Annotated in this window: 80 protein-coding genes, 7 tRNA genes and 3 rRNA genes (1 of these 90 only partly in view); 48 read left to right on the plus strand and 42 right to left on the minus strand. The window is 64.5% G+C overall.

Features of this window, described 5'->3' with window-relative positions; all coding sequences use genetic code 11:
* The 3 genes in view from BMW90_RS16110 to BMW90_RS16120 are tightly spaced (each overlapping or abutting the next) and all read left to right on the plus strand, a layout consistent with a single transcriptional unit that may run on beyond the window.
* Positions 1-510 carry the 3' portion of a manganese/iron ABC transporter ATP-binding protein gene (locus BMW90_RS16110; RefSeq protein WP_275937327.1) on the plus strand. It extends 381 nt beyond the left edge of the window, so 510 of the gene's 891 nt are visible here — the last part of the coding sequence; its start codon lies off the left edge, out of view; the stop codon is at positions 508-510.
* On the plus strand, positions 507-1,361 hold the full coding sequence (locus BMW90_RS16115) for a metal ABC transporter permease (protein ID WP_048529078.1): 855 nt from the start codon (positions 507-509) through the stop codon (positions 1,359-1,361). Before BMW90_RS16110 ends, BMW90_RS16115 begins: the two co-directional genes overlap by 4 nt.
* Entirely contained in the window at positions 1,358-2,191 is an 834-nt protein-coding gene (locus BMW90_RS16120; RefSeq protein ID WP_048529080.1) for a metal ABC transporter permease, read from the plus strand. Before BMW90_RS16115 ends, BMW90_RS16120 begins: the two co-directional genes overlap by 4 nt.
* Before the next feature lie 50 nt (positions 2,192-2,241).
* Here BMW90_RS16120 and BMW90_RS16125 read toward each other — a convergent pair whose 3' ends face one another.
* From BMW90_RS16125 to hisA, 4 genes are all read right to left on the minus strand, one after another.
* Positions 2,242-3,570, minus strand: a complete 1,329-nt coding sequence (locus BMW90_RS16125; RefSeq protein WP_074837473.1) for a CoA transferase — start codon at positions 3,568-3,570, stop codon at positions 2,242-2,244.
* Between the two features lie 62 nt (positions 3,571-3,632).
* Positions 3,633-3,944 carry a phosphoribosyl-ATP diphosphatase gene (locus BMW90_RS16130; RefSeq protein WP_074837474.1) on the minus strand — a complete coding sequence of 104 codons (312 nt, stop codon included), beginning with the start codon at positions 3,942-3,944 and terminating at the stop codon, positions 3,633-3,635.
* Positions 3,941-4,702, minus strand: coding sequence for an imidazole glycerol phosphate synthase subunit HisF (gene hisF / locus BMW90_RS16135; RefSeq protein WP_074837475.1), 762 nt, complete (start codon positions 4,700-4,702; stop codon positions 3,941-3,943). Before hisF ends, BMW90_RS16130 begins: the two co-directional genes overlap by 4 nt.
* 168 nt (positions 4,703-4,870) lie before the next feature.
* Entirely contained in the window at positions 4,871-5,593 is a 723-nt protein-coding gene (gene hisA / locus BMW90_RS16140) for a 1-(5-phosphoribosyl)-5-[(5-phosphoribosylamino)methylideneamino]imidazole-4-carboxamide isomerase (protein ID WP_074837476.1), read from the minus strand.
* Positions 5,594-5,728: 135 nt separating this feature from the next.
* On the opposite strand from hisA, the gene BMW90_RS16145 reads away from it, so the two are divergent.
* On the plus strand, positions 5,729-6,115 hold the full coding sequence (locus BMW90_RS16145) for a DUF2147 domain-containing protein (RefSeq protein WP_048529092.1): 387 nt from the start codon (positions 5,729-5,731) through the stop codon (positions 6,113-6,115).
* Positions 6,116-6,175: 60 nt separating this feature from the next.
* Positions 6,176-6,577 (plus strand): DUF2147 domain-containing protein, encoded by a 402-nt coding sequence (locus tag BMW90_RS16150; RefSeq protein ID WP_083416082.1) that lies wholly within the window; start codon positions 6,176-6,178, stop codon positions 6,575-6,577.
* Between the two features lie 3 nt (positions 6,578-6,580).
* Here BMW90_RS16150 and hisH read toward each other — a convergent pair whose 3' ends face one another.
* Positions 6,581-7,219 carry an imidazole glycerol phosphate synthase subunit HisH gene (gene hisH, locus BMW90_RS16155; protein WP_074837477.1) on the minus strand — a complete coding sequence of 213 codons (639 nt, stop codon included), beginning with the start codon at positions 7,217-7,219 and terminating at the stop codon, positions 6,581-6,583.
* 66 nt (positions 7,220-7,285) lie between these two features.
* Positions 7,286-7,885, minus strand: coding sequence for a TetR/AcrR family transcriptional regulator (locus tag BMW90_RS16160; protein WP_048529095.1), 600 nt, complete (start codon positions 7,883-7,885; stop codon positions 7,286-7,288).
* 108 nt (positions 7,886-7,993) lie between these two features.
* Here BMW90_RS16160 and BMW90_RS16165 point away from each other — a divergent pair, with 108 nt between their 5' ends.
* Positions 7,994-8,611, plus strand: coding sequence for a DUF2306 domain-containing protein (locus BMW90_RS16165; protein WP_074837478.1), 618 nt, complete (start codon positions 7,994-7,996; stop codon positions 8,609-8,611).
* A 9-nt stretch (positions 8,612-8,620) separates the two neighbouring features.
* On the opposite strand, the gene BMW90_RS16170 is transcribed toward BMW90_RS16165, so the two are convergent.
* Positions 8,621-9,103 carry a GFA family protein gene (locus tag BMW90_RS16170; protein ID WP_048529097.1) on the minus strand — a complete coding sequence of 161 codons (483 nt, stop codon included), beginning with the start codon at positions 9,101-9,103 and terminating at the stop codon, positions 8,621-8,623.
* A gap of 141 nt (positions 9,104-9,244) precedes the next feature.
* A complete protein-coding gene (gene hisB / locus BMW90_RS16175) occupies positions 9,245-9,832 on the minus strand; it encodes an imidazoleglycerol-phosphate dehydratase HisB (protein ID WP_074837479.1) in 588 nt (195 codons plus the stop codon).
* Between the two features lie 148 nt (positions 9,833-9,980).
* On the opposite strand from hisB, the gene BMW90_RS16180 reads away from it, so the two are divergent.
* Positions 9,981-10,220: an Lrp/AsnC ligand binding domain-containing protein gene (locus BMW90_RS16180; protein ID WP_048529100.1), complete on the plus strand. Its 240-nt coding sequence runs from the start codon at positions 9,981-9,983 to the stop codon at positions 10,218-10,220.
* Positions 10,221-10,302: 82 nt separating this feature from the next.
* Here BMW90_RS16180 and BMW90_RS16185 read toward each other — a convergent pair.
* Positions 10,303-10,377: transfer RNA gene (locus BMW90_RS16185), tRNA-Gly, on the minus strand.
* Between the two features lie 34 nt (positions 10,378-10,411).
* Positions 10,412-10,486, minus strand: a tRNA-Gly gene (locus tag BMW90_RS16190).
* A 221-nt stretch (positions 10,487-10,707) separates the two neighbouring features.
* Between BMW90_RS16190 and BMW90_RS16195 the strand changes: the two genes are divergently transcribed.
* The gene (locus BMW90_RS16195; RefSeq protein WP_074837480.1) at positions 10,708-11,595 is read left to right on the plus strand and encodes a cation diffusion facilitator family transporter; all 888 of its coding nucleotides are present in this window, start codon (positions 10,708-10,710) and stop codon (positions 11,593-11,595) included.
* 73 nt (positions 11,596-11,668) lie between these two features.
* Here the strand turns inward: BMW90_RS16195 and BMW90_RS16200 are convergent, their stop codons facing one another.
* Both BMW90_RS16200 and BMW90_RS16205 read right to left on the minus strand, forming a co-directional pair.
* Entirely contained in the window at positions 11,669-15,115 is a 3,447-nt protein-coding gene (locus BMW90_RS16200) for a pyruvate carboxylase (protein ID WP_048529104.1), read from the minus strand.
* 104 nt (positions 15,116-15,219) lie between these two features.
* Positions 15,220-16,101: a hypothetical protein gene (locus BMW90_RS16205; RefSeq protein ID WP_074837481.1), complete on the minus strand. Its 882-nt coding sequence runs from the start codon at positions 16,099-16,101 to the stop codon at positions 15,220-15,222.
* Positions 16,102-16,237: 136 nt separating this feature from the next.
* Between BMW90_RS16205 and BMW90_RS16210 the strand changes: the two genes are divergently transcribed.
* Positions 16,238-16,313: transfer RNA gene (locus tag BMW90_RS16210), tRNA-Thr, on the plus strand.
* A gap of 130 nt (positions 16,314-16,443) precedes the next feature.
* On the opposite strand, the gene BMW90_RS26720 is transcribed toward BMW90_RS16210, so the two are convergent.
* The 8 genes from BMW90_RS26720 to glpD all read right to left on the minus strand — a co-directional run bounded on the left by BMW90_RS26720 (position 16,444) and on the right by glpD (position 24,673).
* Positions 16,444-16,617, minus strand: coding sequence for a hypothetical protein (locus BMW90_RS26720; RefSeq protein ID WP_170850565.1), 174 nt, complete (start codon positions 16,615-16,617; stop codon positions 16,444-16,446).
* Between the two features lie 63 nt (positions 16,618-16,680).
* Positions 16,681-18,402, minus strand: a complete 1,722-nt coding sequence (locus tag BMW90_RS16215) for an ABC transporter substrate-binding protein (RefSeq protein ID WP_074837482.1) — start codon at positions 18,400-18,402, stop codon at positions 16,681-16,683.
* 91 nt (positions 18,403-18,493) lie between these two features.
* Entirely contained in the window at positions 18,494-18,766 is a 273-nt protein-coding gene (locus tag BMW90_RS16220; RefSeq protein ID WP_048529114.1) for a DUF2160 domain-containing protein, read from the minus strand.
* A 139-nt stretch (positions 18,767-18,905) separates the two neighbouring features.
* On the minus strand, positions 18,906-19,793 hold the full coding sequence (locus BMW90_RS16225) for a carbohydrate ABC transporter permease (protein ID WP_074837483.1): 888 nt from the start codon (positions 19,791-19,793) through the stop codon (positions 18,906-18,908).
* Between the two features lie 115 nt (positions 19,794-19,908).
* The gene (locus BMW90_RS16230) at positions 19,909-20,778 is read right to left on the minus strand and encodes a carbohydrate ABC transporter permease (RefSeq protein ID WP_048529116.1); all 870 of its coding nucleotides are present in this window, start codon (positions 20,776-20,778) and stop codon (positions 19,909-19,911) included.
* Complete coding sequence (locus BMW90_RS16235; protein ID WP_048529117.1) at positions 20,778-21,854, minus strand: ABC transporter ATP-binding protein; 1,077 nt, start codon at positions 21,852-21,854, stop codon at positions 20,778-20,780. Before BMW90_RS16235 ends, BMW90_RS16230 begins: the two co-directional genes overlap by 1 nt.
* A 12-nt stretch (positions 21,855-21,866) precedes the next feature.
* On the minus strand, positions 21,867-22,955 hold the full coding sequence (locus tag BMW90_RS16240) for an ABC transporter ATP-binding protein (protein ID WP_074837484.1): 1,089 nt from the start codon (positions 22,953-22,955) through the stop codon (positions 21,867-21,869).
* A 122-nt stretch (positions 22,956-23,077) separates the two neighbouring features.
* On the minus strand, positions 23,078-24,673 hold the full coding sequence (glpD, locus tag BMW90_RS16245) for a glycerol-3-phosphate dehydrogenase (RefSeq protein WP_074837485.1): 1,596 nt from the start codon (positions 24,671-24,673) through the stop codon (positions 23,078-23,080).
* A gap of 260 nt (positions 24,674-24,933) precedes the next feature.
* Here glpD and BMW90_RS16250 point away from each other — a divergent pair, with 260 nt between their 5' ends.
* Entirely contained in the window at positions 24,934-25,698 is a 765-nt protein-coding gene (locus BMW90_RS16250; protein WP_048529123.1) for a DeoR/GlpR family DNA-binding transcription regulator, read from the plus strand.
* Positions 25,699-25,720: 22 nt separating this feature from the next.
* On the opposite strand, the gene BMW90_RS16255 is transcribed toward BMW90_RS16250, so the two are convergent.
* Both BMW90_RS16255 and BMW90_RS16260 read right to left on the minus strand, forming a co-directional pair.
* Positions 25,721-27,235, minus strand: a complete 1,515-nt coding sequence (locus BMW90_RS16255) for a malonate--CoA ligase (protein ID WP_074837486.1) — start codon at positions 27,233-27,235, stop codon at positions 25,721-25,723.
* 3 nt (positions 27,236-27,238) lie between these two features.
* Positions 27,239-28,498, minus strand: a complete 1,260-nt coding sequence (locus BMW90_RS16260) for a malonyl-CoA decarboxylase (RefSeq protein WP_074837487.1) — start codon at positions 28,496-28,498, stop codon at positions 27,239-27,241.
* A gap of 172 nt (positions 28,499-28,670) precedes the next feature.
* On the opposite strand from BMW90_RS16260, the gene BMW90_RS16265 reads away from it, so the two are divergent.
* Together BMW90_RS16265 and BMW90_RS16270 are read left to right on the plus strand one after the other, a co-directional pair.
* The gene (locus tag BMW90_RS16265; RefSeq protein ID WP_074837488.1) at positions 28,671-29,330 is read left to right on the plus strand and encodes a GntR family transcriptional regulator; all 660 of its coding nucleotides are present in this window, start codon (positions 28,671-28,673) and stop codon (positions 29,328-29,330) included.
* A 165-nt stretch (positions 29,331-29,495) separates the two neighbouring features.
* On the plus strand, positions 29,496-30,878 hold the full coding sequence (locus tag BMW90_RS16270; protein ID WP_074837489.1) for a Na+/H+ antiporter NhaA: 1,383 nt from the start codon (positions 29,496-29,498) through the stop codon (positions 30,876-30,878).
* 52 nt (positions 30,879-30,930) lie between these two features.
* On the opposite strand, the gene BMW90_RS16275 is transcribed toward BMW90_RS16270, so the two are convergent.
* The gene (locus tag BMW90_RS16275) at positions 30,931-32,574 is read right to left on the minus strand and encodes a hypothetical protein (protein ID WP_074837490.1); all 1,644 of its coding nucleotides are present in this window, start codon (positions 32,572-32,574) and stop codon (positions 30,931-30,933) included.
* Positions 32,575-32,768: 194 nt separating this feature from the next.
* Here BMW90_RS16275 and BMW90_RS16280 point away from each other — a divergent pair, with 194 nt between their 5' ends.
* Together BMW90_RS16280 and BMW90_RS16285 are read left to right on the plus strand one after the other, a co-directional pair.
* Positions 32,769-33,428 carry an ABC transporter ATP-binding protein gene (locus BMW90_RS16280; protein ID WP_048529134.1) on the plus strand — a complete coding sequence of 220 codons (660 nt, stop codon included), beginning with the start codon at positions 32,769-32,771 and terminating at the stop codon, positions 33,426-33,428.
* Positions 33,406-35,187, plus strand: coding sequence for a KpsE/RkpR family capsule polysaccharide export protein (locus BMW90_RS16285; protein WP_074837491.1), 1,782 nt, complete (start codon positions 33,406-33,408; stop codon positions 35,185-35,187). The genes BMW90_RS16280 and BMW90_RS16285 overlap by 23 nt, the downstream gene beginning before the upstream one ends.
* Before the next feature lie 70 nt (positions 35,188-35,257).
* On the opposite strand, the gene BMW90_RS16290 is transcribed toward BMW90_RS16285, so the two are convergent.
* The 6 genes from BMW90_RS16290 to BMW90_RS16315 form a co-directional block, all read right to left on the minus strand.
* Positions 35,258-36,187 (minus strand): 2-hydroxyacid dehydrogenase, encoded by a 930-nt coding sequence (locus tag BMW90_RS16290; RefSeq protein ID WP_074837492.1) that lies wholly within the window; start codon positions 36,185-36,187, stop codon positions 35,258-35,260.
* Positions 36,184-37,332 (minus strand): rod shape-determining protein RodA, encoded by a 1,149-nt coding sequence (gene rodA, locus BMW90_RS16295; RefSeq protein WP_048529139.1) that lies wholly within the window; start codon positions 37,330-37,332, stop codon positions 36,184-36,186. The genes BMW90_RS16290 and rodA overlap by 4 nt, the downstream gene beginning before the upstream one ends.
* Positions 37,332-39,272: a penicillin-binding protein 2 gene (mrdA, locus tag BMW90_RS16300; protein ID WP_074837493.1), complete on the minus strand. Its 1,941-nt coding sequence runs from the start codon at positions 39,270-39,272 to the stop codon at positions 37,332-37,334. The genes rodA and mrdA overlap by 1 nt, the downstream gene beginning before the upstream one ends.
* A complete protein-coding gene (locus tag BMW90_RS16305; RefSeq protein ID WP_048529142.1) occupies positions 39,269-39,805 on the minus strand; it encodes a hypothetical protein in 537 nt (178 codons plus the stop codon). The genes mrdA and BMW90_RS16305 overlap by 4 nt, the downstream gene beginning before the upstream one ends.
* The gene (mreC, locus tag BMW90_RS16310; RefSeq protein WP_074837494.1) at positions 39,798-40,718 is read right to left on the minus strand and encodes a rod shape-determining protein MreC; all 921 of its coding nucleotides are present in this window, start codon (positions 40,716-40,718) and stop codon (positions 39,798-39,800) included. Before mreC ends, BMW90_RS16305 begins: the two co-directional genes overlap by 8 nt.
* Positions 40,719-40,829: 111 nt before the next feature.
* Positions 40,830-41,876 carry a rod shape-determining protein gene (locus BMW90_RS16315; protein WP_048529144.1) on the minus strand — a complete coding sequence of 349 codons (1,047 nt, stop codon included), beginning with the start codon at positions 41,874-41,876 and terminating at the stop codon, positions 40,830-40,832.
* A gap of 502 nt (positions 41,877-42,378) precedes the next feature.
* Here BMW90_RS16315 and BMW90_RS16320 point away from each other — a divergent pair.
* Entirely contained in the window at positions 42,379-44,883 is a 2,505-nt protein-coding gene (locus BMW90_RS16320) for a GcvT family protein (protein WP_074837495.1), read from the plus strand.
* A 170-nt stretch (positions 44,884-45,053) separates the two neighbouring features.
* Here the strand turns inward: BMW90_RS16320 and BMW90_RS16325 are convergent, their stop codons facing one another.
* The 3 genes from BMW90_RS16325 to ubiA are packed head-to-tail and all read right to left on the minus strand — an operon-like array spanning position 45,054 to position 48,318.
* The gene (locus BMW90_RS16325) at positions 45,054-45,386 is read right to left on the minus strand and encodes a hypothetical protein (protein WP_048529148.1); all 333 of its coding nucleotides are present in this window, start codon (positions 45,384-45,386) and stop codon (positions 45,054-45,056) included.
* Positions 45,379-47,283, minus strand: a complete 1,905-nt coding sequence (locus BMW90_RS16330; RefSeq protein ID WP_074837496.1) for an OmpA family protein — start codon at positions 47,281-47,283, stop codon at positions 45,379-45,381. Before BMW90_RS16330 ends, BMW90_RS16325 begins: the two co-directional genes overlap by 8 nt.
* Before the next feature lie 60 nt (positions 47,284-47,343).
* Positions 47,344-48,318 (minus strand): 4-hydroxybenzoate octaprenyltransferase, encoded by a 975-nt coding sequence (ubiA, locus tag BMW90_RS16335; protein WP_074837497.1) that lies wholly within the window; start codon positions 48,316-48,318, stop codon positions 47,344-47,346.
* A 12-nt stretch (positions 48,319-48,330) separates the two neighbouring features.
* Between ubiA and BMW90_RS16340 the strand changes: the two genes are divergently transcribed.
* From BMW90_RS16340 to BMW90_RS16355, 4 genes are all read left to right on the plus strand, one after another.
* Entirely contained in the window at positions 48,331-49,071 is a 741-nt protein-coding gene (locus BMW90_RS16340) for a 16S rRNA (uracil(1498)-N(3))-methyltransferase (RefSeq protein ID WP_074837498.1), read from the plus strand.
* On the plus strand, positions 49,068-49,922 hold the full coding sequence (locus tag BMW90_RS16345) for a GNAT family N-acetyltransferase (protein ID WP_074837499.1): 855 nt from the start codon (positions 49,068-49,070) through the stop codon (positions 49,920-49,922). Before BMW90_RS16340 ends, BMW90_RS16345 begins: the two co-directional genes overlap by 4 nt.
* Positions 49,919-50,440, plus strand: a complete 522-nt coding sequence (locus tag BMW90_RS16350; RefSeq protein ID WP_074837500.1) for a hypothetical protein — start codon at positions 49,919-49,921, stop codon at positions 50,438-50,440. Before BMW90_RS16345 ends, BMW90_RS16350 begins: the two co-directional genes overlap by 4 nt.
* A 62-nt stretch (positions 50,441-50,502) precedes the next feature.
* Complete coding sequence (locus tag BMW90_RS16355) at positions 50,503-51,873, plus strand: glutamate--cysteine ligase (RefSeq protein WP_074837501.1); 1,371 nt, start codon at positions 50,503-50,505, stop codon at positions 51,871-51,873.
* Positions 51,874-51,912: 39 nt separating this feature from the next.
* On the opposite strand, the gene BMW90_RS16360 is transcribed toward BMW90_RS16355, so the two are convergent.
* The 5 genes from BMW90_RS16360 to BMW90_RS16380 form a co-directional block, all read right to left on the minus strand.
* Positions 51,913-52,953: a threonine aldolase family protein gene (locus BMW90_RS16360; protein WP_074837502.1), complete on the minus strand. Its 1,041-nt coding sequence runs from the start codon at positions 52,951-52,953 to the stop codon at positions 51,913-51,915.
* A 1-nt stretch (position 52,954) separates the two neighbouring features.
* A complete protein-coding gene (locus BMW90_RS16365) occupies positions 52,955-53,425 on the minus strand; it encodes a YcgN family cysteine cluster protein (RefSeq protein ID WP_074837503.1) in 471 nt (156 codons plus the stop codon).
* Complete coding sequence (locus BMW90_RS16370; protein WP_074837504.1) at positions 53,422-54,348, minus strand: bifunctional riboflavin kinase/FAD synthetase; 927 nt, start codon at positions 54,346-54,348, stop codon at positions 53,422-53,424. Before BMW90_RS16370 ends, BMW90_RS16365 begins: the two co-directional genes overlap by 4 nt.
* A 94-nt stretch (positions 54,349-54,442) precedes the next feature.
* Positions 54,443-54,625 carry a hypothetical protein gene (locus BMW90_RS16375; protein ID WP_048529165.1) on the minus strand — a complete coding sequence of 61 codons (183 nt, stop codon included), beginning with the start codon at positions 54,623-54,625 and terminating at the stop codon, positions 54,443-54,445.
* A 73-nt stretch (positions 54,626-54,698) separates the two neighbouring features.
* Positions 54,699-55,319: a TIGR02466 family protein gene (locus BMW90_RS16380; RefSeq protein ID WP_074837505.1), complete on the minus strand. Its 621-nt coding sequence runs from the start codon at positions 55,317-55,319 to the stop codon at positions 54,699-54,701.
* Positions 55,320-55,566: 247 nt separating this feature from the next.
* Here BMW90_RS16380 and kduI point away from each other — a divergent pair, with 247 nt between their 5' ends.
* Both kduI and kduD read left to right on the plus strand, forming a co-directional pair.
* Entirely contained in the window at positions 55,567-56,388 is an 822-nt protein-coding gene (kduI, locus tag BMW90_RS16385) for a 5-dehydro-4-deoxy-D-glucuronate isomerase (RefSeq protein WP_074837506.1), read from the plus strand.
* A complete protein-coding gene (kduD, locus tag BMW90_RS16390) occupies positions 56,385-57,131 on the plus strand; it encodes a 2-dehydro-3-deoxy-D-gluconate 5-dehydrogenase KduD (RefSeq protein ID WP_074837507.1) in 747 nt (248 codons plus the stop codon). Before kduI ends, kduD begins: the two co-directional genes overlap by 4 nt.
* Before the next feature lie 3 nt (positions 57,132-57,134).
* On the opposite strand, the gene BMW90_RS16395 is transcribed toward kduD, so the two are convergent.
* Positions 57,135-58,451: an MFS transporter gene (locus tag BMW90_RS16395; protein WP_074837508.1), complete on the minus strand. Its 1,317-nt coding sequence runs from the start codon at positions 58,449-58,451 to the stop codon at positions 57,135-57,137.
* A 480-nt stretch (positions 58,452-58,931) separates the two neighbouring features.
* Between BMW90_RS16395 and BMW90_RS16400 the strand changes: the two genes are divergently transcribed.
* From BMW90_RS16400 to BMW90_RS16440, 9 genes are all read left to right on the plus strand, one after another.
* Positions 58,932-59,303 carry a hypothetical protein gene (locus BMW90_RS16400; protein ID WP_139211416.1) on the plus strand — a complete coding sequence of 124 codons (372 nt, stop codon included), beginning with the start codon at positions 58,932-58,934 and terminating at the stop codon, positions 59,301-59,303.
* Positions 59,300-59,848: a head-tail connector protein gene (locus BMW90_RS16405; RefSeq protein WP_074837510.1), complete on the plus strand. Its 549-nt coding sequence runs from the start codon at positions 59,300-59,302 to the stop codon at positions 59,846-59,848. Before BMW90_RS16400 ends, BMW90_RS16405 begins: the two co-directional genes overlap by 4 nt.
* A complete protein-coding gene (locus BMW90_RS16410) occupies positions 59,845-60,072 on the plus strand; it encodes a hypothetical protein (RefSeq protein ID WP_074837511.1) in 228 nt (75 codons plus the stop codon). Before BMW90_RS16405 ends, BMW90_RS16410 begins: the two co-directional genes overlap by 4 nt.
* A 375-nt stretch (positions 60,073-60,447) precedes the next feature.
* Positions 60,448-62,160 carry a terminase TerL endonuclease subunit gene (locus BMW90_RS16415; protein WP_083416083.1) on the plus strand — a complete coding sequence of 571 codons (1,713 nt, stop codon included), beginning with the start codon at positions 60,448-60,450 and terminating at the stop codon, positions 62,158-62,160.
* A complete protein-coding gene (locus BMW90_RS16420; protein WP_074837512.1) occupies positions 62,151-62,495 on the plus strand; it encodes a head-tail adaptor protein in 345 nt (114 codons plus the stop codon). The genes BMW90_RS16415 and BMW90_RS16420 overlap by 10 nt, the downstream gene beginning before the upstream one ends.
* A complete protein-coding gene (locus tag BMW90_RS16425) occupies positions 62,492-62,833 on the plus strand; it encodes an HNH endonuclease (RefSeq protein ID WP_074837513.1) in 342 nt (113 codons plus the stop codon). Before BMW90_RS16420 ends, BMW90_RS16425 begins: the two co-directional genes overlap by 4 nt.
* 2 nt (positions 62,834-62,835) lie before the next feature.
* Positions 62,836-64,113 carry a phage major capsid protein gene (locus BMW90_RS16430; protein ID WP_074837514.1) on the plus strand — a complete coding sequence of 426 codons (1,278 nt, stop codon included), beginning with the start codon at positions 62,836-62,838 and terminating at the stop codon, positions 64,111-64,113.
* A gap of 95 nt (positions 64,114-64,208) precedes the next feature.
* Complete coding sequence (locus BMW90_RS16435) at positions 64,209-64,691, plus strand: HK97 family phage prohead protease (RefSeq protein WP_407657395.1); 483 nt, start codon at positions 64,209-64,211, stop codon at positions 64,689-64,691.
* Between the two features lie 2 nt (positions 64,692-64,693).
* A complete protein-coding gene (locus BMW90_RS16440) occupies positions 64,694-65,758 on the plus strand; it encodes a phage portal protein (RefSeq protein ID WP_083416084.1) in 1,065 nt (354 codons plus the stop codon).
* 137 nt (positions 65,759-65,895) lie between these two features.
* Here the strand turns inward: BMW90_RS16440 and BMW90_RS26725 are convergent, their stop codons facing one another.
* Complete coding sequence (locus BMW90_RS26725) at positions 65,896-66,063, minus strand: hypothetical protein (RefSeq protein WP_170850566.1); 168 nt, start codon at positions 66,061-66,063, stop codon at positions 65,896-65,898.
* Between the two features lie 312 nt (positions 66,064-66,375).
* Between BMW90_RS26725 and BMW90_RS16450 the strand changes: the two genes are divergently transcribed.
* The 3 genes from BMW90_RS16450 to BMW90_RS16460 all read left to right on the plus strand — a co-directional run bounded on the left by BMW90_RS16450 (position 66,376) and on the right by BMW90_RS16460 (position 68,644).
* Positions 66,376-66,816 carry a hypothetical protein gene (locus BMW90_RS16450; RefSeq protein WP_139211418.1) on the plus strand — a complete coding sequence of 147 codons (441 nt, stop codon included), beginning with the start codon at positions 66,376-66,378 and terminating at the stop codon, positions 66,814-66,816.
* Between the two features lie 69 nt (positions 66,817-66,885).
* Entirely contained in the window at positions 66,886-67,428 is a 543-nt protein-coding gene (locus tag BMW90_RS16455; protein WP_139211420.1) for a MerR family transcriptional regulator, read from the plus strand.
* A 154-nt stretch (positions 67,429-67,582) separates the two neighbouring features.
* On the plus strand, positions 67,583-68,644 hold the full coding sequence (locus BMW90_RS16460) for a tyrosine-type recombinase/integrase (protein ID WP_170850567.1): 1,062 nt from the start codon (positions 67,583-67,585) through the stop codon (positions 68,642-68,644).
* Between the two features lie 50 nt (positions 68,645-68,694).
* Here the strand turns inward: BMW90_RS16460 and BMW90_RS16465 are convergent.
* A tRNA-Thr gene (locus tag BMW90_RS16465) sits at positions 68,695-68,769 on the minus strand.
* A gap of 108 nt (positions 68,770-68,877) precedes the next feature.
* Here BMW90_RS16465 and BMW90_RS26730 point away from each other — a divergent pair.
* From BMW90_RS26730 to BMW90_RS16485, 5 genes are all read left to right on the plus strand, one after another.
* Positions 68,878-69,051, plus strand: coding sequence for a hypothetical protein (locus BMW90_RS26730; protein ID WP_170850568.1), 174 nt, complete (start codon positions 68,878-68,880; stop codon positions 69,049-69,051).
* 4 nt (positions 69,052-69,055) lie between these two features.
* Entirely contained in the window at positions 69,056-70,324 is a 1,269-nt protein-coding gene (gene murA, locus BMW90_RS16470) for a UDP-N-acetylglucosamine 1-carboxyvinyltransferase (RefSeq protein WP_074837519.1), read from the plus strand.
* The gene (locus tag BMW90_RS16475) at positions 70,321-70,800 is read left to right on the plus strand and encodes a DUF2948 family protein (RefSeq protein ID WP_048529173.1); all 480 of its coding nucleotides are present in this window, start codon (positions 70,321-70,323) and stop codon (positions 70,798-70,800) included. Before murA ends, BMW90_RS16475 begins: the two co-directional genes overlap by 4 nt.
* A gap of 102 nt (positions 70,801-70,902) precedes the next feature.
* Positions 70,903-72,006, plus strand: a complete 1,104-nt coding sequence (locus BMW90_RS16480) for a THUMP domain-containing class I SAM-dependent RNA methyltransferase (RefSeq protein WP_074837520.1) — start codon at positions 70,903-70,905, stop codon at positions 72,004-72,006.
* A gap of 22 nt (positions 72,007-72,028) precedes the next feature.
* Positions 72,029-72,967 (plus strand): 2-hydroxyacid dehydrogenase, encoded by a 939-nt coding sequence (locus BMW90_RS16485; RefSeq protein ID WP_048529177.1) that lies wholly within the window; start codon positions 72,029-72,031, stop codon positions 72,965-72,967.
* A 33-nt stretch (positions 72,968-73,000) separates the two neighbouring features.
* Here the strand turns inward: BMW90_RS16485 and BMW90_RS16490 are convergent, their stop codons facing one another.
* Together BMW90_RS16490 and BMW90_RS16495 are read right to left on the minus strand one after the other, a co-directional pair.
* On the minus strand, positions 73,001-73,918 hold the full coding sequence (locus BMW90_RS16490; protein WP_074837521.1) for a sugar kinase: 918 nt from the start codon (positions 73,916-73,918) through the stop codon (positions 73,001-73,003).
* Positions 73,919-74,112: 194 nt separating this feature from the next.
* Complete coding sequence (locus BMW90_RS16495) at positions 74,113-75,492, minus strand: FAD-binding oxidoreductase (protein WP_074837522.1); 1,380 nt, start codon at positions 75,490-75,492, stop codon at positions 74,113-74,115.
* Between the two features lie 155 nt (positions 75,493-75,647).
* Between BMW90_RS16495 and BMW90_RS16500 the strand changes: the two genes are divergently transcribed.
* From BMW90_RS16500 to BMW90_RS16545, 10 genes are all read left to right on the plus strand, one after another.
* Positions 75,648-77,429: an IlvD/Edd family dehydratase gene (locus BMW90_RS16500; RefSeq protein WP_074837523.1), complete on the plus strand. Its 1,782-nt coding sequence runs from the start codon at positions 75,648-75,650 to the stop codon at positions 77,427-77,429.
* 65 nt (positions 77,430-77,494) lie between these two features.
* Positions 77,495-78,229 carry an SDR family oxidoreductase gene (locus BMW90_RS16505; RefSeq protein ID WP_074837524.1) on the plus strand — a complete coding sequence of 245 codons (735 nt, stop codon included), beginning with the start codon at positions 77,495-77,497 and terminating at the stop codon, positions 78,227-78,229.
* A 126-nt stretch (positions 78,230-78,355) separates the two neighbouring features.
* A complete protein-coding gene (locus BMW90_RS16510; protein ID WP_074837525.1) occupies positions 78,356-79,195 on the plus strand; it encodes a fumarylacetoacetate hydrolase family protein in 840 nt (279 codons plus the stop codon).
* Positions 79,196-79,381: 186 nt separating this feature from the next.
* Positions 79,382-80,233, plus strand: a complete 852-nt coding sequence (locus BMW90_RS16515; RefSeq protein WP_074837526.1) for an SMP-30/gluconolactonase/LRE family protein — start codon at positions 79,382-79,384, stop codon at positions 80,231-80,233.
* Positions 80,234-80,888: 655 nt separating this feature from the next.
* A 16S ribosomal RNA gene (locus tag BMW90_RS16520) occupies positions 80,889-82,352 on the plus strand.
* A gap of 206 nt (positions 82,353-82,558) precedes the next feature.
* Positions 82,559-82,635 (plus strand) — tRNA-Ile (locus BMW90_RS16525).
* Positions 82,636-82,811: 176 nt separating this feature from the next.
* A tRNA-Ala gene (locus BMW90_RS16530) sits at positions 82,812-82,887 on the plus strand.
* Positions 82,888-83,364: 477 nt separating this feature from the next.
* Positions 83,365-86,792: ribosomal RNA gene (locus BMW90_RS16535) — 23S ribosomal RNA — on the plus strand.
* A 164-nt stretch (positions 86,793-86,956) separates the two neighbouring features.
* Positions 86,957-87,071, plus strand: a 5S ribosomal RNA gene (gene rrf, locus BMW90_RS16540).
* Together the 16S, 23S and 5S rRNA genes with 3 tRNA genes alongside form the textbook arrangement of a ribosomal RNA operon.
* 121 nt (positions 87,072-87,192) lie before the next feature.
* A tRNA-Met gene (locus tag BMW90_RS16545) sits at positions 87,193-87,269 on the plus strand.
* The last annotated feature ends 40 nt before the right edge of the window (positions 87,270-87,309 follow it).

Here is an 87,309-nt window from a genome sequence, read left to right on the forward strand (position 1 = left end):
GCGGCGGTGCAGGCGGCGCTGGAGCGCGTCGGCATGCAATCCTATCGCAAGCGCCAGATCGGCGAGTTGTCCGGTGGCCAGCGCAAGCGGGTCTTCCTCGCCCGGGCGCTGGCACAGGAGGGCCAGGTGATCCTGCTCGACGAGCCATTCACCGGCGTCGACGTACAGACCGAAGAGGCGATCATCGCCCTGCTGCATGAGCTGCGCGAGGAGGGCAAGGTGATGCTGGTCTCGACCCACAATCTCGGTTCGGTGCCCGAGTTCTGCGATCAGGTGGTGCTGGTCAAGGGCACTGTGCTGAACTACGGCCCGACCAAAGAGGTCTTTACTCAGAGGAATCTCGAAGCGGCCTTTGGCGGCGTGCTGCGGCACTTCGTGCTGGGCGGCGCCGATCTGCATGACGACGAGGACGAGCGGGCGGTGACAATCCTGTCCGACGACGAGCGGCCCTTTGTCATGTACGACGATCAGGCCCGCACCGTCGGGCCGCGCAGCGAGGAGGAAGAATGAGCCTGCTGCTCGAACCCTTTTCCTATGGCTACATGACCAACGCCATGTGGGTCAGCGCCCTTGTCGGCGCGGTCTGTGCCTTTCTCTCGGCCTATCTGATGCTCAAGGGATGGTCGCTGATCGGCGATGCGCTGAGCCATTCCATCGTGCCGGGGGTCGCCGGCGCCTATATGCTGGGGCTGCCTTTCGCGCTGGGCGCCTTCCTGTCGGGCGGGCTGGCGGCCGGGGCGATGTTGTTTCTCAATCAGCGCACCGGCCTCAAGGAAGACGCGATCATCGGCATCATCTTCACCAGCTTCTTCGGGCTGGGGCTGTTCATGGTTTCGGTCTCGCCGGTCTCGGTCGATGTGCAGACCATCATCCTTGGCAATGTGCTGGCGATCACGCCGGAGGACACCTTGCAGCTTGCGGTGATCGGCTTTGTCTCGCTGGCGGTGCTGCTGGTGAAGTGGAAGGACTTGATGGTCGCCTTCTTCGACGAAAACCACGCCCGCTCGATCGGGTTGAAGCCCGAGCAGCTGCGCTTTGTCTTCTTTGTGCTGCTCTCGGCTTCCTGCGTGGCGGCCTTGCAGACCGTCGGGGCGTTTCTGGTGATTGCCATGGTGGTGACGCCCGGGGCGACCGCCTATCTGCTGGCCGACCGCTTTCCCGTGTTGCTGGTGATCAGCGTCACCATCGGCGCGGTGACCTCCTTTGTCGGCGCCTATGTCTCCTATTTCCTCGATGGCGCCACCGGCGGCATCATCATCACCTTGCAGACAACGGTCTTCCTGCTGGCCTTCTTCTTTGCGCCCAAACACGGGCTGCGCGCGGCACGGGCCCGGGCGGCCGAAGCGCTGAGGGAGGCATGATGGACACGCTGCTTGCGCCCTTCCTCTTTCCTTTCATGCAGAACGCCTTTCTGGCGGCGCTGCTGCTGGCCGCGCCGACCGCGATCCTGAGCTGTTTTCTGGTGCTCAAGGGCTGGTCGCTGATGGGCGACGCGGTGAGCCATGCGGTGCTGCCGGGCGTGGTGCTGGCTTATATCCTGAACATTCCGCTGATCATCGGGGCCTTTGCGGCGGGGATGACCTGTGCGCTGGCCACCGGGTATCTGAATGCCAATTCCCGGATCAAGCAGGACACCGTGATGGGGGTGGTGTTTTCGGGCATGTTCGGCCTTGGTATGGTGCTCTATGTCAAGGTGCAGACCAATGTGCACCTCGATCACATCCTGTTCGGCAACATGCTGGGTGTCGGCGCGGCGGATCTCTGGACCGCGGGGATTGTCGGCGCCTTTGTCACCGCGGTGCTGGTGCTGAAATGGAAGGACCTGCTGCTGCATGCCTTCGATCCGGCGCAGGCGCAGGCCATCGGGCTGCCGGTGGGCTGGCTGCATTACGGCATGTTGGCGATCCTGTCGCTGACCATCGTCGCAGTGCTGAGCGCGGTGGGGCTGATCCTCGCCATCGGGCTGTTGATCGCGCCGGGGGCGATCGCTTTCCTGCTGACGCGGGAGTTCCGGCACATGCTAATGGTGGCGGTGGCGGTGAACCTGAGCGCGATGCTGGGCGGGGTCTACGCCAGCTTCTGGCTCGACAGCGCGCCGGCACCGACAGTGATCCTGATGCTGACCGGCTGGTTCGTCCTGGCGTTCCTCTGGCGGCAATGGCGGAATGCGCGGCGCGAAAGCGCGGTTTGAGGTTTGGGGAGAGGCCGCGGGTCAAGCCCGGGACGGCGTTTGGCGTGGGGTCAGGCGGTCCAAGTCGCCGGATGGCGGCGCACGGGGCCTGAAGGCAGATGCCATATCGGGGGCTGGCCGTTCACCGTGAGCGGCGGCGACATGCGCTGCGCCGGGCCCCAGCCGGTCTCTTCGATGCTGTCGGTGTAGTCCGCGTCAGTGGCGGTGATCGGCGTCTGCGGCGTCAGGCTTCCCGTGGCGGACATCAGGCACTCGGCGGTGCGCGCCAGCGACAGCTCGGCGCGGGTGGTCTGGCCGCCGGCGCGCCGGGCGAGGCCGCGCAGCGCGGTGGCAGCCATCAGATAGCCGGTGCCGTGATCGAGCGCCTGCACCGGCAAGGGCAGCGGCCGGTCGAGACCGGCCTGCCGCATGCCTTCGGCGGCAATGCCGCAGGACATCTGCACCAGCGAATCAAAGCCGCGCCTGTCGCCCCAGGGCCCGCTGCGCCCATAGGCCGAGAGACTGACATCGATCAGCCCGGGATTGAGCGCGCGCCGTGCCTCCGGCCCATAGCCCAGCCCCTCGAGCGCGCCGGGGCGATAGCCGTGCAGCAGGATATCGGCCGAAGCGAGAAGCCGCTCAAAGGTCTTGCGATCCTCGGCCCGGTGCAGGTCGAGCCCGGCGCAGCGCTTGCCGAGATTGACTTCGGCCTCGGCGGCGGGTTCCGACCAATGCGGCGGGTCGATGCGCAAGACCTGGGCGCCGAAGCCGGCCAGAAACCGCGTCGCGACCGGCCCGGCCAGCACCCGCGTCAGATCGAGCACCCGGCAGCCGGCGAGCGAGGCCTTGCCCGGCGCGCAATCCTCGGCGTCCTGCCAGCGCACCAGAGGTTCGGCCCCGACGGCGCGGCCCTGCGGATGGCGCTGCCACGCCTCGGCGCTGCGCATGGCGGCGGCGCAGCCTCCGGCGGCAACGATCGCGCTTTCCAGCGCCTCGGCCTGCCAGGTGGCGACCGCCGCCTGCACCTCGGCCGGCACGGCGGCACAACCCAGCACCGAGAGCGCGGCGTCGCGGTGATGCGGGGCATTGGTATGCAGGCGGATGAAGCCGTCGCCGGCGGCGTAATTTCCGGCAATCGGATCCCAGACCGAGGGCATCTCCCAGCCTTGCGGGCGCAGGGTGAAATCGAACCAGAGCGAGGCAAGGCGCCGGTCGATGCTCACCGCCTCGGCACTCTTTCCATCAAGCGCGGCCAGCGCGGTTCCGGCGGCGGCGATGGTGGCCGAGGCGAAATCGCTGACCGCATGGATCGAGGGCAGGGCGCCGCGCCCGACCTCGCGAAACGGCGTGGCATCGAGGTCCAACGCCTGCGTGATCTGCGGCCAGTAGGAATGGGTCATCTCGCTCTCCGGTTGGGGCTGGCGCAGCCTAGGCGTCGGCGCGCCCGAAGGGCAAGGCGTGCCTAGCTGCGGGTGGCTTTCTCGGCGATGCCCGAGGTGCCCTGGCGGCGGGCCAGTTCGGTGAGCACGGCGTCAAGCGGGATGTCCCGCGCGGCCAGCATGACCAGCAGGTGATAGAGCACGTCGGCGGCCTCGTAGGTGAGGTTCTCGGCGTCGCCCTTGGCTGCGGCAATGATCGCCTCGATCGCCTCTTCCCCGAATTTCTCGGCGCATTTCTCCGGCCCCTTGGCCAGCAGCTTGGCGGTCCAGGAGCTGTCGGGATCAGCGCCCTTGCGCGCCGCGATCACCGCTTCGAGATCGTGCAACACGCTCATGTCAGCCTCATCGCGATGCCGGCGGCGGCCATATGGGCCTTGGCCTCGGCGATGGTGTGATCGCCAAAATGAAAGATCGAGGCGGCCAGCACCGCCGAGGCGCCGCCCTCGGTCACGCCCTCGACCAGATGGTCGAGCGTGCCGACGCCGCCCGAGGCGATCACCGGCACGGAAACCGCATCCGAGATCGCCCGAGTCAGCGGAAGGTTGAAGCCGGCGCGGGTGCCGTCCCGGTCCATCGAGGTCAGCAGGATCTCTCCGGCGCCCTTCTCGGTGACCAGTTGCGCGAATTCCACCGCGTCGATGCCGGTGGGCTTGCGGCCGCCATGGGTGAAAATCTCCCATTTGCCGGGCGACACGGTCTTGGCGTCGATGGCGCAGACGATGCACTGGCTGCCGAACTGGTCGGCGGCCTCGGCGATCACATCGGGGTTGGCCACGGCGGCGGAATTGAAGCTCACCTTGTCGGCCCCGGCGAGCAGCAGCTTGCGCACGTCCGCCGCGGTGCGGACGCCGCCGCCGACGGTGAGCGGGATGAAGCATTGTTCGGCGGTGCGCTGCACCACATCCATCATCACGCCGCGATTTTCATGCGTCGCGTGGATGTCGAGAAAGCAGAGCTCGTCGGCACCGGCGAGGTCATAGGCGCGGGCCGATTCCACCGGGTCGCCGGCATCGCGGAGATCGACGAAGTTCACGCCCTTGACGACGCGGCCATCGGCGACGTCCAGGCAGGGGATGATGCGGGTCTTGAGCATGGGGGTCTCTTACGGCGTGGCGCCGGGCGGGGCAAGCTGGCTGTTGCCGCAGCGGGTCGGGCGCGCGGGCGCGGCGCCAGCGACGAGCGTGCTGTTGACCGCCAGCCCGTCGCCACCCGCCGGGACCGGACGCGTCAGGGAAAGCGTGGTCGCGGGAAGGGGCGGGCCTCAGCCCGCCATCACCGAGAGCGCCTCGCGCAGGTCGAAGGCCCCGTCATAGAGTGCCCGGCCCGAGATCGCGCCGTTGAGCGGCGCGCCGCAGTTGCGCAACGCCTTGAGGTCGTCGAGCGAGGAGACGCCGCCGGAGGCGATCACCGGAATCGAGACGGCGTTGGCCAGCGCCGCGGTGGCCTCGACGTTCGGGCCCTGCATCGCGCCGTCGCGATTGATGTCGGTATAGATGATTGCGGCGACGCCGGCATCCTCGAAGCTCTGCGCCAGCTCGGTGACCTCGACATCGGTCTCTTCGGCCCAGCCCTTGGTGGCGACCATGCCGTTGCGGGCATCGATGCCGACGGCGACCTGACCGGGAAAGGCGCCGGCCGCTTCGCGCACCAGCTTGGGGTCTTCGACCGCGGCGGTGCCGAGGATGACCCGCGCCAACCCCTTGTTGAGCCAGCTCTCGATCGTTTTCATGTCGCGGATGCCACCGCCCAGCTGGGTCGGCACGGCGGTTGCGGCGAGGATCGCCTCGACCGCGCCGGCATTGACCGGGCCGCCGACAAAGGCACCGTTGAGATCGACCAGATGCAGCCATTCACAGCCCGCCTCGACAAAGGACCGCGCCTGATCGGCGGGGTCGTCGTTGAAGACGGTGGCCTTGTCCATGTCGCCGCGCAGCAGACGCACGGCCTTGCCGTCCTTGAGGTCGATGGCAGGGTAGAGGATCATTGTCGCAAATACCTTCGGTCGCAGTTCGGCGGCGTGTGGCACGTCACGTCGCGGAATGCAATGGACCCGACGTCACAGTTGCGCGGGAGGGCGCAAGGGTCGCAGGCTCAAGGCGCACTCAGGGAGGAGACCGAGATGAAAAGACTTGCACTGACCGTTGCCGCGCTGACGCTGGCGGCGGGGGCGGCCCTGGCCGATCCGGCCGAGGGCGTCTGGCAGACCCAGCCGGATGACGGGGCCTATGCCCATGTGACAATTGCCCCTTGCGGCCAGAGGCTTTGCGGCACGATCAGTCGCACCTTCAAGGGCAGTTCCGAATACAATTCGCCGAACAAGGGCAAACAGCTGGTGATGGGGATGACGCCGCAGGGCAACGGCAAATACACCGGCAAGGTTTGGCGGCCGTCGAACGGCAAGATATACAACGGCAAGATGCAGGTGAGCGGAAAGACGCTCAAAATGTCCGGCTGCATCGCCGGCGGCCTGCTGTGCAGCTCTCAGGTCTGGACTCGACTCAAGTGACCGGCATCATGAAGCAGGGGCGCGATCGGCGCGCCCCACGCTTCTGACAGGAGACCGGCCATGGGCCGAGGTCTGAAACGCGCCGTTTGTCTTGGCGCTGTCATATGCACCCTGGCGGTTGCCGTTGGCGCCGATCCTCTGGTCGGGCTCTGGGCCTCGCCACCGGACGGCAAGGGCCAGACCGGCATCGTCCAGATCAAACCCTGCGGCGACGCCTATTGCGGCACGCTGATCAAGGCCTTCGATCCGAACGGCAAGCAGATCGTCACCAAGAACGTCGGCAAACGCCTGCTCTGGGGGATGAAACCCATGGGCGGCGGCCTCTATGGCGAGGGACGGGTCTTCGTGCCGATCTTTGGTCGGGATTATCCGGCCGAGGTCACGCTTTCGGGAACGCGGATGACCGTGAAAGGCTGTGCCGCGCTGGTCTGCAAGGCGCAGAAATGGCGGCGCGCGCAATAGGCGTCAGGGGGCCCAGCGCAGGAAGTTGGCAATCATGCGCAGCCCGTTGTCCTGGCTTTTCTCGGGGTGGAACTGCATGCCGACCATGGTGTCGCGCCCGATGACGGCGGTGACATCGCTGCCGTAATCCACATGCGCGATCCGTTCGCCCGGCTCGGTGACGCGGACGTGGTAGGAATGGACGAAATAGGCATGAGCGCCGGTCTCGATCCCGTCGAGCACCGGATGCGGGCTGTCGACCACCAGGTCGTTCCAGCCCATATGCGGCACCTTGAGCGCGGGATCGGTGGGGGCGATCCTGACCACCTCGCCGCCGATCCAGCCAAGGCCCGGCGTGTCCTCGTATTCGCGGCCCATCGTGGCCATCAGCTGCATGCCGACACAGATGCCCAGAAACGGGCGGCCCTGCACCTCGACCGCCTCGACCATGGCGTCATACAGCCCGGAATGGCCTTTCAGTTCGCGCATGCAGGCGGGAAAGGCGCCATCGCCGGGCAGGACGATGCGGTCGGCCCGGGCGACGACATCGGCATCGCCGGTCACTACCACCTCGCCACCGCCGACCTCGCCCGCCATGCGCTGAAAGGCCTTCTCGGCAGAGTGAAGGTTGCCGGATTCGTAGTCGATGATTGCCGTGAGCATGGGCCAGGTCCTTCGGATGGAACGGCGTGAGGGGTCGCGCAAATCGCCTGCGGGGTCAAGGGGCGGTCACCTGTCCGGTTCTGGCGGCGTGCCGATCCGGTCGAGCAGGGCCAGCACCGCGTCCTCGGGCGCGGGGCCGGGGCCGAAGCGCCCGGTCAGGATCAGCAGCGCAAACCCGTGAACCAGCGACCAGACCTGGGTCTCGATGATCAGGGGGTCGGTGCCCGGCGGCACGAATGGCGCGCAGGCGTCGCGCAGGACCTGATAGGAGGGTGTGGAGCTCTCCCGCATGTCGGTGATCTTTTTGGAATGGGCGCGGAAGCTGAAGATCAGGTCATAAAGCGCCGGCTCTTCGCGGGCAAAGGCGAGATAGCCCTTGCAGATGCCGTGCAGCCGTCCGCGCGGCGTCTGCGGCCCGGCATCGGCGAAATCGAGCATGCGATGACGGAACCGGACAAAGCCCTCCTGCGCGATGGCCACCCGCAACCCGTCGATCCCGTCGAAGTGATGCGCCGGCGCGGCATGGGACACGCCAGCCCGCGCCGCGCATTTGCGCAGGGTCAGCGCGTCGAGCCCGCCCTCCGTCAACAATTCTATGCCGGCTTCGATCAGCGCCTGGCGCAGGTTGCCGTGATGGTGGCTGGCCTTGTCTTTGGTGTCGCTCATGCAGGCCGGATAAGCGGCTGGGTTGACAGCGTCAAGCGACTCGCATAATTGACAGTGTAAAGTTTACACCGTCAAGCTACACGACGATCTGCATGAGGAGGCCCTGCAATGCCCACCACCTGGACGACAAGAGCCCGCATTTTTCTGTTCTGGTTTCTGCCGCTCGCGGTGGCGCTGGTGTCCTGGCGGTTCATCCCGCTGGGGGTGGAGGCCACGATGAACTTCATGGCACATCACCTGGAGGGCCGGGCGCTGGCGCTCTATGCGCATATCGGGATCGCGCCGCTGGTGCTGGCACTGGTGCCCTTTCAGGTCAGCCCTCGTCTGCGGGCCTGGTGGCCCGCGTTGCATCGCTGGACCGGCCGGGCCTATGCGCTGGGCGTGCTGGTGTCTGGGGTGGCCGCGCTGTCGCTGGCGGCGCATTCGTCGGCCGGGCGCGTTGCCGGACTGGGCTTTGGCCTGCTGGGCCTGCTCTGGATCGCGATCACCGCCCAGGCGGTGCGGCTGGCGATGTTGCGCCGGATCGCCGCGCACCGGGTCTGGATGATCCGGTCGGCGGCGCTGACTCTGGCCGCCGTCACGCTACGGCTGGAGTTGCCGATCCTGGTGGGAGTGCTAGGCTTCGAACAGGGATATCCGATTGTCGCATGGTCCTGCTGGGTGCCGAACCTGATCGTCGCGGAATGGATCATCCGACGGCAGCAGAAGGGAGCGCTGCGCGCCTGATCGCGGCGCTTAGCGCAGGTGGAGGATGTGGTCGAAGATCTCGGGTTCGAGCGGCGTGCCGTCAACGGTGGCGGCATGCTGGCGGAAGGCCTTGAAGCCGGCCGGCACAAAGGCGGCAAAGGTGGCGCTGTCGAGAAAGATGTATTTGCTGTTCTCGGGGGTGAACTCGAACCAGCCGGGATCATCGAAGGTCCCGGCATAGACGCCCAGCCTGTCCGGCCAGCGCGAAAAGGTCAGGTGGGTCTTGGTGCCGCAGGTGTCGCAGAAATGCACCTGAACATCCTGGCCACTGCCCTCGGAGACATGGGTATAGACCTTGGGGCTGCCCCGGGTGATCGCAAAGACGGGCAAATCAAAGATCGGCTCCACCATGCCGGATGTCCCGGTGGCGCGCTGGCAGAAATGGCAGAAACAGGCCGTGACCCAGAGCGGGGGCGCGGTGACGTGATAGCGCAGCGCGCCACAAAGGCAGCCGCCCGGTTGATCGGTCATGGTGTCTCGCCTTTTCGATGACGGTCCCGCCGCCAGACTGGCATGCGCCATGCGGCTGTGACAACCGGTATCACCCGGCCCGTGCCGCACGGGATCGCCCGCCCCGGCGGCCTCGCGGCGGACCGCGACCGTTTGCCCTGGCTAAAGCGCGCCTTTGGTCGAGGGGATCGCATCGGCCTTGCGCGGGTCGAGTTCGACCGCCTCGCGCAGGGCGCGGGCGACGGATTTGAAGGCGGCTTCGGTGATGTGGTGGCTGTTGAGCCCGTGCAGCGCATCGATGTGCAGCGTGATGCCGCCATGGGTCGACAGCGCCTGAAAGAATTCACGCACCAGTTCGGTGTCGAAAGTGCCGATCTTGGGGCTGGGCAGGTCGACATTCCAGATCAGGAAGGGCCGTGCCGACAGGTCCAGCGCCGCACGCACCAGCGCATCGTCCATCGGCAGAAGGCAGGCGCCATAGCGGCGAATGCCGGTCTTGTTGCCCAGCGCCTGAACCAGCGCCTGACCGATGGCGATGCCGGTGTCCTCGACGGTGTGGTGATCGTCGATATGCAGGTCGCCTTCGGCGCGGATCGTCATGTCGATCAGCGAGTGCCGCGACAATTGGTCGAGCATGTGGTCGAAGAACCCCACGCCGGTCTGGTTGTCATAGGCCCCGGTGCCGTCGAGATCGAGGGTGACGGAAATGCTGGTTTCGGCGGTCTGGCGGGTGATCGTGGCTGTGCGCATCTGGCTCGTCCTTCAAAGTCAGCGCCTTATAGGCCGGGGCGGGCAGGGCTCCAAGAGGGCCGTCACCGGTTTTCGCCGCTTGTGCGCGCCGGGCCACTGTGCCAGCCTCTGGCCTGCCGAGCACGGCGCGAACCAGTGAGGAATGCCGATGACCACCTGCGTCTTTGTCCAGTTGCGTTGCAAGCCGGGGACCACCTACAAGGTGGCCGAGGAGATCGTGCTGCGGGAAATCCACTCGGAACTCTATTCCACCAGCGGCGATTTCGACCTGATGCTCAAGCTCTACATCCCCGAAAGCGAGGATGTCGGCAAATACATCAACGATCACCTGCTCGACATTGCCGGCATCGAACGCTCGCGCACCACGCTGACCTTCAAGGCGTTCTGAGGCGGCGCGGCCGCGACTGGAGCGGAAAACAGCGGTTACCTGGCCCCGTAGGGCAATTCTTTTTGATCTGATCGAGTGAGTTTGGAGCGGGCGAGGCGATTCGAACGCCCGACCCTAACCTTGGCAAGGTTATGCTCTACCCCTGAGCTACGCCCGCATCCGTTTGGCCATCTCTGGCCTGGGGTTCCCTATGGAGCGGGCGAGGCGATTCGAACGCCCGACCCTAACCTTGGCAAGGTTATGCTCTACCCCTGAGCTACGCCCGCATATCCATGGGTGTGGCGGATTTATAAACTGTTGGCGCGGCCTGCAAGCGGAAAATGCCGGCGCGGGGCAAAAAAGCGCCGAAACCGGGACCGGGGCGAATATATGGCGCCGCGCGCCGTGCCGGATGCGGCTTTCTTATCCGGGGTCGATCGGGTAGCTGCGGGCGAAAATGCGACGGCGGCAGCGGCGCCGGGAATTGGCAAGGCAAAAGAGGGGCATCATGGTGGAGCAGACCGCGCGACGGCGCCTCAACAAGGCTGCGGGGCTGGCCTCGGTTGGTGTGGCCGGGGTTCTCGTGCTGGCCAAGCTATGGGCCTTTGCCGCCACCGGATCATTGGCGATCGCCGCCTCGGCTGCGGACAGCGCGCTGGATCTGCTGGTGTCCGCCACTGCCTTCATGGCGATTCTCTATGCGGCGCGGCCGCCCGATGCCGATCATGCCTTTGGCCACAGCTCGGCCGAAGACCTCGCGGCGCTGGCCCAGTCGGTCGCGATCTCGGTGGCCGGCGTGGCCATCGGGCTTTCGGCCTTTGCCCGGTTTTCGGCAGACGCGCCGCCGGTGCTGCGGGCCGAGGGGCTGGGGCTGGCCATCATGGGCGGGTCGTTCGCTCTGACCCTGGCGCTGGTGTTGTTTCAGCGCTGGGTGGCGCGGCGTACCGGCAATCGCATCGTCGCGGCCGACAGCCTGCATTATCTCGGCGACCTGATTCCCAATCTCGGCGCCATCCTCTCATTGCTCGCGGCGCGCTATCTCGGCGTGGTCATCGTCGACACGCTTGTCGCGCTTCTGGCGGCGGCGCTGATGATCATCGGCGCCGCGCGGATCGCGAAGCAGGCCGTCGATTCGCTGATGGACCGCAAGGCGCCCGATGCCATCGAGGGGATCATCGCGGCGCTGGCACGCGATCACCCCGGCGTGCGCGATTTTCACGACCTCAAGACGCGGATGGCCGGCTCTCAGATCTTTGTCGTGCTGCATATCGAGTTGGACGGCGATCAATCGCTGCGCGAAGCGCATGACATTGGCGCCGATCTCCGCCAGAAAATCCTCGCCGCCTGCCCGAATGCCGATGTCACAATCCACAAGGACGTCTGGCAGGGCGGGTGAGTTGACGCCGAAACCATGAAAAACGCCCCCGCAGAGTGCTGCGGGGGCGTCGTTTTCGGGATATAGGGGGCCGTCAGTCCAGCTCGACCAGCAGGTCCTTGGCGTCGATCTGGCCGCCGGGCTGAACGTGGACCGCCGTGACAATGGCGGCCCGCTCGGCGTGGATGCCGGTTTCCATCTTCATCGCCTCGATGGTCAGCAGCAGATCGCCTTCCTTGACCTTGTCGCCCGGCTTGACGGCCACCGTCGCCACGACGCCCGGCATCGGCGCGCCGATGTGCTTGTCGTTGCCCAGCTCGGCCTTGGGCCGTGCGGCGGAAGAGGCGGCGGCCTTGCGGTCGGGCACGCGGATCACGCGCGGCTGGCCGTTGAGTTCGAAGAACACCTTCACCTCGCCGTCCTCGCCGGTCTCGCCAACCGCCTGAAGCCGGATTTCCAGCGTCTTGCCGGGGTCGATTTCCGCCGTGATCTCTTCGCCGGGCTGCATGCCGTAGAAGAAGGTATGCGTTGGCAGCGCGCGCACCGGGCCATAGCTGCGATGACGGCCCATGTAGTCGAGGAAGACCTTGGGATACATCAGGTAGCCATTCAGATCCTCGTCATCCACCTCATAGCCATTGAGTTCTTCCGACACCTGCTTGCGGGTCGCCTCGATATCGACCGGCTTGAGATGCTTGCCGGGGCGCTCGAGGTTGGGTTTCTCGCCCTTGAGCACCTTCTTCAGGATGCTCGCGGGGAAGCCGCCCGGCGGCTGGCCGAGGTTGCCCTTCATCATGTCGATTACCGAATCCGGGAAGGCCACGTCGGTGTCGGGGTCTTCCACCTGCGCCCGGCTCAGACCCTGCGACACCATCATCAGCGCCATGTCGCCCACCACTTTCGATGACGGCGTGACCTTGACGATATCGCCGAACATCATGTTGACGTCGGCATAGGCCTGCGCCACCTCGTGCCAGCGCTCCTCAAGCCCGAGCGAACGGGCCTGGGTCTTGAGGTTGGTGAACTGGCCGCCGGGCATCTCGTGCAGATAGACCTCCGAAGCCGGAGCCTGCATGCTCGATTCAAAGGCGGCGTACTGGCCGCGCACCGCTTCCCAGTAGTTCGAAATCTCGCGGATCGCGGCAATGTCGAGCCCGGTGTCACGCTCGGTAAAGCGCAGCGCCTCGACGATCGACCCCAACGTCGGCTGCGAGGTGTTGCCCGAGAGCGCATCCATCGCGCCATCGACGGCATCGACCCCGGCTTCGGCCGCAGCCATGATCGTGCCGATGCCGGCGCCAGAGGTGTCGTGGGTGTGGAAATGGATCGGCAGGCCGACCTCTTCCTTCAGCGTCTTGATCAGCGCGCCGGCGGCCGAAGGTTTCAGCAGCCCGGCCATGTCCTTGAGGCCCAGCACATGCGCGCCACCGTCGCGGAGTTGCTGGCCCATCTCGACATAATACTTCAGGTCGTACTTCGACCGGTCCGGATCGCGGAAATCGCCGGTGTAGCAGATCGTGCCCTCGCAGACCTTGCCCGCCTCCTGTACCGCGTCCATCGCCACGCGCATGTTCTCGACCCAGTTCAGGCTGTCGAAGACGCGGAAGACGTCGACGCCGGATTCCGCCGCCTGTTTGACAAAGAACTGCACCACGTTGTCGGGGTAGTTGGTATAGCCCACCCCGTTCGAGGCGCGCAGCAGCATCTGCGTCATCACGTTGGGCATCGCCGCGCGGATGTCGCGCAGCCGCTGCCAGGGGCATTCCTGAAGGAAGCGGTAGGCGACGTCGAAGGTCGCGCCGCCCCAGCATTCCACCGAAAACAGCTGCGGCAGCTTGGCGGCATAGGCAGGCGCCACCTTGATCATGTCGATCGAGCGCATCCGGGTCGCCAGAAGCGACTGGTGCCCGTCGCGCATCGCGGTGTCAGTGATCAGAACCTGCTTCTGCGCGGCCATCCAGTCGGCTACCGCCTGCGGGCCCTTTTCCTCGAGCAGGTTGCGGGTGCCGTAGGCCGGTTTTTCGCCAAAGGGTACCTGCGGCGGCTTGGCCGGTTTCAGCTCGGGGTGCGGCTTGGGACGGCCCTGCACCTCGGGATGACCGTTCACCGTGATGTCGGCGATATAGGTCAGAACCTTGGTGCCCCGGTCGCGGCGCTTCTTGAAATCGAAAAGCTCGGGCGTCTCGTCGATGAACTTGGTGTGGTACTGGTTGTTGAGAAAGGTCGGGTGCTTGAGCAGGTTCTCGACAAAGGCGATGTTGGTGCTGACGCCGCGCACGCGGAATTCGCGCAGCGCACGGTCCATGCGCGAAATCGCCTTTTCCGGTGTCTGCGCCCAGGCGGTGACCTTGGTCAGAAGGCTGTCATAGTAGCGGGTGATGACGCCGCCGGCATAGGCTGTGCCGCCATCGAGCCGGATGCCCATGCCGGTGGCCGAGCGATAGGCGGTGATCCGGCCATAATCGGGGATGAAGTTGTTCTGCGGATCCTCGGTGGTGACCCGGGTTTGCAGCGCGTGACCGTTGAGGCGGATGTCGTACTGGCTGGCCTTGCCGGTGGCCTCGGCCAGCGACTTGCCCTCGGCAATCAGGATCTGCGCCTGCACGATGTCGATGCCGGTCACTTCCTCGGTGACGGTGTGCTCCACCTGCACCCGCGGGTTGACCTCGATGAAATAGAACTTGCCGGTCTCCATATCCATCAGGAATTCGACGGTGCCGGCGCATTCATAGTTCACATGGGCGCAGATCTTGCGGCCGAGCTCACAGATTTCCTCGCGCTGTGCTTCGCTCAGATAGGGCGCGGGCGCGCGTTCCACGACCTTCTGGTTGCGCCTCTGGACCGAGCAGTCGCGTTCGTAGAGGTGGTAGATGTTGCCCTGCTTGTCGCCGAGGATCTGCACCTCGACGTGGCGGGCGCGGGTGATCATCTTTTCCAGATAGCCCTCGCCGTTGCCAAAGGCGGCCTCGGCCTCGCGCCGGCCTTCGAGCACCTTCTCCTCGAGCTCGTCCTCGGAAGAGATCGGCCGCATGCCACGACCGCCGCCGCCCCAGGAGGCCTTGAGCATCAGTGGATAGCCCACTTCGGCGGCCTGTTTCTTGATCTTGGCCATGTCATCGCCCAGCACCTCGGTCGCCGGGATCACCGGCACCTCGGCCTCGATCGCCACGCGCCGCGCGCTGGCCTTGTCGCCAAGGGCGCGCATGGTCTCGGCCTTGGGGCCGATAAAGGTGATGCCGGCGGCGTCGCAGGCATCCACGAAATCGGGGTTCTCCGACAACAGGCCATAGCCCGGGTGGATCGCATCGGCGCCCGACATCTTGGCAACGCGGATGATCTCCTCGATGCTCAGATACGCCGCAACCGGCCCCAGACCCTCGCCAATGCGATACGCTTCGTCCGCCTTGAACCGGTGCAGGCCGAGTTTGTCTTCCTCGGCGTAGACCGCGACGGTCCGTTTGCCCATCTCGTTGGCGGCGCGCATGATGCGAATGGCGATCTCGCCACGGTTGGCGATGAGGATCTTCTGAAAGTCAGGCATGGCAGGCTTTCCATTTGTTGCATTGCAGCATGCTTAAACGGTCGGCTCCGGTAGGTAAACATGTCTGACAGGTTCAAAAGTGGCCTCAAACCGCTTTCAAGGCGTCATGCTGCGATCAGGGTCACGTTCCTCATGTTGGCGATGATCTCGATATCGCGTTCGTAAAGGTCGGTCAGCGCGTCGACATATTCGTTTGTCCAGCCGGGAATATCGAGCTCTTCTTCGACCGCCTCGTCAAGCGCATATTTGTCGAGGAAGGCGATCATGACCTTGCGCTTGTGCGGCTCGGAGATGCCGGGATGTTCGTGCAGGAAGGCGCGAAACCGGCGCATCCCCTCCTCCGACATGATCCTGGACAAGAGGTCGAAGGCGCCGGCGATCTTGGCGCCCGAGGGCAGCCCGGCCATGGCGCGCAGGATCTCGCCCCATATCAGCGGGCTGTCCTCGTTGCACCAGACGGTGATCGGCAGGTCGGGCAGGGCGATCTGGATGCGCTCGATCACCTCGGACCAGCGCAGGTAGGCGGGTTCGGTGCCATTGAGAAAGCTGTCAAAGCTCTGGTGCGGCGTCTCGGCATAGACCGCCGGCAGCCAGGTGGCCGGATTGCGGATACCGATGAAAAGCTCGATCTGGTCGGTCTCGAAGAGCCGCGCGGCATTGCGCATCCGCTCGTCCGCGCGTGGATACATCCGGCCGCTGCCAAGCGCGATCTTGGGCACGCAGAACAGGTGGTCGTGGCTCAGGACGATGCGGCCGAAGCTGTCGGGGTCTTCGCTGAGGATGTTCTCGAGCAGGATGTCGCGCGCGTCGGGCGCGGGATCGGCCTTGTCGAGTGCATTGAGGCTGCCGCTGAGCAATTGCCGGTAGCGGCTTGGCCCCGGCACGGTCACTGCGCGGGCCCGCAGGTCATCGGCGTTGCGCAGCAGGCATCGCAGAAGCTTGCCGCCGTCGGTGGCATGTGCGCCGGCATGGAGAATGACTTTCATGGGGGGCCTTTGTGCTGCGCTCGCGCGCACTATACAAAAGCCTGCCGCGGGGGAAAGCCCGCAGCGCCGCCGCCCCGCCGGCGCGCCAGATTTCCTCTTGCCCCGCCGGCGGTGACGATTTAGACGATTGCGACGTGCCCCTATAGCTCAGCTGGTAGAGCAACTGATTTGTAATCAGTAGGTCCGCGGTTCGAGTCCGTGTGGGGGCACCACTTTTCAACGACTTACGACGGGACTGTGTCGGCGTTTATCCGTTTCTGTGCGCGAATTGTGCGCCGGATATTCGGTCGAGCTCTTTTCCATGGGCCCGTGTGTTGAGGTGTGCGTAGCCTTCGACCTTCGTCAGAGACGAGTGAACGCGTGCCCGTAAAACACCCGCTCGCCTTTGCCGGTCACGATTTTGGATAGTTCTGTTTCACCGCCACATGCCGCTTCGGTGCGGATGGTGAATACATGCGGGTATCGCCGGAATACACGCGAGGCGCCGCTGGCCAGATCGGCGGGGGCCATGTCCATTCGGGCCGGTCTGGCCGCAGGCAAATGGCCGAGGCCCCGAAGGGCCCCGGCCGGAGAGACAGGTTACTGCCAAGACTTGATCAGCTCGTCATAAGCGATCGTCTCGGGCTCTTCGTCCTCGTTCTGAAGATTGGCATAGGGCGCGCCATCCTGGCTCAGCCAGTGCGACGGGTCCATTTCCTCGTTCATGACCGGGCCGATGTCGCCCTGGATGCCGGCACGTTCCAGACGCTCGAGCACGCGCTCCTGGTCGGCGCAGAGGCTGTCGAGCGCTTCCTGCGGGGTTTTCGCACCGGACATGGCGTCACCGATGTTCTGCCACCAGAGCTGTGCCAGCTTCGGGTAATCCGGCACGTTGGTGCCGGTGGGCGACCATGCGACACGTGCCGGCGACCGGTAGAATTCCACCAGACCGCCCAGCTTGTCGGCACGTTCAGAGAAGCTGTCGTGCTGGATCGTCGACTCGCGGATGAAGGTCAGACCGACATGCGCCTTCTTGACGTCCACGGTTTTCGAGGTGACGAACTGGGCATAGAGCCAGGCCGCCTTGGCACGGTCGACCGGGGTCGATTTCATCAGCGTCCAGGAGCCCACGTCCTGATAGCCGACCTTCTGGCCGTCTTTCCAGTAGACGCCATGCGGCGAGGGGGCCATACGCCATTTCGGCGTGCCGTCCTCGTTCATCACCGGCAGGTCGGGCTCGACCGTGGCGGCGGTGAAGGCGGTGTACCAGAACATCTGCTGCGCGACATTGCCCTGCGCCGGGATCGGGCCGGCCTCGGAGAAGGTCATGCCGGCGGCGGCCGGGGGCGAGTATTTCTCGAGCCATTCGATCGCCTTGGTCACCGCGTAGACGGCGGCAGGCGCGTTGGTGGCGCCGCCGCGTGCGACGCAGGAACCGGTGGGCTGCGAGTTCTCGTTCACCCGGATGCCCCATTCGTCGACCGGCAGGCCGTTGGGCTCACCGACGTCGCCCATGCCGGCCATCGACATCCAGGCATCGGTGTAGCGCCAGCCGAGGCTCGGGTCTTTCTTGCCGTAGTCCATGTTGCCAAAGACTTCGCCATCGACACCCATGTGGCTCAGGTCACGGCCGGTAAAGAATTCGGCGATGTCCTCATAGGCCGACCAGTTGACCGGAACGCCAAGCTCGTAGCCGAACTGTTCCTGGAAATCGGCCTTGTTCTTCTTGTCGTTGAACCAGTCGTAGCGGAACCAGTAGAGGTTGGCGAACTGCTGGTCGGGCAGCTGATAGAGCTTGCCATCGGGCGCGGTGGTGAACTGCGTGCCGATGAAATCGTCGAGATCGAGACCGGGGTTGGTCACATCCGCGCCTTCGCCGGCCATCCAGTCGGTCAGATTGCGCGCCTGCTGATAACGCCAGTGGGTGCCGATCAGGTCGCTATCGTTGATGTAGCCGTCGTAGATGTTCTCGCCCGATTGCATCTGGGTTTGCAGCTTCTCCACGACGTCGCCTTCGCCGATCAGGTCATGGGTGACCTTGATGCCGGTGATCGCGGTAAAGGCCGGGGCCAGCACCTGGCTTTCGTATTCATGGGTGGTGATGGTTTCCGACACCACCTTGATCTCCATGCCGGCCATCGGTGCGGCGGCATCGATGAACCACTGCATCTCGGCTTCCTGATCGGCGCGGCTCAGCGACGACAGATCACCGATTTCGCTGTCAAGGAAGGCTGTTGCCTCTTCCATGCCGGCGAAGGCGGCGCTCCCGAGCAATGACAGGGCCATTGCCAGGGATGTGGTTGATTTCAACTTCAAGTTCATAATTTTCCTCCCAATTGTAGGAACTTGGTTGCTTCGAAGACGGCGCCCTGTGGGGTTTCTCAGGTCCCCTCGGGGCGTCGCCGGTTGCCTGTTACACCCAGCGGAACACCGCTGCGGCATAGATCAGGCAGACGATCAGCGCATAAGGTTGGTTTGCGCCGACCAATCCAAGCCAGGCCAGATTGATGAAGGCCGAGCCGAGAAGGGTGATGAAGAGGCGGTCGCCCCGTGTGGTTTCGATCCTGAGGATGCCGGTGCGCGGCGTCTCGGGAAACTTGATCGCGAGGATCGTGAAGGTGATGAGCAGCGAGGCGATGACCATAAAGAAGATCGCCGTCGGCCAGGTCCATGCCATCCAGTCCATTAGTTGTCCTCCCCTGCGATAGATTTGAGAATTGCGCCGTCGTTCCCGGGTATGATCTGGGGGCCTTTGGCCGCCCGCGCGGGTGTCATCCACCCGCTGGACCTGGGGATGACATGCGAAGGGTTAAGGAAACCTTGCATCACACCCTCCCCAGGGCAAAGCCCTTGGCGATGTAGTTGCGCACGAAGTAGATCACCAAGGCGCCGGGCACGATGGTCAGCACCCCGGCGGCGGCCAGCACGCCCCAGTCGATCCCGGCGGCGCCCTGCGTCCGGGTCATGATGGCGGCGATCGGCTTGGCGTCGACGGTGGTTAGCGTCCGCGACAGAAGCAGCTCGACCCAGGAGAACATGAAGCAGAAGAAGGCCGCCACACCGATGCCCGAGGCGATCAGCGGCATGAAGATCTTCACGAAGAACTTCGGAAAGCTGTAGCCGTCGATATAGGCGGTTTCGTCGATCTCCTTGGGTACGCCGCGCATGAAGCCTTCGAGGATCCAGACCGCCAGCGGCACATTGAACAGCGTATGCGCCAGCGCCACGGCGATATGGGTGTCGAAGAGCCCGACCGAGCTGTAGAGCTGGAAGAAGGGCAGGGCGAAGACCGCCGGCGGCGCCATACGGTTGGTCAGCAGCCAGAAGAACAGGTGCTTGTCGCCCATGAAGTGATAGCGGCTGAAGGCATAGGCTGCGGGCAGGGCCACAACGAGGCTGATCACCGTGTTGATCGTCACGTAGATGATCGAGTTGACGTAGCCCAGATACCAGGCCGGATCGGTCAGGATGGTCTGGTAGTTGGCCAGCGTCAGGTTGCGCGGCCAGAGGGTGAAGGTGTTCAGGATCTCCGAGTTGGTCTTCAGGCTCATGTTCAGCAGCCAATAGATCGGCAGCAGCATGAACAGCAGATAGAGCGTCATGACGATCAGCGAGCCGTTGGGCCGGAACTTGCGGCGGGTCTTGGTGGCGGTGCTGTCGGTGACGTTGCCGGGGATCGAGGCCGCGCCGGGGGCAGAGGTGGTATCGGTCATTGCAGCGGTCCCTTGTTGCTTGCGGCGTTCTCGGGCTTGACCCGGGGAACTCTTGGCTGGGAGGCCCTCGGGTCAGGCCCGAGGATGACGGTGACTCTGTCGGGAAAACCCATCCTTAGCCCTCCTGTTTGTCGAGGTTGGTCATCACGGTGTAGAACACCCAGCTGACCAGAAGGATCACGAGGAAATACATGATCGAGAAGGCCGCCGCCGGACCGAGGTCGAACTGTCCCAGCGCCATTTTCACCAAGTCGATCGACAAGAGCGTGGTGGCATTGCCGGGGCCGCCGCCGGTGACGACGAAAGGCTCGGTATAGATCATGAAACTGTCCATGAACCGGAGCAGGATGGCGATCATCAGCACGCCCATCATCTTGGGCAGCTCGATGAAGCGGAAAACTTTCCAGCGGCTGGCCTGATCGATCTTGGCCGCCTGATAATAGGCGTCGGGGATCGATTTCAGCCCGGCAAAGGCCAGCAGGGCCACCAGCGAGGTCCAGTGCCAGACATCCATCACGATGATGGTGATCCAGGCGTCCAACGTGTCCTGCGTGTAGTTGTAGGAGATGCCGAGCGCATCCAGCGTATAGCCCAGCAGGCCGATATCGACGCGGCCGAAGATCTGCCAGATGGTGCCGACCACGTTCCACGGGATGAGCAGCGGCAGCGACATCAGCACCAGGCAGAAGGACGACCAGAAGCCGCTTTTCGGCATATGCAGCGCCACGTAGATGCCCAGCGGGATCTCGATCGCCAGGATGATGGCCGAGAACATCAGCTGCCGGCCCAACGCGTTCCACATCCGCTCGGATTCAAGCATTTCGGCGAACCATTCGAGCCCGGCCCAGAAGAACTGGTTGTTGCCGAACGTGTCCTGCACCGAATAATTGACGACGGTCATCAACGGGATCACCGCCGAGAACGCCACGAGGATCAGCACTGGCAGGACGAGAAACCAGGCTTTTTGGTTGACTGTCTTTTCCATTATGCGGCCTCCCCCGGCACCCGCCAGTCATTGGCGTAGACGTTCACGAAATCGGTATCAAAGACCACGTGGGTCATGTCGGCGCTGACGTCGTCATCCTCGTCGGCGATGATGTTGATGTCATGGCCAAAGACCTCGGCCCGCACCAGCTTGTGGCGGCCGACATCCTCGACCCGGCGCACCGTGACCGGCAGGCCCTCGGTGCGGCTGAGGCGGGCGAATTCCGGGCGCACGCCCAGCTCGACCTTGCCGCTGAGATCGCCGTAACCGCGCTTGAGCCGCAGCTCGGTGCCCTCGATACGGGCGGTGGCGCCGTTGACCTCGGCCGGGATCACGTTCATCCCCGGCGAGCCGATGAAATAGCCCACAAAAGTGTGCTCCGGCGTCTGGAACAGCTCTTCCGGGGTGCCGATCTGCACCACGCGTCCGTCATACATCACCACCACCTTGTCGGCGAAGGTCAGCGCCTCGGTCTGGTCGTGGGTCACATAGATCATCGTGTGGCCGAAATCGTGGTGCAGCTTTTTCAGCTGGGTCCGCAGCTCCCATTTCATATGCGGGTCGATCACCGTCAGCGGCTCGTCAAAGAGCAGCGCGTTGACGTCCTTGCGCACCATGCCGCGGCCGAGCGAGATCTTCTGCTTGGCATCGGCGGTCAGGCCTCGGGCGCGGCGGTCGAGCATGTGCTCCATGCCGATCATCGCACCGATTTCCTGCACGCGTTCGGCCACATAGGCCTCGTCCCGTCCGCGGTTGCGCAGCGGAAAGGCCAGGTTGTCGCGCACCGTCATGGTGTCGTAGACCACCGGAAACTGGAACACCTGCGCGATATTCCGCTCTGCCGTCGGCGCGTCGGTGACGTCGCGGTCGTTGAACAGGATGCGGCCCTGGCTGGGGCGCAGCAGGCCGGAAATGATGTTGAGCAGGGTGGACTTGCCGCAGCCGGACGAGCCGAGCAGCGCATAGGCGGCGCCGTCCTGCCAATCATGGTTGAGCTCCTTCAACGCGTAATCGTCTTCGGATTGCGGTTTCGGCAGATAGGAATGCGCGAGGTTGTCGAGCGTGATCTTGGCCATGGGTCGATCTCCTCAGGCTGCCAGGGCATAGGCGGCAGCCGCGATCAGCTTGCCGTCTTCGCCAAAGATGTAGACGTGACGCGGATCGAGCCACACATCGAGCCTTTCGCCGCGTTGCAGGTCGTGCACGCCGTGGATCAGCCCGACCCAGCGCTCGTCGAAGTGATCGAGGTGCACAAAGGTTTCCGAACCGGTCAACTCGGTCACCGACAGCCGCGCCGCGAATTGCATCGCATTGTCGGAATGTTTTTTGATTTCGAGGTGGTTGGGGCGGAAGCCGGCGGTATAGCGGCCATCGGGCAATTGCGTCAGCTGGCCACTGGCCTGCGCGCTCTGGCCTTCACCGAATTGCAGCTCGTTGCCGGATTTGGTGACATCGAGGAAGTTCATCGGCGGGTCCGAGAACACCCGCGCGGTGGTGGCATCGACCGGTTGGCGATAGACCTCGGGCGTCAGGCCGAACTGTGTCACCCTACCTTCCCACAGCGTCGCGGTGTTGCCGCCGAGCAGCAACGCCTCTTCCGGCTCGGTCGTGGCATAGACAAAGATCGAGCCAGAGGCTTCGAAGATCTTCGGAATCTCGACCCGCAGCTCTTCGCGCAGCTTGTAATCGAGGTTGGCCAGCGGCTCATCGAGCAGCACCAGGCCGGCGTTCTTGACCAGCGCGCGGGCCAGGGCGCAGCGTTGCTGCTGGCCGCCGGACAGCTCCAGCGGCTTGCGGTCGAGCATCGGGGTAAGCTGCATCAGCTCGGCGCTTTCGCGCACCCGGCGGTCGATCTCCTTGGCATCGGCGCCCATCAGCTTCATCGGCGAAGCGATATTGTCGTAGACGGTCATCGACGGGTAGTTGATGAACTGCTGATAGACCATCGCGACCTTGCGGTCCTGCACCCGCATGCCGGTGACGTCCTTGCCCTCCCAGAAAATCTGACCGGTGTTGGGCACGTCAAGTCCGGCCATGAGCCGCATCAACGAGGTCTTGCCCGATGATGTCGGCCCGAGCAGCACGTTCATCGTGCCGTTTTTCAGCGTGAGATCGGTGGGGTGGATATGGACCTGACCCTCAACCGATTTAGACACGCCTTTCAATTCCAGCGTCATAGCGCTTGTCTCCTCCCTGGTTCGCCGTGGTGGCGGCGGACTGGCGGTATGCGCTCAGTCCGGTAATCTGTCGTGCCGCTTGCGGCCGGTTGGGCGGGGTCCGCCGTCCGGCTCTTTGAATGTTAAGCGGCAGCCGTGCTGGATCGACGGTTTTCCGCCATCCAGTCTTGTAGGTTTTCAATCTCGGCTTCGCTCATGCGCAGGCCAAGTTTGTTGCGCCGCCACACCACGTCTTCCGCGGTGCGTGCGTATTCACGGGTCATCAGCCAGACCACCTCGGTTTCGGTCAGCGTGGCACCGAAGTCGCGGCCGAGATCCTGGGCCGTCTGCGCCGCGCCCAGCATGACGGTCGCGTCGGTGCCATAGGCCCGCACCAGCCGGCGCGCCCAGAAATCGGTGAGAAAGCCGTATTGCGATTGCAGGTCGGCGATCATGCGTTCGACGCCATCGACCGGGAAATCGCCGCCGGGCAGCGGCACGCCCGCCGTCCAGGGGCCTTTGCCGACGTTCAGGTGGCTGTCGATCTGCTCCAGCGCGCTTTCCGCCAGCCGGCGATAGGTGGTGATCTTGCCGCCAAAGACGTTGAGCACCGGCGCGCCGCCTTCGGCATCGACCTTCAGCGTGTAATCCCGCGTCGCCGCCGTGGCGCTCGAGGCGCCATCGTCATAAAGCGGCCGCACGCCGGAATAGGTCCAGACGATATCGTCCCGGCTGAGGGCCTTGGCGAAATACTGGTTGGCAAAGTCGATCAAGTAGCGCTGTTCTTCCTCGGTGCAGACCGGTTTTTGCGACGGATCGGGGTGATCGGCATCGGTGGTGCCGATCAGGGTGAAATCGGTCTCATAGGGGATCGAAAAGATGATCCGCCCGTCGGTGCCCTGGAAGAAATAGCATTTGTCGTGGTCATAGAGCCGCTTGGTCACGATATGACTGCCGCGCACCAGGCGCACGCCCTCGCGCGAATTGATCCGCACCTTGGTCTGGATGATGTCGCCGACCCAGGGGCCGCCCGCATTGATCAGCATGCGGGCGAGGTGGGTCTGAATCTCGCCGTTTTCGGTGTTTTGCGTTTCCACGCGCCAGAGGTCACCCTCGCGCACCGCAGAAAGCACCTTGGTCCGGGTCAGGATCCGGGCGCCCCGGGCTTCGGCATCGCGGGCGTTGAGCACGACAAGCCGCGAATCCTCGACCCAGCAATCGGAATATTCATAGGCCTTGTCGAACCGATCCTGAAGCGGCGCGCCTTCCTTGCTGTCGTTCAGCGACAGGGTTCTGGTGCCCGGCAAAATCTTGCGTCCGCCCAGATGATCATACATGAAAAGCCCGAGACGGATGAGCCAAGCCGGCCGGCGACCTTTCATCCAAGGCATGAACAGCCCGAGCAGCCGGGACGTCGGCGTTTCCGATTCGAACCGCATATCCTTATGATATGGAAGGATAAAACGCATGGGCCAGCTGATGTGCGGCATCGCGCGAAGCAGGGTCTCGCGTTCGATCAGCGCCTCGCGTACCAGCCGAAACTCGAAGTATTCCAGATAGCGCAGGCCGCCGTGAAACAGCTTGGTCGATGACGACGAGGTGGCCGAGGCGAGATCGTTCATCTCGGCCAGGGTGACGCTCAGCCCGCGGCCGGCGGCGTCGCGGGCAATGCCGCAGCCATTGATGCCGCCGCCGATGACGAACAGGTCTGTCGGGCCATCTATGTCGTGATGCGACAACGCGGTTCTCCCTTCACGCTTGTTGCGTCAGTTCTGACACAGAGATGCGCGGTTTTCAACGGTTTTGTTTTCGTTAGTGTTCGATTTCGCGCAAAGCTCTGTCAAACATGGGGATATTCCCCATGTCAAAGCGAAAACGGCCCCGGTATCCGGTCGAATCCTGGGCTTTGTTGTTGTCAGTCTTGCGGTTTTGACGGTATGTTACGTAGATGTCCTCCGGTCGGCATTCGATTGAGGCATATCGAAAGGAAACGAAAAGAATGTCGCAAACTTTTCGGCATCCGGAAATCCTTGAAATCGCCCGTCGTGAAGGCAAGGTCACCGTCGAAGATCTGGCCGAACATTTCGGCGTCACCTTACAGACCATACGGCGCGACCTGTCCGACCTGGCCGATGCCGGGCGACTCGAACGGGTGCATGGCGGGGCAGTGCTGCCCTCAAGTACCACAAATATCGTTTACGAGGAACGTCGCTCACTCAACCCTGCGGCGAAACTCGCCATCGCCCGCGCCTGTGCCGCGCGCATTCCCAACGACATCTCGCTGTTTCTCAACATCGGCACCTCGACCGAGGCGGTGGCGCAGGAGCTGCTGCATCACACCAAGCTGATGGTGGTGACCAACAACATGAATGTTGCCAATATCCTCGCGGCCAACCCCGATTGCGAGATCATCGTCACTGGCGGCCACCTGCGCCGCACCGATGGCGGGCTGGTCGGCAATCTTGCCACCGACACCATCAGCCAGTTCAAGTTCGATCTGGCCGTCGTCGGCTGTTCGGCGCTGGATGCCGATGGCGACATGATGGATTTCGACATCCAGGAGGTGAGCGTGAGCCGCACCATCCTGCGCCAATCGCGCAAGACCTTTCTGGTGGCCGATCACACCAAGTTCGCCCGCACCGCCCCGGCCCGGATTGCGTCGCTGGCGGATGTCGACAGCTTCTTTACCGACAAGGCGCTGCCGCGCGATCTTGCCACCGCCTGCCGCAGCTGGGGCACCGAAGTGGTGGTCGCCCAGGCCTGACGGCACCGGGGCAGGGCAAGACTCAGCCGGCGAACATGTCCTTGTAGCTGTCGCGCAGCAGGTTTTTCTGCACCTTGCCCATGGTGTTGCGCGGCAGGTCATCCAGCATGACCAGGGCCCGCGGATGTTTGAACCGCGCCAGTGCCTGCTGCACCGCCTGCATCATCGCCTCGGTGTCGGGGGCGGCGCCCTTCTCGGGCACGATCACCCCCAGCACGGTTTCGCCGAAATCGGGATGTGGCACGCCGATCACCGCGCTTTCCAGCACGCCGGGCTGGTCGTCGAGTACCAGCTCGATTTCCTTGGGGTAGATATTGTACCCGCCGGAAATGATCAGATCCTTGTTGCGGCCGACGATGTGGACATAGCCGTCAGTGTCGATCCGGCCGAGATCGCCGGTGATGAAAAACCCGTCGTCGCGCAGCTCTGCCGCGGTTTTCTCCGGCATCTGCCAATAGCCCTTGAAGACATTCGGGCCGCGCACCTCGATCTGGCCGATCTCGCCGTCGGGCAGGGTCTTGCCGGTCTCGGGATCGGTGATCTTGAGCTCGACGCCCGGCAGCGGAAAGCCCACTGTGCCGGCGCGGCGTTCGCCCTCATAGGGGTTCGAGGTGTTCATGTTGGTTTCGGTCATGCCGTAGCGTTCGAGGATGCGGTGGCCGCTGCGGCTCTCGAACTGGACGTGGGTTTCCGCCAGCAGGGGCGCGGAGCCGGAAATGAACAGCCGCATATGCGCCGTAAGATCGCGGGTGAAACGATCGTCGTTCAACAGGCGGGTGTAAAAGGTGGGCACGCCCATCATCGCCGTGGCCTCGGGCAGACCCGCGATCACCTGGTCGAGATCGAATTTCGGCAGAAAGATCATGCTGCTGCCCGCCGCCAGAGCGACATTGGTGGCCACGAAAAGACCATGGGTGTGAAAGATCGGCAGCGCATGCAGCAGGACGTCACCGGCGGTGAAACGCCATTCCTTCACAAGGGTTCGGGCATTCGACAGCAGGTTGGCCTGGGTCAGCATCGCCCCCTTCGAGCGCCCGGTCGTGCCCGAGGTATAGAGAAAGGCGGCGAGGTCGTCGGCCGTGCGCGGCACCGTGGCAAATTCTGCCGGCATGGTGCGGGCCTTATCCATCAGGCTGCCGCTGCCGTCGCCGTTCAGGCTCTCGATCCGGGCGCCGAACTGTCCGGCCATCGGGGCGAGGGTCGCGTCGCTCCTGCCGTCACAGACGATCAGCGAAGCGCCGCTGTTTTCGATGAAATACTGAAGCTCATCGGCGGTATAGGCGGTGTTGAGCGGTAGAAACACCAGCCCCGCCTGCGCGCAGGCGGCATAGAGCGCCAGCGCCTCGGGGGATTTCTCGACCTGGGCGGCCACCCGGTCGCCGGGTGCCAGCCCCAGATCGGCCATGACATTGGCGATCCGCGCGGCGCTCTCGAGAAAGGCGCCGTGCGTGATGACCTGCCCGTCGGCAAGCCGCAGAAAAGGGGTGGATTGGCCGGCATGCGCGCCAAACAGACCATCGTAAAGGGGGTTCGCCATGGATCAGCTTTCTTGGGTCGGAGTAAGATCTGCGGCATCTGCCAGCGCCCTGACGTCTTTTGCCGCCATGACCTCTCTGGAGATGACATAGGCGTCGTGGTTCGCTTCGACGCGGGCGAGATCGTAGAGGTAGTTCACCATTGCGCCGCCGGATTGCGCGCGGCCCTTGTCAGAGGTGTCGGCATCGGCATGGACCGCCTGAACGATGGCGCCATTGCCAAGGTGAAAGCGGGCGACCGGATCAGAGGGCAGGCCGCCGCGGGATTTGGCGTGCAGCAGGTAATGTGCAGCCAGCGTCTTCACCTGCGTCGGGTCATCGACGCTCCAGCGCACGTTTTCCTGGTCGAGCCAGCGGGTCAGGCCGGGGATCGGCGACAGGGTGACAAATGTCCTGAGCCCCGGCAGTTCTGCCGCCAGATCGGCGACCACCTGCTTGATCAGGGAATTGCCGAAGGAAATGCTGGCCAGCCCCGCCTGGCAATTGGAGATCGAATAGAACACTGCGGTGTCGGCCTCGGCTGCTGGCAGGGGCAGGCGATCTTCGGCCAGCAGCGCCTGCACCGAACCGGGGATGCCGGTTGTCAGCGCCACTTCGACAAAAATCAGCGGCTCATCCGGCATCGCCGGGTGAAAGAAGGCAAAACAGCGCCGGTCGGTCGGCTCGAGCCGGCGGCGCAGCTGGGACCAGCTGTCGATGGCATGTACCGCCTCATGGGCGATGATCTTTTCCAGAATATGCGCCGGGCTTTCCCAGCTGATCGGCCGCAGGACCAGGAAGCCGCGATTGAACCAAGAGGCGAAGAGGTGGCGGAAATCCAGGTCCAGTGCCGCAAGCTCCGGTTCGGTCCCCCCGAGCCGCAAGAGATCGGCGCGCATCTTGACCAGTTCGCCGGTGGCGCCCTGAACCCGGTTGAGACGCCGGATCAGCTCCTGCCGGCGCGGTTCGGCCGCCTCGGCAAAGGCGCGATAGCTGGACTTTGACGGGGCGCGTTCGTACGCGTCGAGCCGGGTGCGGACCGCTTCGGGGTCGATGTTCATCGAGCTGGCGAGAAAGCGGAAGAACTCGAGCTTGTGATGGTCCTCGAGCGCGCCGAAGCGGGCCAGGATTTCGCTCGCCAGTGCCAGCCCCGAGGTCTCGCTGGCCGATCCGACCAGCGCCATGGCCAGGTCTGTCAGCGGACGGCCATCCTCGGCCGCTATCGGCGCGTCACGGCGGTAGCGTCGTTCAAAGACGGTGGACAGAAGGTCCGCCAGCAGGGTCATGCCACAACTCCCCTCACGCGGCCGGCCGGACGCGGGGCAGCCGGCCATGGATGTCGGACCCGGCAGGGCCGGGACAGCCGCAGCCAACCATACGATGTATTTCAGGTCAAGATTTTTGTATACATGACGGGCATTCTTGCGTTCGGCGCACCGGCGCGCCTATACAGATAACATGGAGCAACGACGTGCCGATACCATTGCGGAAGCGCTCGAAGAGCGGATTTTCGACGGGACCTATTCCGATGGCGACCGTCTGGACGAGGTGCGTCTGGCCGAGCAATTCGGGGTCTCGCGCACGCCCTTCCGAGAGGCCTTGCAGCGGCTGGCCCGTTCCGGGCTGGTCGAACTGGTGCCGCGTCGGGGCGCCTTTGTGCGCCAGCCGGGGCCTGTCGAGCTGATCGAGATGTTCGAGGCGATGGCCGAGATCGAGGCGGTCTGCGGCCGCCTCGCCGCGATGCGCATTTCCGACGAGGCCCTGGCGGCGTTGCAGGATGCCAATGTGAAATGCGAGGCCGCCGTCGGCTGTCAGAACCCGGATGGCTATTACACCGAGAACGAGCGGTTCCACCGGATCATCTATGAGCAATCCGGCAACAGCTACCTGACCACAGAGGCCAACGAGTTGCACCGGCGCCTGAAACCCTTTCGTCGGCAACAGTTGCGGCTGCGCGGCCGCATGGCGCAGTCCATGGCCGAACACAAGGCCATCCTCGACGCGCTGGAGGCCGGCGACCCGGTGGCGGCGGCCGAGACGCTGCGCGGCCATGTGGCGATTCAGGGCGAAAAGTTTCACAGCCTGATGGCCACGCTCAAGCGTGTCACCGAAGTTTAGGCCAATGGTGACCCCGAAGCCGGAGCGTGCCTGTTCGATGCAATGGCTCGGATTGTCAAAACGCATTTGAAAGGCTTGCCGGCCGATTTCGCCCGGCTTGCGTTGCGGCGCGGGGGTATTTGAGGTACGTCGAAAACCACAAACAGGGGAAGGGCCGGGGAAGACATGTATCGCGTCTGGAATTTTCTGACCAATTATTCGCTGCTGTTGATCTTTGGCGCCTTGATTGCGCTGGTCTGGGCAAATCTGGACCTGATCGCCCCGGTGGCGGGCGATCCGCATTACTGGGCCGACACCTACCACTACTTTGTCGATTTCGTGATCTGGGATCACGCGCCCATCGGGGAATATCACGCCGCCGAAATCGCCGCGAGTGATCCGGCCTTTGCCGAAATGGTGGCCGCCGGCGCCGAGGTGTACACCGGGGCGGATGGCGCGCAATTCGTCTTTGGCGAGGGCAGTCGCACCCTGACGCTGCATTATCTGGTCAACGATCTGCTCATGGCCTTCTTCTTTGCCATCGCCGCCAAGGAAGTCTGGGAAGCCGTGATCCTCGAGAACGGCAGCCTGCGCGGCAAGAAGGCCGCCACGCCGCTCTTTGCCACCGCCGGGGGCATGTTCGGGCCGATTGCCGTCTATCTGGGTCTTGCGGCGGTCATGGGGTCGGAGACCTACAGTGCCGTGGCCAATGGCTGGGCGATTCCCACCGCGACCGACATCGCCTTTTCCTATCTGATTGGGCGGCTGGTCTTTGGCGCCGGTCACCCGGCGGTGCGGTTCCTGTTGCTTCTGGCCATCGCCGATGATGCCGCCGGGCTGATCATTCTCGCGGTCTTTTATCCGTCGGGCGAGCTGGCGCCGGAATGGCTGCTGCTGTCGCTTGGCGCCGCGCTGGCGGTCTTTCTGCTGGCCAACTGGCTGCCGCGCCGGCTCGACCAAGGCAATCAGGATCGGCCGGCCTCGACCTGGGTGCGCAAAACCCTGTCTTTTTGGCCCTATCTGCTGGCCGGTTGTGCCAGCTGGTACGGTTTCATGATGTCCGGCCTGCACCCGGCGCTTGGGCTGCTGCCCATCGTGCCGACGATCCCGCATGCCGATCGCGCCTTCGGCATCTTTTCCGAGGCCGAGCAATATCTCACCGATCTGCTGAACATGATCGAACATGCGCTGAAGCACCCGGTCGAGATCGTCCTGTTCTTCTTTGGCCTGTTCAACGCCGGGGTCGAATTCTCGTCGATCGGGCCGGCGACCTGGCTGGTGCTGGCCGGGCTCTTGATCGGCAAGCCGGTGGGCATCCTGTTGTTCGGCTGGGTCGCGGCCAAGCCGCTCAAGCTGGGGATACCGCAGGGTATGCGGATCATCGATCTGGTGGTGATCGGCTTTGTCGCAGCGATCGGCTTTACCGTCTCGCTCTTTGTCGCCTCGGTCGCCTTCAATGCCGGGCCGGTGCAGGACGCCGCCAAGATGGGCGCGCTGTTCAGCTTTGCCGCCGCGCTGGTGGCGATTGCCTCGGGCAAGATCTTCCGGGTGGAAAAGCAGAACCTCTGAGCCGGCGGCTGGCTCGGGACAGAACACCGGCGCGGGTCTTCGCGCCGGTTTTTTATTCGCTGAAGGCCCCGGCCCGGCGCCAGCCATCGATCAGGACCTCGAGGTTTCGCGGGCCGGCATAGGGGTAGGTCTCGCGGACATAGGCCTCGGAAAATTCTGGCTGGACCTCGCGCAAATGGGCCAGAGCCTGGGCGGCGAGCTCTGGTTCGCCGCAGGCGCCGAAGGTCGTCACGCACCGCTGCAATCCGCGGGCATAATCGGGAGCGATGGCCAAAAGGCTTTTTGCCGCCTCGACCGCGCCGTCGCGGTCGCCGGTAAAGCACCGGCAGCTGGCAAGCTGGCCCAGGGCCGCCGCGCGGGCCGGATATTCGGGATTGAGCCGAAAGATCAGGCCAATGTGTTCCAGCGCCTCCTCGGGCCGGTCGAGCCACTCCAGCGCGCAGGCCAGCCCGTGCCGCGCCAGCGAGGCAGACGGGTTGAGCCGCACGGCCTCGGCGCTGTGATATTCGCCCGAGGCATAGTCGTGGTGGCCGAAAATGCGCGCCAGCCCGAAATAGGCATGCGCCTCCCAGTTGGTCGGATCCGCGGCCAGTGCGCGGCCGGCAAAGTCGAGCGTGGTGTCATAGGCGGCGGGGCGGTCGTCGGTCCAGCCCAGCAGCGCCCGGCGAAACCAGACCCGCGCCAGCCGCGCCAGCGCCGGAGAAAATTCCGGGTGCTGGCGCAGCACCTCCTGCATCAGCTGTTCCTGCGCGGCGTTGCTCTCGGGCGTGCCATAGCCTTCGCCGCCGGTGCGGTTGATGTCGTCGGCCTGCGCCATGACCTGCCATGGCCCGATCGACACGGGATGAACGCGGGCGATGCGGCTGGTTTCGGCATGAGCGATCTCTGGCTCGAGCTGGGCGACGATGGCGCGGCTGGCCTCTTCCTGAAAGGTGAAGATATCGTCGAGCTGGCCATCCACATTACGCGACCAGCAGGTGCGGCCGGTCTCGGTTTCGGTCAGGCCGACCGAGATTTTCACCCGGTTGCCGAGACAAAGCAGGGTGCCGCTGACCGCATAGGCGGCCTCGACCTGGGCCGCCGCCGTGCGCAGATCGATCTCGCGCGCGGTTTTCCAGCCGATGGCCTCTGGCCCGATCACCGGAAACCAGCGCCAGTAGGACAGCGTGGTGCGCAGATCGTCGGCCAGGCCAAGCGCGATCATGGCGTCCTGCGGGCCTTGCGACAGAGCCTCGAAGGCAAAGAGCAGGACAGCCGGGCGGGTCAGGAACCGCCGGTCGGGGGGCGTCGCGGGCGCAGGATCGGCGCGGCGCCTCTGGCGAAGCCAGTCCTCGAAGCCTTCGGACGCAAGATCGAATCCGGCGAGAAACGCGCCGCCGCCCGACGCAATCTCGACCCTGGCCGGATCGAGCCAGACATGCTGCCGGCTGGCCTCGAGCAGACCGTCAGGCAGGGTCCGCCGCAGCACCGACAGCTCCTGCCGCAGCGAGGCGCGGGCCTGTTCCTCGGATCGGTCGCTCCAGAGCAGATCGGCCAGAAACCCGCGTTCGGCCCGCATGTCACGTTGTTGCGACAGATAGGCCAGAAGCGCCTGTCCGCGCCGCGACAGCCCGGCCAGCGCGTCGCCGTCGGCGCGCGCGGCAAAGGTGCCGGTGAGCGTCAGGTGCAGGACCGAGGCTGTGGCGGTTGTGGGCATGGAACAACAATAGGCGATTCCGCGCCGTTCCGGCGACAATTTTCGCCGCAGGGCCGGGTGCTTGGCGTGATACCCCATGCGGGGAGTTGATACAATTGGCCCATCTGGGTCATAATATGACCAAAATCGGTGTCTAACAGTGCTTTAACCAACCTCTATTAATTTGAGGCGAGCAGACGCCGGGGCCAGATCAGATGCTGGAATTCGATAACGTGAGCAAGTCCTTCTGGACTGGAACACAGCGCAAGGTGATCCTTGATCGCGCCTGCTTTCGCGTGGACCTGGGCCAGTCGCTGGGCATCCTCGCCCCCAACGGAACCGGCAAGACGACGTTGATCAAGATGATGGCGGGGCTGGAAAAGCCCGACGAAGGCGAAATCCGCCGCGGCTGCCGCATCTCGTTTCCGCTGGGGTTCATGGGGGGTGTGGTGTCGAAGCATTCGGCGCATGAGAACGCCCGCTACATTGCCCGGCTCTATGGTCTCGATCCCGATTATGTCGAGGCCTATTGCCGCTGGCTTTGCGGGCTGGGCGAATATTTCGACCAGCCGCTCGGCACCTATTCGTCGGGCATGAAAGCGCGGTTCACCTTCTCGCTGATGCTGGCGCTCGATTTCGATATCTATCTGATCGACGAAGGCATGCCAAATTCGACGGACGTGGAGTTCAACAAGAAAGCCGCCGCGATCCTCGCGGAACGGCTGCGCACCACGACCATCATCATTGTCTCGCACCAGCCCAAGGTGCTAGAAAAGTTCGCCCGCAAGGCCGGTGTTTTGTTGAATGGCCAGTTGCATATGTTTGAAACCTTGGAGGAAGCGAAGCAGCTCTATGACTACGAAACCCAAGGCTAAGAAATTTCGGGTTCGGCGCGCACGCCCCGGCGGAGCGCAGGAGATGGTGGGGCCGGAAGGTATCTCTTCGCCGCCTCCCGCGCGGCCCGGCGCGTCCGAGACCGACACCCTGATCGGCCAGATCCGTGCCCTCCGGCAGGAGGAACCCTCTGGTGATGAAACCGCGGCAGAGCCCCGGTCAGAGGACACGGCCGATGCCGCGACCAGTCGCAATATCGGGACCGGCTCCACCATTGCCCGGATCACCGGCGGCAAGCGCGCCGATCCGGCGCCGCCCCCGCGCGAGGGCGAGGTCTCATCGGCGGCCCAGGTCGCCGGCGAGACCGACATGGAGGCGATCCGCAAGGAAGGGCTGACCGGGCGCCAACTGCGCATGGCGCGGCGCATGTCGCAGAAGCACGGGCTGGCGGTGACCAGCGATTTCGACGCCGTGCGCCAGCTTCGCCAGCGGGGAATCGACCCGTTCCAGCGCTCCAACATGCTGGAGCTGGTGGTGCCGGCGCAGGGGAATCAGCCGGTGGCGGGCAAGGACACCAAGGTGCAATTGCCGCAGACCGTCCCGGCCCCGGGCAAGAACCTGCCCTCAACCGAAACCAGCAACCCGATGGACCGCCGCATTCGCGAGATCGGCGATATCCAGAAAGACATCGCCAAACGCCGGCGCCGCAAGTCCATATTGCTGCTGTCGCGGCTGGCCTTCTTTGTCGGCCTGCCGACGCTGATCTGTGGCTGGTATTTCTACAATGTGGCGACGCCGATGTATGCCACCAAGTCGGAATTCCTGATCATCGCCAATGATGGCGGAGGCTCTTCCGGGATGGGCGGGCTGCTCTCGGGCACGCAGTTTGCCACCAACCAGGACGCCATCGCGGTGCAGAGCTATCTGATGTCCAAGGACGCGATGCTGCGGCTCGATCAGGATGTCGGTTTTCGCAGCCATTTCAGCCAGGACTGGATCGACCCGATCCAGCGGCTTGATGACACCGCCTCGAACGAGGACGCCTACAAGCTTTACAAGAAGAACATCGAGATCGGCTATGACCCGACCGAAGGCGTGATCCGGATGGAGATCGTCGCGGCCAACCCCTCGGTCAGCGCGCAATATACCGGTGCGTTGATCGAATACGCCGAGGATCGGGTCGACAGCCTGTCGCAGCGCAAGCGCGAGGATCAGCTCAAGGGCGCCACCGAAGCGCTGGAAGAGGCTGAAACCGCGCGCCGCGAAGCGCAGTTGCGGCTGGTGGAGTTGCAGCAGGTGTCGCAGGTGCTCGACCCCGAGGGACGGATCGCCTCGTTGCGGCAGCAGATCGGCAATGTCGAGGTGCAGATCCAGGAGCGCGAGTTGCAATTGCAGGCGCTGCTGGACAATGCCCGGCCCAACCAGGCCAAGGTCGAAGGCGCGCGCGGCGATATCCGCCGGCTTCGCGGGCTGCTCGAGCGGTTGCAATCCGACATGACGCAGGCCTCCGAAGGCGAAAATTCTCTGGCGCAGTTGTCCTCCGAAATCCAGATGGCGCAGGCCGATCTGGCGACGCGCGACCTGATGTTGCAGGAAGCGCTGACCTCGCTCAGCCAGACCCGGCGCGAGGCCAATGCCCAGGTGCGCTATCTTCAGACTGCGGTCGCGCCGGTGCCGTCGCAGGATCCGAGCTATCCGCGCAAGTTCGAGAACACCATCCTGGCATTCCTGATCTTCGGCGGCATCTACCTGCTGATCTCGCTGACCGCGTCGATCCTGCGTGAACAGGTGTCGAGCTAGGGGCTCCGGGCCTGGCGATGCGCGGCGGGCTCGCAATCCGCGATTCCCGCGCTTTGGAACCAACCGCCGGTTAATACCCGGCGGTGCGATCCACCAGATGCAGGAAAGGCTGCCCCGCCTCGCCGCGCAGGATGTTCTCTGCGATCACCCCGGCGCCGCTTGCGGCCCGGGTTTCCGAGGCTACATGCGGCGTGACGGTGACACCGGGATGCGCCCAGAACGGATGGTTCTTGGGCAAGGGCTCCTCGCGAAAGACGTCGAGCGTGGCATGGCCGATCTGCCCGCTGTCCAGCGCCGCCAGAAGTGCCTGATCATCGATCAGCGGGCCGCGCCCCGGGTTGATCACGAATGCGCCCCTGGCCAGGAGCGCCAGCGCCTCGGCATCGAGGATGTTCTCGGTCGCCGGCGTGTCGGGCAGCAGCAGCACCAGGATCTCGGCCCCGCGCAGCGCCTCGGCCAGACCGTCATCGCCGTTCAGGGTACGGACCCCGCCGATCTCTTTCGGCCGGCGGCTCCAGCCAGTGACGGCAAAGCCCACGCCGGCCAGTTTCTGCGCCACCTCGGCCCCCAGGGCCCCGAGCCCCAGCACCGTCACCCGGCGCTCGGAGGCCAGCGGCGGCGGCGCCCAGTGCCAGTCGTGATCGGGGTTCACGATATGGGCGTCCATGCCGAGGTGATGGCGCAGGCTGTGGCCCAGCACATATTCCACCATCCCCTCGGTCAGCCCGCCGCCGACCATCCGCGCCAGCGGCTGGGTCAGGGTCTGGTTGCCGACCACCGCCTCGACCCCGGCCCAGGTGTTCAGCACCGCCTTGCAGCGGGTGAAGGGCGTGAAATCCTGCAACGCTGAATCCGGCGCATAGACGATGTAATCCACCACCTCCGGCGCCATGTCCTGCGCCAGCGCATAGCCGAGCCCGGCCTGATCGAGCGCGGCGCGCAGTGGTGGTGCCCAATCGTCCCAGCGATCGGGTCCGGCGGCGAAAAGGATGTTGGTCATATGGCCCCGCGTGGTCTGTGAACATGTGCCGATTGCACCAGCCCGAAGCCGATCATCAGGATCAGCATCGCCGAGCCGCCATAGCTCACCAGCGGCAGCGGCACGCCCACCACCGGCGCCAGCCCCATGACCATCGACATGTTGACGGCAAAGAACAGGAAGAAGGTCGTCGCGATGCCCAGCGTCAGCAGTGCCGCGAAACGGTCACGGTTCTGCAAGGCCGAGGTGACGCAGAAGGCGATGATCAACGCATAGAGCCCGAGGAGGGAAAAGGCGCCGACAAAGCCGAATTCCTCGGCCAGGGTGGTAAAGATGAAATCGGTATGTTTCTCGGGCAGGAAGTTCAGCCGCGACTGCGTGCCCTGCATGAAGCCGCGCCCGGTCCAGCCGCCCGATCCCAGTGCGATCTTGGACTGGGTGATGTGATAGCCCGCGCCCAGCGGATCCGTCGACGGATCGAGAAAGGTGTCGATGCGGCGGAATTGGTAGTCCTTGAGCAATTGCCAGTCGGTGCCCCGGCTCTGGAACACCGCCGTCACCAGCCCGCCCGCGGCGGCCAGGACGGCGGCGAAATAGGCCCAGTGCACGCCTGCCATGAACATCACCAACCCGCCGCCGGTCATCAGCAGAATGGCGGTGCCGAGATCGGGCTGACGCAGCACCAGGAAGGTCGGAAACAGCACCATGAGCACCGGCAGGATCACCCAGAAGGGGCGCGAGGTCTTCTTGATCGGCAGCCAGTCGTAATAGGCGGCCAGCAGCATCACCAGGGTGATCTTCATCAGTTCCGAGGGTTGCAGCCGCATGAAGCCGACGTCGATCCAGCGCTGGGCGCCCATGCCGGTGACACCGACGAATTCCACCGCCAGGAGCAGCACCACCGAGATGCAATAGGCCACCACCGCCATGTTGCGCCAGAACCAGATCGGCACCAGCGCCACGATCAGCATCAGCACGAACCCCAGTGCGAAGCGCTTCATCTGCGGTTCCGCCCAGGGCGAGAAAGAGCCGCCGGCCACGGAATAGAGCATCAGAAAGCCGATCGCGGCAACCGAGGCCAGCAGGATCGCCAGCGGCCAGTTCAGGTAGAATATCTTGCGCGGCCCCGAGGGCACATGTTTGACGTTGTACTCGAGATACGACATCAGGCCTCTTCCTGGCCCGGGGCGGCTGGCGTCCGGCGCTCGCGCGCCAGCCGCTCTTGCTGGGTCTTGATGCGACCCCGGTCGGCGCTGGGATAGGCGTCAAGCGGCGGATCGCCGCCGTAAAGCGCCTGAAGCGTCACGTCACGGCCGATCGGCGCGGCGGCGCCGGAGCCGCCGCCATGTTCGACCACCGTCGCCACCGCGATGCGCGGCGCCTCGGCGGGGGCGAAGTTGACAAACAGACCGTGGTCGCGCCGCTCCCAGGGCAGGTCCTCGTTGCGGGTGACGCCGCGGGCGCGTTCGGCGGCGGTGATGTTGCGCACCTGGCTGGTGCCGGTTTTGCCGGCGATCCGCACGTCTTCGGCCACCGACCGATAGCGATAGGCGGTGCCGCGCCGGTTGTTCGAGACCTCGAACATCGCCTTACGGATCTGGCGCAGGTGGTTCTCGTTGATGCCGAGGCTTTCGCCCCCGCGCGAGGGCTCTTCGACGCCATCGATCCGCTTGATCAGTCGTGGCGCGACGCTGCGGCCGGTGGCCAGCCGCGCCGTCATCACCGCCAGTTGCAGCGGCGAGGTCAGCACGAAACCCTGGCCGATCACGGCGTTCACCGTGTCGCCGACCACCCAGTCGGCGCCGCGGTTGACGAATTTCCAGTTCTTGTCCGGCACCAGCCCCTTGGTCACCGCCGACATCGGCAGGTCATGCACCTCGCCCAGTCCGAGCCTGCGGGCCATCTCGGCGATCTTTTCGATGCCGACCTTGATGGCGAGGTCGTAGTAATAGACGTCACAGCTTTCGCGCAGGCTTTTCTCGAGGTTCATGTGGCCATGACCGGCACGTTTCCAGCAGTGGAATCGCCGGCCCGAGACCTCGAGATATCCGGGGCACCAGACGGTTTCGGTGGGGGTGATCAGCCCGGCCTCCATCGCCGCCAGGGCGGCAGCCATCTTGAAGGTCGAGCCCGGCGGATAGGCGTCCTGCACGATCTTTGAGGCCAGCGGCCGGTGGTCGTTCTCGCGCAGGACGCTGTAATCGGCGACGGAAATGCCGCGCACGAACTTGTTGGGGTCGTAGGAAGGTGAAGAACAGGCGGCGAGCACATCGCCATGCTCGAGGTCGAGCACCACGACGCTGGCGCTTTCCTCGCCCAGCCGCGCGGCGGTGTAGTTCTGCAACTGACTGTCGATGGTAAGCTGCACAGTGGCGCCGCTGGTGCCTTCGCGGCGGTCGAGTTCGCGCATGACGCGGCCAACGGCGTTGACCTCGACCCGCTTGGCTCCGGCCTTGCCGCGCAGCACCTCTTCGAGCTTGGTCTCGACGCCGACCTTGCCGATCTGAAACCGCGGAATGCGCAGCAGCGGCGGCGGATCGGCGTAATGCGCAAGATCGCGTTCCGAAACCGGGCCGACGTATCCCACGACATGCGCCAGATCGTGGCGCAGCGGGTAATGCCGCGACAGGCCCACCTCGGGGGTAACCCCGGGCAGGGCGGGGCCGTTGACGGCGACGCGCGAGATGTCTTCCCAGCTTACCCGGTCGGCCACGGTCACCGGCAGGAACGGCGCCGAACGCTTCATCTCGGCGCGGGCCCGTTCGACCTCTTCGGGATCGAGATCGACCAGCTGACCCAGGCTGTCGAGCACGGCGTCGATGTCGCCGGCGTCCTCGCGCACCATGGTGATGCGATAGGCCGGCGCATTGGCCGCCACGGCCACGCCGTTGCGGTCGAAAATCTCGCCGCGCGCCGGCGGGATCAGCCGGATGTTTATCCGGTTTTCTTCCGCCAGAAAGCGGAACTGATCGGCCTGATCGACCTGCATGTGGCGCATCCGCCAGCCCAGCAGGCCGACAAACCCGGCCTGAAGCCCGGCGACCACGAGGCCCCGGCGGCTTATTTTGCGGGCGCTTTCCAGCGTGTCCTTGGGCGGGCGTCTCATGTCATCCTCCCGGCGGCGAGTTCGGCGTTGCTGCGGGCGCGCACGCCGAGCAGCCACTCGGAGGCCAGCGCCACGACGGGATAGATGGCCACGGTAAAGAGCACCTGCAAGAGCGACAGCCCCAGAAGCGGCCGCGGCAGCATGAAGAGAGTGAGCGCCACCCGGTAGGCCAGCGCCACCGCAAGGATGGTGAGCGCGACAAGGATCATCTCGGCCAGGAACCCGGCGTCGCGCAGCCCCGGGCCGCGCTTGCGCATGGCTTCGCAGGCCAGCACGACAATGGCCGCCATCAGCCCTGGCGGGCGCTGGAAAAAGAAATCGGTCAGCAGGATCGCGGCGGCGACAAAGACCGCCGGCACATAATCGGGGCGGCGCAGCGACCAGGCCAGGCAGAGCGCCAGCAGCACGTCGGGCGCGGGCCAGCGCACCGGCCCGGTTTCGAGCGGCAGCAGCCGGAAAAAGACCGTGGTCAGCGCCAGGGCGAGGAAGGTGAGGCGCATCAGCCAGAGTCGCGAGGCGGTATTGTCAGCCATCGACCGCCTCCCCGGTGTCCTGCGGCGCCTCTTCGGCCAGATCCCCCTCGGTTTCGGGGGGCACCACCAGATCGCCGGCGGTGTCGACCGCGGGCGTGCCGTGATCGCGCAGCACCCGGAGGAATTCGAGCCGCTCGATATCGGCCGAGAGGCGCACCCGCAGGCGGCCGCCCGGATCCTTGGCGACCTGCCCGATCACCAGCCCCGGCGGCAGCACGCCGGCATCGCCCGAGGTGATCACCCGGTCGCCGGGGCGCACCTGGTCGGCGTCTTCGAGAAAGTCGATCGGCGGCACCATGGAATTGTCGCCCACCACCAGCGCCTTTTGCCCCGACGGCTGGATCAGCGCCGGCACCTTGGACGAGGTGTCGGTGAGCATGATCACCCGGCTGGTGCGTTCGCCGACGCCGGAGATGCGGCCGACCAGCCCCAGCCCGTCCATCGCCGCCCAGCCATCCTGAATGCCGTCGCGGTTGCCGACGTTCAGCAACAGCGACTGCCGGAAGGGCGAGCCGCTGTCGGCCAGAACCACGCCGGTGACATAGGTCAGCTGCGGATCAAGGCGCACATTGTTGAGATCGAGCAGGCGGGCGTTCTCCTGTTCGAGTTGCAGCGCGGCTTCCTTCCAGCTCTTCATCTGCTGCAATTCGCGGCGCAGCTCCTGGTTCTGGGCGTAGAGCGATTGATAGGACTGGAAATCGCGGATCAGGTTGACCGTGGCGGTGACCGGCGCCATCGCCCAGGAAAAGCCCGGCATCACCCGGTCGACCACCTGGGCGCGAAACCGTTCGACCCGCGGGCTGTCGATCCGCCAGAAGATGAAAAGCCCGATCAGACAGAGCAGGATGACAAAGGTCACCAGCCGCCGGAGCGGGCCTGCGTAATCCTCCTGATGCGCGCGATCTCGGGCCAACGCGGCGTCTCCGGTCTCTGGGTCAGTCCGTCATATCACGGCCGGGCCGGCGCAATCCAGACGCGGCCGCTTCACGATTGGCGAAGGGTGGGGGCGCTCCCCACCGCCGGCTCAGCTGTCGTAATCGATCGCGTGGCGCAGCTGCTTTTCGTATTCCAGCGCCTTGCCGGTGCCAAGCGCCACGCAGTTCAGGCTCTCGTCGGCAATCGACACCGCCAGCCCGGTCTGCTCGCGCAGCGCCAGGTCAAGATCGCCCAGCAGCGCGCCGCCACCGGTCAGCATCACGCCACGGTCGACGATGTCGGCAGCCAGATCCGGCGGCGTGGTCTCGAGCGCGGTCATCACCGCCTCGCAGATCGCCTGCACCGGCTCGGAAAGCGCCTCGGCCACCTGGGCCTGGGTCACTTCGGTTTCCTTCGGCACGCCGTTCAGCAGGTCGCGTCCGCGCACCTGCATGCTGGCGCCGCGCCCGTCGTCGGGCATCCGCGCGGTGCCGATCGAGGTCTTGATGCGTTCGGCGGTGCTCTCGCCCACTAGGATATTCTGTTGCCGGCGCAGATAGTTGACGATGGCTTCGTCCATCCGGTCGCCGCCGACGCGGACCGAGCGGGCATAGACGATGTCGCCCAGCGACAGCACCGCAACTTCGGTTGTGCCGCCGCCGATATCGACCACCATGTTGCCGGTGGGATCGGTGATCGGCATGCCGGCACCGATGGCCGCCGCGATCGGTTCGGCGATCAGCCCGGCCTTGCGTGCGCCCGCCGAGAGCACTGACTGGCGAATGGCGCGTTTTTCCACCGGGGTGGCGCCGTGGGGCACGCAGACGATGATCTTGGGCTTTGAGAAGGTCGAGCGCTTGTGCACCTTGCGAATGAAATGCTTGATCATCTCTTCGGCGGTGTCGAAATCGGCGATCACCCCTTCGCGCATCGGGCGGATCGCCTCGATGCTGCCCGGCGTGCGGCCCAGCATCAGCTTGGCATCCTCGCCCACCGCCAACACCTTCTTGACGCCGTCCTTGACGTGATAGGCCACCACCGAGGGTTCGGACAGGATCACGCCCTTGCCTTTGACATAGACCAGCGTATTGGCCGTGCCGAGGTCGATGGCCATATCGGCGGAGAACATACCAGTCAGGTCGGACAGTGAAAACATTCAGGATGCGCCCTTCGCTTGGTGCTGCAAGTCGGAGTCTGCCATAAATATGGGCCGCGACTCTGCACCAGAGCCCGGCCACGGGCACTTATACGGAGCCGCGCAACCGGACGAAAGAGGGGGGGGCGGACAAATCAGCACGTTTCCGCCGCATGAGACCCACAATAAACGGTGTGATGCGCTCATCTGCCCGGGCCCCGCCACGGGCGCGGCCGGCCGGCCGGCGGCGCCTTCGGGCGAAGCGCATGAGAAGATTGCGCTTTTCGGCCAGAGGTTGATCTGGGCGCTTCGCCGGCCATTTGACCGACGCGGGCGGCACCGGCGGTGATGCCGAATGCGGGTCTCGGGCGCGCCAGCGCCGCGACGTCCCGGGGGCCGCCCGTATCGCCCCGCCCCGCCGGTGGCGAATGTCGCTTTCATTGCTTCACTGGTCGGGCTGGTTTTGCAGCGGCCCGGCGCGGGGCGTTATCCACGGGTCAAAGCCCTCTGGAGTGAGCCCGCTATGAAGACCCATGTAAAAGCGCTTGTCGTCGGCGGTGGTGCCGTCGGCACCTCGATTGCCTATCACCTCGCGCGTGCCGGGTGGCAGGATGTGATGCTGCTCGAACGTGACGAGCTGACCTCGGGGTCCACCTGGCATGCCGCCGGGCTTCTGCCGCTTTTCAACATGGGATATGCGACAAGCCATATCCACGATTATTCGGTCAAGTTCTACAAGACGCTCGAGGAAGAGACCGGGCTCAACGCCGGTTTCTATGTGGTCGGCAACCTGCGCATGGCGCAGAGCCGCGCGCGGATGGACGAATTCGAGCTCTATGCCTCGACCGCCGAGACCGTGGGCATTCCCTACGAATGGATGAGCCCCGACCAGATCCGCGAACGCTGGCCGCTGGTGCGCACCGAGGATTTGCAGGGCGCGCTCTATCATCCGACCGACGGCTACATCAATCCGGCCGATGTCACCCAGGCGATGGCCAAGGGCGCCCGCCAGCGCGGCGTGGTGGTCGAGCGGCGCTGGCAGGTCGACGGCTATCACTGGACCGGCGCGGAGTGGCAGGTCACGGTGACGAAGATGGTCGAGAAAGGCGGCAACCTGGTGCCGTCGGACGAGCAGCAGGTCATCTCCGCCGAACATGTCGTCACCGCCACCGGCAACCATGCGCAGCGCACCGCGCGGCTTCTGGGGCTGAAGATCCCGGCGATCCCGGTCGAACACCAGTACATCGTCACCGAGCCCGACCCGGCGCTGGCGGAATGGCGTGCCGCCGGCAACGCCGAACACCCGGTACTGCGCGATGCCGATGCCAAATGGTACGTGCGCGAAGAGCGCAAGGGCTGGATCCTCGGCCCCTATGAGCGCAATGCGCCGGCGCGTTTCCTCTACGATGTGCCGGAGTCGTTCCGCGCCGATCTCTTCCCGCTCGATCTCGACCGGATCGAAGAGGAATACATGAGCATGATCCACCGCATTCCGTCGTCGGAAACGGTGGGGCTGAAAGACGACTACAACGGCCCGATCTGCTACACCCCTGACGGCAACCCGCTGGTCGGCCCGGCGCCGGGGCTGCGCAACATGTGGCTGGCCGAGGGCTTCAGTTTCGGCATCACCGCCGCCGGTGGCACCGGGTATTACCTGGCGCAGATGATGGTCGAGGGCGAGGCCGAGATCGACATGGCGGCGCTCGACCCCAAGCGCTACGGCCGTTGGATGACGACGGAATACGCCGCGCGCAAGAACGAGGAATGTTACGAGCACGTCTACATCCTGCACCACCCGGATGAGGAGCGCGAGGCCTGCCGGCCGCTGCGCACCGCGCCCTGCTATGACCGGATGAAGGCGCGGGGCGCGCAGTTCGGCTGCGTCAACGGCTTCGAGCGTCCGAACTACTTCGGCCCGCTGGACGCGCCCGAGAGCTTTGACCACGACGCGCGCAGCTTCCGCCGCGGCGGCTGGTGGCAATATGCGGTCGACGAGGCAAAGGCGGTGCGTGAGGGCGTCGGCCTGATCGATGCCTCGGCCTTCACCAAGCACTGGGTGTCGGGCAAGGGGGCGACCGAGTTTCTCGACTGGTTCACCACCAACAAGCTGCCCAAGGTCGGCCGCATCAACCTGACCTATGCGCTGACCGAGGCGGGCACGACGCGCACCGAATACACCATCGTGCGGCGCGAGGAGAACGGCTATTACCTGGTCTCGGCCGGGGCGCTGACCGAGTATGACGGCGATTACCTGCGCAAATCCGCCGAGGATTTCATGGAACGCACCGGCAAGCTGGTGCTGGTGCATGACGTGACGACGCAATGGGGTGTTTTCGCGGTGGCGGGGCCAAAGGCGCGGGCCCTGCTGCGCGACGTGATCAAGGATGCGGAACCTGACACGGCGCTTTCGAACAAGCGCTTCCCCTGGCTGTCGGCGCGCGAAATCGAGCTCGGCATGTGCCCGGTGATGGCGATCCGCGTGGCCTATACCGGCGAGCTGGGCTGGGAGCTGCACCACCCGATCGAGATGCAGAATTATCTTTTCGACCTGCTGGAAAAGGCCGGCGCGGCGCATGGGCTCAAGCTGGTGGGCGCGCGCGCGCAGAACTGGTTGCGGCAGGAGAAAAGCTATCGTGCCTTCGGCACCGAGCTGGGCCGCGACGCGACGCCGCTGGAGGCCGATCTGCCACGATTTGTCGATCAGGAGAAGGAATTCCGCGGCAAGGCGGCGATGCAGGCGCTGGGCGTCCGGTCGAAGTGCTGCACGCTCCTGATCGACGGGCCGGAGGACGCCGATCCCTGGGGCCGTGAGGCGCTTTATCTTGACGGTGAAAAAATCGGCCGGCTGACCTCGGGCGGCTATTCGGTGGCCTTCGGCAAATCGATCGGCATGGGATATGTGCGGCCCGATCTGGCGGCGGAGGGCACGCGGCTCAAGGTGCGGATGCAGGGACAGCTCTGGGATGCGGTGGTGACCTGCGACGCGCCCTATGACCCGAAGAACGAGACGATCCGCAAGGACGGGTGATCCGGGCGGGGCCGGTGGCGCGCTGCGAGTCAGGCACGGGGTTCGCGCTCCGGGCCTGACCCGGGGTCTGTCGGCCGCGGCGGACGGCGAGGCCCCGGCGCGCGGGGCGGCGGATCAAGCCGTGGCGGGATACGCGCAGCCCGGGCTTGACCGGGGGCCGTCGCGGCGCCTCAGCCGGCGTTCTGTTGCAGGCGTTCGGCGTAGGCGCGGAGCTCTTCGGCCTCGTGGCGGGCGTCGCGCAGGCCTTCCATCGCGGCGGACAACTCGGCCTCTGTCTGGGCCAGCTGGTTGGTCAGCTCGGCCTCGCGCTGCTGAAGGTAGGTGATTGCCTGATCGCGGGTCTCTTCGGCCTCGTGCAGCTCCTGGCTCATCCGCTCGAGCTCGCCGACGTCGGATTTCGACACCGCGGTGAACCGGTGCAGCAGCCAGTTTGCGAACCATCCCAGGCAGAAGGCCACAAACAGGATGATCGCCGTCGCGATGACAAATTCGGTCCTACTCATCCGCAGCGTCCTCCGTGCCAGAAGCGCCGTCTTCTTCTACGGAATCGTCAGGGCTTTCAAGCTCGGATTCGGCTGTCTCGTCATTCTCGGGCAGCAGAAGGCGGAATTCGATCCGGCGGTTGGCTTCGCGCCCCGCTTCGGTGTCGTTGCTCTCGATCGGCTGGGTCTCGCCATAGCCCTTGGCCCGGAAGGTCGAGGTCAGCACCCGGCGGTTGCGCAGTTCGGTCAGGATCGCATTGGCGCGGGACTGGCTGAGATCGAGGTTCATGCTCTCGCGGCCCTGGCTGTCGGTGTGGCCGGCGATCTCGAGATCGATCTGGTCGCAGCCCGATAGCACTTCGGCAATATCGTCGAGGATGTCCTTGCCGGCGGCGTCGAGCGTGTCCGACCCTGGCTCGAAGCTCAGCTTGCGGTCGCCGAGGACAGTCTGAATGCGGCCCAGGCATTCCTCGGGGGTGGGCAGCGCGGCCTGCGGGTCGAGCGCCTCGGCATATTCGACCTCGATGGTGAATTCGGCGCCGTCGCCCAGCTTCTCGGCCATCAGCGCCGCCATCGCGGCGCTGGCCGACTGGTCGCCGGTCCGGCCAGCGATGTGCATGTCGTCGGGGGTGACGGTGACCGCGCCATTGGCAAGGTAGGACAGCGCCTCGATCGCCGCCAGTACCCGCACCGGCCAGCCGCCGGGCAGGGTATCGTCGACCCGGGCGGTGGTGCGCACCGCGGCGCTGGCAAAGGCCGCCTTGGCATAGCTCTCGGCGGTCTGCCGGGTCATTTCGCTCGACACCCGGCCGCGCAGGTGCACCTGGCCCTCGGGGCTCAGGGTGGCGACGAATTCCGGCGGGCCATCGTCGTTGGCCTCCGGGGTTTCCGGCAGAACGGCGGTCAGGTCGAAGACCGGCGGCAGGTCGTTTTCCAGCGTGCCCACGGTCTGATCGAAAAGCGCCTGATCGGTGCCCTCGGGCACGATCATCGAAATCTCGGCGTCGGTCATCGTCACGGTGCCGCCGCCCAGCGCGTCGAGCGCCGCGATCGACAGTTCCGCGGCCTCGGCCCAGCGCTTGGTCGGCACGCCCAGCCCGATCCGGCATTCGGTGTCGGGCGCCATGCCCTGCGCCGCCTCGGCGGCCTGAAGGATGCGCGCCCGCGCCTCGTCGGTATCGGCCGAACAGGCGTCGAAGCGGCCGGCACCTTCCTCGATCACGTAGCGCAGGGTGAAGGGGGTGATCACCGGTCGCGGCGCCGAGATCGCCAGTTGCACACGCACATCCTCGGGCGCGAGCTTGAGCAGCGCGGCCTCGGTCTTGACGCGCTCGTCTTCGCTGTCGGTCATGGCGGTGACAAGCACCTGCGTCGGCTCGACCGAGATCTTCGAGCGCGGCAGGCGGGTCAGCGCCTCGAGCGCAAAGCGCATGGCGTCGTCCCAGCCCGGCGGCACCTGGTGTTCGGCGGTCTCCATCAGGTCCGAGACATTCTCTTGGCCGACGATCTTGCCCATTCGGGTGACCATGGCGTCATGCTTGTCGCCCTTGGGCACCAGCCCGATGAGCGAGACGCCGGAATCGTTGCGTAGGATCTCGACCGAGAATTTCGGCGGCGCGAGGTCCTGGGTGTCGACCACGTCCATCTGATCGATCACCCTTGCGGCATCGACCACCTGGCCGGCGTTCGACAGGGCGCGAAACCGGTCGGCCTCGGTCGGCGCGGTGCCGAAGAGAAAGACCTGAAGGCCGGTGGCATCGACCGAGGCCCAGCTCAGCCCGGCGATCTGGAATTGTTCGGTGACGGCCTGTTCCGAGGCGTCTTCCACCAGGGTGACGGCAGAACCGGCAGCGACGACCGACAGAACCGCCGCAAGGGCGAAGGAAGAGGCGGGCAGCACATAAGTCGAAAGGCGCATTCGGCGGGTCCGGGCTGTGAACGGTTGCGTTGGGATACGCCGGTCGCCGGGCGGTTTCAATCACGCCAGAAGCGCGGCGGCGAAAAACAGCACAGGCAGCAGCCCGGCGTTGCGGTTCGAGCGGAACAGCATCAGCAGCCGGTCCATGTCGTCCATCTTGAGCATGCGCATCTGCCAGACCATGTGCCAGCCAAAGGCCCAAGGCCCGCCAAGCGCGATCACCAGCGCCAGGATCATCGCTTTCGGCACCGCCAGGATGATTGCCAGCCCCATCAGGCTGACGCTGGCCACCAGAAAGCGGCCGAGCCATTTCGGCGTCGCATCGCCGAACAGCCGGGCGGTGGATTTCACCCCGATCAGCGCGTCGTCCTCCTTGTCCTGGTGGGCATAGATCGTGTCATAGAACAGCGTCCAGGCCATGCCCGCGAAGTAGAGCACGACGGCCGGCCATTCCAGACGCCCGGTATGTGCCGTCCAGGCCAGCAGCGCGCCCCAGTTGAAGGCGAAGCCGAGAAAGATTTGAGGCCACCAGGTAAAGCGCTTGGCAAAGGGATAGATCGCCACCGGCAGCAGCGCGGCAACGCCCAGCAGGATGGCGGCGGCGTTGAAGGTCAGCAGGATGGCAAAGGCCACAAGCGCCTGCGCCGCCATCCAGAGCAGCGCGCCGGTGACGCTGACCTGCCCCGAGGGGATCGGCCGGCTGGCGGTGCGCGCGACCGAGCCGTCGATGTGACGGTCGGTGATGTCATTCCAGGTGCAGCCGGCGCCGCGCATCAGGAGCGCGCCCAGCCCACAGCCGACGAAAATCCAGAGATCGTGCCAGCGCGCGGTGTCGGTGTGCAACATCGCCAGCAGCAGCCCCCACCAGCAGGGCAGCAGCAGGAGCCAGGTGCCGATCGGCCGGTCGGCGCGGCTCAGCCGCAGGTAGGGCCGGGTGGCGGCGGGTGCCAGCCGGTCGACCCAATTGCCGCGCACCGCGTCGGAAACCTGCCCGGCGGCCTGCGGGGGCTCTGGTGTCGGGCTCTGCTCTGTCATATCTGTCATCCCATGAGTGGCACGGTCAGGCTGTATGTAGATCACCCGCTGGGGCAGGGGCAAACCATTCCTCTGGAACGGGCGCAGGCGCATTACCTCTTCGGGGTGATGCGGCTGGAGGCGGGTGCCGAGCTTTTGCTGTTCAACGGTTCCGATGGCGAATGGCGCGCCGAAGTGGCGCAGGCGGGCAAACGCGGCGGCGTACTGGTCTGCCGGGTGCAGAGCAAGCCGCAGGAAGTGCCGCCCGACCTCTGGCTGATCTTTGCCCCGGTCAAGAAGGCGCGCACCGATTTCATCGTCGAAAAGGCGGTGGAACTGGGGGTGCGGCGCATCCTGCCGGTGCAGAGCGATTTCACCAATTCCGAGCGCATCCGCGCCGAAAAGCAGCGCGCCCATGCGGTGGAGGCGGCCGAGCAATGCGGCGCCACCTTCGTGCCCGAGGTGGCCGATTTGCAGAAACTTTCGGGCCTTTTGGATGGCTGGCCGGCGGGCCGGCGGCTGATGTTCTGTGACGAGGCGCAGGCGGGCGGCGCCTCGGCGCAGGCCGGGCTTGCGGCGCTGAAGGATGGCCCTGCCGGTCCCTGGGCCATCCTGATCGGCCCCGAAGGTGGCTTTTCCGAGGCCGAGCGTGCCCGGCTGCATGGCTTTGAATTCACCCATCCGGTGGCGCTCGGGCCGCGCATCCTGCGCGCCGAAACCGCGGCGGTGGCGGCGCTGACGCTGTGGCAGTCGGTGCTGGGAGACTGGCAATGATGCGGCCGGCCGGCCCCGCCGATGTTGCCGCCCTGCGCGGCTTTCTTGAGACGCATATCGAGACCTCGATGTTCCTGCTCGGCAATCTCGAGGCGCATGGCGTGGGAGGATCGGCGCATGACCATGCCACGCGGTATTTCCTCTGGCAGGAAGCCGGCGAGATCACCGGCGTGTTCGGCGTGACGCGCAGCGGATACCTGATGTGCCAGATGCCGGCCATGACGGCCGCGGCCGCGGGCGCCTTTGCCCGTGCTCTGGAGGGGACGCCGATACTTGGCATGACCGGGGCGGCCGATCAGGTGCAGCGGGTGCTCGATGTCTTTGCCCTGCCAACGTCACTGTGGCAGGTCAACGAGGTTCAGCCGCTCTACGGGCTCGACTGCGCCGGTCTGCCAGAGAGCGCCGATGCCCTGCGGCCGGCGCAGGAGGATGACAAAGCGCTGCTGGCGGAATGGTTCACCACGCTTCTCCTCGACACCGGGATGGCCGCCGGCCCCGCCGCCAGGGAGCAGGGCGCGGCCCGCGCCATGGCGGCCATCGGCAGCGAGCGCTTTGCCTTTCTGTCCGAAGCAGGCCAGCCCGTGGCGATGAGTTCGATTACCGCCCGCGCCGGCCAAGCGGTGCAGGTCGGCGGCGTCTTTGTGCCGCGGGCGCTGCGCGGACAGGGCTTGGGCGGGCGTATGGTGGCGGCGCAGCTGCGGCAATGGCGCGCCCGGGGCATCGCGCGCGCGATCCTGTTTGCCGCCTCGCCCACCGCAGCCAAGGCCTATGAGCGCATCGGCTTTCGGCGTCGGGGCGATTACCGGGTCGCCCTGCTGAAACAGGGCCACATTCTGGGTGCGGCGACATGAGCTTTGTCCGCCCCGAAGTGCGTCGGGCGCTCTGGCGCTGGCGCGAGGTGCTGGCCGGGGTCGGGCTGCTGGCGCTGGGGCTCTGGTGGGGCTTCGGGGCCATCGGCTGGATGATCAACGGGCTGGGCTATGTGCTCACCGCCATGGCCGGCGCGCTGGTGGTGCTGGGCCTGCAACGGGGGCGGTTCCGCGACGGCGCGGACGGGCCGGGCGTGGTGCAGATCGTCGAAGGCCGGGTAGCCTATTTCGGCCCACTCACCGGCGGCGCGGTGGACATGGCCGACCTTTCGCGCCTCAGCCTCGACCGGCGGATGCATCCGGCGCATTGGATCCTCGCCCAGCCGGGCCACGACCCGCTTCACATTCCCGTCACCGCCAAGGGCGCGGACCAGCTGTTTGACGCCTTCACCAGCCTGCCCGGCCTGCGTACCGAGTACATGCTGCGCGAACTCGGCAGCGATACGTCGCGCGAAGTCGTGATCTGGCAGCGCCGGCAGATCGCCCCCGCCCTGCATTGACAGCCGGGGAATTTCCGCCCATCCCTTGCACACCCTTGAAGGCCACGATCGGAGCTGCGCCCATGTCCATTCCTCAATCCGGCGGCGGTGTGATCGAACGCCACGAGCAACTGGCGGAGTACCTCGCAGCGGGTTGCAAGCCCAAGGAAAACTGGCGCATCGGCACCGAGCACGAGAAGTTCGGCTATTGCAAGGACACGCTGAAGCCCTTGCCCTATGAGGGCGCGCGCTCGATCGAGGCGGTGCTCTCGGGGCTGCGCGACCGGCATGGCTGGGCACCGGTAACCGAGGGCGGCAAGCTGATCGGGCTGGAAAAGGACGGCGCCAACGTCAGCCTGGAGCCCGGCGGCGCGCTGGAGCTTTCGGGCGCGCCGATGGAGACCATTCACCAGACCTGCGACGAGGTGAATGTGCACCTGCGCGAGGTCAAGGACATCGCCGACGAGATCGGCGTCGGCTTTATCGGCCTTGGCGCCGCGCCGGAGTGGCAGCACGACCAGATGCCGCTGATGCCCAAGGGCCGTTACAAGCTGATGGATGCCTATATGGGCAAGGTCGGCACCATGGGCCGGGCGATGATGCGGCGGACCTGCACGGTGCAGGTCAACCTCGATTTCGGCTCAGAGGCCGACATGGTGCAGAAGATGCGGGTGGCGATCGCGCTGCAACCGGTGGCCACCGCGCTCTTTGCCAATTCGCCGTTCTTCGAGGGGCGGAAAAACGGCCATAAATCCTGGCGCTCGCGCATTTGGCGCGATCTGGACGATGCCCGCACCGGCATGGTGCCCTTTGTCTTTGATGACGGCTTCGGCTTCGAGCGCTGGGTGCAATATGCGCTCGATGTGCCGATGTATTTTGTCTACCGCGATGGCGAATACATCGACGCGCTGGGCCAGTCGTTCCGCGATTTCCTGAAAGGTGAGTTGCCGGCGCTGCCCGGGGAAAAGCCCTTGATGAGCGACTGGGCCGATCATCTGACCACGCTGTTCCCCGAGGCGCGGGTGAAGAAATTCATCGAGATGCGCGGCGCCGATGGCGGCCCGTGGCGCCGGCTCTGCGCGCTGCCGGCCTTCTGGGTCGGGCTGACCTATGATCAGGGCGCGCTGGATGCCGCCTGGGATCTGGTGAAAGACTGGGATGCCGAGACCCGCGAAGCGCTGCGGGTTGCCGCCTCGGTCGGGGGGCTGGCGGCCGAGGCCGGCGGGGTGAAGATGCACGATCTGGCGCGCGAGGTGCTGGCGATCTCCGAGGCTGGTCTGGTGGCGCGCGGGCGCGCCGGCTCGGGCGGGCTGGTGCCGGACGAGACACATTTCCTCAATGCGCTGCGCGAAAGCGTCGAGAGCGGCAAGGTGCCGGCGGATGAGCTTGTCGAGCAATTCGAGGGCGATTGGGGTGGCGATCTCTCGCGGATCTACGCGGCGCATTCGTATTGAGCAGGTCCGCGGGGCGCGAACGCAAGTGGCGGCCTGGCCCTATGCGCCCAGCAGGCCGGTGAAGCGGTCGATATCCGTCTTGCTCACCGACCAGTCGCAGACAAACCGCGCCCGCACCGCTTCGTCCTCCGGGCCGTCCAGCGAACCGAAGAGCGTGTACCTTGCCCCGGCCGCATGCAGCTTGCGGTGCAGCCCGCGTGGCAGGGTGCAGAAGATCATGTTGGCCTGAACCTCGTAAAGCAACGCTGCCTCGGAACAGCCGCGCAATCCTTCGGCCAGTCGCGCCGTATTGGCATTGGCCGCTGCCGCCATCTCGAGCCAGAGCCCGTCGTCGAGATAGGCCAGCATCTGCGCGGCAAGATAGCGGTGCTTGGAATAGAGATGCGCCCCGCGCTTGCGCCGAAGCTCGAATTCGCGGGCCTTGGCCGGGTCGAAGAGCACCACCGCCTCGGCGCCCATCAGCCCGTTCTTGGTGCCGCCAAAGCTCACCACGTCGACGCCGGCCCGCCAGGTCATCTCGGCGGGGGTACATCCCAGCGCGGCAATCGCATTGGCAAAGCGCGCGCCATCGAGATGCACCGGGTTGGCATGGCGTTTCGCCACCTCAGTCAGCGCGCGCAGCTCGTCCAGCGCATAAAGCCGGCCGTTTTCGGTCACCTGGGTCAGCGACACCGGGCCGGACTGGGCGATATGAACATCGCCGGAGCCATGATGCGTCATCGTGGCATCCAGTGCGGCGGGCGTCATCCGGTCGGCCTCGCCCACCAGGGTGAGCTTGGCGCCGCCGGTGTAGAACTCCGGCGCATTGCATTCGTCCACCTGAACATGCGCTTCGGGGGTACAGAACACGGTGTCCCAGGGTCGCGTCAGACAGGCCAGCGCCAGCGCATTGGCCGTGGTGCCGGTGGCGACGAGGTAGACGGCGGCCTCGGGCGCTTCGAAGATCTCGCGGATGCGGTCTTCGGCCTGCCGGGTCAGGTCGTCGCTGCCGTAAGAGGGCATGTGGCCGGCATTGGCCTCGGCCAGCGCCTCCATCACGCGGGGGTGGACCGGGCCGGTGTTGTCGGAGGCAAAGAACATCTCAGGTCGGCTCCTCGATGATATGGTCTTCCCAATCGTCGTCGTCGATCTCGAATTCCGGCACTGTCTTGTGCTGCATCGACACGCCGGCGGCATGGACGCTCTCGGGGGTGCCGGAAATCAGCGGGTGCCAGTCGGGCAGCGGCTTGCCTTGCCAGAGCAGGCGATAGGCGCAGGTCTTCGGCATCCAATAGGCGTGGCTGTCGATGTTCTCGGGCGTCAGCACGATGCATTCCGGCACGAACTGGTGGCGGATCTCGTATTGCGAGCAGCGGCAGCTCGCATCATCGAACAGCCGGCAGGCAACGCAGGTCAGCTCGACCTGTCCGGTGTCCTCGTCCTCGAGCTTGTTGAGGCAGCATTTGCCGCAGCCGTCGCAGAGCGCTTCCCATTCCTGCGGGGACAGCGCCTTGAGCGGCTTTTTCTCCCAGAAGCGGGGCGGCAGGCCCTTGCGGTCGATCGGATCGCTCATGTGGTGGCCAGTATCTCGCGGGCGCGGGTGCAATCGGCCTGCATCTGGGCGATAAAGGCCTCCTGGCTGGCAAAGGTTGCCTCCGGGCGGAGATAGGAGACCAGTCCGACCGAGAGATGCGCGCCGTAGAGATCGCCGGAGAAATCGAACAGGAAGGTTTCGAGGTTGGGCACCGCACCGCCGAATTGCGGCCGGACGCCCAGCGAGGCAGCGCCGCGATAGCTGCCCTTGTGCGGCCCGTCGGTGACATCGACCAGCACCGCATAGACGCCGAACGCCGGCAGGTGCAGCCCGGTCAGATCCATGTTGGCGGTGGGAAAGCCCAGCGTCCGGCCGCGCTGTTCGCCGCCCACCACCGGGCCGGCGATGCGGTGCCAATGGCCCAGCATCTCGGCCGCCAGTTCCGGCCGTCCGTCACTCAGCGCCTGGCGGATCGCGGTGGAGGAGACCTGCGCCGTGCCCTCCTGCAAGAGCGGCGCAATGGTGACGTCAAAGCCCATCTCGCGGCCGAAGCGCACCAGATCGTTGGCGGTGCCGGCGCGCTTGCGGCCAAAACAGAAATCCGCCCCCACCACCACATGCCGCAGCCCGAGCCCATCGCGCAGAACGCGGCCGCAGAACTCTTCGGGCGACAGCCCGGCCAGCGCGTGGTTGAAGTTCAGCTCATAGAGCACATCGACGCCCAGTTTTTCGAGCCGCGCGGCGCGCGCCTCGGGCGACATCAGCCGGAACGGCGGCGCATCGGGAGCGAAGAATTCGCGCGGATGCGGCTCGAAGGTGAGAATGCCCAGGGGCGCATCCGACCGGCGGGCAAGATCGATCACCGACAGGTGGCCGCGATGCACGCCATCGAAGTTGCCGATGGCAACGCTGGCGCCGCGATCGGGGGCCTGGGTGAACTGATAGTCGCGGATGATACGCATGGCGCAGGGGTAGCCTTGCGGCTTCCCGCTGACAAGAGGCGGAGTAGACCTGCCGCCCCTCGGCGTTGCGTCACATCCCGGTGCCTACGGCCGTCTATTTCTGGCGCGGGCCGCGCATCCGGTGGATGGTTTCGCGCACGCGCGCCCAGTCTCTGGCTTCGTCGGTCTTGCCGCTGGCCTCGCAGTCGCGCATTTTCTGCGACACTTCGAGGATGGCCTTGTCGCCATGGGCTGAAACAAGGCGGCTGGCGTAGTCGGTGACTTGAATGGCGTCCATGGTGGTGTCTCCCGCTGTTGCTCGGACTCACTCGGGGCGCCCACCATACCAGATTCCCGCGAAAATGCGACCGTCAGCTCCAGCTGTAATTGAAACTGATCGAGATCCTGTGGTTTTCCGAGGTGTTCATCGGCACTTCATGGCGCAGCCAGCTCTCCCAGAGCAAGACTTCGCCGACCGCGGGGGATTCGTATACAAATGTACGCAGTTCCTCGCGCGCCTGCTTGCGCCGCGGCGGGGCCGCCATCATCCGGGCCGAGCGCGGATCTTCGAGCTTGAGCGCCGAGGCGCCCTCGGGCATCGCCACATAGGTGGTTCCGGATATCACCGCATGCGGGTGCAGGTGCGATGAATGGAAGCCGCCTTCGGGCAGGATGTTGATCCAGAGATCCTCGAGCTTGAGCTGGCGTTCGTCGAGATTGAACTCCAGATCCTCGGCAAAGGCCGCGACATGGGCATCCAGCGCGCTGACCAGATCGGCAAAGATCGGAAAGCGCCAGGGCAGATCGCTGAGCGACGCATAAGAGGTGTAGCCCGGGTAATCATTGGCCTCGCACCAATCCTGGCCGGCCTCGTCATCCTCGGCAATCGAGAGACAGGAGGCTTCGAGTTGACCGGCGTCGATCCTGGGGCCCTGTTCGGCAAGGGCGGCGCGATAGAGGCGGGTGACAAAAAGAGAGCGAATATGAGCCATGCCGCCGATCTAGCGCGTGTGGCGCCGTTTGGCGAGGTGCATTCGGAGCCGCGCCGCCTGCCATGACCGGGGTTTGACAGAACTGGGAGTCTAGAATATTAGCTGGGTGTCGCGTTTGCAGGAGGGGCAGGCGCAGGGGTCGCAGATGGCGCGGCCCGGAGCGGTGCAGGCCAGCCCTGCGCGGCCCGCGACCGGAACTGCCGCCTTGCCTGGGACGCCCACACATACTGATGCCGAAAGGATTTCCATGACGTCCGCCGAAACCCGATATGCGGTTGATCCCGAGACCGCCAAGAGCTTTGACACCGCCAAGCTGCGCGAGCATTTCCACGTCGGCGGGCTGTTCGCGCCCGGCGAAATCAATCTGGTTTATTCGCATTACGACCGGCTGATCCTCGGCTCGGTGGTGCCTGACGGCAGCGCCCTGACGCTCGACACTGTGCCCGAGACCGGGACGCCCTCGTTCCTCGACCGGCGCGAGATGGGAATCCTGAACCTGGCCGAAACCGGCGAGGTCGCGGTCGGCGGCGAGCGCTACCCCCTGGCGCGCGGCGAGGTGCTCTATATCGGTATGGGCGCCGGTGCGGTGACCTTTTCGGGCGGCCGGTTCTACGTGCTCTCGGCCCCGGCGCACCGCCGCTGTCCGACCAAGCTGATCCGGCTGGAAGACGCACGCCGTGTCGAGATGGGCGCGCGCGAGAGCGCCAACGAGCGGGTCATCATCCAGTTCCTGCACCCGGAGGTCTGCGACAGTTGCCAGCTCCTGATGGGCTATACCCAATTCGCCCCCGGCTCGGTCTGGAACACCATGCCGGCGCATACCCACGACCGGCGGATGGAGGCCTATCTATATTTCGACGTGCCCGAGGACGCGCGGGTGTTCCACTTTATGGGCCGGCCCGACGAAACCCGCCATATCGTCATGGCCAACGAGGAGGCGGTGATCTCGCCGCCCTGGTCGGTGCATTGCGGGGCGGGCACGGCGTCTTACACCTTTTGCTGGGCGATGGCGGGCGACAATGTCGATTTCACCGACATGGACATGGTGGCGATGGAGGAGCTGCGATGAGCGGCGCCTTCCAGCTCACCGGCAAGCGGGCGCTGGTGACCGGCGCCAACACCGGCATCGGCCAGGCGATTGCCCTGGGGCTGGCCGAGGCCGGCGCGCATGTGGTGGCCGCCGGCCGCCGCTCCTGCGACGAGACCGTGGCGCAGATCGAGGCGGCAGGCGGCAGCGGCACAGCGCTGCTGCTCGATCTCTCGGATCCGGCGGCGGGGGCGGCGCGGCTGGGCGAGGCGGGTCACCTGGATATCCTCGTCAACAATGCCGGCATCATCCGCCGGGCCGAGTCGCAGGATTATACCGAGACCGATTGGGATGACGTGATGGATGTGAACCTCAAGGCGGTCTTCCTGATGTGCCAGGCCTTCGGCAAGGCCGCCATCGCGCGCGGCACCGGCGGGCGGATCGTCAATATCGCCTCGCTGCTGAGCTTTCAGGGCGGCATCCGCGTGCCGGCCTATACCGCGTCCAAACATGGCGTGGCCGGGCTGACCAAGTTGCTGGCCAACGAATGGTCGGCGCACGATATCAACGTCAATGCCGTGGCGCCGGGCTATATCGCCACCAACAACACCGCAGCCCTGCGCGACGACCCCGAGCGTGCGGCCGAAATCCTCGGCCGCATCCCGGCGGGCCGCTGGGGCGATCCGGCCGATATCGCCGGGGCGGTGGCCTTCCTCTGCATGCCGGCGTCGAATTACGTCACCGGCGCCGTGCTCAACGTCGATGGCGGCTGGCTGGCCCGCTAGGCGTCAGCCCCGCTCCCAGCTGCGGTGATTGTCGTCGATGATATAGGTATGGGCATGGGTGCGCCTTCCGTCGAGGTGCGGATGATCGAGCGGCAGGTCGTCGTGGCGATGGGTCAACACCAGCGGGTCTTCGGCCGGCCAGAGCCTCCGTGCGGCGAGGAGGCCAAGCCCGGCCAGCAGGCTCAGGCTCACAAGCGTGGCCGGCGCGCCGGCACCGGTCATCAGGACGCCGGCCAGCGGATAGGTGACCAGCCAGCAGGCATGCGACAGCGCGAATTGCGCGGCAAAGACTGCTGGGCGGTCCTCGGGGTGGGCCGAGCGGCGCAAGAGCCGGCCCGAGGGGGTGAGCACCGCCGCATAGCCGATCCCGGCCAGCAGCCAGGCGGCGAGCAGCAGGCCCCATGACAATCCGGCCGAGAGCAGCACCGCCGCCAGCCCGACCAGCACCGAGGTAAGCAGGCCCGCCCCGGCGAGCATCACCGGCCGGTCCGACAGCCGGTCGAGCAGCGGCGGCAGGCCGAGCGCGGCCAGCATCGAGCCGGCGCCGAAGGCCGCCATCGTCCAGCCCAGCGCGCTGGCGCCCAACCCCAGATCGCCCCGCACCAGCACAACGGTGTTCACCAGAACCATCGCGCCCCCGGCGGCCGCCGCAAGGTTCAGCGCCAGCAGCCCGCGCAGCCGGGGGGTGGCGAGATAGATGCGCAGGCCACGGGTCATCCGGTCGTAAATGCCGCGCGGCGCGGCGGGTTTCGGACGCGGCAGCAGCACCGAGATCACCAGCGCGGCCGAGGCGACAAACCCCGCCACGGTGCCGAGAAACAGCGCATTGTAGGACATCACCGCCAGCAGCAGCCCGGCCAGCAGCGGGCTGACCAGGCTCTCGAGGTCATAGGCCAGCCGCGACAGCGACAGCGCGCGGGTATAGCGGTCTTCCTCGGGCAGGACGTCGGGAATCGTCGCCTGAAACAGCGGCGTAAAGGCCGCCGAGGCCGATTGCAGGGCGAAGATCAGCACATAGACCTGCCAGACTTCGGTGACGAAGGGCAGGGCCAGCGCTGCGCCGGCGCGCAGCAGATCGAGCGTCACTAGCAGCGCCCGGCGCGGCACCCGGTCGGCAAAGGCGCCGGCAATCGGCGCGACGCCGACATAGGCCACCATCTTGATGGTAAAGACCGTGCCCAGCACGAGCCCGGCGCGCTCTCCGGCCAGATCATAGGCCAGAAGCCCCAGCGCCACCGTGGCCAGCCCGGTGCCGAGCAGCGCCACGACCTGAGCCAGAAACAGGTGCCGGTAGCTGCGATCCGCGAGAATGGCCAGCATGATGCCCTCAGAGTTGCCGCGCGGCCCGGGGCGCGCGGCTTTGATTCATGCCATCGAGACACAGCGCGCCTATGGCGCCAGCGGCCGCATATTCGACCGCCGGGCGCTTCCGGGCAATTAGGAACGACGGGCGTGCATGGCGGTGCGGGAACATGAGGCGAGGATATTCCTCGCGGGCGATTAGGCAAGCGGTTCGCGCCGGCGGCCTCTGCGGCGAAGTCGCAGGCCGGGCGAGGAAGCTTCTCTGCCGGGCACACGACGCGCAGCCCGGTGTCTTGTCGTCGTGGTCTTTGGAGAGATGGTGCTGCTGGAGAGAATTGAACTCTCGACCTCTCCCTTACCAAGACAGCGGCAGACCGGCTGAACCCCTTTTTTCGCGCGCTTTCAACTTGCACCGGAAAGCCCTCGTTTCCGTCATGTTCCGCCTTTTCTGTGCGGTAACTGTGCGGAGGGCCGGTCATGTCTAGCCTAGGCCGGTTCATGAAACCTGCGCACAAGCGCATGTCGCGGCTGATCGGCTATTGCCTCACGCTGGGAGGCTCCGACGCCTGGTCGAATTTCAGCGACGTTGCCGCCGCGAGGTTGACCCGCCAAGAGCGCGTGTCGCTGGCTTTCGCGGCCTTGCGATCCCTAACCCCGAGCGACGCCGAGGCGACGGCCAGCGCCGCGATAGGCGTAGCCGGTGAGCCTATCCCGCCTTTTCTGGGCAGCATGGATGAGGCGCGGACCTGGGCGAGCTTCGCGTCCCGCGCCGAGCTGAAGTGCTACGCCACTGCCGCCTTCGAGGCGATGAGCCATGCCGATCAGACGGCATTCCTTCGACACATCGGTGAAGTGGAGATTGCAGCATGAAGATGCTTGTGCATCGGACACCGGGCAGCGTGGCGCAGCCCTTCGACCTGGACGACTTGAAATTGCACCTTCGGGCGTCTGAGGACGCCGAGGACGCTGCAATCGCGAACATCGGTCAGACAGCGGCGGCGGAGATCGAGCATTTCGCCCAGATTGCCCTGCTGACCCAGACCGTGCTTGTGACGATCTTCGACCCCGGCCAGGACTGCGGTTTGTCGCTTCCCATCGGGCCTATGGCGGATGATGAGACGCCGACCGTGACCATCGACGGGACGGCGTTCACAGCCTTCGACGTGGTGTCTGGGGTCCGCCCCTACCTGCGCTGGCAAGACGCCTATCACGACCTGACCCCGCGCCAGGTCACGATTGAATACCAAGCCGGGTTTGGAGCTACGGCAACCGACATTCCGTATGACCTCGCTCAAGCGCTCATGGATCAAGCGGCGCTGCACTATGACGGGCGGTCCCCGATGGACGCCAAGAGCCTCACCACGTCGCCGCACATGGCACGTATCGGGGCACGGTATCGCGGGGTGCAGGTATGACCGAGCGCGAGCTTGACGAAATCCTGACGCATCGCTGGCCGCTCGTGCTGCGCGCCACCATGGCCGGGACCGACGAATGGCTGAAAGGCTTCGTTCGATCCATCGCCAGGCACGGCAAGCGGGCGTCATGGCGCCCCTCTCCGAGACAGGAACAGATCATGCGGCGGCTGGTGGCTGAGCTGGGCACCGCGCCTGCGCAGAACATCGAGGTGATCGAGGGATGAGAGATCGGCGACCCTGCGCGCCACACCCAGACGCAGGGCCGAAGTGGTGGCCGGGGTAGCAACGGTGGCGCCACTGAGGAACAGCCTACCACGGGCGGGATCACAGGCAAAGGGCAGTCCGAGAGGTTGAGGCCCGATCCCCGGCGCAGCGTTCGTGCGCCGCAAGCAGCAACCGACCGACCGGCAGGAGCGCATGACCGGACGGGCCCAAAGCGATGGACCGGCTCCGTTGAGCAGGACCGACACGCGGCGGGCATAGGGACTGCCGCAGCCGCGCGCTGTGGGCAGTCGTCCTATGCCCTTCGCTCCGAACCTCACCATTGAGCAGACGGTGAGAGCAACGGTTGAACAGAGAGATACGCGCGAGGACACGCGATGACTGAGGCGACGAAAAAAAGGGACAGGCAATGGCGCAAGGCTGACGGCACGAAACTGCCGCCAGCGCCCAAGCCCGCGCCTTCGTCGCATGAACAGGCGGACCTCTTTGGAAATGGTCCCAATGCCGCAACTTTCTCGAACTCGGCAAACCGTATGTGTGAGTTCGCAATTTTCGCGCCCGGCGGAGAACTGGAAAACGCGGCCCCGGCGGAACGAGCTATGCGTTTCATGCAAGGGCTGGCAATCCCCGAAGGTCCGAATGCGGGCCAGCCGGTGAAGCTTGCCCCGTTTCAGCGCCGGTTCATCGAGGGCGCTTTGGCATCCGACACCGCGAACGCGATTCTCAGCATCGGGCGCGGCAACGGCAAGTCCGCGATCACTGCAGGGCTTGGCCTGGGCGGTCTGATCGGCATCTGGGATCGCCAGCCCCGGCGCGAGATCATCGCTGCCGCACGGACCCGCGATCAGGGCCGGATCATCTGGGACTTTGTGGCCGGGTTCGCTGCGACCCTGCCACTCGAAATTCAGCGCCAGTTGATCTACCGGCGCGCGCCCCGGCTGGAGATCGAATTCACCGGCGACGGCGGCGGGCATGTTCTGCGCGTGATCGCGGCGGACGGGAAATCCGCCCTGGGCGGCGCGCCGACAATGGCGATCCTGGACGAACGCGGGCATTGGGCGCTGGATCGCGGCGACGAGCTGGAACACGCGCTGTTGTCCGGCTTGGGTAAGCGTGACGGGCGCGCCTTCCTGATCAGCACTTCGGCCAGCGACGATGCACACCCGTTCTCACGCTGGATTGACGATCCGCTGCCGGGCACCTTCGTGCAGGAACATCGGCCGGCACCCGGCCTTCCGGCTGACGATCCCGAAAGCCTTTTGATCGCCAACCCCGGCGCGCCGCACGGCATCGGCGGTTCGCTGGACTGGCTGGAAGCCCAGGCCAAGCGCGCGATTGCGCGGGGCGGTTCCAGCCTGACAAGCTTTCGGCTCTACAACCGCAATGAGCGCGTGTCTGGCGAGTCCCGCGACCTGCTGATTACCTTGGACGAATGGCTGGCCTGCGAGACCGAGGCTCTACCGCCCCGCCAGGGCGGCGTCGTGATCGGCATCGACCTGGGCGGTTCTGCGTCCATGACGGCGGCGGCGTTCTACTGGCCCGAAACCGGGCGGCTGGAATGCCGGGGCACCTTTCCTTCGCAGCCTTCCTTGCTGGATCGCGGGCAGATGGACGGCGTGGCCGGACGCTATGTCGAGATGCAGGACCGGGGCGAATTGTCGGTGCTGGGCGACAAGACGGTGCCTGTTGCACCGTGGCTGGTCGAGGTGGTGCGCCATGTCGAGGGCCAGCCGATCAGCGCGATCACGATGGACCGCTACAAACAGGCTGAGCTGGGCGAGGCGATCACGCGGGCGGGCATCCGCGTCCCGCTTGTGTGGCGCGGGCAGGGCTTCCGCGATGGCGGCGAGGATTGCGAGAGGTTCCGGCGCGCCGCCTTTGACGGCCAGGTGAGGGCGAGCCCGTCGCTGCTGCTGCGCTCTGCCTTTGCAGATGCGGTCTGTCTGCGCGACCCCTCGAACAACCTGAAGCTGGCGAAGGCCCGGGCGACCGGGCGGATCGACGCGGCGGCGGCGTCAGTGCTGGCGGTTGCCCAGGGCGCGCGGATCGCAGCTCAACCCAAATCGAAAGCGAGGATGGCATGGTTCTGAACGCAGGCAGCCTTAACCGGCGCATTCAAATTCGGCGGTTCGTCAGAACTGGGACGGACCCCTACGGCAGCCCGACCGGCGACTGGGAAGATCACGGATCCCCGATATTTGCGCGTCGCCGGGATGTTTCCGATGCCGAACGCATCAGCGGCGGCGCGTGGGACAACGTGCAGGTTACCCGCTTCGTGATCCGGGCATCCGCCTTCGGACGGGGCATCGCTCGATCCGACAAGCTGGTTCACGAAGGAATCACATTCGTGATCGACGGGATCAAAGAGGTTCCGCCTGGGCGCGCCTTTCTTGAGATCACCGCGATCACATCGGAGTCGCCATGAGCATCCGCAAAGAACATCACCGCTATTCGGCCAAGGTGACACGCACCAAGCGCTGGAAGGTATTGCGCGCGGAAATCCTCGAGCGGGACCGCTATCGCTGCCGGTCCTGCGGTTGCGGCGGGCGGCTCGAGGTCGACCACATCAAACCGGTCAGGACGCATCCCGAACTGTCCTATGACCCCGGCAATCTGCAAGCGCTTTGCCCAGGCTGCCACACCCGCAAAACCCGAATCGAGTGCGGGCATCGCCCGCCCCGAAAAGACCGCCAGGACTGGCGGCAAGCGGTCGAGGCGATGGAACGCCCCGACAAAACCCAAACCAACAAACGCGAGGAATGAGCATGTTGGACTCCGTGAAGATCGCCCGGCGGCAAAGTGAAATCCGCCAGCAACTGGCCGAACTGGCTGGCAAGGAAACCCCGACCGAAGACGAAGTGCGGTCGATGGAAAATCTGGACCTGGAATACCGCCAGAACGAAACTCGGTATCGCGCGGCGCTGATTGCCGAGGATACCGAGCGCCGGGACGCGGGCGAGGAACTGGAAACCCGCTCCGCCCAGGAATGGGCCGAGTTGATGGCCGGTTTCGAGATGCGCCAGGTCGCGCTTGCCCTGGACGAAGGGCGGCAACTGCAAGGCCAGACCGCCGAGATCGTGACCGAGCTTCGCGAGCAAGGCGGCTTCCGTGGCATCCCCGTGCCTTGGCAGGCGCTGGAAACCCGCGCCGGTGAGACCGTCGCCAGCGGAACGCCGAACCCGATCCAGACCCGTCCGATCATCGACCGGCTGTTTCCGGGCAGCATGGCCGCGCGCATGGGGGCCCAGATGATCAGCATCGACGCAGGCGCGGTGGAATGGCCGGTGACCACATCGAGCGTCACCGCAGGCTGGGCCGATGGCGAGACGGCCAATGTGGCGGGTCCGACCGTCTACGCTACAACTGACCGGGCCATGTCGCCGGATCACAACCTGGGCATTCAGATGCGGATCACCCGCAAGACGCTGAAGCAATCCGGGGCAGCCTTGGAACAGGCGGTGCGGCGCGACATGAGCGGCGCCATGGGTGCGGCGATGGATCAGGCGGCATTCCTGGGTACCGGAGCGAACGGCCAGCCGCTGGGCGTAATCGCGGGCGCGGCCACCTATGGCATCACATCGACGGCAATCAATGATCTTGCCACCTGGGCAGCATTCCGGGCGGGCGTGACCCGCTTCATGACGGCAAATGCCGCCGGATCGCCCGACGCGGTGCGGGCGCTGATCCGGCCCGAGCTGTGGGACTACATGGATGGCGTTTACATCGACACCGGGACGGGCGTGACGGAATGGGATCGCCTGGTAAAGAACATCCCGGCGGGCAACATCGCCATGACCAACAACGCTCTTGCCGCCCCGACCGGTACGCCTTCGGCATGTTCGGCGCTGCTGACCACATCGGCGGGCGGCGTTGCCCCGATCTTCATCGGTGCATGGGGCGCGGTGGATATGATCCGCGATCCCTATAGCGATGCGCAATCCGGCGGTCTGCGGATCACGGCTCTTGCCACGATGGACCTGACCGTGGCGCGCCCGGCCCAGCTCGAACTGCTGACCGGCCTTGAACTGGAAGCGGGCGTGTAATGCTCTGGGGCGCTCACACAGGCAGCCTTGAGCTGCGCACCGAGGGCGGGGAAACCCGCCTTCGGGCAATCTTCCCATATGGCCGGGAAACCGTGATGGCCGAGGGCATCGCGCTGGGGCGTGAGCGTCGTGAAGTGATCGCGTCCCGCGCCTTTGCGGACCGTCTGGAACGCGGCGACGACATTCACTTTCTGGCCGGCCATGACTTCAACAAACCTCTGGCATCACGTTCCGCTGGTACCTTGGACCTGTCGGAAACCGACGAGGCGCTGACCATCAACGCGAGGATCAGCGCAGACATGGGCCAGGTCAGCTATGTGCGCGACTTCCTGTCTGCCCATGCTGCCGGGCTGGTGCGCGGCCTATCGCCAGGCTTCCGGGTTCGGCCCGGTGGTGAGACGGTCGAGGAACGCGGCAACGCGATCCTGAGGACCATCAAGGCGGCTGACCTGATCGAGATCAGCGCCGTCACGAAACCGGCCTACAGCCAAGCCCAGATCGAGGCTCGGAACTGGCAACCCATTGGCGAGGTTGCGCACCGGCTCACGCATCGCCCCGCCGCAATTCGGTGGAGGTGAGAATGCTGGATTGGCTCCGAAACAAGCTGCGCCCGATCGAGGAACGATCGAGCGGTTCCGGCTATACCGCCCAAGTCATGGCGGCGCGAGACAGCTACATCAGCGGGCGGCGCGGCGTGGCCGAACTGACCGCGACGGTGCAGAGCTGCGTCAGCCTCTGGGAAGGCGGCTTTGCCATGGCGGACGTGGCGGGCACCGACCTGTTGACCCGGCAGGCCATGGCGATGATCGCCCGCGGCGTGGCGCTGACCGGCGAAGCGGTTTACCTGGTCACCGACCTCGGGCTGGTGCCTGCGACCGATTGGGATGTGACCACACGCGACGGCAAACCCCGCGCCTATCGCCTGTCCATCCCTGAGGCGGGCGGCGGGCGGACGGTGACGGCCCTTGCTGCCGAGGTGCTGCACTTGCGGATCGGCGCTGACAACCTGACCCCTTGGATTGGTACCGCGCCTCTGCGGCGGTCCAGCCTGACCGGGGCAATGCTTCATGCAGTTGAATCGGCGCTAAGCGAGACATTCGAGAATGCCCCGCTTGGTTCGCAAATTGTGCCGCTGCCGGATACCGGGGCGGAGGACATGGCGACCATGCGCAACGCGTTTCGAGGGCGGCGCGGATCCACGCTGGTGATCGAGGGCGTGGCCCAGGCGACGGCGGCAGGCATGAATCCCCAGGCGGACAAAAAGCCGGACCAGCTTTCCCCGGACCTGTCCCGAAGCATGACGGCCGAAACGCTGGCGGCGGCGCGCGAGGGCATCCTGATGGCCTACGGTGTTCTGCCGTCGCTGGCGAACCGCGCCTCCACGGGACCGGCAGTCAGGGAAGCCCAGCGCCAGCTTGCAATCTGGACCTTGCAGCCTATCGCCGCGCTTCTGGCAGAGGAAGCGACTGCCAAGCTGGGCGCGACCGTCGAAATCGACACGATCCGGCCCTTGCAAGCCTTCGACGCGGGCGGACGTGCCAGGGCGCTATCGGCGATCATCAAAACGATGGCGGAAGCGAAAGACGCAGGCATTCCGCCGGGCGACGTGTCCGGCGCGATGCGCATGGTCGATTGGGAGAAATGAGATAGGCTGGTCGCGCCTGGGTTCGGCTCTTGTCCAGCCCTTCATCGCCCGAAGCGATCCGGATCAGTCGGTTAGTGCCGTAACAACCCCGACAGCGCGCGGCCCGCTCTCCGGCGGGCGCGGCGCGCATCTTTGAATTATTTCTTTGAGGAGCTTTCCTCAATGACGTTGCGTAATATTTTCATTTCCGAAATGAGATCGCTGTGCCGAGCGCTCAGCGTTTCCATCAGTTCACATTGTACATTCGTGCTGTGAGTCAATGTCTTGATGGCTGCCTTCAGCTCTTCGATGGTTTCTTTATCCATTTGTCACCTTTTGGTTAGGCGGACACCTGCGCCCCCGCCATTTTCTGCGATGAACTCGACCCCGGCTTCTTCAAGGGCTTCCCTCATCCTGATTTGGGCTGTGGTCGAAACCACTCGCCGTTCTTTCTCGAAATCTACGATAGTGGACAGGCCGAACCCTGCCGCCGTCGCCAATTCCGGTTGTGTCATTCCGATCAGGGCGCGCGCCGCCCGACATTGTGCTGGGGTCATTTCAACATTTTCTGTTGACGCACCGTGCGCCCATCTCATATCAACATAAACTGTTGATACCGTAATCTGGAGACCGTGACAATGACCAAAGAACGCGCCAGCGCGAACGAAGAAGCTCGCCCCGTGAGCCTCTGGGAAAACAAGGATGTGAAGGGCCATGCCCTTTGCGCCGAACATATGTGGCGGAAACACAAAGACGAAGTGAAGTCCCTTCGCAACCGCCAGGCGGCTTACCTGGACAGCCTGCCCACCGATCCCCAAGAGGCTTGCCACGCGGCCATGCGCCTCATGGAAGGCGGGCACGGCTACTATCCCGAGGGTTTCGAGATGGCGCGCCACTTGTCCTGCGCGCTTGAAGCGATGATCAGGCACAGCGACACTGACGATGAAGGCCCGGAACGCGATGCGGCGATCTATTTGGCGGATAAGGCAGTTCAGTCGATGATGCGCGCGACCGAGCAACTCGACAGGATCGCCGACATTCTGGGAAATCCGGGGCGAGTGAAGCGTGAGGGTGCCTGAAAAAAATATCTTGACCTTTAGGCCGTTCCGGATGACAAATGGTCAAGGAATTTTTTGATTGAGGGCGACATGCTGCTAGATCACACTTGGAAGGCCAGTGCGGCGGCGCACAACGCGGGCGTCACACCTAACCAGTTGCAAATATGGCTGAAGCGAAAGCTACCTTTGGGCACCGGCATTGATGGTGGGGGCAGCCAAGGATCGCACCGCCTTTTCAATTTTCGGAACATCATGGAATTTGCCGTTGCTCATGCGCTTACCCTTCAGGGTTTTTCAGTCGCGGATGCGTTCTCGGTGGCCGCGAAGGTGGCCTATACCACAACGCGGGAGCGTGGACTTGTTCTGCGGGAGGCGGGGTTTCCGTTTCCCGAGTGCGAGGGCGTGAGCTTCCTGGCAATCACGGGCGGCGATGCCTTGACGTCAGATGTTCTGACTGCTGATCGCTTGATGCTGCATCCGGCGCTGCGCGGCAGCGCCGATGCCGTAACCTTGCTGAACGTGTCCAAGGTGTTCAGGGATGTATGTAACCGCATTGGGGACAATCCTTCCGAAGTCCTGAATGCGGTCTACGAAAATTATCCGCGTGAGCTGGCCGATCCAGCGGCGCAATAGATCGAGGCAGAAGCATGTCGCGTCTGATAACCCTCAAAGAAGCTGCCGAGCAACTTCACCAGACGATCTCGGTGGAAGCGCTGCGCAAGGCTGTACGCAGTGGGGATCTTCGGGCCGACAAATTCAATACCCGGTCGTACCTCACGACTTGGGAATGGGTGCAGGACTGGATCACATGCCGAGGCCAAGAAAACCCGCGCGCCTGTACTGGCGCAAAGACGAACAGCAATGGGTTATCCGCGACGGAAACACCCAAAAGCGGACAGGATTTGGTGCAAGGGAGTCTGGAAAGGCTGAGGACGCGCTTGCCGAATACCTCAAGGCAAAGGCCGTGCCCGAACGGACCGGTCCAGCAAATCCGGCGGACCTGACCGTGGGTGAGGTTCTCGCAAAATATGCTGATGATTACGGCCCGAGCATGGATGCACCTGCGACCCTGGCCTATTCCATCAGCGCTCTTGCGCCGTTCTGGGCTGATCTGACCTGTGATGCGGTCAAGGAATCGACCTGCCGCCGGTATCTGACCCATCGAGATCGCGCGCCAGGTACGGTTCGGCGCGAGCTGGGCGTTCTGCAAGCTGCGATTAACTATGCCCATCGCGAGGGCGTCTTGGTGCATCCGATCAAAGTGAAGTTGCCAGAGGCCGGAGCGATCCGCGACAGGTGGTTGACCCGCGACGAGCTGGCAATGCTCTTGCGCGCGGCAGCGCCTCATGTGCGCAGGTTCATTCTGCTGTCGTTCTACAGTGGGCGGCGCGCAAGTGCGATCCTTGAACTGACCTGGGCGCGGGTTGACTTGAACGCCGGGGTGATCCGCTTTCGCGAGGACGGCCAACGGGAAACGAATAAGCGCCGGGGGCGGATTACGATGCCCAGGCAGTTGCGCAACCATGTTGCCAGGTGGCGGGCGGAGCTCGATGCAATGCCACGTCGCTCTGCGGCGCGCCAGACGCATGTCGTCATGTTCCGTGGCAAGACGGTTGCCAACATCAAGAAGGGGATCGCCCGCGCGGCAGAACGGGCCGGATTGGACGATGTGACGCCGCACGTCTTGAAACATACAGCGATCACTCACGCGGTCATGAACGGCCTTGGGATCGAGGACGCGGCGGAATACTTCGACACGTCACCCGCTACGATTCGCGAACACTACTGGCACCACAGCCCACATCAACAAGCGGCTGCTGTGCAGGTTATTGAAAGGCGGGGACGATGATTTCTGTGCGGATAGCTGTGCGCCACATCAAGAGTGTATCCCTTAAGTGGTGGTGCTGCTGGAGAGAATTGAACTCTCGACCTCTCCCTTACCAAGGGAGTGCTCTACCTCTGAGCTACAGCAGCGCCGGGGGCCTGCGGCATCAGCCGCGGCGTGGCGGGTGATTAGACGCAAACGCGCAGCAGTGCAAGGGCAATCTGGACCCTTTTTTGCACTTGCGGTACCACAGCGCCATGACCCGTGATAGCGACACCGAAACACCCGGAAAAAAGCCCCGCGATGAAGGCCGCGATGCGCGGCTCAAGGCGGCATTGAAAGCGAACTTGGGGCGCAGGAAGGCGCAGGCCCGGGCCCGGGCGGCGCAGGACGACGCATCCGACGACCAGATCGAGCAAAAGGACGAATAGAGGCATGGATTCGATTATCGTGACGGGCAATGGCCCGCTGAGCGGGCAGATCCCGATTGCCGGCGCCAAGAACGCCTGCCTCACGCTGATGCCGGCGACGCTGTTGAGCGAAGAACCGCTCACCCTGACCAATGCGCCGCGGCTGTCCGACATCAAGACGATGACAACGCTGCTGCAATCGCTCGGCGCCGAGGTGTCGCAGCTTCAGGATGGCCAGGTGATCGCGATGTCGAGCCACGATCTCGACAATCATACCGCGCATTACGACATCGTGCGCAAGATGCGCGCCTCGAACCTCGTGCTCGGCCCGATGCTGGCGCGGCTGGGGCAGGCGGTGGTGTCGCTGCCCGGCGGTTGCGCGATCGGTGCACGGCCGATGGATCTGCATATCTCCGCGCTGGAGGCGCTGGGCGCCGAGATCGAGCTCAAGGACGGTTACCTGCACGCCAAGGCCCCCGGCGGGCTCAAGGGCACAGTGCACGAGCTGCGCTTTGCGAGCGTCGGCGCCACCGAGAACACGGTCATGGCGGCGACGCTGGCCAAGGGCACCACGGTGCTGAAAAACGCCGCCCGCGAGCCCGAGATCGTCGATCTGGTGCGGTGCCTGCGCAAGATGGGCGCGCAGATCGAGGGCGAGGGCACTGCAACCATCACCATCGAGGGCGTCGACCAGCTGCATGGCGCCACCCACCCGGTGGTGACCGACCGGATCGAGCTTGGCACCTATATGATCGCCCCGGCTATCGCCGGCGGCGAGGTCGAGTGCCTCGGCGGCAAGCTGGAGCTGGTGCAGGCCTTTGCCGAAAAGCTCGACGCCGCCGGCATCTCGGTGGAAGAGACCGACACCGGCCTCAAGGTCGCCCGCCGCAATGGCCGGGTCCGGGCGGTGGACGTGAAAACCGAGGTCTTTCCGGGCTTTCCAACCGATCTTCAGGCGCAGATGATGGCCTTGATGTGCACCGCCGAAGGATCTGCGGTGCTTGACGAGACCATCTTTGAAAACAGGTTCATGCATGCTCCGGAGCTGACCCGCATGGGCGCCGACATCGAGGTGCATGGCGGTCAGGCCCGGGTGAACGGGGTCGAGCGGCTCAAGGGGGCGCCGGTGATGGCCACCGATCTGCGCGCCTCGGTGTCGCTGATCCTGGCCGGACTGGCCGCCGAGGGCGAAACCCGGGTCAGCCGGGTCTACCACCTGGATCGGGGCTATGAAAACGTGGTGAACAAGCTGAGCGCCGTCGGCGCCAGGATCGAGAGGGTCAAGGAGGCATGAGCCAGGACGCAACCTTCGAAGAGGGCCGCGAGGCGCCGCTCTACCTGGCGGCGCTCGATCCCGACGATCTGCAAATCCTCTCGGCGCTGGCGCAGGACGCGGTGTTTCCGATCACCGAAATGCGCTGGCAGCCCAGGGCCCGCCGCTTTGCCCTGCTGGCCAACCGCTTCCGCTGGGAAGACCTGACCGCCGCCGAACGCCGGCAGCGGACCCCGGAGCGGGTGCAATCGCTGCTGGTGATCGACAATGTTCTCAAGGTGGCGAGCCAGGGCATCGACCGCAGTGACAGCGATCTGATCCTTTCGCTTCTCGCCGTCAGCTTCACCCCCGGTGAGGACGGCACCGGCGAGGTGCTGCTGACGCTGGCCGGCGATGGCGCCGTCCGGCTCGAGGTCGAGGCGCTGGAGGTCACCCTCAAGGATGTTACGCGGCCCTATGCGGCGCCTTCGCGCAAGGTGCCCAAGCATCCGGAGTGATGCGCGCCTGCTTCAACCTGCCCGATCAACACCGGGGGTCCGGGGGCCACGCCCGCCAATGCCCCCACTCAATTCCCGCGCGCCAGCCCGGACGGAGCCGAAATGTCCGATAGTTTCGAGATTTTCCTCGCCTGTCCTCCGGGTCTGGAACCGCTGCTGCGTGACGAGGCCCGCGAGGCCGGGTTTGCCGCGCCGGTCTGCACCCCCGGCGGCGTCACCTTCCGCGGCGGCTGGCCCGAAGTCTGGCGCGCCAACCTCGTCCTGCGCGGCGCCAGCCGGGTGCTGGCCCGGATCGGCGAATTTCGCGCCCTGCATCTGGCGCAGCTCGACAAGCGCGCGCGCAAGATGGACTGGCGCGCGGTGTTGCGCGCCGATGTGCCGGTCAAGGTCGAGGCGACCTGCCGCAAATCGCGGATCTACCATGCCAAGGCCGCGACCCAGCGGGTCGAGGGCGCGCTGGAGGCGGCGGGCATTGCCCTCGGCGCCGAGGCCGAGCTGGTGCTTCGGGTGCGGATCGAGGACGATCTCTGCACCTTCAGCGTCGATACCTCCGGCGCGCTGCTGCACAAACGCGGGTTCAAGACCGGCACCGGCAAGGCGCCGATGCGCGAGACGCTGGCGGCGCTGTTCCTGCGCGGCGCGGGCTTTGATGGCAGTGCGCCGGTGGTCGATCCGATGTGCGGCTCGGGCACCTTCGTGATCGAGGCGGCGGAAATGGCCATGGGTCTCGCGCCCGGTCGTGGCCGCAGCTTTGCCTTCGAACGGCTCGCCAGTTTCGACGCCGACGCCTGGGCCGCGATGCGCGCGGCGGTCACGCCGCGCGAGACCCCGCTGATCTTTCACGGCTCCGACCGCAATGAAGGCGCGATCGCCAACGCCCGCGAAAACGCCGCGCGCGCCGGCGTCGATCAGATCGCCCGGTTCCGCCATCACGCGATCAGCGACCTGACCCCGCCCGACGGACCCAAGGGGTTGGTCATCGCCAATCCGCCGTATGGCGGCCGGATCGGCAACAAGAAGCTGCTCTACGGGCTGTACGGCAGCTTCGGGCAGGTGCTGAAACAGCGATTCGCCGGCTGGCATGTCGGCGTCGTGACCAGCGAGGCCGGCTTGGCGCGGGCCACCGGGCTCAAGCTCGAGCCCGGCCCGGTGGTCGATCACGGCGGCATTCGCGTGCGGCTTTATCAGGGCCGGATTGCCGGCTGACAATTTGTTAGGAGAAAGTGTTGTGACGAAAGTTCTGGCCATCGGGGCCTATACCGAAGAGGAAGGCGCGGCGCTGGCGGCGGCGTTCGAGTGTCACCCGTTGGCCGAGGAGCGCGAGATCGCCAACCTGCCGCACCCGCTGCGCGCGGAGATTACCGGTGTCGCCTACAAGGGCCATCAGGGATTCGGCGCCGCAGAGATGGCGCATCTGCCGAACCTGCGGCTCGTGGCGAATTACGGCGTGGGCTACGATTCGATCGACATCGAGGCCGCCAGCGCACGCGGCATCACGGTGACCAATACGCCGGATGTGCTCAATGACGATGTGGCTGATCTGGCCATCGCGCTCTGGCTGATGCAGGGGCGAGAGATGGAGCAGGCCTCGGCCTGGGCGCGGTCCGGGCGGTGGGCGCAGGAGGGCGAGTACCGCCGCAACCGCAAGCTCAGCGGTGCCCGCGTCGGCATCGTCGGCCTCGGCCGCATCGGGCGCGAGATCGCCGACCGGCTTGCTGCCTTCAAATGCGAGCTGCATTACCACGCGCGGTCGGAAAAGGAGACGCCGGGCTGGCGCTATCACGCCGATCCGGTGGCGCTGGCAGAGGCGGTGGATGTCCTTTTCATCGCGCTGGTCGGCGGGCCGGCGACCGAGGGGTATGTCTCGAAAGAGGTGATCGCGGCGCTGGGGCCACGCGGCGTGATCATCAACATCTCGCGCGGCTCGACGATCGACGAGGCGGCGATGCTCGACGCGCTCGAGGCCGGAGAGCTGGCCGGAGCGGGGCTCGACGTGTTCCTGAACGAGCCGCAGATCGATCCGCGGTTCTACGCCCTGCCCAATGTGGTGATCCAGCCGCATCAGGGCTCCGGCTCGGTGGAAACCCGCGCCGCCATGGCCCGGCTTCAGCGCGACAACCTGGCGGCGCATCTTTCCGGCGCCGCTCTTCTGACGCCGGTGAACTGAGCAGCCCGGCGGCGTCTTCGCCGCCGGAGCCCGTCAGGCAAAGCGGCCGTTTTCGAAGATCTCCGGCACCAGTGCGCCGGGCGCCTGGATCACCTCGGCCGCCAGCGCCATGGCGCGGGTGGCGGCCGCTTCCAGATCATGCCCGGTGGCCAGCGAGGCCAGCAGGCCGGCGGCAAAGCTGTCGCCGGCGGCGGTGGTGTCGACCGGGGTGACCTTTTGCGGTTGCAGCGTGGCGCTGCCGCTGTCCTTGGTCCAGACCGTCAGCGGCCCGCCGCCATCCTTGACCGCGATCAGCTTTGCGCCGCCGTCGCGGTAGCGCCGGATCGTGTCTTCCGGCGTGGCATCGCCAAACAGCGCGGTTTCCTCGTCGAACGAGGGCAGCACCACATCGGCCACCGAGGCGCCGAGCGTGAGCCCGGCGCGCATCGCCTCTTCGCTGCCCCAGAGCTTGGGCCGCAAGTTGGTGTCGAAAGCCACCTGCGCGCCGCCGTCGCGGGCACGGCTCAGCACGTCACAGAAGGTCTGGCGTTGTTCGGGCGGCAGGATCGCCAGGGTGATGCCGGAAAAATGGATGATGTCGCGGCCGCTGGTGATTTCTTCCAGCCACTCCGGGTCTTCGGCCATCGCCCGGGCGGCGGATTGCCCGCGCCAGTAGGAAAAGCTGCGCTCGCCGTCCTGGAGCGAGATCATGTAGAGCCCGACGGTGCGATCCGCGAGCCGGCGCATGGCGCTGGTGTCGATGCCGTGGCTTTCCATATAGGCGGCCATCTCTTCGGAGATCGCGTCATTGCCGATGCAGGAGCCATAGCCCACGGTCCAGCTCTCGGGCAGCAATCTGCGGGCGTACCATGCGGTGTTGAAGGTGTCGCCGGCAAAGCCCCGGCGGCATTTGCCATTCTCGACCGGGCCGATCTCGACCATGCATTCTCCGAGCGCGAGGAAATCGGGCATCAGCGCAGCCCTCCCTGTGCCGCATGGGCGCGGGGCAAGACGGTCTGAGCTGCGCGGGGCGCGAGAGCTGGGGTGGTCACGGTATCGTCCTCATCTTGTTTGGCCCGGGGCCGGCCGGAACGCGGCCGGTGGCGAGCTGGTATGTTAATATGCGCTGGGCGGCGAAAGGTACAGAACCCAGGCAGTGCCCCGGGTCAGGCCACCTCGGGCGGCAGCAGCTTGCCGGGGTTGAGGATGCCGCGCGGATCATAGGCCTGTTTCAGCGCCCGCATGTAACCCAGCGCCGCGCCGTGCTCGCGCGTCATATAAGCCTGTTTGCCGATGCCGATGCCATGTTCGCCCGACACCGTGCCGCCCAGCGACAGGGCCAGGTCATTGAGCTCGTTGACGAAGCCCTTGACCTTTTTCAGCTCGTCGGCGTCTTCGGGATCGACCCGTACGCCGCAGTGAAAGTTGCCGTCGCCGACATGGCCGACGATGGTGCAGGTCAGGCCCAGATCGCGGGATTTGCGCTGCGCGGCGGTCACCGCCTCGGCGAGTTTCGAGATCGGGACACAGACATCGGTGGCCAGCGTCCGCTTGCCCGGCTCGAGCGCGGAATTGGCGTAATGCGCGCCGTGGCGCAGGGCCCAGAGCCAGGATCGGTCCTCGGGCCTGTCGGCCTTGGCAAAGCCGGTTGCGCCGAAATCCTCGGCGATTTCTGCGAAGGTCGCCGCCTGTTCGGCGACGCCGGCCGGGGTGCCGTGGAATTCGAGAAAGAGATGCGGCTTTTCCGGCAGGCCGGCATCGCCCGACAGGTTGAAACCGCGCACCATCATCTCGTCCACCAGCTCGATCCGTGCCATCGGCAGGCCGGACTGGATGGTCAGGATCACGCAGTTGACCGCATCCTCGACGCTTTCGAACCGGCAGGTGGCGGCGCTGATCGCTTCGGGCTGGCCATAAAGCCGCAGGGTGACCTCGGTGATCACGCCCAACGTGCCTTCGGATCCGACAATGAGATGGGTCAGGTCATAGCCGGTCGCGGATTTGCGTGCCTGGCTGCCGGTGCGGATGACGGTGCCGTCGGCCATCACCACCTCGAGCGCCAGCACCGCCTCGCGCATGGTACCGTATCGCACCGCCATAGTGCCGCTGGCGCGGGTCGCGGCCATGCCGCCGATCGAGGCATTGGCGCCGGGATCGATAGGAAAGAACAGCCCGGTGGCGCGCAGTTCGGTGTTGAGCGCCTCGCGGGTCAGGCCGGGCTGGACGGTGCAGTTGAGATCCTCGGCATTGACCGCCAGCACCCGGGTCATTCGGCCCATGTCGAGACTGACGCCGCCCGCAATCGGCAGATGCTGGCCCTCGAGCGAGGAGGCGGCGGCAAAGGGCGTGACCGGGCAACGCGCCTCGTGGCAGATCGCCAGAATGCGCGAGACTTCCTCGGTGGTCTCGGGATAGGCCACGGCATCCGGCAGCGCGCGCGCGAAATAGGCCTCGTTCTGCGCATGCAGCTCGCGGTGGCTGTCGGAGGTGGCGAGCCTGTCGCCCAGCAGCGCGCGCAGCGCCTCGATTGCAGCCTCATGTGCCATGCGATCTCTCCCTTGCCCGGCCTGATGTCTGGCTCCTGTCGTATCGCGCTTTTGGGAGCGGTACCATGGGGGCCGGGGCCTCGGTGATTGCCCTCGGGTCCGCGCTGTGCCATTCCAACGCTGACCCAGAGGCGGGACAACAGCCGGAGACAGCCATGAGTGACACGCGTGCCAACAAGCAATTCCGGTCGCAGGAGTGGTTCGACAACCCCAACAACCCGGGCATGACCGCACTCTACCTCGAGCGCTATCAGAACCAGGAATACACCCGCGAAGAGCTTCAGGGCGGCAAGCCGGTGATCGGCATCGCCAACACCGGCAGCGATCTGGCCCCCTGCAACAAGATCCACGTCTTTCTGATGGACCGGATCAAGGCCGGCATCCGCGCCGCCGGCGGCATTCCGATGGAATTTCCGGTGCATCCGATTCAGGAGACCGGCAAGCGGCCCACCGCCGCGCTGGACCGCAACCTCGCCTACCTGAGCCTTGTCGAGGTGCTGCACGGCTATCCGATTGACGGCGTGGTGCTGACCACCGGCTGCGACAAGACCACACCCGCCATGCTGATGGGCGCGGCGACGGTGGATCTGCCGGCAATCGCGCTCAACGGTGGGCCGATGCTGGATGGCTGGTGGAAGGGCGAGCGGGCCGGATCGGGCACCATCGTCTGGGAGAGCCGCCGTCTGCTGGCGGAAGGCAAGATCGATTACGAGGAGTTCATGAGCCGGGTCTGTTCCTCGGCGCCGTCGCTCGGGCATTGCAACACCATGGGCACCGCCTCGACCATGAACGCCATGGCCGAGGCGCTGGGCATGACCCTGACCGGCAGTTCCGCCATCCCCGCGCCGTTCCGCGAGCGCATGGCGATGGCCTATGAGACCGGCAAGCACATCGTTCGGATGACCTATGACGATCTGAAACCCTCCGACATCCTGAGCCGCGCGGCCTTTGAGAACGCCATCATCGTCAATGGCGCCATCGGTGGCAGCACCAATGCGCCGCCGCATCTTCAGGCGATTGCCCGTCATGCCGGGGTGGCGCTGGATGTGACCGATTGGGAAACCATCGGCTTTGACGTGCCGCTGCTGGTCAACATGCAGCCCGCCGGCGAATACCTGGGCGAGAGCTTTTTCCGCGCCGGCGGGGTGCCGGCGGTCATGGGCGAGCTGCTCAAGGCCGGAAAGCTGCACGAGGCCGCGATGACGGCGACCGGCAACACCATGGGCGTCAATCTCGCCGGGGTGGAAAGCGTCGATACGGATGTGATCCGTCCGTATGACCGGCCGCTGCGCGAGCAGGCCGGGTTCAAGGTGCTGTCGGGCAATCTGTTTGACTCGGCGCTGATGAAGACCAGCGTGATTTCCGAGGATTTCCGCCAGCGCTTCCTGTCCGAGCCCGGCCAGGAAGGCATCTACGAGGCGCGCGCCGTGGTCTTTGAAGGCCCCGAGGATTATCACGACCGGATCAACGATGCCGGGCTCGAGATCGACGAGCGCAGCATTCTCTTTGTCCGCAATGTCGGCTGTGTCGGTTACCCCGGTTCGGCCGAGGTGGTGAACATGCAGCCGCCCGATGCGCTCTTGAAACAGGGGATCAACCATCTGCCCACCGTCGGCGACGGCCGGCAATCGGGCACATCCGAAAGCCCCTCGATCCTCAATGCCTCGCCCGAGGCCGTGGTGGGCGGCGGGCTGGCGCTCTTGCAGACCGGCGACCGGGTGCGGCTCGATCTCAATGCCTCGCGGATGGACGCGCTGGTTGACGAAGCCGAGTGGCAGGCGCGGCGCGACGCCTGGGAGGCGCCGGAGATCCGCAGCCAGACACCGTGGCAGGAAATCTATCGCCGGCACGTCGGGCAATTGGCCGAGGGCGGCTGTCTGGAGCTGGCGACGGCCTATCAGCGGATCAGGAAAGACCTGCCGCGCGACAATCACTGACGGTTCGACCAGCCCGGCCGAGTGGGCTTGACGACTTCGGTCGCGCCGCAGGGGAGGGAGAGACCATGAAGAGCATCATCATCACCGGCGGGGGCGCCGGCATTGGCAAGGCCTGCGCCGAAACGTTCGCCGAGGCGGGCTGGCGGGTCGCGGTGATCGGGCGCCGGCCGGAGCCGCTGGAGGCGCTGGCCGACCGATACGACGGGGTGCTGGCGCTGCCCTGCGACGTGACCGACGAGGTGGCGGTCGACGCGGCTTTTGACGCCGCGCAGGAGGCCTGGGGCCAGATCGACGTGTTGTTCAACAACGCCGGTGTTTCGGCGCTGGGGGCCACTATCGACGCCGTCCCGGTTGCCGACTGGCGACGCTGCATCGACATCAATGTCACGGGCAGCTTCATCTGCGCCCGCGCCGCCTTTGCCCGGATGAAGGCGCAGGATCCGCAGGGCGGCCGGATCATCAACAACGGTTCGGTTTCGGCATATGTGCCGCGCTGGGGCTCGGCACCCTATACTGCCTCGAAACATGCGATCACCGGGCTGACGCGGTCGATCTCGCTGGACGGGCGGCCCTACAACATCGCCTGCGGCCAGATCGACGTCGGCAATGCGCTGACCGAGATGGCCGAAAAGATGACGCGGGGCGTGCCCCAGGCCGATGGCGAAATCGCGGTGGAGCCGGTGATGGACGTGGCGCATGTGGCGGAGTCGGTGCTGCACATGGCCGGGCTGCCGCTGGCGGCGAATGTGCAATTCATGACGGTGATGGCCAGCGGCATGCCTTATATCGGACGGGGCTGAGGCGCGGCCCCTCCGTCGCAAGACATATGTGACCCGAAGACAAAGCTCCGGCCGGCCCGCGATTGGCGATGGCGGTGCGGGCGCCGGGGCAAAAGACCCATTTTCAGGCAAGAAGGATGATGTGAGATGAAACTCCTGCGATACGGCGAGATCGGCGCCGAAAAGACCGGCATGCTCGACGCCGAGGGCAATGTCCGCGATCTGAGCGCGCATCTGCCCGATCTGTCGGGCGCGGCGCTGGCCACCCTGGACGAGCTGCGCGGGATCGACCCGGCGCAGCTGCCGCTGGTCGCCGCGCCGGGGCGGGTCGGCGCCTGCCTGTCGTCGGTGCCGAACTTCTTTTGCGTCGGGCTGAACTATGCGCTGCACGCCAAGGAATCCGGTCTCGACGCGCCCAGCGAACCGGTTCTGTTTTCCAAGGCGACCTCGGCCCTGTCCGGTCCCTTCGACCCGGTGATCATCCCGCGCGGCTCGGAAAAGACCGATTGGGAGGTCGAACTGGGCGTCGTGATCGGCCGCGAGGCGCATTATGTCTCGGAGGAAACGGCGCTGGAGCATGTCGCGGGCTATTGTACCGTCAATGACGTGTCCGAGCGGGCCTATCAGATCGAACGGCTGGGTCAGTGGATCAAGGGCAAGTCGGCACCGAGCTTTGCCCCGATCGGCCCCTGGCTGGTGACCGCCGACGACGTGCCCGATCCGCAGGCGCTGGATGTGAGCCTGGCGCTCAATGGCGAGACGGTGCAATCCTCGAACACCTCCGACATGATCTTTTCGGTGCGCGAGATCGTGTCTTACATGAGCCAGTTCATGAAGCTTCAGCCCGGCGACATCATTGCCACCGGCACCCCGGCCGGCGTCGGCATGGGGATGTCGCCGCAACGCTTCCTGCGGCCCGGCGACGTCATGGAGGTGACGGTCGCGGGGCTTGGCAGCCAGCGGCAAGAGGCGGTGGCCGCAGAATAACGGAAGGGGGCGCTCATCGGGCGCCCCTTTTTTATGATCGGGGCGGGCCGTGCCGCCGGCCCCGATCTTTGCTTGACGCATGGGCATGGCGGATGGGATCAAATCGCCAGACCCGACAGGCCTCCAGGCGGCGCGCAGTGTGATGGACCTGCGCGTCTTGTCTCTGCCAGCAAGAAAGACCCTGACATGACCACAGACATATATGACGCCCGCGCCTGCCAGCTTGGAGAGGGGCCGCTCTGGCACCCCGAGCGGCAGCAGCTCTTCTGGTTCGATATCCTCGGCAAGCGGCTGATGAGCCGCGATGGCGACACCGCCCTGGCCTGGGAGTTCGATGAATATGTCTCGGCTGCCGGCTGGATCGACCGCGACACCCTGATGATCGCCTCGCAGAGCGCGCTGCTGCGCTTCGACATCCCCAGCGGCGATCATGAGGTGATCCTGCCGCTCGAGGCCGACAACGGGTTGACCCGGTCGAACGACGGACGCGCCGACCCGGCCGGCGGTTTCTGGATCGGCACCATGGGGATTGAGGCCGAACCCGGGGCAGGGGCGATCTATCGCTACTACCGGGGCGCGCTCGAGGTGCTCTTTCCCGAAATCAGCATTTCCAATTCGATCTGTTTCGCCCCCGACGGGCGTCATGCCTATTATGCCGACACCCCGACCCGCCAGATCATGGTACAGGCGCTCGACCGCGAGGGATGGCCTGCGGGCAAGCCCGAAGTCTTTGTCGACCTGCGCGATGAAGGGCTCAACCCCGACGGGTCGGTTGTCGACAGCGCCGGCGGCCTCTGGAATGCGCAATGGGGCGCGGGCCGGGTGGCGTGCTACGATTCCGACGGCAGATTCGACCGGGCGATCGCGATTTCCGGCCGTCAGACCACCTGTCCGGCCTTTGGTGGCGCGAATCTCGAGAAAATGTTCGTCACAAGTGCCGCTGAGGGCCTCTCCAGTCCGGAGGATCACCAGGGAACCACCTTCGAAACCCGGCCCGGAATCGCCGGACAGGCTGAATCGCGGGTGATTTTGGGGTGAATCGCGGGGGGCGAGTCGGGTTTTCCGGTGAAATCCGGGGAATCCGGCGGCCCGGACCGCCAAGGAAAGCGCTGTCCGGCAAAAATCTTGCCGATTTTTGTAACAGTAACCTTATGATTTTGTGTCATTTTTTGTATTTGTGTTAGAAAGTTTTGGATTTGAGTGAAAAAGCGCTTGCGGGTTTGTGTGGGTATACGTAAAAGCCCCCTCACCGGCGGCGCTGAGGCGCACAACGGGACGCCAGACGGGGCGGCGGCGACGAGGCAACGAGACGCTGACGCAGACGAGGCGGAAGATTTTGAGGGAATGACGGGCGGGCGCGCCAAGAAGTTAGGGCGCATCCGGTTGGTTTTTGTCTCTACGCTGTTTGAAATTGATGGTATCTGAAGAGATATGTGGGCGGTTTGGTTCGTTTCGACGAACGACGTCTGTATATCAACGCTGGTAGGGTTTCGACCCGATGATCCAGTGTCAGCTTCACTGTTTGAGCGGCTTTCGGTTTCTTTAGGAAACCAGAAGCACAATCAAACAGATGACTTTCAATACGTGTCCAATCCTTAGCCGGGTGGACATAGGGTTCTGCCCCCAAAGCGGACCTGAAGTATTGAAGATGTGCAGAGGTTCGAACGTCAAGGATACGCTGGTGACAGCGTTTCAACTTGAGAGTTTGATCCTGGCTCAGAACGAACGCTGGCGGCAGGCCTAACACATGCAAGTCGAGCGAGCTCTTCGGAGCTAGCGGCGGACGGGTTAGTAACGCGTGGGAACGTGCCCTTCACTGCGGAATAGCCACTGGAAACGGTGAGTAATACCGCATACGCCCTTCGGGGGAAAGATTTATCGGTGAAGGATCGGCCCGCGTTAGATTAGATAGTTGGTGGGGTAACGGCCTACCAAGTCTACGATCTATAGCTGGTTTTAGAGGATGATCAGCAACACTGGGACTGAGACACGGCCCAGACTCCTACGGGAGGCAGCAGTGGGGAATCTTGGACAATGGGCGCAAGCCTGATCCAGCCATGCCGCGTGAGTGATGAAGGCCTTAGGGTCGTAAAGCTCTTTCGCCAGAGATGATAATGACAGTATCTGGTAAAGAAACCCCGGCTAACTCCGTGCCAGCAGCCGCGGTAATACGGAGGGGGTTAGCGTTGTTCGGAATTACTGGGCGTAAAGCGCACGTAGGCGGATCAGAAAGTTGGGGGTGAAATCCCGGGGCTCAACCCCGGAACTGCCTCCAAAACTCCTGGTCTTGAGTTCGAGAGAGGTGAGTGGAATTCCGAGTGTAGAGGTGAAATTCGTAGATATTCGGAGGAACACCAGTGGCGAAGGCGGCTCACTGGCTCGATACTGACGCTGAGGTGCGAAAGTGTGGGGAGCAAACAGGATTAGATACCCTGGTAGTCCACACCGTAAACGATGAATGCCAGTCGTCGGGTAGCATGCTATTCGGTGACACACCTAACGGATTAAGCATTCCGCCTGGGGAGTACGGTCGCAAGATTAAAACTCAAAGGAATTGACGGGGGCCCGCACAAGCGGTGGAGCATGTGGTTTAATTCGAAGCAACGCGCAGAACCTTACCAACCCTTGACATCCTCAGCTACATCGAGAGATCGATGGTTCCCTTCGGGGACTGAGTGACAGGTGCTGCATGGCTGTCGTCAGCTCGTGTCGTGAGATGTTCGGTTAAGTCCGGCAACGAGCGCAACCCACATCCCTAGTTGCCAGCAGTTCGGCTGGGCACTCTATGGAAACTGCCCGTGATAAGCGGGAGGAAGGTGTGGATGACGTCAAGTCCTCATGGCCCTTACGGGTTGGGCTACACACGTGCTACAATGGCAGTGACAATGGGTTAATCCCAAAAAACTGTCTCAGTTCGGATTGTCGTCTGCAACTCGACGGCATGAAGTCGGAATCGCTAGTAATCGCGTAACAGCATGACGCGGTGAATACGTTCCCGGGCCTTGTACACACCGCCCGTCACACCATGGGAGTTGGGTTCACCCGAAGGCCGTGCGCCAACCTTTCGAGGAGGCAGCGGACCACGGTGAGCTCAGCGACTGGGGTGAAGTCGTAACAAGGTAGCCGTAGGGGAACCTGCGGCTGGATCACCTCCTTTCTAAGGATGTTTCTGGTATCAAGAGCTTGCTCCTGATCGTGAAACACTTAGCAGCTTCCAGTCCTCAAGTAGCCGCAAGGCGGTAGGACATAAGCGGAAGCAATATCAGCTCCTCAAGAGCTTGAACCCGACCGTCCTCATATCTCTTCAGACAGAACAAGCGGGCCGCCGGCCCGTCGATATTTGCCAGCAGGCAATATCAACTTGGGTCGGTAGCTCAGGTGGTTAGAGCGCACGCCTGATAAGCGTGAGGTCGGAGGTTCAAGTCCTCCTCGACCCACCAACGTCATCTTCGCCGGAGGCGAAAATGACGGTCGCGGCAGTGCTTGGCATGGCCAAGCACCTGCGACACGGCTGAACCACAAGCGGATCGCAGGGTCTTTCCCCTCTCGGTGATTTCCTTCGGAATCACCTGTCGGGTTTACGGCCCCTTTGATGATCCGCAGGCGGATCATCAAAGGGGCCTTAGCTCAGCTGGGAGAGCGCCTGATTTGCATTCAGGAGGTCAGGAGTTCGATCCTCCTAGGCTCCACCAACGTCACATCGCGACGCGAGGTGACGGCGAGCGAAAGCACGTGGCGCAGCCAGGTGCGTGCGAGATGACATTGTTCTGACCCGGTCGATTAGATCGTTAAGCACTGTCTGAGTGTTTAACCGTCCAATCGGACGTTGGCTTTCTTCGGAAAGCCTTTGACATCGTTTAGAGAGATACAAATATCAACACTGTTTGGTCACCCGAGTATGGGATTGACCTCGGTTTGGTTCTGCTTCGGCAGAAGGCACATTCTGGAATGCTTCCTCACTCCAGCCTGTGTATCCCGGATCGAAAAGAACAGCGTTGTCCAAGTCAAGTACACTAACTGATGCTGATCAATGATCAGCATGGGATAGTTTGCTTTTGATCGGAAAGAGCATTTGCACATATTGCGATACGGCTGGCTGCCTGGTGTTTAACCGCGCTCAAGTAGCCGAATAGGCGGTAGCGCAAGCGAATCTGTCTCTTTCTGGATCAAATCAAGCGCGAGAAGGGCGTTTGGTGGATGCCTTGGCAGTAAGAGGCGATGAAGGACGTGATACTCTGCGATAAGTCATGGGGAGCCGAGAATAGGCTTTGATCCATGAATTTCCGAATGGGGGAACCCACCTGAATGTTCATTATAATAACTTCGGTTGTTTATAATGTGCATGACCAGGTACTTGAGACCTGAATACATAGGGTTTTAAGAGCAAACCCGGGGAACTGAAACATCTAAGTACCCGGAGGAAAGGACATCAATTGATACTCCCCTAGTAGCGGCGAGCGAACGGGGACCAGCCGAGCTGTGAGTGTGAATAGAATGGCATGGAATGGCCAACCAGAGTGGGTGACAGTCCCGTATATGAAGCATGATCAGACGTATTAAGTAGGGCGGAACACGTGAAATTCTGTCTGAAGATCGGAGGACCACCTTCGAAGGCTAAGTACTCCTTACTGACCGATAGCGAACCAGTACCGTGAGGGAAAGGTGAAAAGCACCCCGACGAGGGGAGTGAAACAGTACCTGAAACCGAACGCCTACAATCAGTCGGAGCTTGACTGGACTCTAATGACAATCTGATGCACCTCTGATCCCGGAAACCGGGAGACGAAGATGGCAGACGGAACCTTTGCAATTCTCATGCTGGTCGCAGGGCTGGCGGATATGGGATTGAACTATTGCGGCACGGAGACGGGCTGCGTCGGCCGGACCGAGACAGCGCCCCGCGTTGCGATCTCGGGCGGGCAGGTTCTTGAACGCCGGGCAGAGACGGGTGGCGAGGCTTACCTGCGCTACGATCTGGGACACCGCATCGGGCCGTTCGGCCAGGCTGTGGGGCTCAGCATCGGCGACAAGGGTGAGGCTTGGGTCGGCTTCGGCCAGACCTACAGGCAGAGCTTCGGATCGACCCCGTTCTATGCCGAGCTGCATGCGATGACCGGCCTTTACCGGGCCGGTGACGGTCTTGATCTGGGCGGGCCCATCGTGTTCCGCTCGGGCATCGAGGCCGGCTGGGAAAACCGCCGGGGATGGCGGTTCGGTCTCGGCTTCGACCATCGGTCGAACGCGGGGATTTACGACGAGAACCCCGGTGTCGAGACGGTGCACCTGCGGGTGTCCATTCCGACGCGGTAGCATCGAGATTATTATTAGTGTCCAGTCTTGTGACGGCGTACCTTTTGTATAATGGGTCATCGACTTAGTGTATCTAGCAAGCTTAAGCCGTTAGGTGTAGGCGCAGCGAAAGCGAGTCTTAATAGGGCGACTGAGTTAGATGCATTAGACCCGAAACCGAGTGATCTAGGCATGACCAGGATGAAGGTAAGGTAACACTTACTGGAGGTCCGAACCCACACCTGTTGAAAAAGGTCGGGATGAGTTGTGCCTAGGGGTGAAAGGCCAATCAAACTCGGAGATAGCTGGTTCTCTGCGAAATCTATTTAGGTAGAGCGTCATCCGAATACCCCGGGGGGTAGAGCACTGGATGGGTAATGGGGCCCCACAGGCTTACTGATCCTAACCAAACTCCGAATACCCGGGAGTACTAGATGGCAGACACACTGCGGATGCTAACGTCCGTAGTGGAGAGGGAAACAACCCTGACCTACAGCTAAGGCCCCCAATTCATGGCTAAGTGGGAAAGCAGGTGGGACGACCAAAACAACCAGGAGGTTGGCTTAGAAGCAGCCATCCTTTAAAGATAGCGTAACAGCTCACTGGTCTAAACAAGTTGTCCTGCGGCGAAGATGTAACGGGGCTCAAGCCATGAGCCGAAGCTTAGGATGCCGTAAGGCATGGTAGCAGAGCGTAGTGTGACATAGGACCTCTCCTCTTTAGCGATCTTCGGATCGCCTTGGAGGAACGGGTTCTTTCTGTGAAGCCGGCGCGTGAGCGATCCGGTGGAGAGATCACTAGCGAGAATGATGACATGAGTAGCGACAAAGAGTGTGAGAGACACTCTCGCCGAAAGTCCAAGGGTTCCTGCTTAAAGCTAATCTGAGCAGGGTAAGCCGGCCCCTAAGGCGAGGCAGAAATGCGTAGCCGATGGGAACCACGTTAATATTCGTGGGCCAGGAGGATGTGACGGATCAAGAGGGTAGTTCATTCTTATCGGATTGAATGGGCTGCTTATTGGTCCCTGGAAATAGCCCTCCATCAGACCGTACCCTAAACCGACACAGGTGGACTGGTAGAGAATACCAAGGCGCTTGAGAGAACGATGTTGAAGGAACTCGGCAAAATACCTCCGTAAGTTCGCGAGAAGGAGGCCCGGTTCCTAGGCAACTAGGGGCTGGGGGCACAAACCAGGGGGTGGCGACTGTTTACTAAAAACACAGGGCTCTGCGAAGTCGCAAGACGACGTATAGGGTCTGACGCCTGCCCGGTGCCTGAAGGTTAAAAGGAGAGGTGAGAGCCTTGAATTGAAGCCCAGGTAAACGGCGGCCGTAACTATAACGGTCCTAAGGTAGCGAAATTCCTTGTCGGGTAAGTTCCGACCTGCACGAATGGCGTAACGACTTCCCCGCTGTCTCCAACATCGACTCAGCGAAATTGAATTGCCTGTCAAGATGCAGGCTTCCCGCGGTTAGACGGAAAGACCCCGTGCACCTTTACTACAGCTTCGCACTGGCATCAGGACTGCAATGTGCAGGATAGGTGGTGGGCTTTGAAGCGCGAACGCCAGTTTGCGTGGAGCCTCCCTTGAGATACCACCCTTTGCATTCTTGATGTCTAACCGCGGTCCGTTATCCGGATCCGGGACCCTGCGTGGCGGGTAGTTTGACTGGGGCGGTCGCCTCCTAAAGAGTAACGGAGGCGCGCGATGGTTGGCTCAGACCGGTCGGAAATCGGTCGTTGAGTGCAATGGCAGAAGCCAGCCTGACTGCAAGTCTGACAAGACGAGCAGAGACGAAAGTCGGTCATAGTGATCCGGTGGTCCCGAGTGGAAGGGCCATCGCTCAACGGATAAAAGGTACGCCGGGGATAACAGGCTGATACTGCCCAAGAGTCCATATCGACGGCAGTGTTTGGCACCTCGATGTCGGCTCATCTCATCCTGGGGCTGGAGCAGGTCCCAAGGGTACGGCTGTTCGCCGTTTAAAGAGGTACGTGAGCTGGGTTTAGAACGTCGTGAGACAGTTCGGTCCCTATCTGCCGTGGGTGTAGGATACTTGAGAGGAGTTGCCCCTAGTACGAGAGGACCGGGGTGAACGATCCACTGGTGGACCTGTTGTTGCGCCAGCAGCAGTGCAGGGTAGCTATGATCGGACAGGATAACCGCTGAAGGCATCTAAGCGGGAAGCCCCCCTCAAAACAAGGTATCCCTGAGGACCGTGGTAGACCACCACGTCGATAGGCCGGAGATGTAAGTGCAGTAATGCATTCAGTTGACCGGTACTAATGGTCCGATAGGCTTGATTTGATCCAGTAACAGACAGATTTGTCAAACTGGTCACGATCAAAGCAAACTACACACACATATATCAGTAACTTGACTTGGAATTTGCCTCTGTCTTACGGCCTTGAACGCATAACGCGCTCAAGTAGCCGAATAGGCGGTAGCGCAAAATACCGGGGCTTTCCCGGTTTGGTGATCACAGCACGAGCAAAACACCCGGTCCCATCCCGAACCCGGCCGTTAAGTGCCGTCGCGCCAATGGTACTGCGTCTCAAGACGTGGGAGAGTAGGTCATCGCCAAACCTGATAAGCCCCGAGAATACGTATCTCTCAAAACGATGAAACACCCAGGCCTCAAACAGCCGTCAGGCGCGAGGCCGCACCGGCCTCAAGCAACCGCAAGGCAGCAGGCCAACAAAAGTGTCGCGGGGTGGAGCAGCCCGGTAGCTCGTCAGGCTCATAACCTGAAGGTCAGAGGTTCAAATCCTCTCCCCGCAACCAAATCTACACACAAAAATATACCGCCAAAACAGACCAGCCC

Source organism: Marinovum algicola (assembly GCF_900109145.1).
GTDB classification, from domain to species: Bacteria; Pseudomonadota; Alphaproteobacteria; order Rhodobacterales; family Rhodobacteraceae; genus Marinovum; species Marinovum algicola.

What these genes read in the sequence shown, in the direction of transcription:
- BMW90_RS16115 (WP_048529078.1), top strand. Translation starts at nt 507, where the DNA reads ATGAGCCTGCTGCTCGAACCCTTTTCCTATGGCTACATGACCAACGCC.
- BMW90_RS16120 (WP_048529080.1), top strand. Translation starts at nt 1,358, where the DNA reads ATGATGGACACGCTGCTTGCGCCCTTCCTCTTTCCTTTCATGCAGAAC.
- BMW90_RS16125 (WP_074837473.1), bottom strand. Translation starts at nt 3,570, where the DNA reads ATGACCCATTCCTACTGGCCGCAGATCACGCAGGCGTTGGACCTCGAT.
- BMW90_RS16130 (WP_074837474.1), bottom strand. Translation starts at nt 3,944, where the DNA reads ATGAGCGTGTTGCACGATCTCGAAGCGGTGATCGCGGCGCGCAAGGGC.
- hisF (WP_074837475.1), bottom strand. Translation starts at nt 4,702, where the DNA reads ATGCTCAAGACCCGCATCATCCCCTGCCTGGACGTCGCCGATGGCCGC.
- hisA (WP_074837476.1), bottom strand. Translation starts at nt 5,593, where the DNA reads ATGATCCTCTACCCTGCCATCGACCTCAAGGACGGCAAGGCCGTGCGT.
- BMW90_RS16145 (WP_048529092.1), top strand. Translation starts at nt 5,729, where the DNA reads ATGAAAAGACTTGCACTGACCGTTGCCGCGCTGACGCTGGCGGCGGGG.
- BMW90_RS16150 (WP_083416082.1), top strand. Translation starts at nt 6,176, where the DNA reads ATGGGCCGAGGTCTGAAACGCGCCGTTTGTCTTGGCGCTGTCATATGC.
- hisH (WP_074837477.1), bottom strand. Translation starts at nt 7,219, where the DNA reads ATGCTCACGGCAATCATCGACTACGAATCCGGCAACCTTCACTCTGCC.
- BMW90_RS16160 (WP_048529095.1), bottom strand. Translation starts at nt 7,885, where the DNA reads ATGAGCGACACCAAAGACAAGGCCAGCCACCATCACGGCAACCTGCGC.
- BMW90_RS16165 (WP_074837478.1), top strand. Translation starts at nt 7,994, where the DNA reads ATGCCCACCACCTGGACGACAAGAGCCCGCATTTTTCTGTTCTGGTTT.
- BMW90_RS16170 (WP_048529097.1), bottom strand. Translation starts at nt 9,103, where the DNA reads ATGACCGATCAACCGGGCGGCTGCCTTTGTGGCGCGCTGCGCTATCAC.
- hisB (WP_074837479.1), bottom strand. Translation starts at nt 9,832, where the DNA reads ATGCGCACAGCCACGATCACCCGCCAGACCGCCGAAACCAGCATTTCC.
- BMW90_RS16180 (WP_048529100.1), top strand. Translation starts at nt 9,981, where the DNA reads ATGACCACCTGCGTCTTTGTCCAGTTGCGTTGCAAGCCGGGGACCACC.
- BMW90_RS16195 (WP_074837480.1), top strand. Translation starts at nt 10,708, where the DNA reads ATGGTGGAGCAGACCGCGCGACGGCGCCTCAACAAGGCTGCGGGGCTG.
- BMW90_RS16200 (WP_048529104.1), bottom strand. Translation starts at nt 15,115, where the DNA reads ATGCCTGACTTTCAGAAGATCCTCATCGCCAACCGTGGCGAGATCGCC.
- BMW90_RS16205 (WP_074837481.1), bottom strand. Translation starts at nt 16,101, where the DNA reads ATGAAAGTCATTCTCCATGCCGGCGCACATGCCACCGACGGCGGCAAG.
- BMW90_RS26720 (WP_170850565.1), bottom strand. Translation starts at nt 16,617, where the DNA reads ATGGACATGGCCCCCGCCGATCTGGCCAGCGGCGCCTCGCGTGTATTC.
- BMW90_RS16215 (WP_074837482.1), bottom strand. Translation starts at nt 18,402, where the DNA reads ATGAACTTGAAGTTGAAATCAACCACATCCCTGGCAATGGCCCTGTCA.
- BMW90_RS16220 (WP_048529114.1), bottom strand. Translation starts at nt 18,766, where the DNA reads ATGGACTGGATGGCATGGACCTGGCCGACGGCGATCTTCTTTATGGTC.
- BMW90_RS16225 (WP_074837483.1), bottom strand. Translation starts at nt 19,793, where the DNA reads ATGACCGATACCACCTCTGCCCCCGGCGCGGCCTCGATCCCCGGCAAC.
- BMW90_RS16230 (WP_048529116.1), bottom strand. Translation starts at nt 20,778, where the DNA reads ATGGAAAAGACAGTCAACCAAAAAGCCTGGTTTCTCGTCCTGCCAGTG.
- BMW90_RS16235 (WP_048529117.1), bottom strand. Translation starts at nt 21,854, where the DNA reads ATGGCCAAGATCACGCTCGACAACCTCGCGCATTCCTATCTGCCGAAA.
- BMW90_RS16240 (WP_074837484.1), bottom strand. Translation starts at nt 22,955, where the DNA reads ATGACGCTGGAATTGAAAGGCGTGTCTAAATCGGTTGAGGGTCAGGTC.
- BMW90_RS16250 (WP_048529123.1), top strand. Translation starts at nt 24,934, where the DNA reads ATGTCGCAAACTTTTCGGCATCCGGAAATCCTTGAAATCGCCCGTCGT.
- BMW90_RS16255 (WP_074837486.1), bottom strand. Translation starts at nt 27,235, where the DNA reads ATGGCGAACCCCCTTTACGATGGTCTGTTTGGCGCGCATGCCGGCCAA.
- BMW90_RS16260 (WP_074837487.1), bottom strand. Translation starts at nt 28,498, where the DNA reads ATGACCCTGCTGGCGGACCTTCTGTCCACCGTCTTTGAACGACGCTAC.
- BMW90_RS16265 (WP_074837488.1), top strand. Translation starts at nt 28,671, where the DNA reads ATGGAGCAACGACGTGCCGATACCATTGCGGAAGCGCTCGAAGAGCGG.
- BMW90_RS16270 (WP_074837489.1), top strand. Translation starts at nt 29,496, where the DNA reads ATGTATCGCGTCTGGAATTTTCTGACCAATTATTCGCTGCTGTTGATC.
- BMW90_RS16275 (WP_074837490.1), bottom strand. Translation starts at nt 32,574, where the DNA reads ATGCCCACAACCGCCACAGCCTCGGTCCTGCACCTGACGCTCACCGGC.
- BMW90_RS16280 (WP_048529134.1), top strand. Translation starts at nt 32,769, where the DNA reads ATGCTGGAATTCGATAACGTGAGCAAGTCCTTCTGGACTGGAACACAG.
- BMW90_RS16285 (WP_074837491.1), top strand. Translation starts at nt 33,406, where the DNA reads ATGACTACGAAACCCAAGGCTAAGAAATTTCGGGTTCGGCGCGCACGC.
- BMW90_RS16290 (WP_074837492.1), bottom strand. Translation starts at nt 36,187, where the DNA reads ATGACCAACATCCTTTTCGCCGCCGGACCCGATCGCTGGGACGATTGG.
- rodA (WP_048529139.1), bottom strand. Translation starts at nt 37,332, where the DNA reads ATGTCGTATCTCGAGTACAACGTCAAACATGTGCCCTCGGGGCCGCGC.
- mrdA (WP_074837493.1), bottom strand. Translation starts at nt 39,272, where the DNA reads ATGAGACGCCCGCCCAAGGACACGCTGGAAAGCGCCCGCAAAATAAGC.
- BMW90_RS16305 (WP_048529142.1), bottom strand. Translation starts at nt 39,805, where the DNA reads ATGGCTGACAATACCGCCTCGCGACTCTGGCTGATGCGCCTCACCTTC.
- BMW90_RS16315 (WP_048529144.1), bottom strand. Translation starts at nt 41,876, where the DNA reads ATGTTTTCACTGTCCGACCTGACTGGTATGTTCTCCGCCGATATGGCC.
- BMW90_RS16320 (WP_074837495.1), top strand. Translation starts at nt 42,379, where the DNA reads ATGAAGACCCATGTAAAAGCGCTTGTCGTCGGCGGTGGTGCCGTCGGC.
- BMW90_RS16325 (WP_048529148.1), bottom strand. Translation starts at nt 45,386, where the DNA reads ATGAGTAGGACCGAATTTGTCATCGCGACGGCGATCATCCTGTTTGTG.
- BMW90_RS16330 (WP_074837496.1), bottom strand. Translation starts at nt 47,283, where the DNA reads ATGCGCCTTTCGACTTATGTGCTGCCCGCCTCTTCCTTCGCCCTTGCG.
- ubiA (WP_074837497.1), bottom strand. Translation starts at nt 48,318, where the DNA reads ATGACAGAGCAGAGCCCGACACCAGAGCCCCCGCAGGCCGCCGGGCAG.
- BMW90_RS16340 (WP_074837498.1), top strand. Translation starts at nt 48,331, where the DNA reads ATGAGTGGCACGGTCAGGCTGTATGTAGATCACCCGCTGGGGCAGGGG.
- BMW90_RS16345 (WP_074837499.1), top strand. Translation starts at nt 49,068, where the DNA reads ATGATGCGGCCGGCCGGCCCCGCCGATGTTGCCGCCCTGCGCGGCTTT.
- BMW90_RS16350 (WP_074837500.1), top strand. Translation starts at nt 49,919, where the DNA reads ATGAGCTTTGTCCGCCCCGAAGTGCGTCGGGCGCTCTGGCGCTGGCGC.
- BMW90_RS16355 (WP_074837501.1), top strand. Translation starts at nt 50,503, where the DNA reads ATGTCCATTCCTCAATCCGGCGGCGGTGTGATCGAACGCCACGAGCAA.
- BMW90_RS16360 (WP_074837502.1), bottom strand. Translation starts at nt 52,953, where the DNA reads ATGTTCTTTGCCTCCGACAACACCGGCCCGGTCCACCCCCGCGTGATG.
- BMW90_RS16365 (WP_074837503.1), bottom strand. Translation starts at nt 53,425, where the DNA reads ATGAGCGATCCGATCGACCGCAAGGGCCTGCCGCCCCGCTTCTGGGAG.
- BMW90_RS16370 (WP_074837504.1), bottom strand. Translation starts at nt 54,348, where the DNA reads ATGCGTATCATCCGCGACTATCAGTTCACCCAGGCCCCCGATCGCGGC.
- BMW90_RS16375 (WP_048529165.1), bottom strand. Translation starts at nt 54,625, where the DNA reads ATGGACGCCATTCAAGTCACCGACTACGCCAGCCGCCTTGTTTCAGCC.
- BMW90_RS16380 (WP_074837505.1), bottom strand. Translation starts at nt 55,319, where the DNA reads ATGGCTCATATTCGCTCTCTTTTTGTCACCCGCCTCTATCGCGCCGCC.
- kduI (WP_074837506.1), top strand. Translation starts at nt 55,567, where the DNA reads ATGACGTCCGCCGAAACCCGATATGCGGTTGATCCCGAGACCGCCAAG.
- kduD (WP_074837507.1), top strand. Translation starts at nt 56,385, where the DNA reads ATGAGCGGCGCCTTCCAGCTCACCGGCAAGCGGGCGCTGGTGACCGGC.
- BMW90_RS16395 (WP_074837508.1), bottom strand. Translation starts at nt 58,451, where the DNA reads ATGCTGGCCATTCTCGCGGATCGCAGCTACCGGCACCTGTTTCTGGCT.
- BMW90_RS16400 (WP_139211416.1), top strand. Translation starts at nt 58,932, where the DNA reads ATGAAACCTGCGCACAAGCGCATGTCGCGGCTGATCGGCTATTGCCTC.
- BMW90_RS16405 (WP_074837510.1), top strand. Translation starts at nt 59,300, where the DNA reads ATGAAGATGCTTGTGCATCGGACACCGGGCAGCGTGGCGCAGCCCTTC.
- BMW90_RS16410 (WP_074837511.1), top strand. Translation starts at nt 59,845, where the DNA reads ATGACCGAGCGCGAGCTTGACGAAATCCTGACGCATCGCTGGCCGCTC.
- BMW90_RS16415 (WP_083416083.1), top strand. Translation starts at nt 60,448, where the DNA reads ATGACTGAGGCGACGAAAAAAAGGGACAGGCAATGGCGCAAGGCTGAC.
- BMW90_RS16420 (WP_074837512.1), top strand. Translation starts at nt 62,151, where the DNA reads ATGGTTCTGAACGCAGGCAGCCTTAACCGGCGCATTCAAATTCGGCGG.
- BMW90_RS16425 (WP_074837513.1), top strand. Translation starts at nt 62,492, where the DNA reads ATGAGCATCCGCAAAGAACATCACCGCTATTCGGCCAAGGTGACACGC.
- BMW90_RS16430 (WP_074837514.1), top strand. Translation starts at nt 62,836, where the DNA reads ATGTTGGACTCCGTGAAGATCGCCCGGCGGCAAAGTGAAATCCGCCAG.
- BMW90_RS16435 (WP_407657395.1), top strand. Translation starts at nt 64,209, where the DNA reads ATGGCCGAGGGCATCGCGCTGGGGCGTGAGCGTCGTGAAGTGATCGCG.
- BMW90_RS16440 (WP_083416084.1), top strand. Translation starts at nt 64,694, where the DNA reads ATGCTGGATTGGCTCCGAAACAAGCTGCGCCCGATCGAGGAACGATCG.
- BMW90_RS26725 (WP_170850566.1), bottom strand. Translation starts at nt 66,063, where the DNA reads ATGGATAAAGAAACCATCGAAGAGCTGAAGGCAGCCATCAAGACATTG.
- BMW90_RS16450 (WP_139211418.1), top strand. Translation starts at nt 66,376, where the DNA reads ATGACCAAAGAACGCGCCAGCGCGAACGAAGAAGCTCGCCCCGTGAGC.
- BMW90_RS16455 (WP_139211420.1), top strand. Translation starts at nt 66,886, where the DNA reads ATGCTGCTAGATCACACTTGGAAGGCCAGTGCGGCGGCGCACAACGCG.
- BMW90_RS16460 (WP_170850567.1), top strand. Translation starts at nt 67,583, where the DNA reads ATGGGTGCAGGACTGGATCACATGCCGAGGCCAAGAAAACCCGCGCGC.
- BMW90_RS26730 (WP_170850568.1), top strand. Translation starts at nt 68,878, where the DNA reads ATGACCCGTGATAGCGACACCGAAACACCCGGAAAAAAGCCCCGCGAT.
- murA (WP_074837519.1), top strand. Translation starts at nt 69,056, where the DNA reads ATGGATTCGATTATCGTGACGGGCAATGGCCCGCTGAGCGGGCAGATC.
- BMW90_RS16475 (WP_048529173.1), top strand. Translation starts at nt 70,321, where the DNA reads ATGAGCCAGGACGCAACCTTCGAAGAGGGCCGCGAGGCGCCGCTCTAC.
- BMW90_RS16480 (WP_074837520.1), top strand. Translation starts at nt 70,903, where the DNA reads ATGTCCGATAGTTTCGAGATTTTCCTCGCCTGTCCTCCGGGTCTGGAA.
- BMW90_RS16490 (WP_074837521.1), bottom strand. Translation starts at nt 73,918, where the DNA reads ATGCCCGATTTCCTCGCGCTCGGAGAATGCATGGTCGAGATCGGCCCG.
- BMW90_RS16495 (WP_074837522.1), bottom strand. Translation starts at nt 75,492, where the DNA reads ATGGCACATGAGGCTGCAATCGAGGCGCTGCGCGCGCTGCTGGGCGAC.
- BMW90_RS16500 (WP_074837523.1), top strand. Translation starts at nt 75,648, where the DNA reads ATGAGTGACACGCGTGCCAACAAGCAATTCCGGTCGCAGGAGTGGTTC.
- BMW90_RS16505 (WP_074837524.1), top strand. Translation starts at nt 77,495, where the DNA reads ATGAAGAGCATCATCATCACCGGCGGGGGCGCCGGCATTGGCAAGGCC.
- BMW90_RS16510 (WP_074837525.1), top strand. Translation starts at nt 78,356, where the DNA reads ATGAAACTCCTGCGATACGGCGAGATCGGCGCCGAAAAGACCGGCATG.
- BMW90_RS16515 (WP_074837526.1), top strand. Translation starts at nt 79,382, where the DNA reads ATGACCACAGACATATATGACGCCCGCGCCTGCCAGCTTGGAGAGGGG.